Source organism: Sagittula sp. (assembly GCF_052825245.1).
Genome location: NZ_JBRBWD010000038.1, coordinates 56,324 through 165,426, shown reverse-complemented (window position 1 = coordinate 165,426; position 109,103 = coordinate 56,324). Strand labels below are relative to the sequence as shown.

Genomic DNA, 109,103 nt, shown 5'->3' with positions numbered 1-109,103 from the left:
CGGCTGTTGGCGGGGCAGCGCTTCTCGGACGACACGCAGACGCTGGCGGGATCGGTGATCATCCGTGTCTCGGCGCTGCACGGGCTGATCCTCGCGCTGGTCTTTGCGCAGGAGCTGGTGGATTACACCCAGTTGCAGGGCAACCTGACGGAGGAAGCCACCGCCATCGCCGACATCTGGAACGACGCGGCCCGCTACGGCGAGGATGTCGCGGCACAGGTCCAGCCCGCGCTGACGCGTTACACCCACCTGGTGGTGGAGGAGGAATGGCAGGAGCTGGCCGCCGACCGGGCGCTGAGCGCGGAGGGCTGGCAGCTGCGGGAGAAGATCTACCTCGCCGTCCTCGACCTCGAACCCCGGACCGCGCGGGAGGAGGACCTGCGGACGCACATGGTCCACAAGGCGCAGCTGATCGCGGAGCTGCGGCAGGCACGCCAGAACACGGCGCTGCACGAGGTGAACATGCTTTTCTGGGTCGCGGCGCTGTCGGGGCTGGTGCTGGTGACGGTGCCGTATTTCGTCTTTTCGCCGACGCGGCTGCACCTGATGCTGCTGAGTGTTTACGGCGCGTTCAGCGGGCTGGTGATGTACGTGATCTACGCCTTCTCGGACCCGTTCGAGCAGCCCGGCGCCCTGAGCCCGGTGGCCTTCCAGCAATTGCTGAGGACGGAGATCGGCGGCTCCTAGAGCCAGTCGAAGAGCGCCGCCAGGTCGGGCTGCGGTGTGACCGGCCCATGCGCCATGGTCATCCGTGTCACCGGCCAGCCCAGCATCACGCGCAGGGCGGCGCGGGCGTCGTCGCGCGGGGCGGTGGCCAGCCGGAACTTGCGCGGCACGCGGGGGGCGGGGGCAGTCATGCCGTCGAGGCGGGCCACGACCGACCGCCACCCGCGATAGCGCCGGGGCGACAGGTGTTGGACGAGGTCGGTGAAGAGGATCGTGCCGGAGGGGCGGTGGAAGGGCACCAGTTCCCGGGCGAGGCGGGTGGGAAACAGGACCATGTCGAAGACGCCCTGCCAGGCCGCGGGGGCGGTTTCGACCACCTGCGCGCGGTCGGGCCCCGCGACGCCGGGGGCCGTCCAGACGGCAGCGTCGGGGAAGGCCGTGGCCCAGTCCGCCAGCCATGTGTCGTGCAGGGCGTTCGGTGCAAGGATGTTGGCCACGGGACCGAGGCCGGCCAGTGCGGCGCGCAGGTCGTCGGTCAGGCGGATGGGCGAATGCACCCACAGCCCGCCGTCCGGCAGCCGGGCCACGATCATCCGGGTCGGATAGCTGAACCCCAGCGCCGCCACGACGTCCGGGCCGCCGACGCTCCAGAGATTGTCGTCGAGCGGATCCAGCATGGGCATCGTCCTGTGTGAGGGGGCAGGGTGGGCGTCGCGCGCGGGGGCCTTCCACGCAGGAGCATCGGACCACAGGCGCAAGGGCAAAGCAAACACGAAGGGCGGGACCGTGGCCCCGCCCTTGCGCCTGTCTAAAAGGGATACGTCAGATCGCGGCGAGTTCGCCCGCGAGGTCCTTCATCTCTGTCCCGCCGGCCATCAGGCGGCGGATCTCGTCGTGGGTCAGCTCGCCCTTCCTGCCGGAGCCGATGACTTCGCCGAGGGCGAGGAAGGTGAAGCGGTCGCCCACGAGCTGCGAGTGGATCTCGTTGTGGGTGATGAAGATGATGGCGATGTCGCCGCGCTTCTTCACCCGCATGATCGTCTTCAGCACTTCCATCTGCTGCTTCTGGCCGAGCGCGGAGGTCGGTTCGTCCAGGATCAGCACGCGGGCGCCGAAGTAGATGGCGCGCGCGATGGCGAGGGTCTGGCGCTGGCCGCCGGACATGGTGCCCACGGCCTGCGTCGGATCGGAGAAGTTGATGCCGATCTTGGCCATCTCGTCATGGGCGATCTGGTCCATCTCGGACATGCGCATCGTGCCGAGCGGCCCCTTCAGTTCGCGGCCCATGAAGAAGTTGCGCGTCACCGACATGAGCTGGTTCAGCGCGAGGTCCTGGTAGACCGTGCCGATGCCAGCGGCCGTCGCATCGCGTGGCGAGCGGAAGTTGACCGGCTTGCCCTCGATGTAAAGCTGGCCGGAGGTCGGTTCGTGCACCCCCGCCAGCGTCTTGATGAGGGTGGACTTGCCGGCGCCGTTGTCGCCCAGAAGCGCGTGCACTTCGCCGGGGTAGACCTCGAGGTTGACGCCGTTCAGCGCGGTGAAGGGTCCGAACTTCTTGATGACGTTCTCGACGCGGAGATAGGGTTCGGTCATGTCGCGCACTCCCTGTTCCGGGTCGTCGGTGTCTGGACGGTGACGGTCATCATATCCCCCCCGTGATGCGCTTGCGGATGCGTTCGTTGGCGAAGACCGCGGCCAGCAGGATGGTGCCCACGAAGACGCGGAACCACGACCCGTCGATCCACGGGATGAAGAACACGGCGTTGGCCACGAGCCCCACGGTGATCGCCCCGAAGGCCACACCCAGGATGGAGCCGAAGCCGCCGGTCATCAGCGTGCCGCCGACGACGGCGATGGCGATGGCGAAAAGCTCAAGCAGGTTGCCCTTGGCGGCGTCCGCGGTGTTGGTGTCGAACACCTGGCAGGCGGCGAACATGGTGGCGCAGAAGGCGGTGAACATGAACAGGCCGATCTTCACCTTGTTCGTGGGCACGCCGTTGGCGCGGGCCGCGTTCTTGTCGTCGCCGGTGGCGTAGATCCAGTTGCCGAGCTGGGTGCGTGACAGGACGAACCACGCCACGCCCGCGATCACCAACCACCACAGGAAGCGCGCGTCGAAGCCTGTGACCCACTGTTCGCCGCGCCGGTTGAGGTTGCCGCCCAGCATGAACCACGCGTCGTAGAACCAGCCGAAGACCTCGCCGCCGAGGATGTTGGCGAACCATGAGGTTTCCTTGAAGTCCTGCAGGCCGGAGATCTGCGTCGACTGGTTGATGAGCCGGTAGGAGGCCTCGGTCGCGCCGCGCAGGAAGAACAGGAACGCCAGCGTCACGATGAAGGACGACAGCCCCGACCGGACCACGATCGTGCCGATCACCCAGCCGAGGAAGAGCGCCGCGGTGAGCGCGATCAGGAAGGCGGCCACGGGCAGGCCGGGCGGGATGCCCAGCGGCAGGAAGCCGTATTTCAGCACCATGGCCATGATCATCCCGGTGAAGCCGATCATGGAGCCGATGGAAAGGTCGAATTCGCCTGCGATCATCAGGGCGGCGGCGCCGGTGGCGATGATGCCGTACTGTGCGACGATGGCGATGTTGTTCTTGAGGCCGAGCGGATTGAAGGCCTTGAAATCCGAGGCGATGGCGAGTGCCACGACGATCACCAGCATCACGCTGAACGCGCCGACTTCGGGCCGCCGGAGCAGTCTCTGAAGCCCGGATTCCCTCACAAGCCTGTCCGCTTCGCTGCGATCAGACATCCTGTCCCCCTTTTTGTCGATTGGGTCCCGTCCTCCCGACGGGCAAGGTCTCTTGCAAGAAGGGGGACAGGCGGTTGTCCGTCTGTCCCCCCATTGTCACCTTACAAACAATGCCGGTGCCTTAGCGGTTCACGCCGGCCTGGTCTGCCACGTCGCCTGCGTTCGACGCATCGACGAAGCCCGGGCCGGAGGGCACGTCGGAGCCCGGCAGCATGCCCGCGTTGGTGTTGTAGAGATGCAGGAAGATCACCGGCAGGTAGCCCTGCAGGCGCTGCTGCTGGTCGATGGTGTAGGCGACCTGGCCCGCCTCGATCAGGTTCATCACGCCCGGCGAGAGGTCGAAGCAGGAGAGGTGCACGTCGGCGCCCACTTCCTCGACCGCGGCGGCTGCGGCTTCGCAGACGTGCGGGCCGGTGGCGAGCAGGCCGTCGATCGACTCGTCCGCCTGCAGGGCGGCCGCGGTGCGGGTCTTGATCTGTGCCACGTCGTTCGACACGTCGATCATGTTCAGGTCCATGCCCATCGCGTCGAAGTAGCCCTGGCAACGGTCCGCGAGCGCGGTGTTGTAGGCTTCCTGGTTCAGGCAGAGCGGCTTGGTCACGCCTTCTTCCTTGGCGCGCTCACCGGCGGCCTGGCCCGCGAGCTTCTCGGGCTGGCCGATGTGCATCAGCGCGCCCACTTCCTTCGACGCCTCGAGGCCGGAGTTGATGGTGATGACCGGGATGCCGGAATCCACCGCACCCTTGATCGCGCCGCCAAGCGCATCGGCGTCGGGCAGCGAGACGATGATGCCGTCCGGCTGGGTCGCGGCGGCCGCCTCGATCAGCTTGGCCATCGCGGACATGTCGCCGGATGCGTCGTAGTTGTATTCCAGTTCGGCGCCCACGGCGGCGGCGGCGTCCTTGCCACCCTTCTCGACGACCGGCCAGAACGGGTCGGTGCCCTGGGTGTGGGTGATCATGACGTAACGCTCGGCGAATGCCGGTGCGGCAAGTGCCACAACGGCGGTGGCCGTGAGCAGGATCTTCTTCATGGATGTCTCCTCCAACTGTTGTCCGGCCCCTTGGCGGGCCGTGTTGACCGTCCTCGCCCTCCCATGGCGGAACGGAACATCGGGACGTTAGCAGCGCCGCGACAACCTGTCACCCGCGCTGTGCTATCGCTAACGACTGGGGGACGCCACGGCAAGCCGTGCCGGGCCGCGCCGTGATAGATTCTTGCAAACCTGATGGAATTACAGCTAGCCCGTGATGAAATCCATCACGGGTGCGGGCACGTCCGCGGGCCGGGCGCCGCCGGGCCGAGAGGCTTTCAAACCCCGGCAAACCGGTATACCAGATTTCCGAACGGCCGCGAGGCGATGGCCGGGGGAGGACACATGGCGCAACTGACGCTTGCCGCGGGGATGTCGCGGCTCGGAACTGAATCGGCTTTCGTGGTGCTGGCACGCGCGGGTGCGCTGGCCGCCCAGGGGCGTGACATCATCAACCTCGGGATCGGCCAGCCCGATTTCCGCACGCCCGACCACATCGTCGAGGCGGCGGTGAAGGCGTTGCACGACGGCGCCCATGGCTACACCCCGGCCAACGGCCTGCCGCAGCTCCGCTCGGCGGTGGCCGCCGATCTGGACAGGCGCCACGGCGTCGAGGTGAACCCCGATCACGTGGTCGTCGTGCCGGGCGGCAAACCCACGATGTTCTTCGCCGTCCTGATGTTCGGCGAACCGGGGGCCGAGATCATCTATCCCAACCCCGGCTTCCCGATCTACGAGTCGGTCATCCGGTACAGCGGCGCCAAGGCCGTGCCGATGGCCCTTAAGGAAGAGAACGGCTTTGCCTTCTCCGCCGAAGAGGTGCTGGCCCAGATCACGCCCGCGACCCGGCTGATCATCATCAACTCGCCCGCGAACCCGACCGGCGGTGTCACGCCGAAGGAAGAGGTCGACAAGCTGGTCGCCGGTCTGGCAGAACACCCGCACGTCGCGATCCTGTCGGACGAGATCTACTCGACGATGCTCTACGGCGGGCGCGAGCACGTCTCGCTGCTGCAATACCCGGAGATCCGCGACCGGCTGATCGTGCTCGACGGCTGGTCGAAGCGCTACGCCATGACCGGCTGGCGGCTGGGCTACGCGGTGTGGCCGGAACAGCTGGTGGAGCATGTCACCCGGCTCTGCGTCAACGACCACTCGTGCGTGAACGCCGCGACACAGTTCGCCGGCATCGCCGCGCTGGAAGGCCCGCAGGACGGGGTCGCCGCGATGAACGAGGCCTTCGACACCCGCCGCAAGGTGATCGTCGACGGGCTGAACGCGCTGCCGGGGGTGCGCTGCGCCGACGCGGCGGGCGCGTTCTACGCCTTCCCCAATATCGAGGGGACAGGTCTTTCCGCCATGGAGGCGCAGACGCTGTTCCTTGAGGAAGGAGGCGTGGCCACGGTCGCCGGCACCTCCTTCGGCGCGTACGGAGAGGGCTACCTGCGCTTCTCCTACGCCAATTCGACCGAGAACATAGAAGAGGCCCTGCGCCGCATCCGCGGCCTGCTGGAGGCCAGAAAGGAAAAATAACATGACCAATCTGCTGATCGTCGGCAACGCATTCACCGAGGAAGAGCGCGGGCGTCTCGCCGGTGCCCATGCCGCCGCCTTCGTGTCCTCCCCCGAGGACATCGCCGGGATGGACACCACGCTCCGGACGGAAGTGCGGGCGGTGGCCTTCAAGGGCCACACCCCCTTCGGTCCGGAGGCGATGGACGCCCTGCCGAACCTCGGCCTGATCGCGAACTTCGGCGTGGGCTACGACGCCATCGACGTGGACGCGGCCTCGGCCCGCAGCGTCGCGGTGACGAACACGCCCGACGTGCTGAACGACGATGTGGCAGACCTGGCGGTGGGCATGATGCTGGCCTTCTCGCGCGACATGGTCCGCGGCCACGCGCTGACCATCTCGGGCGGATGGGCGCAGCAGTCGCTGCCGCTGAACCGCAAGATGTCGGGCGGCACCGTCGGCATCGTGGGCCTGGGCCGCATCGGGCGCGAGATCGCGGACCGTCTGGCGGCCTTCAAGATGGACATCCACTACTTCGCCCGCTCCGAGAAGGAGACCCCGGGCTGGACCTACCACTCCGACGTGGTCTCTCTGGCCGGTGCGGTGGACTGGCTGGTGATCGCGCTGGTCGGCGGCGAGGAGACCCGCAACTTCGTCGGGGCGGAGGCGCTCGAGGCGCTGGGGGCCGAGGGCGTGGTGGTCAACATCTCGCGCGGCACCACGGTGGACGAGGGCGCGCTCCTCGACGCGCTCGAAAAGCGCCAGCTGCGCGGCGCGGCGCTCGACGTCTTCCTGAACGAACCCGACATCGACCCGCGCTTCCGCAAGCTGAAGAACGTGCACCTGCAGCCGCACCAGGGCTCCGGCACGGTGGAAACCCGCCGCGCCATGGCCGAGCTGCAACTGGCCAACATCACCGCCTTCCTCGAAGGCAAGGATCTCGTCACGCCGGTCAACTGACCCCTCTCCCGGGCGGCGCCCGAAACGGCCGCCGCCCGGCCAGGCCCGCAAAAGCCGGGCGCGGACCGTCAACCGCCCGGCACAACCCCCTCTCTCCCGAAAGCACGACCCCCCCACCTTCATCTTGGCGGAAAATACCTCGGGGGGTGAATTGGCCGTCAGGCCAAGAGGGGGGCGGCGCCCCCCCCGCGCGCCTCACACGGACCCGGCCTCGACGAAGAAGTTGCTGGCCGTGCACATGGCGGAATCGTCAGACGCGAGGAACAGCACCATCCGGGCGAGGTAGACCGGCTCGATCAGGTCGGGCAGGCACTGGCCCTTGAGGTGTTCGTCCAGCTTCTCCGGCGTGGCCCAGAGCTCCTTCTGGCGTTCCGTCATGACCCAGCCGGGGACCACGGCGTTGACCCGGATGCGGTGCTTGCCGAACTCCTTGGCCGAGGAGCGCGTCAGCCCGTGCACGGCGGACTTCGCGGCCGTGTAGGCGGGCATGCCGGTGGATTTCTCCCACCAGGAATTCGACCCCATGTTGATGATCGACCCGCCGCCGGCCTCGATCATGCCCGGCACCACCGCCTGGATGGCAAAGAACATGTGCCGGAAGTTGGTGGCAAAGCGTTCGTCCCAGTACTCGGGCGTCACGTCTTCCCAGCCGTGGCGGTCGTCGCGGGCGGCGTTGTTGACCAGCACGGTCGGCGCGCCGATGCGGTCGGCGATCCGGGCAAAGGCCGCGCGGAGCTGGTCGATGTCGCGCAGGTCGCAGGGTTCGAAGGCCAGCTCGCCCTCGGTATCGGCGACCAGCGCCTCGGCGGTCTTCTCGTCGAAATCGACGAAACCCACGCGCGCGCCCTGCGCGGCGAAGGCCTTCACGATCTCGGCGCCGATGCCGGAGGCGCCGCCGGTGACGAGGACGGACTTGCCTTTCAGGCTCGGATAGATGGCAAAATCGGGCATGTGCACTCCTTTCGGGGTGTGGTGGTCCTGTGGCGTTGGTGAGCTTCGTGGATCGTGCGCCGGGTCAGCGCACGATGTCCTCTTCCAGGAAGTAACGGATGTTGTCCTCGAAGCTGTCGTCGGCCTTCAGGCCCAGGCGCTCGGCCTTCTGCGGGCGGACGTCGAGCCGCCAGCCCTTGAGGATATGCGCGATCTCGGGCTGTTCCTCCCAGCGGATCAGCTTGGCCGGCTCGGGCCCGGCGACGGCGGTCATCGCGTCGATCATCTGGCGGATGGTCCAGACCCGGCCCGGCATGGTCATGGTCGGGCAGAGCCCGAGGTCCTCGGCCGGGATCTCGGCGCCGGTCACGAGGTTCAGCGCGCATTGCTTCGGCGAGAGGTAGAAATGCGGAAACGCCTCGTCGACCGGGCAGACCGCTTCCTGGCCCTGCAGCGGCTCGCGGAAGATCGACGACATGAAAGACGAGGCCGCGCGGTTGGCCTTGCCGGGCCGGACGGAGATCGTCGGCAGACGGAAGCCGCGCCCGTCGATGAAGCCGCGCCGGGTGTAGTCGTTGACGAGCAGTTCGCCGATGGCCTTCTGCGCGCCGTAGCTGATCTGCGGGTTGAGCGCGGAGTGGTCGTGGAACGGCTGCGGCACCTCGCCGCCGAAGACGGCGATGGAGGAGGTGAAGACCAGAACGGGCTTCGTCCCGAGGGCACGGCAGCGCTCCAGCACGTTCAGCGTGCCGAACATGTTGACCTTGTAGCCGAAGTCGAAGTCCTCCTCGGCGTGGGCCGAAACGACGGCGGCGAGCAGGTAGATGACGTCGGTTTCTTCGGTGATGATCTTCGCGACGGAGGCCGGATCGGTGATGTCGCATTGCGCGGTCTCCACCGGGAAGGGCGCGTCGACCGTCTCGGCCTCGCCGATATCGGCCAGCGTCAGTTTTCTGATGTCCTTGCCGCGCAGGGTGCCCTTGTCCGCGAGGGCGCGTGCGAGTTTCTTGGCGACGACACCCGCGCCGCCGATGATGAGGATGTTCATGTCTCGTCTCCCGTGAAGATGGCCGGCGCAAGCGCGCCGCGATATTGGATGACCCGCGAGGCGAGGTCCGCCGCGCGGTGGGCCGCCTCGGCCGCGGATGCCCCTTCGGCCCGCGCGCAGAGGAAGCCCGCGGCAAAGCTGTCGCCGGCTGCCGTGCTGTCCACGACCTGCTCGACGCGGGGCGGGGCGATTTCGGCGCTGCCTTCGGAGGACGCCCATGCGGTCACCGCCGCGCCGCCGTTCTTGACCGCGACGCAGGTGGCGCCGCCATTGGCGTAGCGGGCGATGGTGTCCTCGGGCGTCTTGTCGTCGAAGACGGTCTGTTCCTCGTCGAAGGACGGCAGCACGGTGTCGGCGACGGAGGCGCCGAGCGTCAGGCCGTCGCGCATGGCGTCGGTCCCTTCCCAGAGGCGGGGCCGGAGGTTGGTGTCGAAGCTGATGTGCGCGCCTTCGGCCCGCGCGGTGGCGAGCGCATCGCAGAAGGTGCGGCGGGCCTCGGAGGGCAGGATCGCCAGCGTGATGCCGGAGAAATGGATATTGTCGCGGCCCTTCAGCATGTCCGCCAGCCGCGCCGGATCGTCGGCCAGCGTCTTTGCCGCCGACTGGCCGCGCCAGTAGGAAAAGCTGCGTTCGCCGTCCTTCAGCGAGATCACGTAGAGCCCGACGGTGCGGTCGGGGTGGCGGGCCAGCGCGTCGGTCGACAGCCCCTCGCCGGCGATGAAGCGGGCCATGCCCTCGGACACCGCATCCTCGCCGATTACCGTGCCGTAGCTGACCGTCCAGCCGGGCGGCAGCAGGCGGCGGGCGTACCATGCGGTGTTGAACGTGTCCCCGGCAAAGCCCTGCCGCAGCAGTCCTTCGCCCGCGGGCGCCAGTTCGACCATGATTTCTCCGATGGAGAGGAAGTTCACAGAAGCCCCCTTTGTGCGAGGTTGCGCATCAGGGCCGCCACGCCGAAGGTCCAGGGCGCGCAGTCGGTCGAAAGCCGCACGGTGTTGGTCAGCGCGCCGAGCTTCGGCTCGGCGATGGTCACCACGTCGCCCACCTTGTGGGTGAAGCCTTGGCCCTTGGTGTCGCGGTCCTCGGTCGGCGCGAAGAGCGTGCCGAGGTAGAGGAAGAAGCCGTCGGGGTACTGGTGGTGCTTGCCGATGGTCTGCCCGACGATGGAGGCGGGCGGGCGCGAGATCTTCGACATCGACGAACTGCCGTTGAGCGTGTAGCCGTCCTCGCCCTCGACCGTCAGGGTGAGTTCGGCGGATTCGACATCCGCCATGCCGTAGGTCTCGTCGAAGAGCCGCAGGAACGGCCCGACGGAGGCGGAGGCGTTGTTGTCCTTGGCCTTGCCCAGCAGCAGGGCGGAACGGCCCTCGACGTCGCGCAGGTTGACGTCGTTGCCCAGCGTGGCGCCGACGATGTCGCCCTTCGACGTGACGGCCAGCACCACCTCCGGTTCGGGGTTGTTCCAGCGCGACATGGGGTGCAGGCCCACGTCGGCGCCATGGCCCACGGCGGCGAGGGTCGGGCACTTCGTGAAGACCTCCGCGTCCGGGCCGATGCCGACCTCGAGGTACTGCGACCAGAGGCCCTCGGCCTGCAGGACCTTCTTGACCTCCGCCGCCTTCTCGGAGCCGGGCACGAGGCCGGCGAGGCTGTCGCCGATGATCCGGCCGACCCGGGTGCGGATCGCTTCCGCCCGGTCGGGATCGCCTGCGGCCTGCTCCTCGATCACGCGTTCGACCATGGACTGGGCGAAGGTGACGCCGGAGGCCTTCACCACCTGCAGGTCGCAGGGGGCGAGCAGCGTCAGGCCGTCCTTCCCGACGTCGGCGAGGGTGGCGAAGCTCTCGCCCTCTGCCGCGCGGACATGGGCCAGCGGGTCGTCGAGTTCGAGCAGGTCGCGCATCGTCGGCGCGGTCTTCGAGGTGATGTCCACCAGCGTGTCGCCGTCGAGCCGGGCGATGCAGGGGCCTGTGCCGGGGCGCAGGACGCGGGCGAGGAAGGTGCCTTTGGGGTCGGGGTTTCTCAGTGTCATCAGTCGTCTTTCCGTGGCAGAGGACTTTTCTTCGAAAAGTCCTGAAGGGGCAGAGTTTTCGTCCGAAAACTCAGGGTGTCGCATGTCAGGCGGGCGGGAGCAACTTGCCGGGGTTCAGGATGCCCCTTGGGTCGAGCGCCTGCTTGATGGCGCGCATGAAGGGGACGGCGGGGCCGTGTTCCTCGGTCATGAAATCCTGCTTGCCGATGCCGATGCCGTGTTCGCCGCTGACCGTGCCGCGCAGGCGCAGCGCCATCTCTCCCAGCGCGTGGGTGTAGTCGTGGGCGCGCGCCATCTCGGCCGGGTCCTCGGGATCGACGGAGAGGCCCACGTGGAAGTTGCCGTCGCCGACGTGGCCGACGATGGTCGCCGTCAGCCCGATCTCGGCGGCGCGGGTCTGCGCCCATGTCACCGCCTCCGCCAGTTTCGAGATCGGCACGCAGGTGTCGGTGGGCCAGATGTGGCGGCCTTCGCCGAGCGCGGCCGATGCGTAATGCGCGCTGTGGCGCATGGCCCAGAGCGCGTTGCGGTCCTCGGCCTTCACGGCGTCCTTCCAGCCCGAGGCGCCGAAGTCTGCGGCGATCTCGCGGAAGGCGGCGGACTGTTCGGCCACGCCGGCCTCCGAGCCGTGGAATTCGAGGAAGAGGTGCGGTTCTTCCGGCAGGTCGGCCTGGGCGTAGCGGTTGAAGCCGCGCACCATCATGTGGTCCAGCAGTTCGATGCGCGCCATGGGCAGGCCGGACTGGATCGTCAGGATCACGCAGTTCACCGCGTCCTCGACGGACGCGAAGCGGCAGGTGGCGGCGGCGACGGATTCGGGCAGGCCGTGCAGGCGGAGCGTCAGCTCGGTGATGATGCCCAGCGTGCCCTCCGACCCGATCAGCAGGTGCGTGAGGTCGTAGCCGGTGGCGGACTTGCGCGCCTCCGACCCGGTGCGGATGATCGTACCGTCGGCCATCACCGCCTCGAGCGCGAGGATGTTCTCCCGGATGGTGCCGTAGCGGACGGCGGTGGTGCCGGAGGCGCGGGTGGCGGCCATGCCGCCCAGCGAGGCATCGGCACCGGGATCGACGGAGAAGAAGAGCCCGGTGTCGCGCAGGTCCTCGTTCAGGCGCTTGCGGGTCAGGCCCGGTTGCGCGGTGCAGAGCAGGTCCTCGGCGGAGACAGAAAGCAGCCGGTTCATCCGCGCGAAATCGAGGCTGATGCCGCCCTGGACGGCGAGGTGCTGTCCTTCCAGCGAACTGGCGGCGCCGTAGGGGGTGACGGGCGTGCCGGTGTCGGCGCAGATCTTCACGATCTCCGAGACCTCGGCGGTCGTCTCCGGGTAGGCCACGGCGTCGGGCGGGGTGTTGGGATAGTAGGTCTCGTTCTGGCCGTGCAGGCGGCGGTCGGCCTCCGAGGTGACGAGCCGGTCGCCGAGCAGGGCGGTGAGACGGGTGAGGGCGTGGGTGTGCAATGTGTCAGGCATTCTTCAGGCCGGAATAGAGGGCAAGGGCGACGACCAGCAGCATGGAGGCGGCCATCGCGATGTTGATGATCCGCTGGCTGCGGTCGGAGAGGTTGAGGCGGTGCAGCGACGCCCCGGCGAAGAGCCAGCCGAGGTGGATCGGGATCCAGATCGTGTTGACGATCAGGAGCTTTGCCACGGTCTCGAACACGAGATTGTCGGGGGCGAAGGGAAAGCCCGCGAAGAGCGTGGTGTTGACGGCATAGGCCTTGGGGTTGATCGCCTGCAGCAGGATGCCGGCGCCTATGGCGGGCGGGGCCTTGGCCTCGATGAAGGCGAGGCGCGAGCCCGCGAAGGCGATGCGCGAGGCGAGGAACAGGAGATATCCGATGGAGGCCACCATGAGCACCCAGCGGATCACCGGCACCGACAGCACGATGGCCGCGACGCCGGAGATCACCGCCAGCGCCACGAGGTTCGTCCCGATGAACAGGCCGATCAGATAGCGCAGCCCGGCGCGGAAGCCGTAGGCGGCGCCCAGCCCGGCGGTCGAGAGCACGCCGGGTCCGGGTGTCACGATCAGGAAGAAGACGGCGGCGGCGAAGGTCAGCATCGCGCGCCTGTCGTGTGTGGCATGTGGTCCTCCGGTGACCATCGCGAGCGGGGCGTCTTCGCGCACCTCGGGTTGCATCGCTTCGCGGATGGTATACCATTTGGAACAAAGCGGCTGGGCGCAGGGATGTCAACGCGCGAAGACAGACCGCCGGGAGGAACATGGGACTTTTCGACTTGTCGGGCCGGAGGGCGCTTGTCACGGGCGCCTCCATGGGGATCGGTTTCGCACTGGCGCGCGGGCTGGCGCAGGCGGGCGCATCGCTCGTGCTGAACGCGCGGGGCGTGGAGAAACTGGAGGCGGCGGCAGAGGTGCTGCGCGGCGAGGGGGCGGAGGTCGAGGTGCTGCCCTTCGACGTTACGGACGCGGCGGCGGCGCGGGAGGCGGTCGACGGATTCGAGGCCAGCACGGGCGCCATCGACATCCTGATCAACAACGCCGGCATGCAGCACCGCGCGCCGCTGGAGGAGTTCCCGCCGGAGATATTCGACCGGCTGATGCGGACCAACGTGGCCTCGGCCTTCTACGTGGGACAGGCCTGCGCGCGGCACATGATCGGGCGCGGCGCGGGGCGGATCGTCAACATCGCCTCGGTCCAGACCCTGCAGGCGCGGCCGGGCATCGCGCCCTACACCGCCTCGAAGGGGGCGGTGGCGAACCTGACGAAGGGCATGTCGACGGACTGGGCGCCGAAGGGGCTGAACGTCAACGCCATCGCGCCGGGCTATTTCGACACGCCGCTGAACAAGGCGCTGGTGGAGAACCCGGAGTTCTGCCGCTGGCTGGAGGAGCGCACGCCGCAGGGCCGCTGGGGCAGGGTGGAGGAGCTGGCAGGCGCCTGCGTGTTCCTCTGCTCGGACGCGGCGAGTTTCGTGAACGGCCACGTCCTGTACGTGGACGGGGGGATCACCGCGCGGCTGTGACGGATCGCGGGGCTGGCGGGCGGCACTGTTTGCTGTCGCAAAGGCGCCCGCCCGCCAGCCCGCAGGCGCAGATATTTCAGCGACATGGGAGGAATGGATATGTCGGACAAGGCAAAGGTCGGCTTCATCGGGCTGGGCTACATGGGGCACGGGATGGCCAAGAACATCCTGCAGAACGGCCATCCGATGATGGTCAAGGGCAACCGCAACCGCACGCCGGTTGAGAGCCTCGTGGGCATGGGCGCGACCGAGGCGGCAAGCCCGCGCGAGATGGCGGAGCAGTGCGACATCGTCCACATCTGCCTGTCGAACTCGCCGCAGGTGGAATCGGTCTTCCGCGGCGAGGACGGGCTGCTGGCCGGGGCGCGCGAGGGGCTGATCGTGGTGGATTGCACCACGGCCGACCCGACCTCCACCATGGTGCTGGCGGCGGAACTGGCCGAGAAGGGCGGGCACTTCGTCGATGCGCCGCTGGGCCGGACCCCGAAGGAGGCCGAGGAAGGCACGCTCGACGCGATGGTGGGCGCGGACGAGGCGGTCTTTGACCGCGTGCTGCCGGTGATCGAGTGCTGGGCGGGCAACATCAACCGCGTGGGCGGTGTCGGCGCGGGCCACAAGATGAAGCTCCTGATGAACACCATCTCGATGGGCTACGCTGCGCTTTATGCGGAGGTCACGGTGCTGGGCGCCAAGGCGGGCATCCCGCCGAAGATGGTGCAGAAGGTCATCGGGTCCTCGCGGCTGGGCAACGGCTTCTTCGACACCTTCATGCGCTGCGTCGTCGACGGGGAGCGCGAGGTGCACAAGTTCTCCATCGCCAACGCGTCGAAGGACCTGAAGTATGCGGGTTCGATGGCGGCGGAGGCCGACGTGATGACCCTGATGCTGGGCGCCGCGCGGCAGTACTTCGTCCATGCCGAGGCCATCGGCCATGCGCAGGATTACGTGCCGTGGCTGGCCGACCATGTGGCACGGCTGAACGGGGTTGAGATGGCTGAGGAAGCGGCGAAGGGTCGCTAGGCCGTCCCGCGCAGCATCAGCGTGTAACCGAGATCGACGGTGCGGCGGGGGATGTCCTCGCCCGCCGTGGCGTCGAGGATCATCGCGGCGGCGGTGCGCCCGATGGTGTCGCCGTCGACCCTCACCGTGGTCAGGCCGATGCCCGACGCCCCGGCAAAGTCGGTGTCGCCGAATCCCGTCAGCGCAAGCCTCTGCGGTACGGGAAGGCCGCGCCGCATCGCCTCGCACCAGGCGCCGAGCGCCAGCGTGTCCGACACGCAGACCACTGCGTCGGTGTCGGGCCAGCGGTCGAGGATCTGCGCCAGCCCCTGCGCCCCGTAGTCCGGGCCGGTGAGGCCGGGATCGGGGGGCACGGCAAGGATGCGCGGCTCTGCCACCACGTCCAGATAGCCCTGCTGTCGCATCTCCGCCCGCGTGTCGGCGGGACGGTCGGTGCGCAGGAAGGCGATCCTTTCGCGGCCCTTGTCCGCGAGGTGGCGGGTCATGTCACGGCTCGCGGCCCGGTTGGAAAACCCCACGGCGGCAAAGACCGGATCCTCCGGCAGCTCCCAGAGTTCGAACACCGGCAGGCCCGCCCCGTCCAGCAGGCGCCGCGCCTCTGGCGTGTGCAGCGAACTGGTCAGCACCAGCGCGTCGGGGCGGCGGCCCAGCAGGGTGGCGATCAGCGCGGCCTCCGTCTCGGGCGCGTAGCCCGTGCTGGCGAGGAGCAGTTGCAGGCCGCCGTCGCGCAGGCCTTCCTCCAGCCCGCGAATGGTGGTGGCAAAGACCGACTGTTCCAGCGTCGAGACGAGCGCGCCGACGATGCGTGAACGCTGCGAGGACAGGGCGCCGGCGGTTTCGTCCCGGACGTAGCCCAGGTCCCGGACCGCCGTCATGACGCGGGTCAGCGTGTCGGGGCTGACCTTGCCGGGGGTGCGCAGGGCGCGGCTGACGGTGATCTTGCCCACACCCGCTTGGCGCGCCACGTCGCCCATCGTCACCCATTTCCGTTGTTCCGTCATGCCCGTTCCGTCCGCGTTTGACACCCTTGCTGTAGCGATGGTACCGATACCATGCAATGGTGGTATCGGTACCATCGAGTCGGACGCAGGGAGGAGCGCGGATGCTGACGGAGGCACAGAAGGCGTTTTACGCCGAGAACGGATACCTGAAGGTCGAAGCCGTGCTGACGGCGGAGGAGTTGTCCCGGGCGCAGTCCATCGTCACCGACTGGATCGAAGGATCGCGAGGGGTGACGGAGAGCGACGCGCTCTACGATCTCGACAAGGGGCATTCGGCAGAGACCCCGCGCCTGACCCGGGTGAAGCTGCCCCACCGGAACGATCCGTTCTTCTGGCAGCTCTTGACGGCGTCGCGGGTGACGGAGGTGCTGAACGATCTGCTCGGGCCGTCGACGATCATCAACACGTCGAAGCTGAACTGCAAGGCGCCGGGCGGCGGGGCGGCGGTGGAATGGCACCAGGACTGGGCCTTCTACCCCGCGACCAACGACGACCTCCTGGCCTTCGGCGTGCTGCTGGAGGACATGGACGAGGAGAACGGGCCGCTGATGGTGATCCCGGGCTCGCACCGCGGGCCGGTGCTGTCGCACCACCACGACGGGTATTTCTGCGGGGCGGTGTCGCCGGACGATCCGGACTTCGACCTGTCGAAGGCGGTGACGCTGACCGGCAAGGCGGGGGACATGACGGTGCACCACGTCCGCGCGCTGCACGGTTCGGCTCCGAACCGGTCCGACCGGGCGCGCAAGATCCTGTTCTACGAATGCGCCAGCGCCGATGCCTGGCCGCTTCTGGGCGCGTCGAGCTACATCCACGGGCTGGGCCAGCGCGGCTTCTGGGCGGACCTGCAGGAGCGGATCATCACCGGCGAGCCTTGTTTCACGCCAAGGCTGGAGCAGGTGCCGGTGCGGATGCCGCTGCCGCCCGCGAAGGACAACACCTCGATCTTCCGGACACAGATGTCGGGCGGCATGAAGAGCGCCTTTGCCTGACGGCTGCGGCGGGGCGGCGCGAAGCCCCGCCCTACAGGCTGTCGCTAGGGGTGGGGTCTGGTGGTCATGACTTGGGGACGCGAATGTGCTGTGAAGTGCCGCAGGGAACGCCGGTTTTTTTCGGCTTTCCGCGAGTGTCAGGCGACAGCTGATCCGGCGGTAGGCCCGCTTTCAGGAATGCGGTCTGGTGACAGCAGGTTGCGCTGGTCGGCAGGGCCGCCGCAGCCGGTCCATGACTTGGCGGAACGTCCCCGGACGTTTCAGGACGCGGCCCGCGCCTGCCACTCGTAGATCGTGTCAAGCGCGTCGGAGGACACGACCTCGAACCCGCACCGCTTGTAGAAGTCATTGGCAGGGCTGCCGTTCAGCGCCATCAGGCGGATCGGCAGCCCTTCGGTCCTGGCCCGTTCCTGCAGGTCCGAGACGACGCGCCATCCCAGTCCGCGGCCCTGATGGGACGGCGTGACATAGAGGTGGTCGAGGTAGAGGTGATCCTTCCGCCGCCGCACGACGAAGAAGCCGGCGATCTCGCCCCCGCATTCGATCACCGTTGTGTCCGCCGGATCGAAGCCCTTCAGGAACCGTTCGCGGGCGCGCTCCGGCGAGAAGCGCCCGATAGCCTCGAGGCTCGGGCGCATCGCCGCGACGCGGATGTCGGCGAGGGTATCGGCTTCGGCCCCGGTCGCGGAGCGGAAGCGGCAGGGCATGTGCAGGTCGTGGGGCAAGGGCGGCCTCTCCGGATCGGCGGGCCGCCCGCGCGGCCCCTACACCTTCTTCGCGCGACCGTCTGCCAGCATGGCGTCGATGTCCAGCGGGGTGCAGAAGCCGTCCTTCACCTTGACCTCGAGCTCCTTCTCCATCTGCGCGACCGCCTTTGCCTTGGCGATCACCGTGTCGATCCGGGCGTAGGGGATGACCACGACGCCGTTGCGGTCGGCCACGATGATATCGCCCGTCGCCACCTGGCGTCCGCCGACAACGGCCGCGCCGCCGAGGGTGCCGGGGCCGTTGGCGTAGGGAGAGTTCGGGTTCAGGCCGGCGCACCAGCAGGGCAGGCCGGTGGCGCGGATTCCGTCGAAGTCGCGCATCGGTCCGTCGGTGACGAAGGCCGCGGCGCCCGCGTTCTTCAGCATGCCGGACAGCTGGTCGCCGATGGTGGCGCAGCCGCCGTGGCCATGTGCGGCATGGACCACCACGTCGCCCGGCGTCAGAAGGTTGACGGCGGCGAGCGTCGCCATGATGTCCATCGGCCCGCTGTCGGCCACCAGGGCGCGGCCCACCACGTGGCGGTCAAGCTCTTCCCCGAGGCCCAGCGGCGCGATGGCTGTGGACATGGCGGCGATCCCGCCCATCGCGTCGCAGATGAAGGCGGTCTCCACCCCCTTCAGTGCGGCGATCTGCTCCGGCGTCGGGGTGGGTGCGCCTTCGACGATGGTCAGGACGGGCGGTTCTTCGATCATGGGTCAGTCTCCTTGGGCCGGGCCGTCCGGCGGTGTCAGGTCTTGGTCGTCCGGTGCCACGCGCCACAGCAGGCGGATGTAGGCGAGGCCGGAGGCGGTCGCCTCGCAGCGGGTCTTCTGCAGGGCGAGAGTCTCTGCAGGCGTGTCGTCGAGCCGCCCCAGCTCCTCCAGCCGGTCGCATTGCAGGAGGCCGGAGAGCAGGTCGTACTTGGCCTCGACCCGGGCGCGCAGGGCGAGCGGTTCGGGCGCCGTGTCGTCAAGCAGGGTGAGCCGTGCCGCCGTGGCCTCCGCCAGCTGGCGGCGCGCCTCGTCATAGCAGAGCGTGGCCAGCGCCGGGGCGTCGGCAGGCAGGCTGCCGCAGCCCGCGAGCGTCGGGCCGATGCAGATGTCGGGGGCGGCTTTGCGCGCCTGAGCCTCGGCCACGCATCCGGCCACGGCCGCGGTGTCGATGGCCGGTGTCAGGGGCTCCTCTGCCCAAGCGGGCAGGGCAGCAAGCCACGCCACGGCGAGCATGGGCAGCGCACGGTTCATGATGTCCTCCCTCGGGCGCGCGCAGGGCGGCGGCCCTTTCCGGGTGGCATAGCACGGGGGCGGGCCGATCTTGTCAAGGGCGGTGCTTGCATTTGGTATACCAAATGGCGAGGATGCCGCGAAGCCCGCGCCGGGAATCGCCCGAAACGGGGAAGGGAGGGAAGAGTATGTCAGACACACGCGCGAAGAAGCGTTTCCGCAGCCAGGAGTGGTTCGACAATCCGAACAACCCGGGCATGACCGCACTTTACGTGGAGCGCTACCAGAACAGCACTTACACGCGCGAAGAGCTGATGTCCGACCGCCCGGTGATCGGGATCGCCAACACCGGCTCCGACATCGCGCCCTGCAACAAGATCCACGTCTTCCTGATGGACCGGATCAAGGCGGGCATCCGCGAGGCGGGCGGCATTCCGATGGAATTCCCCGTCCACCCGATCCAGGAGACCGGCAAGCGCCCGACCGCGGCGCTGGACCGCAACCTCGCGTACCTGAGCCTCGTGGAGGTGCTGCACGGGTATCCGATCGACGGCGTCGTGCTGACCACCGGCTGCGACAAGACCACGCCCGCGCAGCTCATGGGTGCGGCGACCGTGGACATCCCGGCCATTGCCCTGAACGGCGGCCCGATGCTGGACGGCTGGTGGAAGGGCAAGCGCGCCGGATCGGGCGCCATCGTCTGGGAATCGCGCCGGCTGCTGGCCGAAGGCAAGATCGACTACGAGGAGTTCATGGGGCGCGTCTGTTCCTCGGCGCCGTCGCTGGGGCACTGCAACACCATGGGCACCGCCTCGACCATGAACGCCATGGCGGAGGCGCTCGGCATGACGCTGACCGGGTCCTCGGCGATCCCCGCGCCGTTCCGCGAACGGATGGCCATGGCCTACGAGACCGGCAAGCGCATCGTGCAGATGGTGCTCGACGACCTGAAACCGTCCGACATCCTGACGCGCGAGGCCTTCGAAAACGCGATCATCGTCAACGCGGCCATCGGCGGGTCGACCAACGCGCCGCCGCACCTGCAGGCAGTCGCCCGCCACGCCGGGGTGGAACTGAACGTGAAGGACTGGGAGACGGTCGGTTTCGACGTGCCGCTTCTGGTGAACATGCAGCCCGCCGGTGAATACCTCGGGGAGAGCTTCTTCCGCGCGGGCGGCGTCCCTGCCGTCATGGGCGAACTGATGAAGGCCGGGCGCCTGCACGAGGGCGCGATGACCGCCACGGGCAACACCATGGGCGTGAACCTCGCCGGGGTGGAAAGCGTCGACCTCGACGTGATCCGCACCTATGCAGAGCCGCTGCGGACCAACGCGGGCTTCAAGGTGCTGACCGGCAACCTGTTCGACAGCGCGTTGATGAAGACCTCGGTGATCTCGCCGGACTTCCGCAAGCGGTTCCTGTCGACGCCGGGCGAGGAGGGCACCTACGAGGCCCGGGCCGTGGTCTTCGAAGGGCCGGAGGATTACCACGACCGGATCAACGACGCCTCGCTGGAGATCGACGAGCACTCGATCCTGTTCATTCGCGGCGTGGGCTGCGTGGGCTATCCCGGCTCGGCCGAGGTGGTGAACATGCAGCCGCCGGACGCGCTCATCAAGGCGGGGATCAACCACCTGCCGACAGTGGGCGACGGGCGGCAGTCGGGCACTTCTGAAAGCCCGTCGATCCTGAACGCCTCTCCCGAGGCGGTGGTCGGCGGGGGGCTGGCGTATCTGAAGACCGGCGACCGGGTGCGGCTGGACCTCAACGCCTCGCGCATGGATGCGCTGGTGGACGAGGCAGAGTGGCAGGCGCGCATCGACGCATGGGAGGCGCCGGAGATCCATCACCAGACGCCGTGGCAGGAAATCTACCGCACGCACGTCGGGCAACTGGCGGAAGGCGGCTGCCTCGAACTGGCGACGGCCTACCAGAAGATCCGCAGGGACCTGCCCCGCGACAACCACTGAGACCGGGCGGGCGCGATCCGGGAAGGACCGGGGGCAGGGCCCCCGGCGCGCCCTCCGGCATTTCCAAGGCTCGAAGAAACACGGGGGAGAGGCTCACATGAGCAAGACGATCATCATCACCGGCGGCGCGCGCGGCATCGGCAAGGCCTGCGCGCAGGTCTTTCTGGATGCAGGCTGGCGCGTGGGCATCGTGGGCCGCACGCCCGAAACGGTGGCCGAGATGGCCGACAGCCACGAGAACGCGCTGGCCTTGCCCTGCGACGTGGTGGACGAGGCGCAGGTGGATACCGCCTTCGACAAGGCGATGGCCGAATGGGGGCGCATCGACGCGCTGTTCAACAACGCGGGCGTGTCCGTCATGGGTGGCCCGGTGGACGAGATCAGCGTCGACGACTGGCGCAAGTGCATCGACATCAACGTGACCGGCTCTTTCATCTGCGCGCGCGCGGCGTTTGGCCGGATGCGCAGGCAGGACCCGATGGGCGGTCGGATCATCAACAACGGTTCGGTCTCGGCCTATGTGCCGCGCTGGGGATCGGCGCCCTACACCGCGTCGAAGCATGCGATCACCGGGCTGACGCGGTCGCTCTCGCTGGACGGGCGGCCCTACAACATCGCCTGCGGGCAGATCGACATCGGCAACGCGCTGACCGACATGGCGGAGAAGATGACCAAGGGCGTGCCGCAGGCCGACGGCTCCATCGAGGTCGAGCCGGTGATGGACGTGGCGCACGTGGCGTCGTCGGTGCTGCACATGGCGTCGCTGCCGCTGGAGGCGAACGTACAGTTCATGACGGTCATGGCCTCCGCGATGCCCTACATCGGGCGCGGCTGAGCTTTTCCGGGCGGGCGACGGGGTTTCCCCGCCGTGTCACGTCATGGAAGACAACGGATCACTGGGCCGTTCGGGTGTATGCCCGGGCGGCCCTGCCGTTTCAGGGCCATGCAAATCGGCCGTTTCCGGCACCGAGGGGCATGACAGGCTGAACCGGGAGCGGACGCTTCTACCGCTGCGCCGGCACGGGCCTGCGGACACGGCCGCGCACCACCCGCTCCCGCTGCCAGATATAAAGCCCCGAGGCGATGATGATCGCCCCGCCGCCCAGCGTCCATACGGTCGGCAGGGTGTCGAACAGCGCCCAGCCCGCGAAGGCGGCCATGAAGATCTGCACGTAGACCACCGGCGCAAGGATCGAGGCGTCCGCCAGCCGATGGCCCGCCGTCGCCGCAATGTGCCCCGTGGCCCCGAAACACCCGATCAGCACGAAGGGCACCCACGCCCAGCCCGAGGGCCAGGTCCAGCCCTGCAGCACGAAGGGCATCAGGCACAGAGCGGCGACTCCCGAGGACCAGAGCTGCTGCGTCGCGTTGGCCTCCACGTCCGACAGCATCCGCGTCAGGATGAAGTAGAAGGCGGCACAGACCAGCGCGCCGAGCGACAGAAACATGGCGGGGTGGAAATCCGCGCCCCAGGGCTGCATCACCACCAGCACGCCCGCAAAGCCGCAGCAGACCGCCACGATCCGCCTCAGGCCCACCTTCTCGCCCAGCAGCGGGATCGCCAGCAGCGTGATGGCGATGGGTCCCGCGAACATGATCGTCGTGGTGACGGTGATCGGCAGGAACTGCAGGGCCGAGAAGTTCAGCACCGTCGATCCCAGCAGGAAGAGCGAGCGCAGCAACTGCTTGAACGGCGCATGGCTCCGGAAGGCCGACGGATCGCGCAGGCCGAACAGCAGGACGGCGACAAGGAAATGCCCGGTGTAGCGGGCAAAGACCACCTGCAGCGCAGGCAGCCCCGCGATGATCAGAAGCTTCGCGGAACTGTCGATGCAGGTGAAGAAGGCCACCGCCAGCACCATCAGCAGCACACCCGTTCGGGTGCGGTCCTCGCGCGGTTTCACCTCCGACATCCTCGGTCCTCTCGCTTCAGGGGGCGGGTTCAGCGCGCCGGTGTCAGGCCGCCGCCCAGCCGCCGTCGATCACATGCGCCTGGCCGGTGGTGAAGGCGCTCTCGTCCGAGCCCAGGTAGATCGCCAGGTGCGCGATCTCCTCCGCGGTGCCGATCCGGCCCATGGGCTGGCGCGCCTCGAAGGCCTTGCGCGCCTCCTCGTAATCGCCCATCGCCCGCAGCCGGTCGTGCAGGGAGGGGCTGTCGACCGTGCCCGGACAGATGCAGTTCACCCGGATGCCCTGCTTGACGTAATCGACCGCGACGGACTTCGTCAGCCCGATCACCGCCGCCTTCGACATGCCGTAGATGCAGCGGTTGGGCGCCGCCACGATGGACGACGCCACGGAGGCGATGTTGACGATGGACCCGCCGCCGCGCGAGATCATCCCCGGCAGCGCAGCCTGCATTGCATGGAACTGGCTGCGGACGTTCAGCGCGATGGCGAAGTCGAACTCGTCGTCGGTGGCGTCGAGCAGCGGGCCCGCGTGCACGAAGCCCGCGCAGTTCACCAGCACGTCCGGTGCCGCCGCCTCGATGGCCGCGCGCACCGCCGCCTTGTCGGTCACGTCCAGCGCCGCCGTCTCGCAGCCGAGGCCCTCCATCAGCCCGGCCTTCAGGTCCGTGGCCACGACGGTGGCGCCCTCGCGCAGGTAGCCCTCGGCGATGGCGCGGCCGATGCCCTGTCCGGCGGCGGTGATGAAGGCGCGTTTGCCCTGCAGTCTCATGGTTGTCCTCCCGTATGGTCGCCGGGGCTCATACCCCGGTGTAATGTCCCGGCACGTCGCGTGGCGTCAGGGGCCGTCCCTCGCGGGCCGACAGCGCGCAGGCCAGCGTCATCTCCATCGCCGCGATCCCGTCCGCGGCGGTGCAAAGCACGTCATCCTCGCCGCCCGCGACGACGGCCGCAAACCGCTCGATCTGCGCCAGCAGCGGGTCGATCCGGTCGAAGCGCGCGCCGTCGGTCCGCGCCAGCGGTTTCGACCACTCGATCTCCCCCGGCCCGGAGCGCCCCCAGCGGGTCAGCGACGGAAAGGCCAGCGCCCCCTCGGTGCCCGTCACGCGCAGGTAATCCTCGCCCGATCCGGCAATCGCCGGGTTCTCGGACGATGCGCTCTCGAACGACCAGGGCGAGGCGCCCGCGTCCGAGATCAGGAAGGACCCCAGCGCGCCGTTGCCGAACCGGAAGGCCAGCGCGGCGGTGTCCTCGATCTCGAACCCCCGCCGGGCAGAGGAGAGCAGGGCCGTCACCTCCGTCATTTCGCCGATCAGGAACCGCAGGAGGTCGATCTCGTGCGTCATGTTGGTCAGCAGCGGCCCGGCCCCGGGTTTCCGCCGCCAGTCGGCCTCGTAATAGCTGTCGTGCTTGCGCAGGGACCAGAAACCCTGCACGCCCACCAGCGGGCCGATGGCCGACAGCGCCTCTCGTCCCGCGATGGAGAACGGATGGCAGCGCCGGTGATGCCCGGTGAAAAGCGGCAGGTCCGCCGCCTCCGCCGCATCCCGCAGGGCGCGTGCGTCGTCGAGCGTGCCGGCCAGCGGCTTCTCCGCGATCACCGCCCAGCCCCGCGACAGGCAGGCAAGGGTGGAGGCATGGTGATCCTGCGTCGGCGTCGCCACAACGGCGGCGCGCACCCGCTCCGGCACCTCGTCCAGCGCGGCCACCATGGGCAGCCCCTTCGCCGCCAGCGCCTCGCGCAGGGGGGCATGCGGCTCCACCACGGCCACAAGGTCGATCATCTCCGACAGGCCCGCCACCTCGATATGGCGCTGCCCGATGGAGCCGGCGCCCACCACGCACAACGGCAAACGTGTCATGAAGTCGTCCTCTCGTTCCGTCTTACGGGCAACGGCAACCAATGCGCCCCTGCCTTCATCTTGGTGAAAATACCTCGGGGGTGCGGGGGCAGCGCCCCCGCGGGTCGTCCCGGCGCAGCCGGGGCGAAACCCCTCACATCACCGCGCCGATCTGCCAGGGCACGAACTCGAAATCGCCCAGCCCCTGCAGCTCCGACTTCGTCTTCTCGCCCGAAGCCATGCGCAGCCACATCTCGTAGATCTCGCGGCCGACCTCCTCCACCGACTTGCCCTCGGTCAGGATCGAGCCCGCGTTGATGTCCATGTCCTCGGTCAGGCGGTTGAACATCTCGGTGTTTGTCGCGACCTTCATCGAGGGCGAGGGCTTCGCGCCGAAGGCAGACCCGCGCCCGGTGGTGAAGCACACGAGGTTGCACCCCGAGGCGATCTGGCCGGTGACCGAGGCCGGGTCGTAACCGGGGCTGTCCATGAAGGTGAAGCCCTTCGCCGTCACGGGCTCCGCGTACTTGTAGACGCCGGTCAGGGGCGTGGTGCCGCCCTTGGCCGCCGCGCCCAGCGACTTCTCGAGGATCGTGGTCAGGCCGCCCTTCTTGTTGCCGGGCGAGGGGTTGTTGTCCATCGAGCCCTTGTTGCGCGCGGTGTAATCCTCCCACCAGCGGATCAGCCCGACCAGCTTCTCGCCCACCTCGCGGTCGACCGCGCGGGCGGTCAGCAGGTGCTCGGCGCCGTAGATCTCGGGCGTTTCGGCCAACACGCCGGTGCCGCCCTGGGCCACCAGCAGGTCGCAGGCGTGGCCCACGGCGGGGTTCGCCGTGATGCCCGACCACGCGTCCGAGCCGCCGCACTGGAGCGCGACCATCAGTTCCGAGGCCGGGCATTCCTCGCGCTGCGCATCGTTCACAACCGGCAGCATCGCCTCGATCTTGCGGATGCCCAGCTCGACCGTCTTGCGCAGGCCGCCCACGTCCTGGATGTTCATCGACTGGAACAGCGGGCCCGGCGTCAGGCCATAGGCCTCCACCAGCCAGTCGATCTGGTTCATCTCGCAGCCCAGTCCCGCCATCAGCACGCCGCCGACGTTTGGGTTCTTGGCATAGCCCCACATCACGCGCTGCAGCGCCTCGAAGCCTTCCGATCCCTGTCCGGCCATGCCGCAGCCCGTGCCGTGCACGAAGGCCGCGACGCCGTCGACATTCGGATAGTCGGCCAGTCGTTCCGGGGTGAAATGCGCCGCGATCTGCCGGGCCGCGGTGGCGGAGCAGTTGACCGAGGTCAGCACGGCGATGAAGTTCCGCGTCCCGACCCGGCCCGACGCCCGCCGGTACCCCATGAAGGTATCCTGCGTCTTGGCCGGCGCGGCGGGGCGGATGTTCGTCGCATACTCGTATTCGGTGTCGACGTTGCGGAAATCGAGGTTGTGGGTGTGCACATGCGCGCCCTCGGCGATGTCCTCGGCGGCAAAGCCGATCACCTGCGCGTACTTGATGACCGGCTCGCCCCTGGCGATGGCGCGGGTGGCGAGCTTGTGGCCGCGCGGGATCAGTTGCGTGGCGCCGTGGCTGCCCGCCTCGAGGGCGGTCACGGCGGTGACGACATTGTCGGCCTCGGACAAACGAACGGTGGTCATTGCGATCTCTCTTGCTTCATGCAGACACCGGGCAGGAGCCCGGCGGTGATCTTCTAATATTCCAGTTTCGGGTGCTGGGTTGGCTTGTGCGCCTTTCGGGCGGGGGATTCAAGTCATGCGCAAACCGGGCTGTCGGATTTCCGGCGGTGGATCGGGATGTGCGCCGTGCCTGACAGCCGCGCCCGCGTGTCGTGCCACAGGGTGCGCCGGGCCTGCCGGTCGCGCAGCTCCGTCTGCGGCGCGCGGCGGGACCGGGCCGCGAAACCGGCCATCACGCGGCCGGGCGTCAGCGGCTCGAGCACGTTGGCGACCACGAGGCAGCCTTCGGTTTCGAAGCGGGAGACCTGTTCGGGGGGTGCCATCAACGGCATCGGCGGGGCCCTTTCGGCGGGGCGGCGCCACGACGGGCGCCCGTCCTTGCTGAGGATATGGGACCGGGGGCCTTGCCCCGGACCCCGGGATATGTCGCGCCCCGTCCGTGATGCGGGGCGAAAGCGGCGCCCGGGCGGTACGGCCCGCCCGGGCGCGCAGGGCCTTACAGGAAGACCGTCACGATGGGCGGCCAGGCCAGCAGCACCGCCAGCGCCAGAAGCTGGAGCGCGATGAACGGCAGGAAGCCCTTGAAGATGTCCGTCAGCGAGATGTGCGGCGGCGCCACCGACTTCAGGTAGAAGGCGGCCGGGCCGAAGGGGGGCGACAGGAAACTGACCTGCATGTTCATGCAGAACACCACGCCGAACCAGATCGGGATCATCCGCGCGTCGACGTGAGCGAACCAGCCGATCTCTTCGGCGGGCAGGCGGACGACGATGGGGAGGAAGACCGGCATGATCAGCAGCACGATGCCCACCCAGTCCATGAACATCCCCATGATCAGAAAGATGAACATCATGATCAGGATCACGCCCATGGTCGGCATGTCGGCACCCACGATCATGTTGGCCACGTAGGTCGGCCCGCCCGCGAGGGTGTAGGCGGCGGCCAGCGCGGCGGCACCAATGGTGACCCAGATGATCGTGCCGGTGGACTTCACCGTGCGCAGGAGCGCGTCCCACACGATCTCGATGGTCATCTCGCGCCGGATCAGGCCGATCACGAAGACGGCGACGACGCCCATGCCGGCGGCCTCGGTGATGCCGGTGATGCCGCCGTAGATCGACCCCAAGACCACGCCGATCACCACCGTGGGCGCGATCAGGCCACGGCCCATCTCCCAGCCCGCGGCGGTGCGCTCGCGTCCGACCAGCGCGAAGGCGATCACCCCGAAGAGGACAAAGGCCCCGGCAAGCCACGGAAGGTCCGACACCATGCCAAGGAGGATCGGCTCGACGCCCTCGGTGGGGACGTTCATGCCGAAGATGGTGAAGAACAGCGCGCGGACCAGCAGCGCGGCGGTGATGTACATGCCGAGCTTCGAGATGAAGCCGAGGAACATCATCCGTTTCTCGTTGCCCTTGGGCGCATCCGGGTCCTCGGGCGGCAGTGGCGCCATCTCGGGGCTCATCCGTGTCCGCACCACGATGTAGATGATGAAGAAGGACGCCAGCATGAAGCCCGGCAGGAAGGACGCGGTGAACAGCGCCTTGATCGATGTCTCCGTTACGAGGCCGTAGAAGATCAGCACGATGGACGGCGGGATCATGGTGCCCAGAGAGCCGGAGGCGCAGATCGTGCCGATGGCGAGGTTCTGGTTGTAGCCCAGCCGCAGCATCTGGGGCAGGGCGATCAGGCCCAGAAGCACGACCTCGCCGCCGATGATGCCCGACATGGCGGCCATGATGACGGCCATGACCGAGGTCACGATGGCGATGCCGCCCCGGGTCCGACTGAGCCAGACATTGAGCGACGAATACATGTCCCGTGCGATGCCGGATCGCTCCAGCAACGCGGCCATGAATATGAACAGCGGCACCGAGATCAGGACGTAGTTGACCATCTGCCGGTAGATCGCCTGGCCCAGCACCGAGAACGGCCCCATGCCGAAGTTGCGGAACAGGATGTCGGTGTCGAACTTCAGAAGCAGCGTGACCACGGCCAGGAAGGCCGAGGCGAAGCCCAGCGGCATCCCGATGGCCAGGAGGGCGAACATCCCGAACAGCAGGACCAGGGAGAGTGTGCCGATATCGACCATTTACTTGTCCCCTTCGAGCGTTTTGCGGATGTTCTCGATTTCGTGTTCGTCGATGTCGTCGGCGGAGTGGTGTTCCGGCGCCTTGTTCCAGTCGGCGATCAGGTTCGACAGCGCCTGCAGCGCCACCGCAAGGCCGACGACCAGGACGGCCGTCTTGACCGTGCCGGGGATCGGCGGATCCCATGCGGAGCCATAGCCCTCAAGGTTCATCAGACGCCGGATCGCGTCGTTGTACCCGCCCCAGATCAGGCAGCCCACGAAGACCCAGATCAGGAAGACCGACGTGCAGTCGGACGCCTTCTGCATCCAGCGCGGCATCATGTCGTAGATCACGTAGATGCGGATATGGCAGCGCTGCTGCATGGCGTAGAGGCCGGAGAACAGGAACACGAAGGCCGCGATCCAGAGCGACAACTCGTTCGCCCAGAGCGTGCCGCCGTTGAAGATGTAACGCGCCACGACCTCGAAACCCATGGTGACGACGATGAAGGCCGTGGCGATCATCGACAGCCGCCCGAGGACGAGGCTGAAGATGTCGAACGGGCCGGTGCGCTCCACCTCGATCACGCCCTTGAAGTCCGACAGGTAAAGCGAACTGAACAGCAGCGCGAGCAAGATGCTGATCAGGAGCGCCTGCACCAGCGGCCGGCCCCCGGGGCGGATCATCTCGTGCATGCCGATCGGCTCGGCCGTGGTGTATTGCGCGATAAGGAACCAGGCGTAAATCGCCAGCGACAGAATGATGAAGATGAACATGGCCAAGCGGATCGGTCCCCGCATCGACCCGAGCCAGACGCTCTCGCCGTTCATGATATGCCTCCCCGCGACCCCGTTATCGGGGCCCTTGGTGTCAAAAACGGCGGGCCCCGGGAAAGAGCCCGCCGTTGCTGTCCATCGGTCGGATGCGGATGTTATTCCGCGATCAGGCCGAGATCCTTGAGGTAGCTGCGGTGGCTTTCGACCAGTGCAGCGGCCTCGGGCGAACGGCCGGCCCAGTCATCCCACGCGACCTGTGCGGCCTTGCGGAAGTCGGCCCGGTCCTCTGCCGACCAGTTGTGCAGGGTCACGCCCTTCTCGGTCAGCATGGCCGCCGCTTCGGCGTTCTTCTTCTCGTTCGACAGCGCGGTGTGCAGCGTCAGTTTCTGCATCGCGGTGTCGATGATCCGGCGCTGTGCCTCGGTCAGGCCGTCCCACACGCCCTTGTTGCAGGCGAGGTGGTCGGACGGCATGGAGTGGAAGCCCGGGTAGGTCGCGTGGTTCACGAGGTCATAGAGACCGAGGCCCACGTTGTTTGCCAGGCCGGATGCGTCCGCACCGTCGATGATGCCTGTTTCCAGCGCCGTGAAGACCTCGGTGAAATCCATCACGATCGGCTGCGCGCCCAACTGCTCGAAGATCTCGGTTTCGAGGCCCGGGGGCGAACGGAACTTCCAGCCCTTCAGGTCGTCGGGGCCTGCCAGCGGCTGCGACGAAGAGAGCGATTCCTGGCCGTAAAGCCACCAGCCGACCAGCTGCATGCCCTGCGAGTTGTACAGCTCCTGCGCGGCATCGTAGCCACCACCGTAGTAGAGCCACGAGATCTGCTGCCACGGCGTGTCGTAGCCGCCCATGATGTCGCCGACGAACTGGAAGGCCGGGTTCTTGCCGGTCTGGTATGCGCCACCGGTCATGTCGCAGTCGAGAATGCCGTTGATCGCGGCATCGAAGGTCTCGGTCGTGGCCACGACGGACGAGCTGTAGAACATCTCGATGTCGATGGAGCCTTCGGACATGGTTTCCACGTCGTCGGCGAACTGGGCAGCCAGGATGCCCGAGGGATGCTCGGTCGCGTAGTGCGTCTGGATGCGCAGGGTCACGTCCTGCGCCGACGCGCCGGTCGCAACAATGGCAACGGCCGCAGCCGTCGTCAGCAATTTCTTCATTGTCTCCTCCCATGACGACCGTCTTAGCGGGCCGCCCTATTTGTATGCGGGGTACCTCCACCCCGGTGTCGAAAAGGGGCGCCTCGACCCCGATGCGCAACCGGGATTCTCGTCCCCGGTCCAGGATGGTATACCACCCGTGAAGGTACGCTAACCAAACCCATGTCGACAGGCAAGGATTTTTGGTATACCAAATTTCGCCAGTGGGAGGCGTTGGCTGCATGTTTGCGCGGGCAACAAAAAATATAACGGAAAGAAAAGGCTAGGGCGCAGCATGGCCGAGGAGACCTTGCCGGAGCAGATCGCGAATCGTCTGCGGAGGGACATCCTGCGGGGCGTTCTGCCGCCCGGGACGGCGGTCAAGGAACGCGATCACGCGGGCGAACTTGGCGTGAGCCGCACGCCGATGCGCGAAGCGATTCGAATCCTCGCCAAGGAAGGGCTCGTGATCCTGCGCCCGGCGCGGTCGCCCATCGTGGCGCAGCCGTCCTTCGAGGACGTGGCGCACAACATCGAGGTGATGACCGCGCTGGAGCTCCTGTCCGCGAGGCTCGCCTGCGAACGCGCCTCGGACGCGGAGATCGACCACATCAGCGACGTCGCGGCCCGGATGGCCCGCGAATACGACAAGCTCGACAAGCTGGAGGTCTTCGAGATCGACATGAGCTTTCACCGCGCCATCGCGGAGGCGGCGGGCAACCCGGTCCTGGCCGAGATGCACCGCGCCCTGCTGGCACGGCTGTGGCGGGCGCGCTACCTCTCGGCCAGCCGCAAGCACGCAAGGGACCGGGTGCTGGACCAGCACGCGGCCATCGTGCAGGGCCTCAGGGCCCGCGACGTCGCAGAAGTGGAAAAGAGCCTCAGGGCACACCTCGACCACCTGCTGATCAACGTGGCGGATTTCTTCGATTCCGAGCAGACCGGGACCACGGATCCGGCCTCTGCCGCGACCTCCGGCTGAACGGCCACGGTGCGGCCGGAACGACATCTTCAGACAAGACACCCCAGGAAAGGACAGAAATGAAACTCTTGCGCTACGGCCCGGCGGGCCAGGAAAAGCCCGGTATGCTGGACGATGAAGGCCGCGTGCGCGACCTGTCGGCCCATGTCAGCGACTTCGCAGGCGAGAGCGTCTCCATCGAGGCGCTCGACAAGCTGCGGTCGGTGGACGTGTCGAGCCTGCCGGTGGTCGAGAACCCGGGCCGCATCGGCGCCTGCCTCGCCACCGTGCCGAACTTCTTCTGCATCGGCCTGAACTACGCCAAGCACGCGGCCGAAACCGGCGCGGAACCGCCGAAGGAGCCGATCATCTTCAACAAGGCGACCTCGTCGCTGTCCGGTCCCTTCGACCCGGTGGTGATCCCGCGCGGCTCGGTGAAGTCGGACTGGGAGGTCGAGCTGGGCGTGGTGATCGGCAAGACCGCCTCCTACATCACGGAAGCCGAGGCGCTGTCCCACGTGGCGGGCTACTGCGTCATCAACGACATGTCCGAGCGCGAGTACCAGATCGAGCGCGGCGGCACGTGGATGAAGGGCAAGTCCGCCCCGACCTTCGGCCCGACCGGCCCGTGGCTGGTGACCGCCGACGAGATCCCGGACCCGCAGAAGCTGGCGCTGTCGCTGAAGCTGAACGGCGAGACGGTGCAGGATTCGAACACCGACGACATGATCTTCGGCGTGGCCGAGATCGTGGCGTACATGTCGAACTTCATGCTGCTGCAACCGGGCGACATCATCGCCACCGGCACGCCCTCGGGTGTGGGCATGGGCATGAAACCCCAGCGCTTCCTGAAGCCGGGCGACGTGATGGAGGTCTATGTCGAAGGCCTCGGCACGCAGAAGCAGGAAACCGTCGCGGCGGAGTGAAGTGCCTCGGATCGCTGGCGCGATCCGATCCGCGCGGGCCTTGCCCGCGCCACGCGGGAGAGGCGCTGCCTCCCCCGTACCCCCTCCGGGACAGCGCCCGACGAGATACGGAGCGTGATGGCCGGAGGGTGCGTTAACCGATGGTTAACCGGCCGGCGCTCAATGGATGAGCGACCCGCCGTTCACGTCGACCTCCGACCCGGTGACATAGGCCGAGAGGTCGGAGGCGAGGAACAGGCAGCAGCCAGCCACGTCCGAAGCCTCGCCCGCGCGGCCCATCGGAATGCCCGCCAGGATCTGTTCCATCATCTCCGGCGTCAGCTTTCCCGCGGTGATGTCGGTCGCGATGAAGCCGGGGCAGACCGCGTTGGCGCGGATGCCGTCGGGCGCCAGTTCGCGGCCCATCGCCTTGGTCAGGCCTAGGATGCCGGCCTTGGCGGCTGAGTAATGCGGCCCGCCTAAGATGCCGCCACCACGCTGCGCCGAGACCGAGGATATGTTGACGATGGCGCCGGTCCTGCGGTCGCGCATGTGCGGGATCACCGCCTGGCTCATGTAGAGCGTGCCGCGCAGGTTCACGTCGGTCACGGCGTCGTAGTTGGCAGGTTCGATCTGCATCAGCTTCAGCGGCTGGGTGATGCCCGCGTTGTTCACCAGCACGTCGATCTGGCCGAAGGCGGCGATGGCCGCCCCGGCGGCGGCATTGCAGGCGGGCTTGTCCGTGACGTTGCAGGCGAGGCCGATGTGGCCTTCACCGGGCAGATCGGCTGCAGCGGCCTCGGCGGCGCTGGTGTCGAGGTCGAGGATGGCCACCCGCGCGCCATGTTCGGCGAAGAGTTTCGCGGTGGCCTTGCCCAGCCCGCGCGGGCTGGCGGCGCCGGTGATGAGGGCGGTCTTGTCCTTCAGGAGCATGATGGGTTTCCCGTGGCTGGCGGGGAGGGGGCGGGGCCTGTCCTCCCGGAATGGGTTGCGAGAGAGGCGGGGATCAGAGGCGCGCCCTGACCCGTTCGGTGATGGCCCGGACGGACAGACCGTACTGGTCGTGCAGGGTCGGCAGGGCGCCCGCGTCGAGGAATTCGTCCGGCAGGGCGATGCTGTCGAAGGCCGGATGGATGCCCGCGCGCATCAGCGCCGCGGCGACGGCCTCCCCCAATCCGCCGACGATGGTGTGGTTCTCAAGCGTGACCACGAGCCGCCCGGTCTTCGCCGCCTCCGCCCTGATCGTGTCGACGTCGAGGGGTTTGATCGTCGGCACATGCAGGACCGCGCAGTCGGTGCCGTCCTGTTTCAGCGCCTTGGCGGCATCGAGCGCGCGCATGGTCATGAAGCCGGTGGAGATGAACAGCACGTCGCGCCCATCGTGGATCAGCTTGGCCTTGCCCAGTTCGAACCGGTAGCCGTATTCGCCCAGCACGTCCGGGACCTTGCCGCGCAGGAGGCGCATGTAGACCGGGCCGGGGTGGTCGGCGATGGCGTGGGTGGCCTGCGTGATCTCCGTCGCGTCGCAGGGATCGACGATGGTGAGGTTGGGCATGCCGCGGAAGATCGCCAGATCCTCGGTTGCCTGGTGGCTGGGTCCATAGCCGGTCGTCAGGCCGGGCAGGGCACAGACGATCTTCACCGGCAGGTTCTCCTCCGCGATGGCCATGACGATGAAGTCGTAGGCGCGACGGGAGGCGAAGACGGCATAGGTGGTGGCGAAGGGGGTGAACCCCTCGCGCGCCAGCCCGGCGGCGGCAGAGATCATCACCTGTTCGGCCATGCCCATCTGGTAGAACCGATCGGGGTAGGCTTTGGCAAAGACATGCAGGTCGGTGTATTTCGACAGGTCGGCGGTGAGGCCGACGATGTCGTCGCGGGTCTTTGCCAGCTCGCAGAGCGCCTCGCCGAAGGGAGCGGTGACAGTTTCGCGGCCCTCGGCGTCGAGAGAGGCGATCATTGCGGAGGTGGTCAGCCGTTCTCCGGTCTCCGAGACGGGGAGGGTGCGGGGCTGGTGCTTGGGCTTGCGGCGGCTCAGCGCGCCGGTCGGGGCTTCGGTCATGGGGTGTCTCCGGGGCAGGGGTTTCGTAGCGAAACCGGCCCGTGATCGGGGGTCAGGCAGGCATCTGCCCGTCGAGATGGGCGATGGCGCGGGACCATTCGGAGGGCTCCACGCGGACGAAATGGGTGATCTCCCGCTCTTCTAGGAAGGGCACGCCCTTGCACATCTGGGTCTTGCAGATGATGACGCGGGGCCGGGGATCGGTCAGGTTGCGGGCGGCGTCGAAGGCGCCCACCAGTGCGTCCAGATCGTTGCCGTCCACCTCCTGCGCGTGCCAGCCGAACGCCGCCCACTTCGGGGCCTCGTCGCCCTTGGCGAGCGCCGCGGTGGTCGGCCCGTCGGCCTGCTGGTCGTTGAAGTCGACGATGCAGATCAGGTTGTCGAGCCGGTGGCTGCTGGCGGCCATGACTGCCTCCCAGGTCGAGCCTTCGCCCAGCTCTCCGTCCGACATCATGTTGTACACGAAGGATTTGCTGTTCTTGCGCTTCAGCCCGAGCGCGGCGCCTACCGCGATGCCAAGACCGTGGCCGAGGCTGCCGCCGGTGATCTCCATGCCCGGCGTGTAGGCGGCCATGCCCGACATAGGCATCCGCGAATCGTCCATGCCGTAGGTGCCGATCTCGTCCTCGGGCAGGATGCCGGCTTCGATCAGGGCGGCGTAGAGGGCGATGGCATAGTGACCGATCGACAGGTAGAAGCGGTCGCGCCCTTCCCAGTCCGGATCCTTCGGGTCGTAGGTCAGGGCGTGGAAATAGCTGGTGGCCAGCACGTCCGCCACGCCGAGCGCCTGCCCGATGTAGCCCTGTCCCTGCACTTCGGCCATGCGCAGCGCATGGCGTCTGATCGCCCATGCGCGGCGCGCGAGACTCACATTGGAGCCCGCGTGGGGGTCTGTGGACATGTCTCCTCCCTTGCCCATCTTTTGGTATACCATTCCACCCCCGGACGGTCCTTTGCGCAAGGGGTCGCGTCACGAATGTCGTATTTGGCAGGAAATCCGGCGTTTTGTGTTTGAGTGCCAAGAGGTTCACGTCTTTCATGGGCAGGAAAGGGGACCTCATGGATTTCGGACTGAGCGACGAGCAGGAGATGATCGTCTCCACGGTGAGGAGTTTCGTGGAGAAGGAGATCTATCCCCACGAGGCAGAGGTCGAGCGCACCGGGGAAGTACCGCCGGGTCTTGGCGAAGACTTGAAGCGCAAGGTGATCGAACTGGGCTTCTACGCTTGCAACTTCCCGGAGGAGGTGGGCGGCGCGGGTCTGTCGCACCTCGATTTCACGCTGGTGGAGCGGGAACTGGGGCGGGGCTCCATGGCGCTCACGCATTTCTTCGGGCGGCCGCAGAACATCCTGATGGCCTGCGAGGGCGAGCAGAAGGAGCGTTACCTTCTGCCCGCCGTGCGGGGGGAGCGGATGGATGCACTGGCGATGACCGAGCCGGAGGCGGGATCCGACGTCCGTGGGATGCGCTGCACCGCCGTGCGCGACGGCACGGACTGGATCGTCAACGGCACGAAACACTTCATCTCCGGCGCGGATCACGCTGATTTCTTTATCGTTTTCGTGGCGACGGGCGTAGACGAGACGCCGAAGGGGCCGAAGAAGCGGATCACCTGTTTCCTTGTCGACCGGGGGCATCCGGGGTTCACGGTGCGTGACGGATACCGGTCGGTGTCGCACCGCGGATACAAGAACTGCGTGCTGGAATTCTCTGACTGCCGCCTGCCGGAGGGGCAGGTGCTGGGCGAGGTCGACGGCGGTTTCGCAGTCATGAACGAATGGCTCTACGCCACGCGGCTGACGGTGGCGGCCTTCTGCGTGGGCCGGGCGCGGCGGTGTTTCGACATGGCGGTGGAGTACGCCGCGCAGCGCAAGCAGTTCGGCCAGCCCATCGCCGGGTTCCAGGGTGTGTCCTTCCAGGTGGCGGACATGGTGACGGAGATCGACGCCTCGGATCTCCTGACGCTGATGGGGGCATGGCGGCTGGACCAGGGGCTGCCCGCCAATCGCGAGATCGCATCGGCCAAGGTGCACGCGTCGGAGATGCTGGCAAAGGTCACCGACACGACGCTGCAGATCTTCGGCGGCATGGGCCTGATGGACGATTTCCCGATCGAGCGGTTCTGGCGCGATGCGCGGGTGGAGCGGATATGGGACGGCACGTCGGAGATCCAGAGGCATATCATCAGCCGGGAAATCTTCCGGCCGCTGGGGGCGTGATGAGGCGCGTGATGACTGGGCACAAGGCGGCGCAAAGCCCCGCCCTACGAACCGTTGCGCAGGCGGGCAAGGCATGAGCGGACTGGACCGTTTGCTCAGGCCCCGCAGCATCGCGGTGATCGGCGGCGGCGCTTGGTGCACGAATGTGGTCCGCGAGTGCACGAAGATCGGTTTCGAGGGGCCGGTCTGGCCGGTCCATCCGACGCGGAAGGAGATCGGCGGCGTACCAGCTTATCCCACGGTCGAGTCCCTGCCTGAGCCGCCCGACGCCTGCTTTGTCGGGATCAACCGGACGGCGACGGTTGAGGCGCTGCGCGTCCTGCGGGACGCCGGGGCGGGCGGTGCGGTGTGCTTTGCCGCCGGGTTCAGCGAGGCGCGGGCGGAGCTGGCCGATGGCGGCGACCTGCAGGAGGCGCTGCGCGCGGCGGCGGACGGGATGCCGTTCCTCGGGCCGAACTGCTACGGTTTTGTGAACGCGCTGGACGGCGCCGCACTCTGGCCCGATCAGCACGGGCTGATCCGGCGCGAGGCGGGCGTGGCGATCCTGACGCAGAGCTCCAATGTCGCGCTGAACCTGTCGATGCAGGCGCGCGGCCTGCCCATCGCCTATATCGGCACGGTCGGAAACGAGGCCTGCATCGACCTCGCACGGTTCGGCGAGGCGCTGGTGGAGGACCCTCGCGTGACGGCGTTGGGGCTGTATATCGAGGGCATCCGCGACGTGCGGGGGATGGAGCGGCTGGCGGCCCGCGCCCGGGCGCTTGGCAAGCGGATCGTGGCGATGAAGCTTGGCGCGTCGGAACAGTCGGCGCGGGCGGCTGTGTCGCACACCGCGTCGCTGACCGGTTCGGACGTGGGCGCGCGGGCGTTGCTGCGGCGGCTAGGGATTGCGCAGGTCGGGTCCTTGAGCGCCTTCCTCGAGACTCTGAAGATCCTCGATGGCGTGGGGCCACTGGGCTCCGACCGGATCGCGTCGATGTCCTGTTCGGGCGGCGAGGCGAGCCTGATGGCCGACAGCGCGCTCGGGCGGGGCGTGTCGTTCCCGCCGCTCGGCAAGGCGCAGACGGAGGCGTTGCGCGCGGCCTTGGGGCCGAAGGTCGCGCTCGCCAACCCGTTGGATTACAACACCTATATCTGGGGCGACGTGTCCGCCATGACCGCAGCCTTCGCGGCGATGATGGCGGGTGAGGCGGCGCTGGGGCTGGTGGTGCTGGACTTCCCCCGCGTGGACCGCTGTTCGGTGGACGACTGGATGCCGGTGCTCGACGCCGTGGCGGGGGCCATGGAGCGGTCGGGCAAGCCGGTGGCGGTGCTGTCCACGCTGGTGGAAACCCTGCCGGAGACTGTCGCCGAAGCCTGCCATGCGCGCGGGATCCTGATGCTGTGCGACCTTCCCGCCGCGCTCGACGCCGTGTCGGCGGCAGCCTTCCTGGGGCAGGAGGCGCAGGCCGCGCCGGTCCTGTTGCCAGGGGACGCGGGCATCCAAGGCGAGCGGGGCTTTTTCGTGGGGGCGGAGGGCGCGCTGTTGAACGAGGACACCGCCAAGGGCGCGCTGGCGCGTGCCGGGATGCGGGTGCCGGGCCGGCGGCAGGTCCGGGTGGCCGGAGCCGCGGAGGCCGCGGCGGAGATCGGCCTGCCGGTGGCGGTCAAGGCCGTCGGAGTGGCGCACAAGACGGAGGCCGGCGGCGTTGCCCTGAACCTCCGCACAGCGGAGGCCGTGGCCGCGGCGGCGGCTGCCATGGGCACGCCGGAGGTGCTGGTCGAGGAGATGATCGGTGGCACTGTCGCAGAGCTTTTGCTGGGCGTGGTGCACGATCCGGCGCATGGCTTCGTGTTGACGCTGGGGGCCGGGGGCGTGCTGACGGAGGTCTGGCAGGACACTGTGTCGATGCTGCTGCCGGTGACCGAGGCCGAGGTGCGCGGCGCGCTGAACCGCTTGCGTCTGGCGCCGGTGCTGGCAGGGTGGCGCGGCGCGCCGGGTGCGGACCTGGACGCGGTCTGGCGGGCGGTCGAGGCGGTGCAGACCCTCGTTGCGGCGCATGCCGGAGAGATCGCCGAGGTGGAGATCAACCCGCTGATCTGCAGGGAAAAAGACGCCGTGGCGGTGGATGCGCTGATCCGGCTGAACGACAGGGAAGGACTTTGACGATGCCATTGGAGATGAACAAGGAGGTCTTCGTGACCTGCGCGGTGACCGGGTCGGGGGGCACGCAGGACCGCAGCCCGCATGTGCCGCGCTCTCCGAAGGACATCGCCGAAAGCGCCATCGCCGCGGCGAAGGCGGGGGCTGCGGTGGTGCATTGCCACGTCCGCGACCCGGACAGCGGCGCACCGTCGCGACGGCTCGACCTCTACCGCGAGGTCACCGACCGGATCCGCGATGCGGAGGTCGACGTGGTGCTGAACCTGACGGCGGGCATGGGCGGCGACATGGTGTTCGGCCCCACGTCTTCGCCCCTGCCGCTGCGGGAGACGGGCACCGACATGGTCGGCGCGGAAGAGCGTGTCGCCCATGTGGCGGAGTGCCTGCCTGAGATCTGCACGCTCGATTGCGGCACGATGAACTTTGCCGAAGCAGATTACGTCATGACCAACACGCCGGGCATGCTGCGTGCGATGGGCGGCATGATGACCGAACTGGGCGTGAAGCCGGAGATCGAGGCTTTCGACACCGGGCACCTGTGGTTTGCGAAGCAACTGGTGCAGGAGGGCGTGCTGGACGGACCGGCGCTGGTGCAGCTGTGCATGGGTGTGCCCTGGGGCGCGCCGGACGATCTGAACACCTTCATGGCGATGGTCAACAATGTGCCGGACGACTGGACCTTCAGCGCCTTCGCGCTGGGGCGGAACCAGATGGCCTATGTGGCGGCCTCCGTCCTGGCGGGGGGCAACGTGCGGGTCGGGCTGGAGGACAACCTCTGGCTGGAAAAGGGCGTTCTGGCCACCAACGCGCAACTGGTGGAAAAGGCTGTCGGCATCATCGAGGGCCTTGGCGCGCGGGTGATCGGCCCGGCGGAGGTGCGCGAGAAGCTTGGCCTCGTGAAGCGCGCGCCGCGCTGAGGGGAAGGTTGCGCCCGGGTGCGGACGGCAACCGAACCGCGTAACGCAGGGCTGCATTGGCGGCCCTGTTGGTTCATCTGTGCGGCGGCATCGCCTAGGGATGTCCCGAAACGCACCCTTGGTGTTCGGTTTTTCCGAGGCGACTTTTCCGGCGTTGACGTTAGGTCTGTCACTGAACCGCCCGACCGGGGCGGCACAGAATGGAGACAGATATGTCAAGGACTTACCAGATCGCGATCATCGTCGGCAGCCTGCGCAAGGAGTCGTGGAACCGCAAGCTGATCGAAGCGATGACGGCGCTTGCGCCAGACTCCCTCTCGTTCCGGTTCATCGAGATCGGCGACCTGCCGTTCTACAATCAGGATCTCGAAACCGACACGCCCCCGGCGGAATGGACGCGCTTCCGCGAGGAGATGACCGATATCGACGGCGTGCTTTTCGCGACGCCGGAGTACAACCGCACCGTTCCCGCCGTTCTGAAAAACGCGCTGGACGTGGGGTCGCGGCCCTACGGGCAAAGCGTCTGGGGTGGGAAACCGGCGGGGATCGTGACCGCTTCCATGGGGGCGACCGGCGGCTTCGGGGCGAACCACCACCTGCGCCAGAGCCTCGTGTTTCTCGACATGCCGACGCTGCAGCAACCCGAGGCCTACATCGGCAAGGTGCAGGACATCGTGACCGACGACGGCGTGGTCGAGAGTAGCCGCGACTTCCTTGCGGGATTCATGTCGGCCTTTGCCAAGTGGGTCGATACTCACAAGGGCTGACCCATCAGACATGAAAAAGCCCGGTTGGCACCTGGCCGACCGGGCTTTTTTGTCTTTCCGGCAAGGCGCCCTGGATCAGGCGACTTCTTCCAGCTTGATATCCGGGGTCACGCCGAGGGCGAAGCACACGTCGCGCGTCAGTTCCGGGCGGTTCAGCGTGTAGAAGTGCAGCTTGTCCACGCCGCCACGGATCAGGTCGTCGCACAGTTCGGTGCAGATCGCGGTGGCCAGAAGGTCGGTACGGTTGTCCCGCTCTGCCTTCTCGAAGGCGTCGATCACCCATTCGGGGATCTTCGTGCCGCAGGATTCGGCAAAGCGTCGCGCGCCTTTCCAGTTCTCGATCGGCAGGATGCCGGGGGTGACATACTTGTCGATGCCCGCCTTGGCGCAGGCGTCGCGGAAGCGGAAGAAGGTGTCCGCCTCGAAGAAGAACTGGGTCAGCGCCTCGGATGCACCGGCGTCCAGCTTGCGCTTCAGCCAGTCGATGTCGGCCTGACCGCTTGCGGCCTCGGGGTGGATGTCGGGGTAGGCGCCGACGCGAATGGTGAAGTCGCCTTCGGCGGCCAGCGCCTCGATCAGCTCGACGGAGTTGGCAAAACCCTCGGGGTGCGGCTCGAAGCCGGCAGAGCCCTTCGGCGGATCGCCCCGCAGCGCCACGATGTCGTTGACGCCGACCTTGGCGAAGTCACGGGCGACCTGCAGGGTCTCTTCCTTCGTGGCGTTCACGCAGGTCAGATGCGCCGCGGTGCGCAGGCCGGAATGCTTGTGGATCGTTGCCACCACGTCGCGGGTCAGGTCGCGGGTGGTGCCGCCGGCGCCGTAGGTCACCGACACGAAGCGCGGCTTCAGCGGGGCAAGCACCTGAACGGAGTCCCAAAGGCGGAACGTGCCCTCGATGTTCTTGGGCGGGAAGAATTCGAGGCTGATCTCGGGGCGGGTCATGATGTCTGTCTCTCTCGGTCTCGGGCGCGGGTCGTTTGCGACGCATCGCGTTGTGTTTCCGTCTTGCCCTTTACATGGCACGCGGAGCATGGTGAGGCAAACTCATAAATCTCATCTCCAACATGAGGCGCACATGCATATCGAGTTTCGCCACCTCCGGACGATCCGGGCCATTCACGAGGCTGGCGGCGTCGCGAAGGCGGCCGATCAGCTCAACATCACCCAGTCGGCGCTGAGCCATCAGATCAAGGGTCTGGAGGATCAGGCCGGGGTCGAACTGTTTGTGCGGCGGTCGAAACCGATGCGCCTGTCGGCGGCGGGGTTGCGGCTGTTGCGGCTTGCCGAACAGGTTCTGCCGCAGGTCGAGGCGCTGCAGGAAGAGTTTGCCGGTCTGCGCGCGGGCAAGACGGGCCGGATGCACATCGCCATCGAATGCCACGCTTGTTTCGAATGGCTGTTCCCGGTGCTCGAAGGGTTCCGCAAGAAGTTCGGCGACGTGGACGTGGACATCCGCCCGGGGCTGGCCTTCGATGCCTTGCCCGCGCTGATGAAGCAGGACGTGGACGTTGTGATCTCTTCCGATCCGGAGGACCTCGCCGGCGTCGAATTCGTGCCGCTTTTCGACTACGCGCCGGTCTTCGTCGCGTCGTCTTCCCATCCTCTGGCGGCGAAACCCTATGTGGAGGCAGAGGATTTCCGCGGCCAGACGCTGATCACCTATCCGGTCGACCGGGCGCGGCTGGACATCTTCAGCCAGCTCCTGACCCCGGCAAAGGTCGAACCGGCGGCGATCCGGCAGGTGGAACTGACGGCGGTGATCCTGCTGCTGGTCGCCTCCAACCGCGGGGTGTCGGTGCTGCCGGACTGGGTGGTGCGCGAGGTGAAGTATTCCTCCGACTACGTGACGCGGCCGCTGACCAAGAAGGGGCTGACGCGCAGGCTTTATGCCGCGGTGCGCAGCGAGGATCTGGAGAAGCCTTTCATGAAGGAGCTGATCTCGCTTGCCGGGCGGGAGGCGCGGCGCCTGCAGAATGCATGATGTGCCCTTGGTGCAGGATAGGTCAGGTGCAGGCGTCTCGGGCCTGGCCGACGGCGAGCTCCCAGTCGTTGGCATAGCGCCAGCCGGAGACGCGCGGGTTGCGGTTGGCCAGCACCTGATGCGCCTTGCCCGCAAAGCAGGCGCAGTCCACGCCGCTTAGCGTTTCGCGGCAGTAGGCGCCGGGATCGACAAGCTTCCTGTTGCCCTTCCCATCCTTCGCCTCGATCAGGAGAGAGTCGTGGCCAAGCGGCCTGTAGTGCTGGAATTCGGGGAAGGCGGCCGGGTCCGGCTGGGTCAGGGGCGGCATGAACTGGATGCCCACGACAAGGGCGCCGGTTGCAAGGACCGTGACAGCGATGGCGATGGCGTTGGTTCCAATGACGGACATGGCGTACGCTCCTCAACCGGGACAGCGTAACTCTCATGCCCGGACAGGACAAAACCTATCGGTCATCGTGGTTTGCGTAATGTTAAGGCCCGTCAGGCCGGCTGGCTGGCCCGAAAGCGGATGCGTGTCGTTCAGAGAACCTTGAGATCGGACGCCATGGTGCGTCCGTCACGGCCTTCCCGCAGCTCGTAGCTGACCTTCTGATTGTCGGCGAGGCCGGTCAGACCAGAACGTTCGACGGCGGAAATATGTACGAAAACGTCCTTGCCGCCTTCTTCGGGTGCAATAAACCCGTAACCTTTGGTCGTATTGAACCATTTCACGGTGCCATTCGGCATAGTTCCCGTGCTCCTTATCATCGTCCATAGTATGGCCCCGCGCACCGGCGAAGCCGCCCCTTGCGCAGCTGCCGCCTTGGTCCGTTTCAGGGCACGAACGGTGAACTGTCCCGGCAAAGGTGCATGCTGCGACACCATTTTAGGATAGGGCCGTTTGTTCAAATGCAAGGGAAACAGGCTCGTGTTTCATGGGTGCGGCGGTTATGTGAACTTTGCTAATGAAATATGAGCATCTGCGGCAGAAGGAGGCGGCATGCGCATCTACGGTCTGAAGAACTGCGACACGTGCCGGGCGGCGCGTAAGGCGTTCCCCGAGGCGGAATTCGTCGATGTCCGGGAGAGCGGCGTGCCCGCCCACGTGATGGAGTCGGCACTAGCGCAGTTCGGGGACAAGCTGGTGAACACCCGCTCGACCACCTGGCGCGGCCTGTCGGAGGAGGAGCGGGCGGGCGCGCCGCTGGACCTTCTGGCTGCCCACCCGGCGCTGATGAAACGTCCGCTGATCGTCAGCGACGGCGAGATGCACCTGGGCTGGGATGCGGCGACGCGGAGTGCGCTCGGGCTTTGACCGGGCTCAGGCGGGGTGCGCCAGCGTGTCAGGAGCCTGTGGTGCCTCCAGACCGGCAAGCCGGTCCAGAGACAGGGCGCCCGCACCGCGCAGTACCAGCAGCGCAAGAAGCATGACCCACAGGGTACGTTCGTCGATCAGGTCATAGCGGGCGTCGAACAGACGCCCCGGATCGGCGCCGTGGCCCAGTACGTCAGTGGCGGTCTGGACGATCACGAAGCCGGTCATGCCAAGCGCCGAAAGCCGGGTCAGCAGCCCCATGACGATCAGCAGGGGCAGGACGAACTCGGCCAGCGTGCCCGCATAGGCGATGAGGTCGTGCAGCGCCGAGAGCTTCGAGGGATCGTAACCCGCCGCCTCGAACTGGCGCGGGAACATCTGGGCATAGACGCCCGATTCCAGCGTCAGGATGTCGAAGATCCCCTCTGTTCCCTGCCGGTCGAACACCTTCGTGCCGGCGGATTTCCAGAAGTAGCCCAGCAGCGTGGCCGCGAAACCTGCGCGCAGCAAGAGCGGTGTGAGCGGACCGGACAGCCGGTCGAGCCTGCGAGAGAGATCGGCATGGATGGCGGTCAGTCGGTTGAGACGGGTCATGGGACGGGTTCCTCGCAGATGAGATCGGTGATCGCGCCTTCGGTCAGAAGCAGTGTCAGCGTGGCGGAGAGATCGAACGCATCGCCCGCCGCCGCCATCGCCGCGCCGAAGGGCTGGCCTCGCATGAGCGCATCGACGAAAGCGCCGCCACCGGGGGGAAGAGCGTGGACGCGGGGCGTGAAACCCGGCCGGGCGATCAGGGCGTCCTGGGCGACGGGCGTGGGTTTCGGCTGACCGGGGGACATGGTGAAATCGTAGACCTGCACCACCGGCCAGCGGGACCGGATCAGGCGGACGGCAGGGGCAAGCGTCAGACGGGCGCCGAAAAGCGTCGTTTCGTGCATGTTCTGCAGGGCGGACGGGTCGATCGGTGCACGATCGGCAGCGTGATAGCTTTGCCGCAACGCCAGCTCCAGCCGCGCCACGTCCGGCAGGTAGCCAATGTGGGCAAGTGGTTCGAACCCCTCGAGGAATTCAGGAAAGCCGTGCCCATATGTCATCATCAGCGGCGATGCAGGCGGATGGGCGCGCAGGAACAGCCCGGCCACATGGGCGAAGTTCTCCTCCCCAATCAGCCGGGCACAGGCGGGGAAACCCGCGGCCAGCGCCTCGCGCAGGGAGACGGCCACGTTGTTGCGGTACACGTCGTAGCGCCGGCCAGCCGGGCGGCCGGTGCCGTTGGTCAACCCCTCCGGAACGGGCCGGGCGGGGTCGAGCAGGGCGGTGTGAAAGGCGGCCTGGCTCATGGTGCCACCAGTGCGATGGTCTGGTCCACGCGCGCTGCCTCCGCGGCGAGAACGGGCCAGTCGGGGACATCGGTGTCCCATTCCACCAGCACCGGGCGCGGGCCGGAGCGCTGCAGCGTCAGGTCCAGCAGGGCCCAGACCGGATCGGCGACCGGCGCGCCATGGCTGTCGATCAGCAGGACCGCGCCGCGGTCGTCCGTGTCGGTGTCATGCCCGGCCACATGGATCTCACCCACCGCTTCGAGCGGGTAGCGGTCGATGTAGTCCTGCGGGGCGTAGCCGAGGTTGGTGGCCGAGACGAAGACATTGTTCACGTCCAGCAGCAGCCCGCAGCCGGTGCGGCGGGCGATCTCGCGAAGGAAGGCGGGCTCCTCCCATGTGCTGTCCTCGAAAGCGAGGTATGAGGACGGGTTTTCCAGCAGCATCTGCCGTCCGAGGACCTCCTGCACCTCGTCGATATGGCGGCACACGCGGTTCAGCGTAGCATCGGTGTAGGGCAGGGGCAGCAGGTCGTTGAGGAAGGCGCCGTCGTGGGTCGACCACGCGAGATGTTCGGAGAAGCTGGCGGGATCGAGCCAGCCCAGCAGGTGTTTCAACCGGGCAAGGTGGTCGCGGTCCAGCGGGGCCTCGCCCCCGATGGAGAGGCCGACACCGTGCACGGAGATCGGGAACCGTTCGGACAGGGCGCGCAACTGCGCCAGAGGACGGCCGCCATCGCCCATGTAGTTCTCGGCATGGATTTCGAGCCAGGCGACAGGGGCGGGATCGGCCAGAAGGTCGGCGTAGTGCTGCGGCTTGTAGCCGACACCGGGCCGGGCGGGCAGGGAGCGGGGTATATCGAACATGGCGGCATTCCGGAGATGGGGCGGGCCGGGGGGCAAGTCCCGGCCCGCAGGACGGGATCAGGCCTCGGGGATGTCCCGCTCAAGGGGTTCGAGAGAGCCCATGCGCGCCATCCCGTCCATTCCTGCCGGCAGTTCGATGTCCATGCAGGTGCCGGCCTCGACCAGCGTCCATGCGTTGCCCTGGTAGTCGACCTTGGAGGTGCCGGCGCAGGTGGTGCCGGGGCCGGCGGCGCAGTCGTTCTCGCCGGCGAGGGACACGCCGTAGCATTTTTCCTGCTCCTGCGCGGCCACGCCGGTGGCGGCGAACGATGCGGCGATGGCACCTACGAGGGCTGCGGTCTTGAGGGTGGAGGACATGTCTTTTCCTTTCGTCAGACAGTATTCGGTTGTTTGCTTGACCGTGGTCCGGCGGTCCTGCCGGTCGGTGCCCCAAGCCTGACGCGGCGTCCCGCCGCAGGCCATTCACGCAGCCGTGCATCACGCCCGTGTCAGGGCACGTCATGGCTGTGTGACACTGCGCAGCCGCAGAAACCGAATGAAATCAGCGAAACGAAAAAGGGCCCCGAAACAATCGGAGCCCTTTACGTTGCCGGTTCTGACGTAATGTTACAGCAGATCGGGCGGCGTCGCGCTGCGCGACAGCTCGCTCACGATGTCCGTCAGCGATGTTACAGAGGTCTGCTTCTCGCCGAGGCGGCGCACGGTGACCGTCCGCTCCTCGACTTCGCGGTGGCCGATGGCGAGGATGACCGGAACCTTGCCCACGGAATGTTCGCGGACCTTGTAGTTGATCTTCTCGTTGCGGATGTCGGCCTCTGCACGCACGCCCGCCTTTCGCAGTTGCTCCGTCACTTCCTGCACGTAGTCGTCCGCCTCCGAGGTGATGGAGGCGACGACGACCTGACGCGGGGCCAGCCAGAATGGCAGCTTGCCCGCGTGTTCCTCGATCAGGATGCCGACGAAACGCTCGAACGAGCCCAGGGTCGCGCGGTGCAGCATGAAGGGCCGCGTCTTGTCGCCGTTGGGGGCGATGTAGGACGCGTTCAGCCGCTCGGGCAGGTTGGGGTCGACCTGGAAGGTGCCGCACTGCCAGACCCGTCCGATGGCGTCGGTCAGGTAGAAGTCCAGCTTAGGCCCGTAGAAAGCCCCGTCGCCGGGTTCCAGCGTGTAGGTGCGGCCGGTCTTGCGGATCGCTTCCTCGAGCGCGTTCTCGACGTAATCCCAGCTTTCCTCGGTTCCGACGCGCTTTTCGGGACGCGTGGCGAACTTGATCTCGAAGGTCGGGAAGCCGAGCTCGCGGTAGATGTCGGCCAGGAACTCGATGAAGCGGGCGCATTCATCCTCGATCTGCGCCTCGGTGCAGAAGATATGCGCGTCGTCCTGCGTGAAGCCGCGCACCCGCATGATGCCGTGCAGCGCGCCCGAAGGTTCGTAGCGCGCGCAAGAGCCGAACTCGGCCAGCCGCAGGGGCAGGTCGCGGTAGGACTTGAGGCCCTGATTGAAGACCTGCACGTGGCACGGGCAGTTCATCGGCTTCAGCGCGTTGATGCGCGTCTGCTCCTTGTTCTTCGAGGAGGCATCGTCGTTCTCGCCGTCGCGGGACTCGTCCACCTCCACGATGAACATGTGGTGCTGGTACTTGTCCCAGTGGCCCGAGGCCTCCCACAGCTTGCGGTCGACGACCTGCGGCGTGTTGATCTCGTGGTAGCCGCCTGCGCGCTGCTTGCGGCGCATGTAGTCCTGCAGCGTGGTGTAGATCGTCCAGCCGTTCGGGTGCCAGAAGACCTGGCCCGGCGCCTCTTCCTGCATGTGGAAGAGGTCCATCTCGCGGCCCAGCTTGCGGTGGTCGCGCTTTGCGGCCTCCTCCAGCATGTTGAGGTGCTTCTTCAGGTCGTCGCGGTTCTTGAACGCGACGCCGTAGATCCGCTGGAGCATCTGCCGCTTGCTGTCGCCGCGCCAGTAGGCCCCTGCCACGCTCATCAGCTTGAAGGCGTCGCCGGGCACCTGCCCGGTGTTCTGAAGGTGCGGCCCGCGGCAGAGATCCTGCCAGTCGCCGTGCCAGTACATGCGGATCGGCTGACCGTCGTCGGGGATCGCGTTGACCAGCTCGACCTTGTAGTTCTCGCCGGTCTTTTCGTAATGCGCGATGGCATCGGCGCGCGACCAGACCTCCGTCCGGACTGGGTCGCGGGCGTTGATGATCTCCTTCATCTTCTTCTCGATGAGGCCGAGATCCTCGGGCGTGAACGGTTCGGCGCGGTCGAAGTCGTAGTACCAGCCGTGTTCGATGACGGGGCCGATGGTGACCTTCACGTCGGGCCAGATCTCCTGCACGGCGCGCGCCATGATATGCGCGAGGTCGTGGCGGATCAGTTCGAGCGCGGGGCCGTCGTCGGCCAGCGTGTTGATCGCGATGGCGGCGTCGGTCTCGATTGGCCACTGAAGATCGTAGTGCGCGCCGTCCACCTGCGCGGAGATCGCCTTCTTGCCAAGGGATTTGGAAATGGAGGCCGCGACTTCGGCAGGCGTCACGCCCTTGTCGAAGTTACGTTGCGAGCCATCTGGGAAAGTCAGGGAAATCTGGGCCATCGGCCATGTCTCCTCGTCGGTTTGGCGCCCACGGAACGCCCGGTTGCGGGTTATGTCGTGCGCTCTCCATGCCGCTGGCGGACAGGGCTGTCAACCGCAGACGCGTACCCGAGAAGGATGGACGACGCATGAGTGACAGCAGCACCGAAGTGTACAACCGGATGACCGGGGCCGACGACGCGCCCGACCGGGAGGGCCGCAACGGTCTGAAACACATGATCAGCCTGAGCATGACGAAGATCGCCGATGGCCTGATCGACCCGAAACTGGTGCTGAGCTGGCTGGCGGGCAGCCTCGGAGTGCCTGCGGCGATCACCGGGGCCTTCGTGCCGATCCGCGAGGCCGGCGCGCTTTTGCCGCAGATCGTCATGGCGGGACGGGTTGAGGCGATGCGCCGCCGCAAGTGGGCCTGGGTGGCTGGATCGGTCGGGCAGGGCGCCATGGCCGCGTTGATCGCGCTGGCGGCGCTTTTCCTCGAAGGGCTGGCGGCGGGCCTCGTGATCGCGGGGGCGCTGGTGGTGCTGGCGGCCAGCCGGGCGCTCTGTTCGGTCAGTTACAAGGACATCCTCGGCAAGACTGTCCCCAAGACACGTCGCGGGGCGGTGACAGGCGTTGCGGGATCCGCGGCCTCGCTTGCGGTGCTGGCCTTCGCGGCGCTGCTGATTTTCGGCATCGGGCAGGAGACGACCCCGGTGGTGATCGCCATCGCACTGGCCGCCGTGCTGTGGCTGGGGGCGGCGGCGCTGTTCTCCTCGCTGGAGGAGAAGCCGTCAGAGGATGCGGGATCTGGCCCGGCCATCAACCTCGCGCCGCTGAAGGAGGACCCGCAGTTCCGCCGCTTCATCGCGACGCGCGGTGCGCTGACGGTGACCGCACTGGCGCCGCCGTACTTCGTTCTGCTGGGCGGCGGGCAGGGGGCGTTGCAGGGGCTGGGTGCGCTGCTTCTGGCGTCCTCTGCCGCGTCCTTCGTCTCGAGCTATGTCTGGGGGCGGCTGGCAGACCGGTCGTCGCGCTGGGTGCTGGCGCTGTCGGGCTTCGTCGCGGCGGTCTTCATGGCACTGGCAGTGGGTGCCGAGTTCGCCGGGCTGACGGAAACCGTCTGGGTCGTGCCGCTGGTGCTTTTCGGGCTGATGGTCGCCTATCACGGCGTGCGGCAGGGACGGTCGACCTACCTGGTCGACATGGCGCCAAAGGACGCGCGGTCGTCCTATTCCGCACTGGCCAACACGCTGATCGGGACGCTGCTGCTGATCGTCGGCGCATTGGGCGGAGCGCTGGCCGCGCTCGGTCCGCAGGTCGCGCTGGGAGGCTTTGCGCTGCTGTCGCTTTGTGGCGGTATGCTGGCGCTGGGACTTGACGAGGTGGAGCGCACCTGAGTTTCCTGTCCCGGTCGACCGGCGGGGGCATCATGCGCACATTCGAAGAGATCCTTGAAATCGCGGCAGAGCGGAAGGGCGGCCGGGAGGCCGTGCTGGCCGACATGCCGGAGGTGAAGTCCGCAGATGCGCTGGCCGCGATCCCTGACGACCGCTGGCTTGCGCGCATGGCGCAGGGCATCTTCAGTGCCGGGCTGAACTGGAAGGTGGTGGAGAACAAGTGGCCGGGCATCGAGGAGGCCTTCCACCACTTCGACACCGCCCGCGTCGCCCACATGTCGGAGGACTGGTTCGACGAGCTGATCGCCGACACGCGCATCGTCCGCAGTCCGCCTAAGGTACGGGCCATCCAGCAGAACGCGGTGATGATCCGCGAGATTGCGGAAAAGCACGGTTCCTTCGGGCGCTTCGTGGGGGACTGGCCGACGGAGGATTTCGCCGGCCTCCTGCAGTGGCTGCAGAAGGAAGGATCACGGCTGGGTGGATCAGGCGGCGCCTACATGCTGCGGATGATGGGGCGCGACAGCTATATCCTGTCGGGGTCGGTCGTGGCGCGGCTGAGTGCCGAGGGCGTGGTCGACAAGGCGCCCTCCTCGAAGAAGGCCTGGGCTGCCGTGCAGGAGGCCTTCAACACCTGGCGGCAGGAAAGCGGTCAAAGCCTGACGGCGATTTCGCGCGTGCTGGCGCAAAGCATCGACGGCTGACACGCACACCGCGTTGCACGCAGCGAGAGACGGGCTTGGCTCCGGCGGCGGGATCGCTAGAGTTCGCGGCAACGCAAAGGAGGCAGTTTTGGCAGAGATTTCCCACGTCACGGGGCCGCGCGGCGACACGCTGGCCTATGCAAAGACCGAAGGCAAAGGGCCCTGCATCGTGTTCCTGTCTGGCTACCGTTCGGACATGGAAGGCACGAAGGCCGTGCATCTCGAAGCCTGGGCAAAGGCGCAAGGGCGGGCGTTCCTGCGGCTGGACTACGCGGGCCACGGCGCCTCGGGCGGCGTCTTCGAGGACGGCTGCATCGGCGACTGGGCCGCGGACGCCGAGGCGGTGATCCGGCACGCGGCGCCGGGGCCGGTGCTGCTGGTGGGGTCGTCGATGGGCGGCTGGATCGGGTGCCTGCTGACCCGGAGCCTGCCGGAGGTCACGGGCTTCGTCGGCATCGCGGCAGCCCCGGATTTCACCGAGGACGGCTTCTGGGCGGGCTTCTCCGAGGACGAGCGGCGGCAGGTGATGGAGGAGGGGCACCTGCTGATGCCCTCTGCCTACGAGGACCCTTACGTCGTCACGAAAAAGCTGATCGAGGACGGGTGCCGCAACCTCGTCCTGCGCGCGCCGCTGCCGATGCCCTGGCCCGTGCGGCTGCTGCAGGGGACGGAGGACGAGGCGGTCTCGCGCCAGACGGCGCTGTCGCTGCTCGACCACATCGAGGCCGAGGACCTCCGCCTGACGTTTGTGAAGGGTGCCGACCACCGGTTTTCCACGCCCGAGTGCCTCGCCATGATCGAGGCCGCCATTGCCGAGATCGCCGGTTGAGACGACTCTATTACATCACCCACGCCGATGTGGTGATCGACCCGGACGTCCCGGTGCCGGACTGGGGCCTGTCCGAGCGCGGCAAAGCCCGTCACGTGGCCTTTGCCCGCCGCTGTCCGCCGGTGGCGTCGGTCTTCTGTTCGATGGAACGCAAGGCCCGCGAAGGCGCGGCGATTCTGGCTGAGGCGCAGGGGATCGTGCCCCGCGAGGTGCTGAGCCTGGCGGAGAACGACCGGTCCGCCACCGGCTACCTTCCCGGACCGGAGTTCGAGGCGATGGCGGACGCCTTCTTTGCCAACCCGCGAGACAGCGTTCGCGGCTGGGAACGGGCTATCGACGCGCAGTACCGCGTGGTGGCGACCCTGAAGCGGCTGGTGGCCGAAGCGCCGGAGGGCGACATCGCCGTGGTGGCCCACGGCGGGATCGGCGCGCTGTTCCGTGCGCACCTGACGGGGGCAGGAATCGACCGCTCCCACGACCAACCGCGCGGCGCCGGTGGGCATCTGCTGGTCGTCGGTATGCCGGAGCAGGGGGAGGCGGATGACGGCGCGTGGCGCCTTCTCCGAGACTGGACCGCCATCGACAGCTTTACGGCGGAGGCCGGGGCATGATCTGGGGCCTGTTGGCGGTTGCGGCGGCAATGGGGCTCTGGCTCGCATTGCGACCGCCGCGCGTGCCGGATTCCGCGTTCGATCCTGCCCTGCTGGAGGGCGGCGTCGATGCCTACCTCGAGACATCGGAGGCGCGATTCACGGACATCCGCGAGGGCCTGCAGAAACAGGTGGTCTGGGCGGGCGTGCCCGGCGCAAAGACCGACTGGGTTGTCGTCTACATCCACGGCTTCTCTGCCTCGCTGGGCGAGATCCGCCCGGTGCCGGAACGGGTCGCGGAAGGGCTGGGCGCGAACCTCGTCCTGACCCGCCTTCAGGGCCACGGGCGCAGCGGCGCCGCCATGGGCGAGGCGACGTTCGCGGGATGGATGGACGACGTGTCCGAGGCGCTGGCCATCGCGCAGGCGGTGGGGCGGCGGACGCTGGTGATCTCCACCTCCACCGGCAGCACGCTGACGGCGCTGACGCTCTACGGGCGTTCGGCGGAAGGTGTGGTCGGCACCATCTTCGTCGCGCCGAATTTCAGACTGCGCAAACGGAAGACCGGGCTGGTGACATGGCCGGGCGCGCGGCTTTGGCTGCCGCTGCTGATCGGGCGGGAGCGGGGATTCACCCCGGCGAACGCGGCGCATGGGCACTTCTGGACCAGCCGCTATCCGTCCGTGGCACTTCTGCCGATGGGCAAGGCCGTCCGGGCGCTGGCGGCGCGAGACCCGGGTCTGCTGAAGACGCCCGCGCTTTTTGTCTTCGACGCCCGCGATGCGCTGGTCGACCATGCCCGCACGCGGGAAATGGCGGCGCTCTGGGGCGGACCGGCAGAGGTCTTCGCGGTCGAGACCGGACCCGACGACGACCCCGGACACCATGTCATCGCAGGCGACACGCTGTCGCCCGGCATGACCGCGCCCGTGGCCGCGAAAATGATCGCCTGGGCGCAGGGTCTGGACCGGGCCTCCTGACGCAATCTGTCAGGGCACGCGGGGTAAGGTTCGGCCATGACCGGAGGGAGGCGGCGCACAGCCCCGCCCTACGCACCGACAGTGAAGGAGGACAGGTATGGAACAGCGCATCAGTCTGGTGACCCTCGGGTGCCGGGACATGGAGCGGTTGACCGCTTTTTACGAGACGCTCGGCTGGCAGCGGGCGGAGAGCCCGGAGGGGATCGTGGTCTTCGACCTGATCGGCCAGTCCATCGGCCTCTATCCTCTGGCGGACCTGGCGCGGGACATGGGCGTGCCGGAAGAGCGGCTTGGACATGGCGCGGCGACCTATGCCTACAATGTGCGGGATAAAGGCGAGGTGGCGGAGGTCATCGACGCGGCTCGCGCCGCCGGGGCAGAGATCCTGAAGGAGGCGCATGACGTGTTCTGGGGCGGTCACATCGGCTATTTCGCCGACCCCGAAGGCCATGTCTGGGAAGTGGCCTGGAACCCGGGCGCGCCGCTTCGGTCGGACGGGGCCTTCCGCTGGGCAGGCTATTGAAACCGCTGGCGTTTGGTGCGGATAAATGCGGGCGGGACGGTGCCGAATGAGGCGCCCCCGCAGCATGTGGTCGCTGGAATCGCTGGGCCGTGAACGCCTGTCGGCACATTTCTGGATGCGAGAGTTCCTCTATTCCGAGATCGGCAACTTTCACGCCGTTCCGAACATCCCCGACGATCCGGACCTGGCCCTCGAACGGGGCCGGGCCTTTGCCACGGCCCTGCTCGATCCGCTGGAAGAAACCTTCGGGCGGGTCTTCGTGCGGTCCGGCTTCCGGTCGGCTGAACTGAACGGCTTCGGGAACGCCAATCGCCTGAACTGCGCGCGCAACGACAACCCACTGGAATGCCACATCTGGGACCAGCCGGATGTGGCGGTGGCGGGGGCCTCCGTCGTGATCCCGTGGTTTGCGCGGCGCTATGGGGCGGGGCGCGACTGGCGGGATCTGGCGTGGTGGATGCACGATCATCTGCCCTACTCGGAGATATGGTTCTTTCCCAAGCTCTGCGCCTTCAACCTCGTGTGGCGGCCGGAGCCGATCCGGCGGATCGACAGCTATATCGCGCCAAAGGGTAGCCTTCTGAAGGCGGGGGCGGAGCCGGAAGAGGACGCCACGGCACGGGCCGCGCGGTATGCCGATTTCCCGCCGTTTCGTGGTATCACGTTGCCGGAGTGAAACGCGGCGGGACAGCTATCCCGGAAGGCGATTAACCCAACATTCAGAACGAATCTGCGAGACCTTTCCGTTGACGGGCCATGCAGAGGGACCTTCGCCATGATGGGATTCGACACCCGGTTCCGGGACTTTCCCGATTACCTGCGCGCCGCGGGCCGGGAAATCTGGGAAGGGCGCACGCTCGGCGACGGGCTTGCGGCGTTCTATCATCCCGCGATCATCCGGCGCGATGCGCGCGGCGTACTGCAGGGGACGGATGCGCTCAGGGCCTCCGGTCTGGCCGAGCTCTATGCCCTGCCGGACCGCCGCCTGCTGACGGAAGACGTGATCTGGAGCGGGTCCGAGAAGCGCGGGCTTCTGGGCTCGAAACGGATGGTCGCGGTGGGCAGGCACATCGGCGACGGACCGTGGGGTCCCGCCAGCGGGGCGCGGCTGCGGTATCGCGTCATGGCGGATCACTTCGCGAAGGCCGGGCGAATCAGCGACGAATGGCAGGTGGTTGATACCGCAGCGCTGCTGGCGCAGACCGGGCAGGACGTGAAGACATGGGCGCGCGCACGGCTGGACGGCCCCGACAACGAAGAACCGGTCTTCTGCCCGGAGGTCGATGTCCAGGGGCCGTACACCGGGCGCGGCAATGACGATACCTGGGGGCTGGCGCTGGAGATGGTGGTGGGGCGGCTGATGGCCGGGCACCTGTCCGTGGTCCCCGATCAGTACGATCCCGCCTGTTCCCTGGCCTATCCCGGCGGAGAGGTGCGCCACGGCCACGCCGCGGCGGAGCGGTTCTGGCTGGGGCTGCGGCAGTCGTTTCCCTCTGCCAGTTTCGCGGTGCATCACCGGATCGGGCAGGAGACGCCGATGCTCCCCCCGCGCGCCGCCCTGCGCTGGTCGCTGACCGGACGGCACGACGGCTGGGGCGCATTTGGCCGGCCGACCGGGGCGGCCGTGCACGTCATGGGCATCAGCCACGCGGAATTCGGTCCGGACGGATTGCGCCGCGAATGGACGCTCTACGACAGCGCGGCAGTCTGGATGCAGATCCTGGCGTCGGACGGCTGAGGGGGGAAGGGTGATTTCAGTGGGCCGTCCTGCAGTTCAGAATGGGATGGCCGGCGCGTTTCCTGTTTGTCTGGCTGTTCCGCTTGTATGTTCCGCATCTCGGTAAAGTTGTTTCAATTCCAGGCTGTATCGTCCTTGGAGTGTGCGATGGGCCCCGCGACCAAACGCGTAAGCCGATCCGATGCCGGAGCGAAGCGCCGGACCACGGCTGCGATGCCCACCCGTCAGAGGCCGATTGATTCTGTGGATAAGCGCAAAACGCAGCAGGAGCACAGATTGATGACGCTGAGGAAGTCTTTGATAGATATGGGCAACGCCACATTCCATAGATGAATAGTTGACCGAAACCACTACATGCGCGCATTTTTTGACCCAGCAACAGTTGGGGACGGTTGAAATGGTCAGGTGTGCAGGTGTGTGGGCGGCGGTGGCCGTGCTTTCGGGAACGGCATTCGGCGGGACGGCCATGGCGCAGGAAACATGCGGCGGGCTCTACACTGTGCAGCGCGGCGACTCGCTGTCGCTGATCGCCGACCGGCTTTACAAGGACGTGGGCCAGTGGAGCGCGATCTACCGCACCAACATGGAGATCATCGCCAGTCCGGATGCGATCCGCGTCGGCCAGACCTACCGGATGCCCTGCATCAACGGCCTGCCCGCAGGGCTCGAAGGCGGCGCGCCCGTCCTGGGGACCGCCATCGCCGAACCGCAACCCGTCCGCTCTGCCGAAGAGGTGCAGGCCCAACGCCAGCGCAGCGCCGACGAAAGCCGCAAGGGCGTTGACGTCAGGCTGCTCGCCGGGGACGACTTCAAGCCCTTCACCAACCGACTGCAGATGTCGTCCGGCATGATCACGGATATCGTCAACCGCGCCTTCGTCGCCAACGACGACACCGGCGCGCACAGGTTCTACTGGGTCAACGACCGCTCCGTGCACCTCGACCCGATGCTGTCCGAGGGGATGGTCGATCTGGCCTTTCCCTGGCGCAAGCCGGACTGCGGCGACGCGACCTCCGCCCTGTGCGCCGACTATGTCTATTCCGAACCGATGTTCGAGATGCTGGTCGTGCTGTTCACCGCCAAGGGGTCGGGCGTGACCTACCAGCAGGAGGCCGACCTCGAAGGCCTGCGGGTCTGCGCGCCGCTGGGCCACGCCGGTGCATCGCGGCAGGGGCAGAGTGCGGGCTACCTCGCCCGCGTCGGCGTCCGCCTGCAGCAGCCCGCGGCTGCCGAGGATTGCTTCATGCGGCTGGTGTCCGGCTCTGCCGATGCGGTGGCGATGAACGAGTTCACGGGCCGCGTGGTGCTGAAGGACATGGGGCTGGGCGACGCGGTTGAGCTGCAACTGTCGCGCCCGCTGGCCATCGAGGGGCTGCACGTGGTCGCCCACCGCTCCAATCCGCGGGCCGAGGCGCTGATCGCCGCCTTCAACGACGGGCTCGCCACGATGCGAGACAGCGGCGAATACCTGACGGTCATCGACAAGCACATGTCGTCGATCTGGGCGGGGCTCTGATGTTCCTTCTCAGGAGCACCGCCGCGCTGGCCCTGAGCACCTGCGCCGCCGCCGCGCAGGCCTGCGCGCCGGAGGACTACACGGTGAAGACCGGCGACACGGTCTTTACCATCGCCGAGACGCGGTATGGCGATCCGGAGAAGTGGACGCTGATCTACTATGCCAACGAGGCGGCGCTGCAGGCTTCGGTCTTCCAGGTGGCGCCCGGCGACGTGCTGCAGCTGCCCTGCGCGCCGGGGACGGAGGCCGCCGATGCCACGCCGCTGCGCCGGGACGATGCGGAGCTGAAGCTGCTGACCGGCGGCAACTTTGCTCCCTTCACCGATCAGGACTGGCCGGGGCAGGGCATGATCACCGAGATCGTCAATGCCGCGATGGAAGCGACGCCCGCCCCGGTGACCTATTCCATCACGTGGGAGGACGACTGGTCCGAACATCTCTTTCCCGATCTGGCGGAAAAGACTTTCGACATGGGCTTCCCATGGTACAAGCCCGACTGCGCTGTCACGCCCGGCAACGAGCGCTGCGCGAACTTCCATTTCTCCGATCCGCTGGTGGAGATCCTCGTGCTGCTCTTCGTGCGCGAGGGGGACGGCTTTACCTATGAGAGCGACGCGGATGTCGTGGGCAAGCGGCTCTGCCGGCCGAAGGGCTATTTCACCCACGACCTCGACCGTCCGGGTCGGGAGTGGGTCACGAAGGGGCTGATCGATCTCGTGCAGGCCGACAGTCCGCAGGCCTGTTTCCAGGCGCTGATGGATGGCGACGTGGATGCGGTGACGGTCAACGTCTTCCTGGGCGCGCAGACCATCGAGGAAATGGGCCTGAGGGGCCGCGCCGTGCCGCTGGACAAGCCGCTGGCCACCGAAGGCTTGCATGTCATCATTTCGAAGACGCACTGGCGCGGGACGACCTTCCTCTATCGCTTCAACGCGGGGCTGGCGGCGCTGAAGGACAGCGACCGCTACAGCCAGATCGTGTCGCGGCACCTCGGGGTCTTCTGGGACCAGATCAAGACGCAGTGAAACGGGGTCCTTGCCCGAAGGGAGCGACAGACGCCTGATTTGGACCCAGCCCGCGCGGTCGTGCGTATGTGTGCGCGTCCGGGAAGCCGTGTTCTGGCGCGTGTCAGGGCAGAGGCAAGGCCGGTCGCAGGGGGCGCTTTTCGTGCGCTGGAGGATGATAGGGTTCGCAAGGCGCATCTGCCTCGCTCCCGGCACCGGATTACGACCGGCGACGTCGGCGATTGCCCGCCCGCGCCGGCCCCGGACCCCCTCTTTTCCCTGCTGCCGTGTCTGATAGGGTCGCCGCCGCAGGGATCGGCTTCGTATGGGGTGCAAGCGTGACGACAACAGGCGGCGGGCAGGGGTGCAGGGACGCACATGCGTGAGGCCATTGTCTTCCTGCCGGATATCCTGTGCGACGCCCGCCTGTTCGGACCGCAGCTTGCGGATCTGTCGCGCAGCCGCGCGGTCATGGCCGCGCCGCTGACGGAGGGCGAACGGATCGAGGAGATCGCCTCGGCGCTGCTCGACGTGCTCCCGAAGCGCTGCGCGCTGGCGGGGCAGGGGCTGGGCGGCATCGTCGCGATCGAGATCGTCCGGCGGGCGCCGGACCGGGTGTCACGTCTTTGCCTGATGGACACCACGCCGCTGGCCGACACGCCGCAGCAGGCGGCCGAGCGGGACCCGCTGATCGTCCGCGCGCGGGCCCGCACCGGCAAGGTCGAGACGGTCTTTGCGGAGGCGCTGCGCCTGTCGGAGCTTGCCCCCGGACCGTGGCGTGGCGAGATATCGGCATTGCTGAAGGAAATGGCCACGGGCCTCGGCGTGGAGGTCATGACGCGCCAGATCCGTGCGCTTCAGCGCCGCCGCGACCAGCAAGGCACCCTGCGCCGCATCGCCGTGCCGACCATGGTCATGTGCGGCGCCGCCAACCGTCAGCTTCCGGTCAAGCGGCATGAATTCATGGCGGAACTGATCCGCGGCGCCACATTGCGGGTGATCGAAGGAGCCGCCCACATGGCGGTGCTGGAACAGCCCGACGCCGTGGCCGATGCCCTGTCAGAGTGGCTGTCCATGCCGCTGGTCCTGCGCTGAGAGTAGACCGACAGTCACGCGCGGCCACGGGCGGGATTGCCAAGCCCCGCCGCCCCGCCTATGTCGGTCGCGCGTGGAGGGCCGGACGGCCGCCTTGGAGAAACCCAGGGAGGAAAGTCCGGACTCGCCAAAGCGCCGGTGCCGGGTAACGCCCGGGCAGGGCAACCTGACGGAAAGCGCCACAGAAAACAGACCGCCTGCCGCCCGTCGGCAGGTAAGGGTGAAACGGTGGGGTAAGAGCCCACCGGGGGGATGGCAACATCGCCCGCTTGGCAAGCCCCACCGGGAGCAATGCCGTGTAGGGACCTCGCGTCCGGCTGATCCCGCTTGCGGGATATCGGGACAGGGCGGCTTTGGCCCGAGAGGTCCGGGTTGGCAGCTAGAGCCGCGCGGCAACGTGCGGCCCAGAGGAATGGTCGTCTGAGGGGGCAACCCCGACAACAGAATCCGGCTTACAGGCCCTCCACGCATCACCGGCCGGCGCGCCGGGACAGGCCGCCGGCCGCCTGCCGAACAACGCCCGCCGACAAACTGTCACGAGACGGTTGACTCGGGCCGCGCAGTAAGTAAAAGGCGGGCTTCATACGAATTTCACGCGCGGCGCCCCGCGTGTTGCAGGAGACGACCAATGGCGAAGCCGACCACGATCAAGATCCGCCTGAACTCGACCGCAGGCACCGGCCACTTCTACGTGACCAAGAAGAACGCGCGTACCATGACCGAGAAGATGACCATCCGGAAGTTCGACCCGGTTGCGCGCAAGCACGTCGAATACAAGGAAGGCAAGATCAAGTAATCCTGCCCCTTTCCGGTACGACCCACAAAGGCCGCGACGGTGTATCCGCGCGGCTTTTTTCGTGTCTTTGGTGCATTTTTCTGCAGCAGCGAAATGGTCTTGACCGGTTCGGTCTACCGTTGCATACTTTTAACATATTGATTTCACGTCATAACGGGCTTTCCCATTCTGCATTGGTCCTCCGCCGTGTGTTCTGTCATGCTGCAATGCAGAATTTTGGCGCCTGGCAACCGGCCTCGCGCTTCGCAGAAAACTGGAGAAATCGATATGTTCCGCACGCTTGCACTCACCGCGCTTGTTTCCCTTCCCGTCGCCGCCGCAGCCGAGACCGTTACCCTCGACACGCCGATGGCCGGTGCCACGCTGCACCAGTCCACGACCGACATGTCCGTCTACTGGACGAAGGCAGGCGAGACCTTCGAGGTCGTCGGCTACTACGCCGCGCGCAACGACGCGGACGATCAGGGCCGCATCATCATGGCGCTTGCTGACGGCGACTCTGTCACCTTCGGCCTGCCGGGTCATGTCGGGCAGCTCTACAGCTTTGCCCGCGAGGGCGACGCGCTGACCGTGTCCACCCGCAACACCATGGTTCAGGAACTGGCGCTGAACTGAATCGATCCGGCCGGCGCCCCACGAGGGCGCCGGTTGTGATTTGCCAGGCCGGCCGGATCCCGGAATACTCCGGCACCGGAGGCACGGATTTGGCCGAGCAGATCACCATACGCCCAGCGACACGGCAGGACATCTCCCGGCTGGACGACCTCTATCGCCGCAGCTACGCCCGGCTTTTGGCGGCAGACTATCCCCCCTCGACACTTGTCTTTGCCTTGCCCGCCATCGCGCGCGCACAGCCGGAGCTGATCGCCTCCGGCCTGTACTTCGTCGCGGAAAGCGGAACGGCCCTGCTGGGGGCTGGCGGCTGGTCGCGGGCCATGCCCGGTGGGGCGGGGCGTGTGCCGGGCGTGGGATACGTCCGCCACCTCGCCACGGACTCTGACGCCGTCCGTAGGGGAATCGGCACGCGGCTGATGACACATGTCATCGGCGACGCGCGGGGCGCGGGCATCCGCGTGCTTCAAGAGCACCCTGACCGCCACGCCCTTCTACAAGTCGCTCGGCTTCCGCAGCATCGGCGACAGCGCCATGACCTTCGGCGGCGGCGTGGCGTTTCCGGTCACCCTGCTGTCGCTGCCGTTGTGATCCGCCGGATCTGTCAGAACGGATTTTCGGACGGGTTGCCGTCCAGGTCGGTCCAGCGCGTCTGGCCCCCGTCGAGATGTTTGGCGCGCCCCGTGTCGGTGTATGTCACCGTGTCGCGCGTGGCACGGGTGCCAACGACGAGGTAGCGGGCAGGGGCGTCGCTGCGGTTGTCCAGCCGGTGACCGACCGCCACGCCCGCCTTGAACGTCGCCGTATCGCCTGCCCGGAGCGTCGCTTCGCTGTCGCCCTCGACCAGCACGACCTCGCCCTCCAGCATGTGGACCAATTCGTCCTCGTCGGTATGCCAGTGCGTGTTAGAGGACCTTGCACCGGGATACAGCGTCTCGATCACCGCGCCGAACTGCGTCAGGCCGCCTGTGTCGGACAGCTTCACGATATCCGCGCGACCGCAGGGACCGTCGCTCTGCTCCGTCACAAGATCGTCTTTGGTCCACTTCGGCACCTGAGCCTCCAGTCTTCAATCCGTCAGCCGCGCCGGGCGGCTTCGATGGCGGCGACGTCGATCTTGTGCATCGTCATCATCGCCTCGAACGCACGCTTCGCTTCGTCGCCGCCAGCTGCCAGCGCCTCCGTCAGCACGCGCGGGGTGATCTGCCAGTTCACGCCCCAGCGGTCCTTGCACCAGCCGCAGGCGCTTTCCTGACCGCCGTTTCCGACGATAGCGTCCCAGTAGCGGTCTGTCTCTTCCTGCGTGTCCGTGGCTACCTGGAAGGAGAAAGCCTCTGTTTGCGGAAAGACCGGGCCGCCGTTCAGCCCGATGCAGGGAAGGCCCAGCACGTTGAAACCGACGACCAGCACGTCGCCTTCCTTGCCGCCCGGAAAGTCGGCTGGCGCGCGGCTGACAGAGGTGACCTCGCTGTCGGAGAAGGTCTGCGCGTAGAAGGTGGCGGCGCCTTCCGCGTCGTTGTCGTACCAGAGGCAGACGGTGTTCTTCGCAATTGTCATCTGGGCTCCTCCCTGCGATGATTTTAGTTGATATCAACATAAACGCCGCACGATGTTCAACGGGAAGATGGGCCGGGCAACGAAAAAGGGCCGGTCGCTGGACCGGCCCTTCGTTCAAGTCATTGGATCTGCGATCAGTCGTCGCCGCCCATGAAGAGATACATGATCGAGCGGAACATCGCGATGAACGAGATGTAGAGCTGCAGCGCGCCGATGATCGCGGCTTTCTCGAGGAACAGCTGTGCCTCAGGGCCGCCGTGGGTGCGCGCCTCGAGGTAGGTGTTCTTGATCTCCTGCGTGGAGGTTGCGGTCAGGACCGCGAACAAGCCGAGGATCGCCACGTTCATCCACCAGAAGGCGTTGCCGCCCATGCCACCGAACAGCATGCTGATCAGCGCGAAGGCGACGAGGCCCCACACCATCATCACGGCGACCTGGTGGATCGGGCCGAGGTTGCGCTTTGTCAGGTAGCCGGTCAGCGACAGGCCGAGGAACGCGACAGCGGTATAGGCGAGGCCGGTGATGACCTGCATCATGTCGAACATGATGAAGATCGTGGCCAGCGACACACCTGTCAGGGCCGCGTAGGCCCAGAAGAGAGCGTTCAGCGCGACGACGGACAGCTTGTGGAACGCGAAGGACGCGATCAACACGAAGGCCAGCGGGCCGAAGATCACGACCCAGACCACCGGCGAGACCAGCAGAACCTGCTGAAGGGCCGGGCTGGATGCCACGAGGTAAGCCAGCGCGAACGTCATCAGCAGCGCGCCGGACATCAGCGCGTAGACCTTGTTCATATGAGCGCGCAGCCCCTCGTCAATCTGGGCGCTGCGGGCACCGGATACGCCCCGTGCCCCGATCGTTTGATATTCAGCCATCAATGCCTCCGTTTGCGTACATATCGCCCCGACACGCTATTCGGGGAACATGGCAGAGATATTGGCAGAGAGGCATGAATATTCAAGCTTTCGAGAGGTCTTGGGACATAACATACGCGTCAGATGCGCCAAAAAGGCGGTGCATTCCACCGGACGGGGTGTTCGTACCCTTCGTAGCGGTTCACTTCACGCAGGTCGGTGGCGTTAAGGCGGGTCCGGCCGCGGCCTTCGGCACGGGGCAGAAGCGCACGAAAATAGCGTTCGGCGGCATGATACATGGCGTCGTCTTTCAGAAGCTGTGATGTGTTCGGGTGTGTCGATAATTTTCTGTTGATGAATTTGGCACAGTCTGCTTGATATTCGAAGTGAATGTTTTTGCTTCCGCCCATCACGGAGCGTAATGGATGAGAAATCTCGACATCACCGTTCTGAGGTCCTTCGTCGCCGTCGCAGAGGCCGGCGGCGTGACGCGCGCCGCTGGTTTCCTGAACCTGACGCAATCTGCCGTGTCCATGCAGCTCAAACGGCTGGAGGAGATGCTGGGCCTCCGGCTGCTGGAACGCAGCGGGCGCGGTGTCAGCCTGACCCCGGCGGGCGCGCAGCTTCTGTCCTACGCGCAGCGCATGGTGGAGATGAACGACGAGATCTACACCCGCCTGACCTGCCAGAGCTGGGAGGGAGAGATCGTCCTGGGCGTGCCGCATGACATCGTCTACCCGGTGATTCCACAGGTCCTGCAACGGATGGGCCGCACGCACCCCCGCGTGAAGGTCCAGCTTCTCAGCAGCTTCACCAGGGAACTGAAGGCGAAGTTCGCCCGCGGCGAGGCGGATGTCATCATGACGACGGAGGCCGGCGTCGACCAGGGCGGCGAGACTCTGATGGAGGTGCCGCTGCGCTGGATCGGGGCTCCGGACGGGCAGGCCTACAAGTCACGTCCGCTGCGCGTGGCCTTCTGCCGGTCCTGCGGGTTCCGGGAATTCGCGCTGGCGCGGCTCGATGCGGAGAATGTCTCGTGGGAGCTGGCGGTGGATTCGGACAGCGACATGACGGTGGATGCGACGATCAGTGCCGACCTCGCGGTGACCGCGCGGTTGCAGGGCCATGCGCCGACCTACGTGAAGTATCTCGAAGATGGGCTGTTGCCCGACCTCGGCACGCAGAACATCAACCTATATGCCGGGAACGGCAAGACGGCGATCACCGAGGTGATGGTCGACTATATCCGGCAGGGCATGATGGCCGTGCGCGGGCTGTCCCGCGACGCCGCCTGATCTCAGACGCCGACGTCGGGGCCGTAGCACATCATCGGTTCGTCGTTCTGGCGCGCTTCGTAGAGGACGGTGGAGGACGGGTCGTTCTCGAACACGGCGCGCAGCTTGCTGCCCTCGCGGAAGAAGGTCCAGCATTGCGGGTCGGGGCTGTCCTCGTAGACGAAACAGATCTGCGAGCCTTCGGCCTCGTACCAGTAGCCTTCCTTGCATTTGCCATCGAGGAAGGACCAGCGCACGCGGCGGTTGGGCAGGTATTCCTCGACCCCGTAGGCATCGCCCGAGAGGCCGTAGTACAGCGTCTTGCCGTCCACATAGCTTTCGAAGGCATTGGCCGACAGCGGCTCGGCGGCGAATGCGGGGGCAGCGGAGAGGGCAAGCGCCAGCGCGCCGTACAGGATCTGTTTCATGCCCCAATCCTGCCACATTTGCCGCCGGAGGCAAGGTCAGGGATTACCGAATGGTTAAAGCCATGGCGCCCGTGGGCGGAGGATCGCCCGGGTGCGCGTCAGGCGGTCTGCCAGCGGCGCACGCGCTTGTCCATGACGCGGCGCCAGAGCGGCGGGACCAGCGCAAGGACCGCCATGACGGGCAGCGAATGCGGTAGGATCGGCATGGCGGAACGGTCCAGTTCCAGCCCGGGGTAATGCCGCGACGGATGCGCGTGGTGGTCGGAGTGACGCGGCGCGTTCAGCATCAGCGCAGACGAAAAGCCCTGTGGCGCGTTCCAGCTGTGGGCGGGGCCGACGGGTTCATACTTGCCCGGCGCCACCTCCTTGCGGCGCAGGCCATAGTGCTGGACGTAATCCGACAGCAGCAGTTGCGCCTGCGCGTAGGCCGCGAGCCCGAGCAGCACCAGAACGCCCGGCAACCCCGCAACGGCCCCGGCGATCACCAGCGACAACACCGCGCCAAGGCCATAGGCCGCATAGGGGTGCGACAGACCCCGGCGGCCCAGCCTCCGTTCTGCCCGGAACCCTTCGACCAGCGCGCCGCGCCAAGCCCGCATGGCGAAGCGCCAGTACCCTTCGCCCATGGGGGCCGAGTTGGGATCCTTTGGTGTGGCGGCATGGACGTGGTGCACTCGGGTGTGCGCCGAGGCATGGAAACCGAACAACACCGAGGAATAGACCGCCACCCCCAACCGCCGCATGGCGCGGGGGGAGCGGTGGATCAGCTCGTGCGCGTTCGAGTTCGACACCTGGCCGAGGAACAGACCCAGCGCCGCGAACAGGCAAACCGTGTCCAAGACGGATATGGCGCCCTCTGCGATCGCCCAAACGCCACCGTAAAGCAGCGGAAAGTGCAGCAGGCCAAGCGTCACCGACAGCGCGTTCCCCACCGGGAACTCCGCCTCCGGCCGGTCAGGGGCGGCTAGGGCCGTCAGCTTGTCCATGAAGAAGGTGAAGACGGTGATGTAGAGCAAGCCCAGTACCGGGAAGGGCGCACCCAGAACCATGGCCAGCGCCAGAAGCGCCACCATGCCCAGCGTCGCGAGTGTGAATCGTGCCATCATTGCCCCCGGAACGCTGCCCGATACCATTGGATGTCTTACCTCTATCGGAACTTTCCGTCACCCATCAGGCAAAAGACGGGGCATTTCGCGGCGGAGCCATGCCCCAGGGCGTCGTTTTTCATCTGCGCCCGGGACGTGGCTGACGGTAAGCTGCGCCAACACGAATACGGGGAGGTGCGTCAATGGCACTCGACGAGCGCAAGGGCGTATGGAAATCGGGCAAGGGACGGGGACGCCGGACCCCGAAGGGACGTCAGGTCGAGGACAAGGCTTGGGCCGAGGTACGCGACCTTCTGGGCGATCGTCCGCGCCGCCGCGACCTGCTGATCGAGTTCCTGCACCTGATCCAGGATGAATACCGTTGCCTGTCGGCGGCGCACCTGCGCGCGCTGGCCGAGGAAATGCGCCTGTCCATGGCCGAGGTCTACGAGGTCGCTACCTTCTACGCCCATTTCGACGTGGTGAAGGAAGGGGAGACGCCGCCGCCCGCACTGACGATCCGCGTCTGCGATTCGCTCTCCTGCGAGCTTGCCGGGGCGGAACAGCTCCGCGACGCGCTGGAAAACGGCATGGACCCGGAGCAGGTCCGCGTGCTGCGCGCGCCCTGCATGGGCCGCTGCGACACCGCCCCGGTTCTGGAACTCGGGCACAACCACATCGGCCACGCCACGGTGGAGAAGGTGGAGGCGGCCATCGCCGCCGGCGAGACCCACGCCCATATCGACCCCTACGAGACGCTTGCCGCCTACCTCGAAGAGGGCGGCTACAGCGAACTGAAGACGCTGCGTGCCGAAGGCGACTGGGAAAAGGTGCAGGAGAAGATCCTGTCCTCCGGGCTGCGCGGGCTGGGCGGCGCGGGTTTCCCCTCGGGCCGCAAATGGGGTTTCGTGCGCGCCAATCCCGGGCCGCGCTACCTTGCGGTCAACGGCGACGAGGGTGAGCCGGGTACCTTCAAGGATCGCGTGTACATCGAGGGCGAACCCCATGTTTTCCTTGAGGGAATGCTGATCGCCGCCTGGGCGGTGGAGGCACAGCGCTGCTTCATCTACATGCGCGACGAATATCCGGGCATCATCGAGATCCTGCGCCGCGAGATCCGTGCGCTGGAAGAGGCCGGGATCGTCGAGAAGGATTACATCGACCTGCGGCGCGGCGCCGGCGCCTACATCTGCGGCGAAGAAAGCGCGATGATCGAGTCGATCGAGGGCAAGCGCGGCATCCCGCGCCATCGTCCGCCCTACGTGGCGCAGGTGGGCGTCTTCGACCGCCCGACGCTCGTCCACAACGTCGAGACGCTCTACTGGGTGTCGAAGGTCTGCCGCGAGGGGCCGCACATCCTGTCGATGGTGGAAAAGAACGGCCGGAAGGGGCTGCGCTCCTATTCGGTGTCGGGCCGGGTGAAGTCGCCGGGCGTGCATCTGCTGCCTGCGGGGTCGACGATCATGGACGTCATCAAGGCAGCGGACGGGATGCTCGACGGGCATACGTTCAAGGCCTACCAGCCGGGCGGCCCGTCGTCGGGACTGCTGCCCGCGTCGATGAACGACATCCCGCTGGACTTCGACACGCTCCAGCCGCACGGCAGCTTCATCGGTTCGGCGGCGGTCGTGGTGCTCTCCGACAAGGACTCCGCCCGCGACGCCGCGCTCAATATGTTGCAGTTCTTCGAGGACGAAAGCTGCGGCCAGTGCACCCCGTGCCGCGTGGGCTGCGAAAAGGCGGTCAAGCTGATGATGGCGGAGAAGTGGGACCAGCCGCTTCTGGAAGAGCTGTGCCAGGCGATGGCGGATGCCTCGATCTGCGGGCTGGGGCAGGCGGCACCGAACCCGATCCGCCTGACGATCCAGCACTTCGCGGACGAGATCTGAAGGGCCAGGGCGGGACTGTCCCGCCCTGCTTCTTGGTTCAGTTCGGCCGGACCCGGACCCGGACGCTTGCGCGTGGCTTGGCGGACCGCGCCGGGACTGTAACCACACGGCGGCTTGGCCGCGCGCCCTGCGTACCTGCCAGGGTCAGCAGCGCCACGGCGCCGAACAGGACATAGATCATTCGCCTCTCCTTTGTTCTGCTACGGCCCATTGTGACACGGACCAGCGGCATAAACCTTGATCCTGAGCAAGTTGCGTGCATGTCAGACGTCCGGGGGAATGTTCGAAAAGAGCGGCGCCGGGCGCGGTTTTAGGGCCTTGATGCGGAATATTGGCCTGAAAAGTGAAAGAGCAGGCGCTTTATTCACAGCTTCAGTCGTTGCGATAGACCGCGCAGATGCAGCCGCTGCGTTTGAGCTTGCTGCACATGTTCCAGGCAGCATCGCGGCTGTCCCGGCCGAAGCGGGCCATGTAGTATCCGCCGCGCGGACTGGCCCGGCTTTTCGACCAGATGAGAAGCGGTTCTTCCGAGCCGAACACCGACCGGCATCGTCGCGTGGTGCTGCGGAACTTGGCCAGCGCCGCCTTCTCCGAAACGCCGAAGGCGACCTGCACGCCCCAGTCCGGGACCACGGGCCCCGAGGGTTCCTGTTCCGGGTATGCGGTCAGCCGTCGCTTGCGGCCCAGCTCGTGGCAGGCATCGCGGAAGGGCAGATCGTCGTCCAGCGTGAAGTCCGGCTCCACCGGCGGGGCATCGCGCCACGTCTCGGCCTTCAGACCGGTGATGATCTTCACGTAGTCGATGGTTTCCTTTGCAAGGCCGCCGGTCCGGGCCACAAGCCCGTCGGCGCGCCGTTCGCCGCCGTTGTAAGCCACCGCCGCAAGCCCGTGGTTCCCATAGCGCCGCGACAGCTCTCCCAGGTATTCCGCCGAGTATTCCAGCGCCTCCGCCGGATTGTAGGGATCACGCAGCCCGCGCAACCTGGCGGTGGAGGCGATGAACTGGGCGATCCCCATCGCATCGGCGTGGGACAGGGCGTTGGGGTCGAACCGGCTTTCCTGCCAGATCAGCCGGGCGAAGAAATGCGGGTCGATTCCGGCATCGTTGGCGAAGGCCTCCAGCGCCTGGCAGGTGTCGTACACGAAGTGCGAGGGGCGGATGCACTGTACCTGCCCGAAAGCCCCCGAGGAGCACAGGCTGCCCGGCTCGTCGGGCCGGGCCTGAAGTGACGCCGGTATGAGGAGAAGCAGGAACAGGAACACGCGCATGGCTGCAGTAAGGGGGGACCGGGATGGATGGTCAACTCACACTTTCATTAAGCGGCCCGGCGTATTAGGTGTGACTGATCCAGAAGGTACGGGGCCCCGCACATGTCGTTTTTCGGAAAGCTGAAAAACCGTCTGTTCAAGACGTCGTCCAAGCTCGACGAAGGGCTCGACGCCATCGTCGAGGAGGGCAGCGAAGAGACGGCTGCCGACGACGCAAATGCCGACGCACCGGCGCCCGAAGCGCCAATGTCAGTGATGGAGCCGATGCCGCTGCCGGAAGAGACGGAGCCGCAGGGCACGCGTCGGCCTGGCCTGCTGGGGCGCCTCATCGGCCAGCCCGAGGACACGGAGCCGCGCCGCGTGCTGGACGACGACATGCTCGAAAGCCTCGAAGAGCTGCTGATCGCCTCCGACATGGGGGTCGACACGGCGCTGCGCGTGACCTCGAACATCGCCGAAGGGCGCATGGGCCGCCGTGTTTCGGCCCGCGAGATCAAGGAACTGCTGGCCGAGGAGATCGCGCGCGTGATGGAAAGCGTCGCGCGTCCCCTGCCGCTGTATCCCAAGAAGCCGCAGGTCGTGCTGGTGGTCGGCGTGAACGGATCGGGCAAGACGACGACGATCGGCAAGCTCGCCAGCCAGTTCAAGGCGGCCGGCAAGTCGGTGGTCATCGCGGCCGGCGACACCTTCCGGGCGGCGGCTGTCGAACAGCTGCAGGTCTGGGGCGAACGCGCGGGCGTGCCCGTGCTGACCGCGCCCGAAGGCTCCGACCCCGCCAGCCTCGCCTTCGACGCGATGGGCAAGGCGCAGGCCGAGGGTGCGGACCTCTTGATGATCGACACGGCGGGGCGGTTGCAGAACCGCGCCGACCTGATGGAGGAGCTGGCGAAGATCGTCCGCGTCATCCGCAAGAAGGACCCGGACGCGCCGCACAACACGCTGCTGGTGCTGGATGCCACGACCGGCCAGAACGCCCTGATCCAGGTTGAGGCGTTCCGGCAGCTGGCGGATGTGACCGGCCTCGTGATGACAAAGCTCGACGGTACGGCGAAGGGCGGTGTGCTGGTGGCGCTTGCCGACAAGTTCGGTCTGCCGATCCACGCCATCGGGGTGGGGGAGCAGATCGACGACCTGGCCCCCTTCGACCCCGAGGAATTCGCGGCGGCCCTGACCGGGCTGGAACCCTGAGTTCAGGCGTCGTTGTTCGTTCCGATCAACTTCTCCACCTGACCCAACACGAACAGCACCACAACGACGATCCCCGTCGCCATGGAGGCCAGCGCGATGCTGCCCGCCCCGCAGCCGAGTCCGATGGCGCCGCACAGCCAGAGCGAGGCGCCCGTGGTCAGGTTCTGCACCTGCCCACCGCTGGTGAAGATCACGCCCGCCGCCAGGAAGGCGACACCGGCGGTGACCGCCTCGATCATCCGCAGCGGGTCGTGACGCTGTTCGCCTGTATTGCCGAACTCGATGGACGACAGCTCCTGCCCGACGAGCACGAAGAGGCAGGCGGCGACCGCGACGAGGATATGCGTCCTGAGACCGGCGGGTTTGCCTTGCAACTCCCGCTCCAATCCGACAATTGCTGACAGGACCACCGCCACCAGCAAGCGTGTGAACGCGAGCGATGCGGGGACGACAGAGAAGCTGGACCCAAGTTCGCCAGCGACCTGTTCAAACATGCGGAACCTCCGGGTGTTACAAGAACGTCATAACCTCCAACCGCCCGACAAGGCGCCGGGTTCCGAGAACGAGTGTCGATGAGCGACTGGCTGATTTCCCTTGAGGGCACGGAGGCGGGGCACACCCTTGCGCTCTGGCTGGCGGTTCTGGCCGCGTTCCTGCACGCGGCTTTCGGCGCGCTTCAGAAGGGGCGCCACGATCCGTGGCTGTCGCGCGGCGCCATCGACGGAAGTTACGGCCTGATCGCGGCGCCCTTCGCGCTGTTCGTCGTGCCGTGGCCCGAGCCGCATATGTGGCCGATCTTTGCCGGCGCCTTCGTCATCCACGCGTTCTACAAGGTGCTGCAGGCCCTGGCCTACACGCGCGGCGCCTACACGGTGGTCTATCCGGTGGTGCGGGGCACCGGCCCGCTGTTTGCCGTCATCGGCGCGTCGCTGGTCTTTGGCGAACGGTTTGCACCGATGCAGTGGATGGGGGTCGCTGTGCTGCTGTGCGGGATCTTCGGGCTTGCCGTCTACAACCTGATCTTCCTTGAGGTCGACCGGGACACGCTGCCCGCCGCCTTGGGGTTCGGCGTGGCGACCGGCCTGTTCGTGGCGCTTTACACGACCTATGACGCCTACGGCATCCGCGCCACGGCGGACCCGTTCACCTTCCTTGCGTGGTTCTTCTTCATCGACGGCTGGCTCATGCCCGGCATCGCCGCGGTGCGCTGGCGGTCGATGGCGGTGAAACCGGAGCTTCCGCCCCTGATGGTCCGGGGCGTGATCGGCGCGTTTGTCGCCTTCTTCAGCTTCGGCTCCATCATGCTGGCGACGCGGCTCGACAAGGTGGGCGAAGCGGCGGTGCTGCGCGAAACCTCCACCGTCTTCGCGGCGGTCATCGGCTGGCTGGTGCTGCGCGAAACGGTGGGCCCCCGGCGCATCGCTCTCATGACCTTGATCGCGGCGGGTGCGGTGATCGTTGAGTTGGGCGGCTGAAGCCACTATCTGGGGACAAAAGGGAGCCTCACATGACCGACCAAGCCGGGCCGCGCCCGATCAACCCGATGCTGAAAAGCGCGCTGGAGTTCGGGCCGCTGCTTGCCTTCTTCGCGGCCTACCTTGCGCTGAAGGACCGGATCTTCACCATCGGCGGGACGGAGTACGAGGGCTTCATCGTGGTCACTGCCGGGTTCATCCCGGTCTTCCTGATCGCCACCGGCCTGTTGTGGAAGCTGACCGGGCACCTCAGCCGGATGCAGCTTGTGACAGCGGTGCTGATCGTGATCTTCGGCGGCCTGTCGGTCTGGCTGAACGACGACCGGTTCTTCAAGATGAAGCCGACGCTGATCTACCTGCTGTTCGGCACGGCACTGGGGATCGGGCTTCTGCGCGGCGAAAGCTGGCTGCGCGCGGTGATGGAGGGGCTGATGCCGCTCCGGCAGGAAGGGTGGATGATCCTGACGCGCCGCGTGATGCTGATGTTCTTCGGGCTGGCGGTCCTGAACGAAGTCATCTGGCGCACCATGTCGACGGAGACATGGGTCTATTTCAAGACGTTCGGTCTGACCGCGGCGGTCTTTGCCTTCTTCATGACCCAGGGCAACCTGTTCAAGACCTACGCCATCGAGGATGAGGCCGAGGCCGACAAACCGGCGGAGTGAGCGTTCCGGGCCGATGTGTGTCACCACACCCGGCAGGTCGGATCCCCCAGCAGGACGATGGATCGCCAGTCGTCGGCGATCAGCTTCGCGGCAAGGATGTCGCCAAGCTGGCTTTCGTCGCGGTTGGCCAGAAGGCGCTGCTCCGCGATGTCGCGGCTGTTGCGGAAGGACGCACCCGTCGCGCGCACCCGGTCCAGCGCCATGCCGATGGGCTGGCCGGTGAACAACCCCGTATGAAAGCATTCGAGGATCGAGGTCGTCACGTACTGCCCGGTCTTCCGGTTCTTCAGGGACCAGTCGAATGTCGGCTCCACGTGGCCGACGAAGGCGCGCAGCGGTTTTGACGCGCCCAGCAGGGCGCGCGGCAAGGGCGCTGTCGTTTCCCCACATCCGGCCACGGCCCGCACGATCCGGTCGGCGGCGGTCCCGGCCTTCAGCACGCCGTCATAGGCGGTGCGCGCCGAGCTTCCGGCAGAACAGCAGGCCTGCGCGAACCAGATAGCGCCCGATGGCGCGGCGGCCCCGCTCAGAAGCGCGGGGTCCAGGCGGCGCAGGTCGGCGTCGATCAGCAGGCCGAGGTTCCTCCGCATCAGGTCGACGTCATCCAGCGGCGCTGTGTCTCCGTGGCTGGTCGACACGATGAGGGAGGGATGCCGTTCTTCGATGGCGGCGGCCAGCCCGGCTTGGGTCGCTTGTGGCCCGCGCAACACCCGCGCGCCCGCGACGAGTTCGGGCACCGGGTCGGTGGCAAAGCGGTCGTGGATCGGGTCGCCGATGGTCTGGCGCATCAGGGTGGTGATGTCCCCGCCGCCGTGATCGACCGTCCAGGACAGCGTGTTCGCCTTCATCACCGGACTGCCCTGCCAGTCGGACAGCAACGCGTCGACGTAGTGACCCAGCCCGGTGTCATCGAGGTCGAGGCGGCCCGTGAAGTAGGTCAGGTGCAGGTCATATTGCACGTCCCACGGGATCTGCGCCGGGCTGCCGACGATCAGCAGGTAGCGGGGGATATGGCCGGGTGCCGTGCCGATGCGTCCGGCGTGGATGTCGATGTCCATGGCCGAGCCGTCCGGCGCATAGCGGCGCAGGGTGCCCGGCTGCCAGCCTTGGCCGACCCGAAAGACCGGCGCATCGCTGCGGCGCGCAACCAGTTCACGGATCGGGGCAGGGGCGTCCATGGCGGTGGCCAGTTCGGCGCGCGTCAGTTCGCGGTTCTCAGGCAGGATCACACCCCAGCCGACCTTCGGGTCCTGCCACCGGTCTTGCGGGACTGGGGCGGCGGGCAGCCTGCGGCTCTGCCCGGCGAAGGGCAGGCCCAGCAGATGGCGTTTCAGATCGGGGTCGACCGCGCCTGTGTTGTCGCCGCCGGTCCATGCGTTCAGTTGCAGCGTGTCGGGCAAGGTCATGGCGGGCGGTCTCCGTGGCGGCTCAGGCCTCGTCGAGGGCCGTGTCCTCGGCCGGGCGGGCGCGGGCACTCAGTTGCGCTTCCAGCTCTGCGATGCGCGCCCGGATCTCGCGCACGGCATCGTCCGGCAGCATGTCGCCGCGTGTGTCGAGCATGTCGGCCAGCACCTCGCGTTCGCCGATGGCTTCCTCGCGGGCGAGAAGCGTGGCCTCGTCGTCGTCGGGCGCGGCGCCTGCGGGGGCAGCGCCGCCGCCGATGACCCTGATCCTCAGCGGGCCGCTGCGGAGTGTCATGACCGGGAAAGTCCAGTCGCGGATGCGGGCGGCCGCCAGCATCGGCGGCAGCGGCGGATTGGCAAGGATGGCGCAGCACGCTTCGGAGAAACAGGCGCCAAGGTCCAGTTCTCCGCCGCCCTGCGCAATGGCGTGACCCAGCGCCTTCAGCGCCCGTTCATGAAAGGCGCCGCCGAAGGCATGGGCGTATTCCGCAAGCATCGGCCCGCGCATCCCCACCACCACCGGGATACCTGATTGCACCAGATCCTCGCACAGGCTGGCGGTTTCGGGCGTGCCCAGCCCGCCGTCCTCCGCATCGCCCACATCGGCCAGCGAACAGGCGTTCAGGACCACGAGCCATGCCTTGGCCGAAAGCGCGCGCAGGAGGTCGCCCCGCATCAGCCACGTGGGTTGTGTGCCGCCATAGTTGACCGAGCCGTCCTCGATCTCCAGCACGGATTGGGCACCGGCGTAGCCGTGGCAGAACAGATGGGCGACATGCGGACCGAAGCGCTCGATCCGCGCCACGAGAGCGTCGGCGCCATGCGGTATGGTCTCGGCCTGGATCTGCGGGTCGCCGATGGCGTTGATCTCGTCCTCGAGGTCCTGCCGCGAGGCGAGGATCAGAGCCCGCACCTTTACCTTGCCGTCGAGCGACCGGAGCGCCTTGTGAAGTCTGGCCCATTCTCCCTGACCGTCGTCGCCGCGCGCACCGATCACGGCAAGGAAACGCAGCGTGTCGGTGCGGGCGATCTGCAGGTCGGGGGTGGTCTCTGTCTCGACCTCGCGCAGGATCGGAATGCGGCGGTCGAAGCAGAGGAAACCGGCCTGCGTCTCGCGCAGCGCCTCCCACGGCAGGGCCTTGGCATCGCCCGCGAGGTCGGAGAAGGCCAGCCGCAGCGCCCCGTCCGTGGCGCCGTTGCTCAGGATCGGGCGGAACGCCTCTTCGGTGTTGCGGTGGACCGACAGGCAGGTCCAGAGCGCATCGCCCGCCGCGCGCACCACGTCGTCGTCGGGTCCGGCGGCGTCGAAGGCGTCGAACACCGCCTTGTGCGCCGCGATCTGCAGCGGCGGCCGGGGCGCGTCGCGCAGGGCGACGCCCGGCGCCTCGATGTGGAACTGTGTATATTCGGTCATGTCATGGCCGATGGCGCGGTCGAACCGGATACGGGTGACGCTCATCGGCCCGTCCCCCCGCCAAAGTCGCCGCCGGTCAGTTTCGAGACGAACTCCAGCGCGCGGAGGGCCCCCTGATCGCGCGCCTCCTGCGTGCGGGACTTGGGCCGCGCGCTGCCGATCTGGTCGAGCGTGCGCTGAAGTTCGGCGGGGAGCGCCAAGGCGCTGTCTGAGGTTTGCGTCTCGGGCGAGGCCGTGGAGAGGTCTTCGGGCATCCCGAATGGCGCAGGATGCCCGGTGCCCTGGGTGTTTCCGGAGGGCGGCGCGGAGGGCGCGAAGGTGGCGGTTCGCACGCCCCGGGTGATTGTCTGGAAGGCGGCGACGGATTCGGCGGCGGAAATGGCCTTTGGATGGACGGAGAACACGAGCCCCGGCGCCGGGTCCGGGTAGAACGGCTCTCCGGCCAGGGCGTGGAAGGCGGCGGCAAGCTGGTGGTCGTGCTGGCGGAGGTTCAGCAGGACGGGGCCGGGACGCCGCCATGACAATTCGTTCAGCAGGAGGCGTAGGCCGGTGGACCATTGCGGGCCGCCAAGGGCGGTCAGGGTGACAAGCTGCGCGCCGATGGTGTCGCAGAACCGTGCGAGTTCTTGCGCGCCGACAAAGCGGGACCATTGCGCGTCGCGGTCGAACAGCGGGCTTTCCGGCAGGGCCAGCGCGCCATGCGTGTTGCTGGCGTAGCCGGGGCAGAGGAAATGGACGGCATGCGCGCCTTCGGGGCCAAGCGCGGCAGCCATCCATGTCAGCCACGGATTGCTGACCTCGCTGGACTGCGGGATGGTCCGTGCGCGCGCCGGTGCATCCGCCGCATCGGGAAGGGGTGCGCGGAGAAAACGGAAATGCGGGTAGGATTGGCCCAGGCGGTCAAGGTCTCGCACCGGGTCGGGCACCATGTCGTCGCCATGGAACAGCACGATATCGCGGTTCTCGAACACCGGCAGGCTGTCCAGCAGGTCCAGAAGTGCGTCGCCCCAGTCCTCGATCCCCTTGGCCCGGGGCGTGGCCCCGCAGATCGCGATGGGCCGGTCTGAAGCCGGTGTGTAACCCGGACGGACGAAGTTCGGCACCCGCAGGATCGCCCGTCCGCAGGTGTCGGAAAACACCTCTTCCCAGGGGTAGGCGCCAAGCGTCTCCGCGCCGTAGGCGAGTTGAATCCAGAGCGCCTCCGGCCCGTCGGCCTGATCGCCCAGCCATTCGAACATCGCCTTCAGCGCGTCGGGCACCTTCGGTCTGAAACCGTTCTGCCGTTCCCGGATCGTGGCCGGAAACCCGAGGTCGGTCAGCGGCACGCGCAGCGGTTCGGCCAGCGCCTCCTCGCCGCGGAAGGGTTCGGCGGCCAGCAGCGCCCCGCTCCGCGACATCTCGACCGTGCAGCAGACCGCGAGCAGATGTTCGGAGGAGCGGACGAGGGTGGCCATCGGGTCCTTTCAGCGCAGGTTCTGGAGCATCGCCCAGAAGGTGTAGGGATTGGTGACGTCGGAATGGCCGGTGATGCGCCCGTCGCCGTTCAGGTCGATCACCGCGTGGCCGGAAAGGTCGGGATAGGTGATGCCACGGTCGGGCAGGTTGACTTCCAGCAGCTCGCCCGGCGCAAGTTCGTGCGGACCGTAGCCGCCCATCGCTGCGAACTGGCTGACGCCGGAGGCGAACTGCATCTCGCCCAGGTCACTGCGCCGGCGGACGGCCAGGTGGAAGACATGCCGGAGCGGGATGTCGTTCTTCGACCGGGTCGTCAGCACAGGCTTGCGGCACCGTTCCAGCACCTTGCGAAACCCGCCGGGCCGCCCCTCCACGTCGGGAGAGAAGGCGAGGTGGTTCACCGCGGGCTGGAGAAGCAGCACGGATTCCACCGCGCGTGGCGCCTGCACCCGGCTGAGCGCGGTCATCGTCACCTTCGCGCCGTAAGAATGGCCGACCAGGTGAAGGCGGGTGCCGGTCTCGCCCAAGAGGCGTTGCAACAGCGTCGCCACGCCATTGGCGCCCACGATCCCGCCGCGGTCCTTCATCTTCAGGACTGTGGCCATCCTCAGCGCCTTGCGCAGGCCGAAGACGCCGGAGAGCGGGCCGCCGGCAGCCTGCGGGTCATGGGTGGGCGTGTCGTCGATTGTGCCGCCGCTGTCGAAGCCGCCGCCTTCGTCCTCCGGACCCTCGGCCAGGATACCGGCGGACCGGAAGGTGTGTTCGAGGTCGCGCGCGGTGAACTGTGCCGCGGTCTCCGTCTCGTCCTCGTCGGCATGGGCGAACTGCGGGGCGAGCAGGTCCGACAGCCGCGCAAGCTCGGGACCGGAGAGGGTCTCCTTCCCGGTCAGGAAAGCGGTCAGGGCCTCTGCTTCCTCCGGGTCCATGTCCTCGCGCAAGAGCTCCGCATCGGTGCTTTCCTCGACGGGTTCCGGCGTCCCGGCGGCAAGGTCGGGCGTCTCTTCCCACGGCCAGAGCAGCGCCGCACTGGGCCACGACACGCCGAGGAACAGGGGTTTGATGCCGCCGGGCAGGATGTCGCCGCGCTGGTCGGCCATGGCGCAGACACCTTCCATGAAGGTGCGGTAGAGGCGCATGGCATCGTCCCAGTCGTTGTTCCAGCCGTGGCTGAACAGGATCGTGTCGGTGTAGCCGCCGTCGCGGATCAGGCGCAGGACCGCGTCGCGCGTCGCCGGAGAGGTGCAGACCCCGGCCTTGTCGTAAGTGATGGCGTGGAAGGGAACCGTCTGCCCGAGAAAGCCGGTGTGGGTGAAAACGGGGGCATCTGGGGAACCGGGCATACGCGCGCTCCTGAATATTCGTTAATAAAATACACCGTCATGGTAAACGCTGGCGCACATCTGTCAATCAGGGCGCGCATTCCCGGCAAGGTCCTTGCGCCTTCAGCGGCCGACGCGGTCGATCTTTGTCGAGAGGTGGATCAGGCTTTCGGAGCTGCGGACGCCCTTGGCCTCCACGATCTTGTCGAGGCTGATGTCCAGCGCCTCCGTCGTGGCGGCGGTCAGGCTGACGAGGAAGTCGAAACGGCCGGAGGTGGTGTGCACCGTCTCGACCTCCGGCATGGCCTTCAGGCGCGACAGCACGGCGGCGGCTTCGTTCGGTTCCAGCGAGATCAGAACCGTGGCGCGCAGCGGCGGCCGCAGGCCGGGACCGCGCCGGAGGGTAAATCCGGCAATGGCGCCGCTGGCGACCAGCCGGTCGATGCGCGCCTGCACGGTGGTCCGGGCCAGATCCAGCTGGCGGGCCAGTTCCGCCACCGGGGCGCGGGCATTCTCGGCCAGCGCGGCGATCAGTTTGCGGTCTGTTTCGTCGATCTGCATGTCATCCTCGTCATTATGACGAAGAGAATGGCACATTCTGTCCGTCCTGCCGATATGAATCGCAGGGGCGTCGGGGCATTTTCGGGGAACGCGAGCAGGAGACATGAACACATGGTTGTACAGGACACCTTCTACAGTGACCCGGCGAAATGGCTGGCCCGGGAATTGCCGGACGAGCCGGTCTTTTTCTACGATCCGGAACGGCTGACCCGCATGGCGCGCCGTTTCATCGACGGTTTCCCCGGGGAAGTGACCTATGCCGTCAAGGCGAACCCCGACCCGGTGGTGATCGAGGCGCTGTCCCGCGCCGGGCTGCAGGCGTTCGACGTCGCATCGCCCGAGGAGATGGCGCTGGTGCGCGACGTGGATCCCAAGGCACGGCTGCACTACCACAACCCCGTCCGCTCCCGCGCAGAAGTTGCGGCGGCGCGCGATTTCGGCGTCGTGTCGTGGTCGGTGGACCGGATGAGCGAGCTGGACAAGCTGGGCGACATCGAGGGCGCGGAGATCGCCGTGCGGCTGAAGCTGCCGGTGGCCGGTGCCGTCTATGACTTCGGGACGAAGTTCGGCGCGGCGCCGGAGAAGGCCGTGGCGCTCCTGCGGGCGGTGAAGGCGAAGGGCGGCGTGCCCTCGATCACCTTCCACCCCGGCACCCAGTGCCGCGACGCGCAGGCCTGGGTGGCCTATATCGCGGCCTCGGCCGAGATCGCGGCAGAGTCGGGCGTGACCCTGCACCGGCTGAACGTCGGCGGCGGCTTCCCCGCGCACCGCAACGACCCGGAACCGGACCTTGAGGTGATCTTCGACGCGATCCGCGACGCCGTGCGCGTGTCTTTCGGCGAGAAGGCCCCCGCTCTGGTCTGCGAGCCGGGCCGCGCCATGGTGGCCGAAGCGTTCGAACTGGCCCTGCAGGTCAAGGCGGTCTGCGACGGTGCGGTCTTCCTGAACGACGGCATCTACGGCGGCCTGTCGGAGTGGCGCGACCTTTCCCCGTCGCAGCGGCTAACGGCCTATTCGCAGGACGGCAAGCGGCGCCAGGGCGAAACCGTAGCCAATACCGTCTTCGGGCCGACCTGCGACAGCCTCGACCGGCTGTCCGACCAGGTGGCGCTGCCCGAAGATCTGGCGGAAGGCGACTACCTGCTGTTCCATGCCTGTGGTGCCTATTCCACCGCCCTCGTGACCCGTTTCAACGGTTACGGTGCACGGAAAATCGTCACGCTCCTGCGCTGACCGGGCTGCTCTGGACACTTGGCCCGTAAAGGCTAAGGTCCGGGGCAAATCCGGAAGCGTGAGGGAGTGTGTCCATGGAGAAGTTCGGCAAGAGCCAGCCGGTCAAACGGGTCGAGGACACGCGGTTCCTGACAGGCCAGGGGCGCTACGTGGACGACATCGTGCCGGAGGGTGCGCTCAGGGCCTATTTCCTGCGCTCGCCCGTGGCGCATGCTGTGCTGAAGGGGATCGACGTCTCTGCCGCGCTGGAGGCGCCGGGCGTCCATGCCGTCATCACCCAGGCTGACCTGGAAGAGGCCGGTCTCGACGCGCAGATGACCTACACCTGTGCGCCCAACCGCGACGGCACGCAGGGCGCCGCGCCCAAGCGTCCGCTCATGGCCGAAGACCGGCTGCGCTTCGTCGGTGAGGCGGTGGCGATGATCGTCGCCGACACGCTGGAGCAGGCGAAGGACGCCGCCGAGCTGGTGGAGATCGACTACGACGAACTGTCCACCCACATGGAGATCGGCGCAGGGGGAGAGGCCATCCATTCCGAAGCGCCGGACAACCGGGCCTATGACTACGGTCTGGGCGACGAGGCGGCCACCAACGCGGCCTTCGAGACGGCGGCCAAGGTCGTGTCGCTCGAGGTCGGGGACAACCGGATCATCGTCAACTCCATGGAGCCGCGCGGCGCCTTTGCCGAGTGGGACGGCGACCGCATGCACCTGGCCTTTGGCGGTCAGGGCGTCTGGGGGATGAAGAAGGAACTGGCGCGCGCCTACAAGGTCGAAGCCGAGAAGGTCCGCACCACCAATCCCGACGTCGGTGGCGGCTTCGGGATGAAGGGCATGGCCTACCCCGAGTACTTCGTGCTGCCGCACGCCGCGAAGGTGCTGGGCCGTCCTGTGCACTGGATGTCCGACCGGACGGAGGCGATGCTCTCCGACAATGCGGGCCGGGACCTCGTGACGCTGGCAGAGCTGGCCTTCGACGCGGACAACCGCATCGTCGCCTATCGCTCCCACACCCGGTCGAACCTTGGCGCCTACAATTCCCAGTTCGGCCAGATGATCCAGTCTTTCCTGTATTCCCGTGTCCTGACGGGCGTTTACGACATGCAGACGGTCTATCAGCGGGCAGAGGGCTTCTACACCAACACCACGCAGGTGGACGCCTATCGCGGCGCGGGCCGGCCGGAGGCGATCTACGTGCTGGAGCGTGTGATGGACCGTGCCGCGCGCGAGCTGGGCCTCGATCCCATGGAACTGCGCCGCATCAACTTCATCAGGCCGGACCAGTTTCCCTACACCACCGTGGCCGGGGAAATGTACGACGTGGGTGAATTCGCCCGCGTGCTTGGCCATGCCGAAGCTTCGGCGGATGTCGCCGGCTTTGCCGCCCGGCGAGAGGCCAGCGCCGCGGAGGGGAAGCTGCGCGGGTTGGGGGTTTGTTATTACATCGAGTCTATCCTCGGGCAGCCGCATGAGGATGTGAAAGTGGAATTTGTCGGTGACGGTGCGCTGATCTACGTCGGGACCCAGTCGAACGGGCAGGGGCACGAGACGGTGTTCCGCCAGTTCCTTGCCGACCAGACCGGCATCCCGGCGGAAAAGATCGAGGTGATCCAGGGTGATAGCGACCGGATCGCATCGGGTGGCGGCACCGGCGGATCGCGGTCGGTCACGACGCAGACCAACGTGACGCTGCAGGCCGTGGCGCAGATGGTCGAGGGGTTCTCGGCCTTCCTTGCAGGCGAAATGGGCGTCGCGACGGAGGATGTGACGTTCGACGACGAACGCTTCCGCGCGGAGGGGTCGAACCTGACGCCCACGATGCTGGAGGTGGTGCAGATGGCGCGGGATGCGGGCCGCGAGGACCTGCTGGTCTGGCAGACCACGGCGAAGCTGCCGGGCCGGTCCTATCCCAATGGCTGCCACGTCGCAGAGGTGGAGATCGACCCGGAGACGGGCCTTGTCGTCTGCGACCGCTACACGGTGGTCGACGATTTCGGCAACCTGATCAACCCGATGCTGGCCGAGGGGCAGGTGCATGGCGGGGTGGCGCAGGGGCTGGGTCAGGCGCTGACCGAACACGTGGTCTACGACGAAAACGGGCAGCTGCTCACGGCAACGTTCATGGACTACGGGATGCCGCGTGCCGATCTCATACCCATGATCGGGTTCGAGACGGAGCCGGTGCCCTCGACGGCCAACCCGATGGGGATGAAGGGCTGCGGCGAGGCGGGGACCGTTGGCGCGCTGGCGGCCGTGTCGAACGCGGTGCAGGATGCGGTGTGGGAACGCGGAATCAGACAAGTGGACATGCCTTTCACGCCGATGCGCGTCTGGGCGATGCTGGAGAATGACCGGATCGCGGCTGAGTGACGGAACGGGCGGACGGGGCGGGCGTTCAGCCTCTGCCCCGGCGCCCTGTGTCCGGACCGTCCCCATGCATCCTGGCGAGGGAGGCCGGACATGATCGGCACGCAGATCGCCAACACCGTTCTGGGCTGGGTCCGCAAGCGGTTTGCCACCGGCCACACCCCCTATGAACCGCGGCGGGGCCCGCGCGATCACATCATCATCCTCGATGGTACGGCCTCGACCCTGGAGCCGGGGATGGAGAGCAACGCGGGCCTGACCTACAAGCTGTTGAAGGAGGTCGGGCGGACCTCTCTGTACTACGAGGCGGGTATCCAGTGGGAAGCCTGGATGTCGACCTGGGACGTGGTCTCGGGGCGTGGCATCAACCGGCAAATCCGGCGCGCCTATGGCTACCTTGCATCGCGCTACCGGGTGGGCGACCGGATCTTCCTGCTGGGGTTTTCGCGCGGTGCCTATGCCGCGCGGTCGCTGGCGGGGATCATCGACCGGGTCGGCCTGCTGAGGCCGGACTTCGCGACGGAGCGGAACATCACCCAAGCCTACAGGCTCTACCAGTACGCGCCCGACAGCGACACGGCGGAGGATTTTGCGCGCCTCTACTGCCATGACGTGACGCTGGTGGAGATGGTCGGCGTCTGGGACACGGTGAAGGCGCTGGGCCTGCAACTGCCGCTTCTCTGGCGGATGACGGATGCGACCCACGCCTTTCACAACCACGCGCTGGGCAATTCGGTGCGGCACGGGTTCCACGCGCTGGCGCTGGACGAGACGCGGGAGACGTTCAGCCCGGTGATGTGGGAACGCCCGCCCGACTGGCGCGGGGTGATGGAGCAGGTCTGGTTCCGCGGCACCCATGGCGACGTGGGCGGGCAGATCGGCAGTTTCACGGCGGCGCGGCCCCTGGCGAACATCCCGCTGGTCTGGATGCTGGAGCGGCTGGAGGGCTGCGCCGTGGCGCTGCCGCCGGGCTGGCGGGACAGGTTCCCCTGCGACGTGGATGCGCCCTCGGTCGGGACGTGGCAGGGCTTTGGCAAGCTGTTCCTGAACCGGCGACGCCGGGTGCTGGGGCGGGACCCGTCGGAGCGGCTGCACGAAAGCATCGATGTGCCATTCCCCGCGGGCGCGCCCGCGGAGTAAGGTTTTTCGCCGAGGTCAAGCGAAAAGGCTCACATTTTATTTACTGCCCTTTAACCTGTGTCTTTTGCGCCTATCTGTTTATCAGGATCGCGGGACCGGAACTCCCGCGAGACCTTCACTGTCCCTCGTTCCGTGACTTGCGCCCGGGAAATTATCCCGGGCGCTTTTTCTTTGCCTGAAGGCTGCGTACGGTGGCGGTTATGAAATACGACGACTCATTCCTGAAGGACGTGCTGACCCGCACCAGGACGGTGGCGGTGGTCGGCGTGTCGATGAACCCGGTCCGGCCCAGCTACTACGTGGCGCGCTACCTTTCGCTGAAGGGCTACAAGGTGATCCCGGTCAATCCCGGCCACGCCGGGAAAAAGCTGTTCGGTCAGGAAGTTAGGGTCGCGCTTTCGGAATGTCCGGAAGAGGTCGACATGGTCGATGTCTTCCGCCGGTCGGAGCATGTGCCGCCGATCGTCGAGGAGGCGCTGGACGTGTTTCCGGCGCTGAAGACGGTCTGGATGCAGATCGGCGTGGAAAGCCCGGAGGCCGCGGAGATGGCGCAGGCGAAGGGTGTGGACGTGGTGATGAACCGCTGCCCCAAGATCGAATACCAGCGCCTTTTCGGGGAGTTGCGCATGGGCGGTTTCAACACCGGGATCATTTCCTCGAAGCTTTGAGCACGGGGCCGGCGCTGTTTGCGCAGGCGCAAAGGCGCCCCGCCCACCGTCCCGTCAACACCCCGTTCAGACCGCGCGCGTGGTGGTTTCCGGTGCGGCCGTTGGCCAGATGTGGTGGCGGATTCGCCCTGACCAGACCCGCGTTTGCCGGTTCTTCACCAAGGTTGACGCCCTGTAAGGGGTGAACCGGCCGTTTCGACCCCTTGAAACGGCCGGTTGGTAACCTTTTGGCCGGGAGGGGCGGAAAACGTGGTTAACGGGCGGCTTTGTCGCAGGGCGGACGACGCGACCCGAAAGCCGCATGCCCGCCACGGCCGAAACGCGAGGTCAGCCGCGCGACGCCTTTTCCGCGAGACCCGATTGCGTCTGGCGGGCGGCCAGCACCTCCATCACCTGCGCCACGGTGACGCCGCGGGCGTGCAGCATGACGAGCAGGTGGAAGAGCACATCCGCGGCCTCTGACGCGAGCTTTTCGGTGTCGTTCTTCACCGCCTCGATGATCGCCTCGACGGCTTCCTCGCCGAACTTCTCGGCGCATTTCTCTGGGCCCTTGGCCAGCAGCTTGGCGGTCCAGGACTCGTCCGGGGACGCCTTGGCGCGGGTGGCAATGATGGTTTCGAGCTCTTCCAGGGTCATGCGAGGTCCTTCCGGAGGCGTTCGGTGCGAAAGAGAGGTCGCCGTCAGAGGCGGCTGTCGTGCTTCAGGATCAGGTCGATCAGCGTCCAGAACTGCGGCTCCATCGGGGTGCCTTCGATCTGGGAGCGGTTCAGCGGGGTGAAGACCGGGCGGGCCTCCGCATCTTCGGCGGGGGACCAGTCGAGCAGGAGCGGCCCGTCGCTCGAGATGCCGATGCGCACCCCCCAGCGTTCGCGGGGGCCTGCGGATTGCGACCAGTCGCCGATGTAGAGCCGGCAGAGCGGGCGGTGGTTGGGCGCGTCGAGCGTCACGCCGACGGAGTACCATCCGACGGAGCGTTCGCCGACCTCGAGGTATCCGTTCACCACGGTGGTGGGCTTTCCGCAGCAGTTGCAGGCGGTGTGCTCTGTCTCGCCCTCGCGGAGCGTGACGTCCGAGCCGTCGGAGATCATAGGCGTACGGGGATCCCGGCGGCGGCCATGTGGGCCTTGGCCTCCTGGATCGTGAAGGTGCCGAAGTGGAAGATCGACGCGGCGAGCACGGCGGAAGCGTGGCCTTCGGTCACGCCCTCGACAAGGTGGTCGAGCGTGCCGACACCGCCGGAGGCGATCACCGGGATGTCCACGGCGTCGGCGATGGCGCGGGTCATCGGCAGGTTGAAGCCCGCCTTCGTGCCGTCGCGGTCCATGGAAGTCAGCAGGATCTCCCCGGCGCCTTTCGCGGCGATCATGGTGGCGAATTCCACGGCGTCGATGCCGGTGGGTTTGCGGCCGCCGTGGGTAAACAGCTCCCACTTGCCGGGGGATACGGTCTTGGCGTCGATCGCGCAGACGATGCACTGGCTGCCGAACTGGTCGGCGGCCTCCGCCACGACGTCGGGATTGGCGACTGCGGCGGAGTTGAAGCTCACCTTGTCCGCGCCCGCGAGCAGGAGGGCGCGGACGTCACCAACGGTGCGGACGCCGCCGCCGACGGTGAGGGGGATGAAGCACTGTTCGGCCGTGCGTGTCACGACGTCGAACATGGTGCCCCGGTTCTCATGGGTTGCATGAATGTCGAGGAAGCAGATCTCGTCCGCGCCGGCAGCGTCATAGGCACGGGCGCTTTCCACCGGGTCGCCCGCGTCGACGAGGTCGACGAAGTTGACGCCCTTGACCACGCGGCCGTCGGCCACGTCGAGGCAGGGAATGATGCGCGTCTTCAACATGCTTCGGGGGTTAGCGCGAAAACTTCATGTTGGGAAGGGGCTGCGGAGATCGTCGTGAACAGCCGGGCGCGGGCGCGGTTTTTCTGCCAGATCGCGTGCTTCGGGCACATGAAACCGGCAACGAAAAGCGCCGCCTCCGGGGGGAGGCGGCGCGTCAAAGGCGTCAGGCCGATTGTGCCTGGGGGAGTGGCCTCAGCCCTCGCCTTCGGTGTCCTGCGCGTCGGCTGCGCGGAACTCTTTCACCAGCGCGGCCACACGCTCGCCGACCTGCTTGTCGGTCTGCACGGCCTCGCCGATCTCGTTGTAGGTCTCGACATCGAGGTTCTCGGTCTCGGTGATCGCGGCCTGCATCTCGGTCATCGCCTCGCGCTGGAGATCGGTGATCGCCTCTTCGCCTTCGGCGGCCTGGATCTGCGCGGTGTATTGCTGGCGGATCTCGACGATGGCCATGGCGGCGGTGACGAAGCTTTCAAGCTGCTCGTCGGTGAAGCTGGCGGTTTCGGCGACCGGGGCCTCCTGCGTCATCGGCGCCTCTGCGGGCGCCGTGTCTGCCTCTTGTGCGAAGGCCGGGGCCAGAGGGGCTGCCGCGATGCCGAGGATGGCTGCGGTGCCGAGGATCGATTTGCGGATGGTCATCATGGGTCTCCATCGGTTTGGTCTGCGGGTGCGCCGGGCGGACCGGCGCTGCGATGGACTGAACCTGAGGGCCACGGCGACGCGGCGCAACCGGGGGCGGAAGAACCGGCGCGCGCTCGCCGAAATGGGGGGAAGGGGTGCGCGGTGCTCCGCGGGCGGCAACCGCCTGCGGTTGAAATCATGCGCGGCGATCATAAGGCCGCGAGCGGAGGAACCGGGGGCGCGAAGGCGGTGTTGACCGGGTGGAGATGACCAGGGAGACACTTCATGAGACGATTGATCGCCGCGGCGCTGGCCCTTCTGCCACTGGGCGCACTGGCCGACGAGAACCTGAATTGGGTCAAGGCGAAGGGCACCGTTCCGGAAGCGATGGACCGGCTGGAGGCGGCGGTCGAGGAGGCGGGCGGGACGATCTTTGCCCGCATCGACCATGCCGCCGCGGCGCAGGAGCTGGGGGTCGAGCTGACGGATGCGCAACTGCTGATCTTCGGCAACCCCAAGTTGGGCACGCCCGTGATGAAGGACAACATGCGCGCGGGGCTGGTGCTGCCGCTGCGGGTGCTGGCCTTCAAGGACGAGGGCGAGACCTGGCTGCTGTACCAGGAGGTCGTGCCGATGCTCGATTCCGTCAACGTGGACGAGGGTGTGGACGGCCAGGAAGAGATCGTCGACGCGCTGCGGGCGCTGACGGAGAAGGCCGCCGACCTGTCTCCGGAGTGACGGCGGGCCGCGCCGGGGCGGCACGCCGTTCAGGCGGTGGCGGTCAGGTGCGCAGGACCTGCAGCGCTTCCTTCAGGTCGATGGCGCCGTCGTAGAGCGCCCGGCCGGAGATCGCGCCGTTCAGGTTGGCGCCGCAGTCGCGCAGCGCGCGCAGGTCCCTGATCGAGGAGACGCCGCCCGAGGCGATGACCGGGATCTGCACGGCGCGGGCGAGGGCGGCTGTCGCCTCCACGTTCGGGCCCTGCATGGCGCCGTCGCGGTTGATGTCGGTATAGACGATGGCCGCGACGCCTGCATCCTCGTAGCTGCGGGCGAGGTCGGTGGCGTCCACGTCGGTGGTCTCGGCCCAGCCCTTGGTGGCCACCTTGCCGTCGCGGGCGTCGATGCCAACGGCGATCTGGCCGGGGAAGGCCGCCGCCGCCTCGCGCACCAGCGCAGGGTTTTCCACGGCCACGGTGCCGAGGATCACGCGGGCGAGGCCCTTGGACAGCCATGTCTCGATTGTCGCCATGTCGCGGATGCCGCCGCCAAGCTGCGCCGGGGTGCCGGTCTGGGACAGGATCGCCTCGACCGCGGCGCCGTTGACCGGCTGGCCCGCGAAGGCGCCGTTCAGGTCGACGAGGTGCAGCCATTCGCAGCCCTTGGCCACGAATTCCAGCGCCTGTGCGGCCGGATCGTCGTTGAAGACGGTGGCCTTGTCCATGTCGCCGCGCAGAAGCCGCACGGCCTTGCCGTCCTTCAGGTCGATCGCCGGATAGAGGATCATCGGACTGCCCTTCTCAAACTTGCCCTTGGGCCGGTGGGCCCGCCTGTCCTGGGGCCTTCGGGGCCCGCTTATTATGACGTCACGCCACGAAACGAAGATGAACCTAACGTCATCCTTGTCCGAAAGCCGTCATGCGCGTCAAGTCGAATGGACCAAGAGGGAGGACAAGACAATGAGATTGTTGGCATATGTTGCCGCATTGGGGCTATTCGCCGCGGCTGCACAGGCGGACCCTGTCGAGGGGGTGTGGCAGACGCAGCCGGACGAGGGGTCTTTTGCCCATGTCACCATGGCACCCTGCGGCGCGAAGCTTTGCGGTGTGATCACCCGGACGTTCAACGCGTCGGGCGAATACAAGTCGCCGAACATCGGCCGCAAGCTGGTCATCGACATGGCCCCGCAGGGCGGCGGCAAGTACCAGGGACAGGTCTGGCAGCCGTCGAAGGACCGCATCTTCATGGGCAAGATGGACCTCGCGGGCGACCGCCTGCAGCTTGCGGGCTGCGTCGCGGGCGGCCTGATCTGCAAGAAGCAGACCTGGGCGCGCGTGAAGTGATCGCGTGATGTGACCCTCGGCCGGGCAGGGCGCGAAGCCGTCCCGCCCGGTCGTCTTTTGTTCTTTGGCGGAACGGCAGGCAGGCTCCGATTGACGGAGGCGATGTCATGCGAGGCGTTCTTCCGGGCGGGCCGATCTGGAAATCGCAGACAGGGGCGCGGATGCGTTGGCCGGGCCGGGGTCGGCAGGTCCTTGCTGGCACGGAATGCAGGCCTTCACGCCGCGGCATCGGGCCCCATATCAACAGGGAAAGACGTTACAATCACTGAGGGAGAGCTCACCATGATCCGTCCCGCGATGTATGCCGCCATGGCCTGTGTCCTTGCCGCCCCGGCGCTGGCCGACCCGATGGAGGGGACCTGGCGCACCGAACCCGACCGCAAGAACCTGACCAGCCACATCAGCGTCACGAGCTGCGGCAACGCGCTGTGCGGGACCGTGGCAAAGGCCTTCGACGCCTCCGGGCAGGAGGTGAAGACCGCCAACGTCGGCAAGCGGCTGTTCTGGGACCTGAAGCCCGCGGGCGGCGGCGACTACGAGGACGGTACCGTCTGGGTGCCGCTTCTGGACGTGACCGCACGGGCAAGCGCGCGCCTGTCCGGCAACCAGCTTGAAGTCACGGGCTGCAAGGGGCCGGTCTGCGACGGGCAGGTCTGGACGCGCGTGAACTGAGGCGCGCCTTCGGGCGTGATTACGGGCGCCAGGTCAGGAAGTTGGCGATCATGCGCAGGCCGGCGCCCGCGCTTTTCTCCGGGTGGAACTGCAGGCCGATCTTCGTGCCCTCGGCCACGATGGCGGTGACGTCGCCGCCGTAGTCGACGTGCGCCACGCGCTGGCCGGGGGCCAGCATCCGCATCTGGTAGGAATGGACGAAATAGGCGTGTTCGCCGGTCTCGATCCCGTCGAGCAGCGGGTGGGGCGTGTCGATCACAAGGTCGTTCCAGCCCATGTGCGGCACCTTGAGCGCCGGGTCGGAGGGCTTGATCAGCTCGACTGAGCCGTCGATCCAGCCCAGCCCCTGCGTCGCCTCGTATTCGTGCCCCTCGCGCGCCATGAGCTGCATGCCGACGCAGATCCCGAGGAACGGGCGGCCGCGGTTTTCGACCGCGTCCACCATCGCTTCGAAACAGCCGGAGGCGCGGAGCGCCGCCGCACAGGCGGGGAAGGCGCCGTCGCCGGGCAGGACGATGTGGTCGGCCACCGCCACGGTTTCCGGATCGGAAGTCACGACGACCGAGCCCGCGCCGGTTTCGGCCGCCATCTTCTGGAAGGCCTTCTCGGCGGAGTGCAGGTTGCCGCTTTCGTAGTCGATGATGGCGGTGAGCATGGGCGGTCCTTTTCTGTCCGCCCCGGAGGTCGCGCGAAACGGCGCAGGCGTCAAGAGGGCTGGGGATCGCGGCCGACGTGGTCGAGCAGGGCGAGGATCGCCTCGTCGTCGGGCAGGGCGTCGCCGATGCGGCCCGTCATCTCCAGCAGAATGAAGCCGTGGACCAGCGCCCAGACCTGCGTCTCGATGACCAGCGGGTCGGTGCCCGGCGGCACGAGCGGCGCGCAGGTGTCGCGCAGGACGCGGTAGGCGGCCGAGGCGCCGCGTTCCTGTTCGGTGAAGGGGCTGGCCTCGCGGAAGCTGAAGATCAGGTCGTAAAGTGCAGGTTCGGAGCGGGCGAAGGCGAGGTAGCCGCGCGCGATGCCGCGCAGGCGGTCGCGGGGCGTCTGCGGCGCGGCCTCGGCGTAGCGCAGCATGGCCTTCTCGAACCGGGCGAATCCCTCGTCGGCGATGGCGCGGCGCAGCCCGTCGGCGTTGCCGAAGTGATGGGCGGGGGCAGCGTGCGAGACACCGGCGCGGGAGGCGCATTTCCTGAGGCTGAGCGCCTCCAGCCCGCCTTCTTCCAGAAGCGCGATCCCGGCCTCCACCAGCGCGGGTTTCAGGTTGCCGTGGTGGTGGCGGGTCTTGTCGTCCGTGCTGCTCATGGCGCCGGGATATGTCTGCCGCTTGACAGTGTCAAGTTTGCGCGGCTATCGTCCGGGCAACTTGACAGTGTAAAGTTCATCGGAGGCGAAGAAGATGACGAAGACACGGACGATCCTGATCGCGGTCCTGTCGCTGGCGGTGGCGCTGGCGTCGTGGCGGTTCCTGGTGTTCGGAGTGGCGCAGGCGATGCCCTTCATGGCGCATCACCTCGACGGGCGGGCGGTGGCGCTTTACGCCCACATCCTGCTGGCGCCGGTGGCGCTGGCGGCGATGCCGTTCCAGTTCTGGCCACGGTTGCGGGCGCGCCGCCCGGCGCTGCACCGCTGGACGGGGCGGGTCTATGCCGGGGCGGTGTTGCTGTCGGGGCTGGGCGGGCTGTGGCTGGCGCCGGGCACCTCGGCAGGGCCGGTGGCGGCCTGGGGGTTCGGCCTGCTGGCCGTGTTGTGGCTGGGCAGCACGGCGCGGGCGGTCTGGCTGGCGCGCGCGGGCCGCATCGCGGAGCACCGGGTCTGGATGCTGCGCTCGGCCGCGATGACCTTTGGCGCGGTGACCCTGCGCCTGCAGCTGGGCCTGTTCGCGCCGCTGGTGGGGTTCGAGACGATCTACGTCATCACGGCGTGGTCGTCCTGGGTGCCGAACCTGATGCTGATCGAGTGGTGGCTGCGGCGGGACCGTGCCCGCCGCCTGCCGGTCGCGGCCTGAGAGGCGGCCTAGAGCGCGCCCTTGGTCGAGGGGATCGCGTCGCCCTTGCGCGGATCGGGTTCCACCGCGTCGCGCAGGGCCCGGGCGACGGCCTTGAAGGCGGCCTCCGCGATGTGGTGGCTGTTCAGCCCGTGCAGCTTGTCGACGTGCAGCGTGATGCCGCCGTGGGTGCTGAGCGCCTGGAAGAACTCGCGCACCAGCTCCGTGTCGAAGGTGCCGATCTTGGCACTGGGCAGGTCGACGTTCCACACGAGGTAGGGCCGGGCAGAGAGGTCGAGCGCGGCGCGCACGAGGCTGTCGTCCATCGGCAGGAGGCAGGCGCCGTACCGGCGGATGCCGCGTTTGTCGCCAAGCGCCTTCACCAGTGCCTGCCCGATGGCGATGCCGGTGTCCTCGACCGTGTGGTGGTCGTCGATGTGCAGGTCGCCCTCGGCCCGGATCGTCATGTCGATCAGCGAGTGGCGCGACAGCTGGTCCAGCATGTGATCGAAGAAACCCACGCCGGTCTGGTTGTCGTAGGTGCCGGTGCCGTCGAGGTCGAGCTCGACGGAAATGCTTGTCTCGGCGGTCTTGCGGGTCACGGTGGCGCGGCGCATCGGTCGTCCTCTTGCTGGTCGGCGCCTTATAGGGGGGCGGGGCAGGCGCGGAAAGAGGGCGCGCGCCGAAAGCCCGGCGGGTGTCGCCGTGGCGCTGCGGTGTTGGTCCGGCATGTGGAAGATTGTCGACTGGAGCGGGCGAGGCGATTCGAACGCCCGACCCTAACCTTGGCAAGGTTATGCTCTACCCCTGAGCTACGCCCGCGAACCAGTCTGTCATCTGGACCCCGTCCTGCGCGTGCGGCGCTGCTTCGGTGTCCGGCCACTTGGAGCGGGCGAGGCGATTCGAACGCCCGACCCTAACCTTGGCAAGGTTATGCTCTACCCCTGAGCTACGCCCGCGTGCCAAATGGTAGGGGGCGTTTAAGACTTCCTCGGGAGGGGCGCAAGCGGAAAAATCGGAGCCCGCGGAAAATTGTGAACGGGGCGGCGCGCAGCCCCGCCCTGCGCGGCGCCGGGGGCGGGCGGCGGGGTTCATTCCGCCGCTTCGTGGGCACACGCGCGGGGCGGCCGGACCTCTGTCCCGGTGCGGCCGTCGCCGGTGCAGACGAAGACGGTGAGGTCGTCGCCATGTGCCTTCAGGAGCGGGTCGGGGACCAGCCCGATGCGGGCGGCCAGCGCCGCGAGATCGGCCCGGTTCTGTGCGCCGGTCTTGGCCTGAACCGACGAGAGGCGCTGCCGCACGGCAGAGAACGAGATGCCAAGTGCATGCGCGATCTGCTTGTCCATCATCCCGTGGCCGACCAGGCGCAGAAGCTCTTTCTGCTTTGGGGTCAGGTGGTTGCGCTTCACGAACTCGGTCTTGAAGAGCTCCGCGTAGCGCGCGTGCCCTGCCAAGGCCGCCGCGTGCAGCGTCCAGCCGTGGCGGGTCAGCAGGGCATCGAAGGCCTCTGCGCCGTGGCTGCCGCCGAAGGCGATGAGCGCGGCATGCCCCGGGTCGCCCATGCGCAGCGGGAAGGCCACGCCGGCGTTCAGGCCCTGTTCGGCTGCGAGGTGCACATGCCGCCGCTTGTCGTCCGAGATCTCGCCCATCAGCGGCAGATAGGCGGGGCCGATCTTCAGCGGCGTGAGGTAGCGGCAGCCGTGCATCCGGAAGTTCGAAGTGTCGCGGATGTGGGGATAGGCGCGCAGCCGCTCCAGCCAGTCGGAGGTGAAGGTGGTGCGGATGAACTGCGCCTGCTCCCAGTTGCGGAAGTCCGTGGCGTAGACGTAATCGACGACGGTCAGCTCCAGCCCGTGGGCGAGATCGAGAAACAGCTCCCAGACCGCGTCGGTTGTGCGGGTCGCTTCGAGCCTCAAAAGAAAATCCAAAAGCCGTGCGGGTACGAATGTCTCGGTGGCCGCAACGGCCGCGCCATCAAAATGTTCCATGGCCGCACTGTTGCGCGGGACGCGGTCGGAGGGCAGTCCGGTTTTCCCTCACCTGACAGAATTGACAGGTGGAAACGGGTATCGGTCAGGCGGCGGGTGCCTTCGGTTCGATCAGATCCCAGCGGTTGCCCCAGGGGTCGCGGAAAACGGCGACGGTGCCATAGGGTTCGTGGCGCGGCGCTTCCTCGAAGATCACGCCCTTCGCGGTGAAGTCGGCATGGTCGCGGGCGAAGTCGTCGGTGTGCAGGAACAGCCAGACGCGCCCGCCGCCCTGCTGGCCGATGGTGTCGCGCTGGTTTCCCACGGCGCGGGCCAGCAGGATCTCGGTGGAGTGGCCGGGATGGCCGACGCGGACCCAGCGCTTGCCGCCGCCCATGTCGGTGTCTTCCTTCAGCTCGAATCCCAGCGTGTCGCGGAAAAACGCGATGCCCGCGTCGTATTCCGGCACGAGAAAGGCGAAGGCGGCGAGGGTCAGGCCCATCAGTCGTCCTTCTGGACGGGGCCGTCCTTTTTCACCCAGTCCGTAAAGCCGTCGCGCAGGTGCGCCGCGTCGAACCCCATGTCGAGCAGGGTGGCCACGGTCAGCGCAGAGCGCCAGCCTGACGCGCAGTGGAAGACGTATTGCTTGCCTTCCTGCGCGAAGACCGGCTTGTGGTAGGGGCTTTCCGGGTCGACCCAGAATTCGATCATGCCGCGCGGCGCGTGCACGGCGCCGGGGATGTAGCCCAGCTTCTGCCGTTCGCGCACATCGCGGATGTCGACAAAGACGACGTCCGGGTCCTTGAGCATCTCGATCGCCTCGGCCGTGCCGATTTCGGGGATGCGGGCGCGGGCGGCGGCGACCATGTGGGCCGCGGTTACGTTGAGTTTCTCCATGGTGTCGCAAGCTGTCCGTTTCGAAGCACTGCGGTCAAGGTAGAAGCTGGCGGCGCGGAAGGCGAGGGCGGAAATCCGGCGCAGAATGCCCTCGTGCCGGGCGTTTCGTGCTGAAAGCGACGCGTTTCGTGCAGGATAGCCCGTTGTTCAGCGCCAGGCCTCGGGGATCGGGTCGGGCGACAGCAGATCGCCCACCTGTTCCGCCTCGGCCCGCGAGAGATGCGGCAGCATCACGCGGGTGGTGTAATGGCCGTACATCCGCCCGTCGGTGGACAGCACCGACCAGTCGGCGATCTGGTCGCGCCCGAAGCTGACGCTGTCGCCCAGCGTCAGGCCGGGCAGGTAGGCGGGATCGTTGGCGAGCTGGCCGGTGAAGGTGCCGTCCTCGGCGAGGGCCAGGTTTTCGACCCAGATGACCTCGTCATCGACGTCGAAGTGATTGACGGGCAGCCGCGCCTTGAGGTTCAGCGCCGGGTGCAGGCCGCCATCCTCCGTCGCCAGCCGGGCCAGGACGAAGTCGAGATTGCTGCGCGCCTCCTCGATGGCGGCGGCCATGTCCGCGTCTTCGGGCGCGAAGTTGACCACCGGGTCCTGCGCGGCCAGGGGACCGGACAGAAGGCAAAGGACCAGCGCGGCGGCGATCCGGAGCGGTGTCTTGCGGTGCACGGGACTTCCCTGAATGTGAGCGTGGGCAACGGGATAGCACGCCGCGCGGCGCTTGCGAACAGGCGAAGGCACGGTTGCGCGGATTTCGGCCCCGGAGGTCCGCGCGGCCCGGCATCAGGTCAGACCAGATCAGAACGGAATGTCGTCCGCTGCGCAGAGGAATCGGGCGACCACCTTCTTCGTCCCGGCCTTCTCGAAGGCGATCTCCAGCTTGTCGCCCTCGATCCCCGTGACGGCGCCGTAGCCGAACTTCTGGTGGAACACGCGTTCGCCCACGGTGAAGGCCGAGACCGCCTGCATGTCGATCACCTGAGTCTTCGATTCGCGGGGCTGGCTGACCGGGCGTTCGCCGGAGCGCGCCTGCAGGCGCTTCCAGCCGGGCGAGTTGTAGACGTTGGCCTCTGCCGCGCGGGTTTCCAGCGTCGAGGACGCCCCGCCGAACCCGCCCTGCGCCGCGCCGAACCCGCCGCCGCCGTAAAGGCCGGGGGGTGTCAGCACCTCCACGTGTTCCTCGGGCAGCTCGTCGACGAAGCGCGAGGGCATCTGCGACTGCCACTGGCCGAACACCCGGCGGTTGCCCGCAAAGCTGATGGTGCAGCATTCCTCGGCCCGGGTGATGCCGACGTAGGCGAGCCGGCGTTCTTCCTCCAGCCCCTTCACGCCGCTTTCGTCCATGGAGCGCTGCGAGGGGAAGAGGCCGTCCTCCCAGCCCGGCAGGAAGACGGCGGGGAACTCCAGCCCCTTGGCGGCGTGCAGCGTCATGATCGAGACCTTGGCGCCGGATTCGTCGGTGTCGTTGTCCATGACAAGGCTGACGTGTTCGAGGAACCCCTGCAGGTTCTCGAAGCTTTCCAGCGCCTTGACCAGTTCCTTGAGGTTCTCCAGCCGGCCCGGCGCCTCCGGCGTCTTGTCGTTCTGCCACATCTCCGTGTAGCCGGATTCGTCGAGGATGATCTGCGCCAGCTCGACGTGGCTGATCTCCGGCCGGGCGTTCATCGGCTGGGCCAGATCGTCGATCACATCGTCGTCGCTGTCCACCGCGACCGTGGCCCGGGTCATCCGGCCCCAGCGGGCGAGGTCGGCCACCATTTGTCCCAGCGCCTTGGCGCCCTTGCCGGTGATGGCCTTCTGCTCGACCGCCAGCGCCGCGCCGTCCAGCAGCGAGACGCCGTTTTCGCGGGCGATGCGCTGGATGGTCTGCTGGGCCTTGTCGCCAAGGCCGCGCCTCGGCGTGTTCACGATCCGCTCGAAAGCGAGGTCGTCGGTGGGTGACACCACCAGCCGGAAGTAGGCCATGGCATCGCGAATCTCCATCCGCTCGTAGAAGCGGGGGCCGCCGATGACGCGGTAGGGCAGGCCGATGGTCAGGAAACGGTCCTCGAAGGCGCGCATCTGGTGCGAGGCGCGGACGAGGATCGCCATCTCGTCGAGGCTGAACGGCCGCATCCGGCGCGTGCCGTTCTGCATCGATTCGATTTCCTCGCCGACCCAGCGCGCCTCTTCCTCGCCGTCCCAGTGTCCGATCAGGCGGACCTTCCAGCCCTCCTGCCGATCGGTCCAGAGCTCCTTGCCGAGGCGGTTCGAATTGCCCCGGATCACGCCGGAGGCGGCGGCGAGGATGTGCGGGGTGGAGCGGTAGTTCTGTTCCAGCCGCACCACATGGGCGCCGGGAAAGTCCTTTTCGAACCGCAGGATGTTGCCCACCTCTGCGCCGCGCCAGCCGTAGATCGACTGGTCGTCGTCGCCCACGCAGCAGATGTTCTTGTGCGCCGACGCCAGCAGCCGCAGCCAGAGGTACTGCGCGACGTTGGTGTCCTGATACTCGTCCACGAGGATGTAGCGGAACCAGCGCTGGTACTGTTCCAGCACGTCCGGGTGGGTCTGGAAGATCGTCACCATGTGCAGGAGCAGGTCGCCGAAGTCGGTGGCGTTCAGCTCCTTCAGGCGTTCCTGGTATTCGGCGTAAAGGCGCGGACCCTTGTGGTTGTAGGCCCCCGCATCGGCGGCGGGCACCTTGTCGGGCGTCAGCGCGCGGTTCTTCCAGCCGTCGATGATGTTGGCCAGCTGGCGGGCGGGCCAGCGCTTGTCGTCGATGCCATGCGCCTGCACCAGTTGCTTGAGCAGGCGGAGCTGGTCGTCGGTGTCGAGGATGGTGAAGTTCGACTTCAGCCCCACGAGTTCGGCGTGCCGGCGGAGCAGCTTCACGCAGATGGAGTGGAAGGTGCCCATCCATGGCATCCCCTCCACCACCTGTCCCAGCATGTTCGAGACGCGGGTCTTCATCTCGCGCGCGGCCTTGTTGGTGAAGGTCACGCTGAGGATCTCGTTCGGGCGGGCGCGGCCGGTGTTCAGCAGGTGCACCACGCGGGCGGTCAGCGCCTTGGTCTTGCCGGTGCCGGCCCCGGCCAGCATCAGGACCGGCCCGTCGAGATGTTCGACAGCCTCCCGCTGGGCCGGGTTCAGCTCGTCCAGATAGGGGTGCGGGCGCGCGGCCATGGCGCGGGCGGAAAGCGAAGACGCCTCGAATGCGTCGAATTCGTCGTAGCTGCTCATGGCGCCAATCTAACGCCGGGGCGCCGGAAGGGGAAGGTGTGTTCGCCTTGTGTTCCGCGTGTTTTCTTGGGTCAGGTGGACATCAGCGCGCCCGAGGTCACGCCGAGCCTGCGCCGGGAGGTCTGGAAGACGGGCCGCGGCGTGTCGTCGGCGCCCCCGGTTTCCGCTGCGGAGGCGCGTGGCGCCGCGGGCGCGGGCTGCGGGCGGAGTGGCTGAACGGCGGCCGGGGCGGGCTGCACGCGCAGCGGCTGGATGGAGGCGGGCGCGGGCTGGGCTGTGGGACGTGGGGCAGGTGCTGGCGCGTCGTTCCGGGCGGCGGCGCTGCGGGCCTCGGCTTCGGCGGCGCGTTGGGCGGCGAGCGCCGGGTGCATGCGAATCGCCGGGTAGTGGTTCGGCTGGGGGGCCTGGGCCGCGGTTTGTTCGGTCTCTGCCGTCTGCGGGGCGGGTGTGTCGGCCTGCGGGGCGATGGTGCTCCGCATGGCGGCGGTCTGCTGCTTCAGGTGCGCCTCTCGCGCGGCGACGGAGGGGTCGTTGTGTGCGGGCTGCGCGGCGGTCATGTCCTGTGGCCGGGGTTGCTGGGGCGTATCTGCGGCGGCGGCCTCCGCCCGCTGGCGGGTGGTCTGTTCGGCGGCGGCGCGCACCTCGGCTGCGGCCTTCTGCGCGACCTCCGAACACCGGGCGCGTCCGGCGAGCGAGGCGCGGGCCATGCGGGCGACCAGCCCCGCCTCGGACACGCCTTCGAGCACGCAGTGGAGCGAGCCGAAGCGGTCGGACCAGCGGTCGGTCGCGGCAGAGACGGCGTCGGACAGGAACAGCGTGACCAGCCGGGGATTGCGGCGTTCCGCGAGGGTCACGATCTCCGGCAGGTAGGCGCCCGCGGTGTCGAGGTCGACCAGCAGCACGTCAGCCACGGCGCGGCGCAGGCAGCATTCGGCGACCGAGATGCTGCCGGAGCCGGTCACGTGAATGCCCGCCTCAAGGAAGGCGATCTGAAGGCGGTCCAGTCGGGGAATGTCACTGTCCAACAGCATCGCGTGCATGGTCTACTCCGGTGTTCGGGAACGCTTGGGGCAGAGCCTCGGCCATCGCGCTTAAAATAAACTGAACATTTGCGGAGAATGCGGCGGGGGCTGGCGCGGGCGTGGATTTCGGGCGAGACAAGGACCATGGACCCGCAGCAGACATACATGACCGTGGCCGACCTGAGAGCGCGTGCGCGGCGCCGCGTGCCGCGCTTTGCCTGGGCCTATCTCGACACCGCGACGGGGACGGGGGCGACCGCCCGGCGCAACCGCGCGGCGCTGGACCGGGTGGGGTTCATGCCCTCGATCCTCGACGGGGAGGTGGCGCCGGAGCTTTCCACGGAGCTTCTGGGCGTGTCCCATCCGCTGCCCTTCGGGGTGGCGCCGGTCGGGCAGTCGGGCCTTCTGTGGCCGGGCGCGGAGGCGACGCTGGCCCGGGGCGCGGCGCAGGCCGGTCTGCCCTACACGCTGTCCACGGTGGCGGCGGCCACGCCCGAGGAGATCGGTCCGCTGACCGGCGGGCAGGGGTGGTTCCAACTTTATCCGCCCCGTGCCGTGGACGTGCGGCTCGACATGCTGGCGCGGGCGCGGGACAGCGGGTTCCGCGTGCTGGTGCTGACGGTCGACGTGCCGGTGGCCTCGCGGCGGGAGGCGCAGGTCAAGGGCGGGCTGGTGCAGCCGCCGCGCCTGACGCCCCGCATCGCCGCGCAATGTGCGCTGCGGCCGGCGTGGTCGCTGGCGCGGATGCGGGCGGGGATGCCGCGGATGAAGACGCTCGATCGGTACACGACCGACCTGTCGACCCGCGATCCGACGGCACATGTGGGCTACCTGCTGCGCACCGCGCCCGACTGGGATTACGTGGCGTGGATCCGGGACCACTGGGACGGGCCGCTGGTGGTCAAGGGCGTGATGCGCGCCTCCGATGCCGCGCGGCTGGAGGCGGCGGGCGTCGATGCCGTCTGGGTGTCGAACCACGGCGGGCGCCAGTTCGACGGCGCCCCAGCCGTCGCCGAGGTGCTGCCTGAGGTGCGCGCCGCGACGACCCTGCCGGTGATCGCCGACAGCGGCTTCGAGTCGGGGCTGGACATGCTGCGGGGCATCGCGCTTGGCGCGGATTTCATCATGCTGGGCCGCGCCTGGCACTACGCGGTCTGCGCGCTGGGTGAGGACGGCCCGGCGCACCTGACCGAGATGCTGCGCCGCGATCTGGTGGCGGCCATCGGCCAGCTTGGCGTGGCGCGGCCTTCGGAACTGCGTGGCCGGACCGAGATCCTCAGCGGTTTGCCAGGAACGGGCGGGTGAAGGCCCAGCACTCGGCCGCGATATGGGCGATGATGTGGGACACCTGCCAGTCGTCGCCGCACCGTGTCAGCCGCAGGTCGGCGCGCAGCGGGTGGTCCGGAAAGAAGTCGTCGATCTTGCGTGCCGTGATCACCACGCCGTCGATGCGCTTGTCGGAAATCGCCTCTGCCTTGGTGACGACGCGGAGGGTGCGCTCGATGCCGCGGGTATGGTCGTCGTCGGCCTGCGCCAGCATCGCGGTTTCGAGGTCCTCGACGGAATAGAGCACGATCGTCCGGTCATAAGTCTCGATCGTGCAGGGCTTCCACGCCTTTCGGGACAGGGTCAGACAGCCGAAGGTCCTGATCTCCCGGTCGAGGTGATCGAGGTGTTGGCTGATCATCCAGTCGGGGCGCGCCATGAGGTTTCGCGCCAGCGCGCCCGCAGGCCGTTCGGATCTGTCGAACATGGTGGGCTCCTTGACCCGGGTCTTTCCGCAACCGAATAGATCGTCAGCGTTAATGACGGATTAAGCCGGTGCGTTTGCAAACCTGGCCTTGCTGAAAAATTAATTTGCAAACCCCTCTTGCGCCGCGGTGCGGCAAGGCGTCAAAGTAATAATGTTGCGCAAACTGACAACAATCATGCGCGAGAGGACCAACACACATGCCCGATTTCGAGAAGATTCTCGTCGCCAACCGCGGTGAAATCGCGATCCGCATCATGCGGGCTGCGAACGAGATGGGTAAGAAGACCGTCGCGGTCTTCGCAGAAGAGGACAAGCTGGGCCTTCACCGCTTCAAGGCGGACGAGGCCTACCGAATCGGGGAAGGGCTTGGCCCGGTGCAGGCCTATCTCGCGATCGATGAAATCATACGCGTTGCGAAGGAAAGCGGCGCGGACGCGATCCACCCGGGCTATGGCCTGCTGTCCGAGAACCCGGATTTCGTCGACGCCTGCGACGCGGCGGGCATCACCTTCATCGGGCCGCGGGCCGAGACGATGCGCGCGCTTGGCGACAAGGCCTCGGCCCGGCGGGTCGCCATCGAGGCGGGCGTGCCGGTCATCCCGGCGACGGAAGTGCTGGGCGACGATTTCGAGGCCATCGCCAAGGAGGCCGAGGAGATCGGCTATCCCCTGATGCTGAAGGCGTCCTGGGGCGGTGGCGGACGCGGGATGCGCCCGATCAACGGTCCGAAGGAACTGAAGGAAAAGGTGCTGGAAGGCCGGCGCGAGGCGGAGGCGGCCTTTGGCAACGGCGAGGGCTACCTCGAAAAGATGATCATCCGCGCCCGCCATGTCGAGGTTCAGATCCTCGGCGACAAGCAGGGCAACATCTACCACCTCTATGAACGCGACTGTTCGGTCCAGCGCCGCAACCAGAAGGTCGTCGAACGCGCGCCCGCGCCTTATCTTAGCGAGGCACAGCGCGAGGAGATCTGCGAACTGGGCCGCAAGATCTGCGCCCATGTGAACTACGAATGCGCGGGCACGGTCGAGTTCCTGATGGATATGGACACCGGGTCCTTCTACTTCATCGAGGTGAACCCGCGCGTGCAGGTGGAACACACCGTCACCGAGGAAGTCACCGGCATCGACATCGTGCAGGCGCAGATCCTGATCGCGGAGGGCAAGTCGCTGTCCGAGGCGACGGGCAAGGCCAGCCAGTACGACGTGCGCCTGACCGGCCACGCGCTGCAGACCCGGATCACCACCGAGGATCCGACCAACAACTTCATCCCCGACTACGGCCGCATCACCGCCTACCGGAGCGCGACCGGCATGGGCATCCGTCTGGACGGCGGCACGGCCTACGCGGGCGGGGTCATCACGCGCTACTACGATTCGCTGCTGGTGAAGGTGACGGCCAAGGCGCCGACGCCGGAGAAGGCGATCAAGCGGATGGACCGCGCCCTGCGGGAATTCCGCATCCGGGGCGTGACCACGAACATCGAGTTCGTCATCAACCTGCTGAAGCACCCGACGTTCCTGAACAACCAGTACACGACGAAGTTCATCGACACGACGCCGGAGCTGTTCGACTTCCAGAAGCGCCGCGACCGGGGCACCAAGGTGCTGACCTACATCGCCGACATCACGGTGAACGGTCATCCGGAGGTGCAGGGCCGCGCGACGCCGCATCCGGACCTGAAGCCCGCGAAGCCGCCGAAGCTGCGCGCCGATGCGCCCGCGCCGGGGACCAAGACGCTGCTGGAGGAGAAGGGCCCGAAGGCGGTTGCCGACTGGATGCTGGAGCAGAAGCAGCTTCTGATCACAGACACCACGATGCGCGACGGCCACCAGTCGCTTCTGGCGACGCGGATGCGTTCGATCGACATGATCGGCGTGGCGCCCGCCTATGCCCACAACCTGCCGCAGCTCTTCTCGATGGAGTGCTGGGGCGGGGCGACCTTCGACGTGGCCTACCGCTTCCTGCAGGAATGCCCGTGGCAGCGCCTGCGCGACCTGCGCGCGCGGATGCCCAACCTGCTGACGCAGATGCTGCTGCGCGGCGCGAACGGGGTGGGCTACACCAACTACCCCGACAACGTGGTGCAGTTCTTCGTCAAGCAGGCGGCAGAGACCGGCGTCGACGTGTTCCGCGTGTTCGATTCGCTGAACTGGGTGGAGAACATGCGCGTCGCGATGGACGCGGTTCTGGAGTCGGGCAAGATCCTCGAAGGGACGGTCTGCTACACCGGCGACATGCTGGACCCGGACCGGTCGAAGTACGACCTGAAGTACTACGTCTCCATGGCGAAGGAGCTGCGGGACGCGGGCGCGCATGTGCTGGGTCTGAAGGACATGGCGGGCCTCCTGAAGGCCAATGCCGCCTACACGCTGGTCAAGACACTGAAGGAAGAGGTCGGCCTGCCGGTCCACTTCCACACGCACGACACCTCGGGCGCGGCGATTGCCACGATCATGGAGGCGTCGCGCGCCGGTGTGGACTGCGTCGATGCGGCGATGGACGCGCTGTCGGGCAACACCTCGCAGCCGACGCTGGGGTCGGTGGTCGAGGCGCTGCGCTTTACCGAGCGGGACACCGGCCTCGACATGGCCGCGATCCGCGCGATTTCCAACTACTGGGAGGCGGTGCGCGGCCAGTACGCGGCGTTCGAGAGCGGCATGCAGGCCCCGGCCTCGGAGGTCTACCTCCACGAGATGCCGGGCGGGCAGTTCACCAACCTGAAGGCCCAGGCGCGCAGCCTGGGGCTGGAGGAACGCTGGCACGAGGTCGCCCAGACCTATGCCGACGTGAACCAGATGTTCGGTGATATCGTGAAGGTCACGCCGTCCTCGAAGGTCGTGGGGGACATGGCGCTGATGATGGTCAGCCAGGGCCTGACGCGCGAACAGGTCGAGGACCCGAAGACGGACCTGAGCTTCCCGGATTCGGTCATCGACATGATGAAGGGCAACCTCGGGCAGCCCCCGGGCGGCTGGCCGAAGAAGATCCAGAAGAAGATCCTGAAGGACGAGAAGCCCTTCACCGAGCGTCCAGGCCTGAAGGCGGCGCCGGTCGACATCGCCGAGAAACGCGCCGAGCTGGAGAAGACCATCGAGGGTGTGGAGTTCGACGACGAGGATCTGAACGGTTACCTGATGTACCCCAAGGTCTTCACCGAATACGCCGCGCGCCACGAGACCTACGGCCCGGTGCGGGTGCTGCCGACGCGGACGTTCTTCTACGGGATGGAGCCCAGCGAGGAGATCACCGCCGAGATCGACCCGGGCAAGACGCTGGAGATCCGGCTGCAGGCGGTGGGCGGCACGCAGGACGACGGCGAGGTGCGGGTGTTCTTCGAACTGAACGGCCAGCCGCGCACCATCCGCGTGCCCGACCGCAAGGCCAGGGCGGCCGGTGGCGCAAAGCCCAAGGCGGAGGTCGGCAACCCCAACCACATCGGTGCGCCGATGCCGGGGGTGGTGTCCTCCATCGTCGTGAAGGCGGGCGACAAGGTCAAGACAGGCGACCTGCTGCTGACCATCGAGGCGATGAAGATGGAATCGGGGATGCACGCCGAACGCGACGGCACGGTGAAGGCCGTGCATGTCGCCGCGGGCGCACAGATCGACGCCAAGGACCTGCTGGTCGAAATGGAGTGATCCGGGCCCTTGGGGGCCGGAAAAGGGAAGGGCGCGGGGGATCACCTCCGCGCCCTTTTTCATGGGTGTGTCGTTGTCACCGGGGGCGGCGGCGTCAGCCGGCGGTCGCCAGTTCCGATCCGTCGGTGGCCCGGCCCAAAGGCATCCCGCGCCGGACGGCCACGGTCAGCCCGTGCACCGCTTCGCCGCGATCTTCGCGCAGGACGACCTCGGCCATGTGGGCGATGGTCAGGCCCGCATCCTTCAGCAGCGTCTCGACGTAGTCGCGGGAATGGGCAAAGCGCCGGGTTTCGCGCAGCAGGACGGGGGCGTCGCCCAGTTCGACGGTGAAGGCGAAGAGCCCTCCGGGCCGCAGGGCATCGACCGCCCAGGCCACCGGCTGTTCGAGCGCGCCGAGATAGTTGAACACATCCGCTGCGACGATCAGGTCATAGCGGTCCGGGCGCCGGTCCAGCGTGGCGATGTCCTGCTTTTCGAGGTGGTCGTAGAGGCCCTTGGCCTCCGCCTCGTTGAGCATGTGCTGCGACAGGTCCAGCCCGTCGAGCCGCGCCACGTGCGGCCGCAGCAGCTCGCCCATCAGGCCGGTGCCGCAGCCGAGGTCCAGCGCGTGGTCTGCCCGGTCCAGCCCGGCGGCCTTCAGCGCGGCAAGCACCACCTCCGGCCCGCGATAGGCGAGCCGGTCGCGCAGGGAGCGTTCGAAGCGCGGCGCGTACTGGTCGAAGAGCAGTTCGACGAAGGCCGGGGGCAAGGTTTCGGTGATCGGCACGTCGCGCGCGAGGTCGCGGTTGATGCCCGCACCCAGCGGGTCGGTCGGGTCGGCCTCGACCGCCCGGGTCCAGGCCTCGGCGGCGGCGGGGAGGTCGCCCGCGGCCTTCAGGTACTCGCCCAGGCGGAACCATCCGGCAGCCCAGTCAGGGGCAAGCGCAAGCGCCTGTTCGAGGATGTCGATGGCGGCGGGCAGGTCGCCCAGATACGCCATGTTTTCGGCGAAACCGGCGCGGCTGTCGGCCGCGGGCACGCCGGAGGAGAAGAGAGCTCCGGTCATTCCTTGTCACTTCATAGGGCCCGCTTGTTTCCCGCATCCTTCAGGGACGGGCACGCGGCGGACGGCACGAGTCTCACGGATCGGGGTCCGTGCGGAGCGGCGGATACGCCGGGTTCGCGATGCCGTCAATGGGGCGCTGTGTTGCTGTGGTGCCGGGCCGCGGAAGCCCTGCCACAGACGCCTCGCGTCAGCCGATGGGCAGGGGCGCGTCGGCCTTGGGCTGGTCCATGACGATCTGGCTGTGCACGCGCGAGACCACGGGATGCGCCAGCAGAACCTCGTGGATCAGCGTGTTGAGCGCGGGCAGGTCGGAGCAGTAGACCCGCAGGAGGTAGTCGGCCTCGCCGGTCATGGTCCAGGCGGATGTGATCTCGGACCGGGTGCGCAGGAGCCGGGCAAAGGCCGCGCCTTCCTCGGCGCCGTGGCGGGCCAGTTGCACCTGTATGAAGGCCTGCACGTCGAGCCCCAGCCGCGCCGGGTCGAGCGTCGCGCGGTAGCCGCGGATCACGCCGGTCTCCTCCAGCCGCTGCCGCCGCCGCCCGGCCTGGCTGGCCGACAGGTTCAGCGCCTCGCCCAGTTCCTGCGCGGTGGCCTGCCCGCGGGTCTGCAGCCGTTCCAGCAGGGCGATGTCGGTCTGGTCCAGATTGGCGCGGTTTTCGTGCATGTTTCCTCCGGTTCGTGCGAATCCTGCGCGTGCAGCGTTCCATTAGGGCGAAGAATGCGCGCAAGCCGCGCGCCGGTAAAGGCATACTGGGGGCAGGAAACAGAAATACGCACGAACAGGAGGACACCATGGGACCTTTCCCGCACGACGCACCGCAGTCCACCATCACCGCCGAGAACCCGGCTGGCACCGACGGCTTCGAATTCGTCGAATTTGCCCATCCCGACCCGGAAGAGCTGCGCACGCTTTTCCGCCGCATGGGGTATGAGCACGTCGCCAACCACAAGACGAAGCAGGTGGAGCTTTGGCAGCAGGGTGACATCACCTACGTGCTGAACGCCGACCCCGAGAGCTTTGCCGCCCGGTTCGTGGAAGAGCACGGCCCCTGCGCGCCATCGATGGCGTGGCGCGTGGTCGACGCCCAGAAGGCGTTTGAACACGCGGTGGCCAAGGGGGCGGAGCCTTACGAGGGCACCGACAAGACCGTCGACTGGCCCGCGATCAAGGGCATCGGCGGGTCGCTCCTGTACTTCACCGACCAGTATTACGACACCTCGCCATACAACGAGGAATTCGACTGGATCGCCCAGTCGAAGCCGAAGGGTGTGGGGTTCTACTACCTCGACCACCTGACCCACAACGTGTTCAAGGGCAACATGGACACGTGGTTCCGGTTCTACGGCGACCTGTTCAACTTCCGCGAGATCCGGTTCTTCGACATCGAGGGCAAGTACACCGGCCTGCTGAGCCGCGCGCTGACCTCGCCCTGCGGCCGCATCCGCATCCCGATCAACGAGGACCGGGGCGAAACCGGGCAGATCGTGGCCTATCTGAAAAAGTATAAGGGCGAGGGCATCCAGCACATCGCCGTGGGGGCGCGCGACATCTACGATGCGACCGACGCGATTGCCGACAACGGCTTGAAGTTCATGCCGGGGCCGCCGGACACCTACTACGACCTGTCCTACGACCGCGTGCAGGGCCATGACGAGCCGATGGACCGGATGAAGAAGCACGGCATCCTGATCGACGGCGAAGGCGTGGTCGACGGGGGCGAGACGCGCATCCTGCTGCAGATCTTCTCGAAGACGGTGATCGGACCGATCTTCTTCGAGTTCATCCAGCGCAAGGGCGACGACGGCTTTGGCGAGGGCAACTTCAAGGCGCTCTTCGAGTCGATCGAACGGGAGCAGATCGAGAACGGCGAAATCGCCGCGGAGTGATCGGGCCCGGGGCGCGCGTGCGCCCGAACAAGACGACCCAGGGAGGAGAGGGGGAAGGGCGCCGTTCGCGGCGCCCTTCTTCTTTGGTCCCGGCCGGGGGGCGCGTCAGGGCCAGAGCATCCAGATATAGGCGGCGTAGCCTGCGACGAGCACCGCGCCTTCCCGCCGCGCGATCCTGAGGCCGGTCGCCGCGAAGATCACCAGCAGGACGGACACGCCGACCATGAGCGGCGCATCGAAACCGGCGATCTCGGACGGCACCTGCGAGGGCGCGATCAGCGCGGTGGTGCCGCCGATCCCGAGGATGTTGTAGATGTTCGATCCCACCACGTTGCCGAAGGCCACGTCGCCCTGCCGCTTCAACGCGGCGATGACGGAGGTGACGAGTTCAGGCATCGAGGTGCCCACCGCCACGATGGTCAGGCCGATCACTGTCTCGGACACGCCGAAGCCCCGCGCCAGCGCCACCGCGCCGTTCACCAGGAGCGAGCCGCCCGCCACCACGATCACCAGCCCGCCCAGGGCGATGAGCAGCGGGATGGCGAGGTGTCTTGCGGGGTGCGGCGGGGCAAGGCCCGGGTCTGCCTCCGCAAGGGCGAGGCTCTTGTCGTGGATCGCGCCGCCACCGGGGCCGGTGCGCTCCTGCTGGATGACGAAGGCGATATAAAGCACGAGGGCCGCGACAAGCGCCGCCCCGACGATCCGCCCCATCGGCACGAGAACCGCGAGCACGGCAAAGAGCACGGCCACCAGCAACATCGCCATGGCGTCGCGGCGCAGCGCGGAGCGCGCCACGATGACCGGGCAGATCAGCGCCGAGATGCCTGCGATCAGCAGGATGTTGGCGATGTTGGAGCCGACGATGTTGCCGTAGGCGATGCCCGGCGATCCGCTCAGTCCGGCCTGCACCGAGGTGACGAGTTCCGGCATCGAGGTGCCGAAGCCCACCAGCGTCAGGCCGATGACAAGCGGCGATATCCCGATCCGTTCCGCGGCCTGAACGGCGCCGCGCACCAACAACTCTCCCCCGATCACGAGAAGCACAAGCCCCGCAATGAGTGGCACCCAGGTATCGAACATGATGATCCTCCAGCCGCATCACGTGCGGCGCGTCGAGCGTAAGTGGTGAGGGCCGGGCAAACTTCAATGCGGCCGCAAGGGGCGCCTGACAAAAGGATCGGGTCAGGCGGAAGCTTGCTTGGGACCCTCCGCCGGGGCCGGTGCTGTGCACCGCGGCGGGGTGGGCCATGGCCCGATGGAACGGGCCCTGCGGACCCGTTGGGGAAGGCGTGCCGGTGCCGTGCGGGTCAGCCGCGCGGCATCTGCAGCGTCACGTTGCGGCCGCCCTTGGTGTATTGCAGTTCGGAGTCGCCGATGGCGGCAACACGTCCGCCGTCCAGCTTGTCGCCGACCTTCACCTTCAGGTACTTGCCGCTGGCCAGGCGCACCAGGGCGCGGCGGTTGGCCGGGGTGCCGTAGACCCCGATCAGGTTGATCCGGCTGAGGTTGATCGCGTTCCGCACCGTGGCCGACGACGCGACCGAGGCGCTCGACGGCACCGAGGGGGCCACGACGCGCGGCGCCACGGCGGCGGTCTGCACCGGCTCTGTCGGGCGTTCGCGTTCGGCGCGTTCGACGATGGCGCTCATGTTGCGCGGGCGGCCGACCGGCTCCAGCGAATTGCGGACGGCGAGGTCGGTGGCGGGCGAGGAGGGTTCCTCCTCGACGGCCTCTTCCTGCGCGGTGCGCGGGCGGGCCAGCGGGCGGAATTCCTCGAGCTCCTGCAGGGAGATGCCGCCAAGCGTCGCGCGCTCCTGCTGCTCCACCACATCGTCGGGACGGGCCTCGGGGCGGAAGTCGGACAGCGGATCGGTGACGGCCGGCGCGGCATCGGGGGTATCGGTCGCGTCAGGCGCGTCGGTTGTGACGGGCGTGTCCGGTCCGGGCAGCGCGGCCAGTTCGACCGGCGGATTGCGCAGCGGCGGCACCACCGGCGGCGGGCCGGTGTAGACGCGCAGGCCGTCCGGGGTCAGTGCGCCTTCGGGCGTGGCGCGGACCACGCCGCGCTCGTCGATGTCGAAGGTCATGCCCGCGGGCGGCGGCAGGCCCGGGTCCACGGGGACGGGCTGGGACAGCAGATCCGGCGCCTCGGGCAGGGCCACGGCGTCGAACATCCGCACAGACGGGTCGATGGAGGCGACGTAGACGTTCTCCACCCCGTCGTCCGGCGGCGTCAGCGGCGAGGCGGGCGAGCGCTGCCAGATGCCCGTCGCGGCATAGGTCGCGTCGGCCTCTTCCGGGGTCAGCGCGCGGGCCGGGACGGGGGTGCTGCGCGGCGCAGGCGCGTCGGCGGTGTCTGCCGGCTCCGGCTGCGCGGCTGCGAGGTCGACGGTGTCTTCCTGCGCTTCGGGGGCGGTTTCCGTGCCTGCCGTGGTGCCGGTCTGGTCGTTGGCCGTCGCCTCCGGCGTCGCCGAAGAGGACACAGTGGGGTCTTCGGTGGCGACCGGGTCTGGCAGCGCCGCGACGGCAGTCGGTTCGTCCTGTCCGCGGAAGAAGCGGGCCAGCCCGTCCTCGAGGAAGACCGAGGCCCAGGCCGCCACGCCCACGAGGAACAGCAGCAGCCCGGCGGTCAGCATCAGGCCGAGGAAGCGGGGTTTGCCGCCCACGGCCTGCTGTTCCCGCGCGCCGAAGACGGTCATGCGGTCGCGTTCCTCGCGCTGGCTCATCTGGCTGCGGCGGTCGCGTTCCAGCGCGGGCTTGCCCGGGGTGACCGGCGCGATGTTGGGCGCGGTTCGTGCCATCGGCTTGGCGACCGGCAGCGGGAGATCGTCGACCGCTTCGGGATCGGGCTGGATCTTCAGCGGCGCGAGCGCCGCGCCGGTGGGCGCGGGCGGAATGCGTTCCGGGGCGGCTGTGACCTTGGCCAGCTTCGCGACACGCGCGGCGGCGGGCGGCACCGCATCGGGCGCGCGCAGGGCCGCGAGCCGTGCAAGCGGGCTGGCGCCGGAGGCGGCCACGGCGACCGCGGGTGCTGCCACGTTCGCTGGCGTAGGGGCAGGCGCGGGCGTCTTGTCGCGCCGGGACAGGCGCAGGCCGGACTTGCGTTTCGCCGGGGCCTCTGCCGGTGCCGCCTGCGGGGCGGGGTCAGCGAAGGCCGGGCG

Annotated in this window: 112 protein-coding genes, 2 tRNA genes, 1 other RNA gene and 1 pseudogene (2 of these 116 running past the window's edge); 48 read left to right on the top strand and 68 right to left on the bottom strand. The window is 67.5% G+C overall.

Annotated features, from left to right (window positions below):
- Window positions 1-687: the 3' portion of a bestrophin-like domain gene (locus ACU0DV_RS17690; protein WP_446243076.1), read on the top strand. The gene continues 66 nt to the left of window position 1, outside the view; 687 of the gene's 753 nt are visible here — the last part of the coding sequence; the start codon falls outside the window, past its left edge; it ends in the stop codon at window positions 685-687.
- On the opposite strand, the gene ACU0DV_RS17685 is transcribed toward ACU0DV_RS17690, so the two are convergent.
- The 4 genes from ACU0DV_RS17685 to ACU0DV_RS17670 form a co-directional block, all read right to left on the bottom strand.
- Window positions 684-1,343, bottom strand: a complete 660-nt coding sequence (locus tag ACU0DV_RS17685; RefSeq protein ID WP_446243077.1) for a DUF4336 domain-containing protein — start codon at window positions 1,341-1,343, stop codon at window positions 684-686. The two genes, ACU0DV_RS17690 and ACU0DV_RS17685, sit on opposite strands and share 4 nt — an antisense overlap.
- 145 nt (window positions 1,344-1,488) lie before the next feature.
- A complete protein-coding gene (locus ACU0DV_RS17680; RefSeq protein WP_100930809.1) occupies window positions 1,489-2,259 on the bottom strand; it encodes an ATP-binding cassette domain-containing protein in 771 nt (256 codons plus the stop codon).
- 49 nt (window positions 2,260-2,308) lie between these two features.
- Complete coding sequence (locus ACU0DV_RS17675) at window positions 2,309-3,424, bottom strand: ABC transporter permease (RefSeq protein WP_370313883.1); 1,116 nt, start codon at window positions 3,422-3,424, stop codon at window positions 2,309-2,311.
- Window positions 3,425-3,545: 121 nt separating this feature from the next.
- On the bottom strand, window positions 3,546-4,457 hold the full coding sequence (locus ACU0DV_RS17670; RefSeq protein ID WP_283982827.1) for a sugar ABC transporter substrate-binding protein: 912 nt from the start codon (window positions 4,455-4,457) through the stop codon (window positions 3,546-3,548).
- Window positions 4,458-4,802: 345 nt separating this feature from the next.
- On the opposite strand from ACU0DV_RS17670, the gene ACU0DV_RS17665 reads away from it, so the two are divergent.
- Window positions 4,803-5,990 (top strand): pyridoxal phosphate-dependent aminotransferase, encoded by a 1,188-nt coding sequence (locus ACU0DV_RS17665; protein WP_283982828.1) that lies wholly within the window; start codon window positions 4,803-4,805, stop codon window positions 5,988-5,990.
- Window position 5,991: 1 nt separating this feature from the next.
- Window positions 5,992-6,930 carry a 2-hydroxyacid dehydrogenase gene (locus tag ACU0DV_RS17660; protein WP_446243078.1) on the top strand — a complete coding sequence of 313 codons (939 nt, stop codon included), beginning with the start codon at window positions 5,992-5,994 and terminating at the stop codon, window positions 6,928-6,930.
- A gap of 195 nt (window positions 6,931-7,125) precedes the next feature.
- Here ACU0DV_RS17660 and ACU0DV_RS17655 read toward each other — a convergent pair whose 3' ends face one another.
- From ACU0DV_RS17655 to ACU0DV_RS17630, 6 genes are all read right to left on the bottom strand, one after another.
- Window positions 7,126-7,881, bottom strand: coding sequence for an SDR family NAD(P)-dependent oxidoreductase (locus tag ACU0DV_RS17655; RefSeq protein ID WP_100927258.1), 756 nt, complete (start codon window positions 7,879-7,881; stop codon window positions 7,126-7,128).
- A 64-nt stretch (window positions 7,882-7,945) separates the two neighbouring features.
- The gene (denD, locus tag ACU0DV_RS17650; RefSeq protein WP_446243079.1) at window positions 7,946-8,908 is read right to left on the bottom strand and encodes a D-erythronate dehydrogenase; all 963 of its coding nucleotides are present in this window, start codon (window positions 8,906-8,908) and stop codon (window positions 7,946-7,948) included.
- Complete coding sequence (locus ACU0DV_RS17645) at window positions 8,905-9,819, bottom strand: sugar kinase (RefSeq protein ID WP_446243080.1); 915 nt, start codon at window positions 9,817-9,819, stop codon at window positions 8,905-8,907. Before ACU0DV_RS17645 ends, denD begins: the two co-directional genes overlap by 4 nt.
- Window positions 9,816-10,940, bottom strand: a complete 1,125-nt coding sequence (locus ACU0DV_RS17640) for a fumarylacetoacetate hydrolase family protein (RefSeq protein WP_446243081.1) — start codon at window positions 10,938-10,940, stop codon at window positions 9,816-9,818. Before ACU0DV_RS17640 ends, ACU0DV_RS17645 begins: the two co-directional genes overlap by 4 nt.
- An 85-nt stretch (window positions 10,941-11,025) precedes the next feature.
- Window positions 11,026-12,408 carry an FAD-binding oxidoreductase gene (locus ACU0DV_RS17635; protein ID WP_446243082.1) on the bottom strand — a complete coding sequence of 461 codons (1,383 nt, stop codon included), beginning with the start codon at window positions 12,406-12,408 and terminating at the stop codon, window positions 11,026-11,028.
- On the bottom strand, window positions 12,401-13,000 hold the full coding sequence (locus ACU0DV_RS17630; RefSeq protein WP_100930808.1) for a LysE family translocator: 600 nt from the start codon (window positions 12,998-13,000) through the stop codon (window positions 12,401-12,403). The genes ACU0DV_RS17635 and ACU0DV_RS17630 overlap by 8 nt, the downstream gene beginning before the upstream one ends.
- Window positions 13,001-13,161: 161 nt before the next feature.
- Here ACU0DV_RS17630 and ACU0DV_RS17625 point away from each other — a divergent pair, with 161 nt between their 5' ends.
- Both ACU0DV_RS17625 and ACU0DV_RS17620 read left to right on the top strand, forming a co-directional pair.
- Window positions 13,162-13,923, top strand: a complete 762-nt coding sequence (locus ACU0DV_RS17625) for an SDR family oxidoreductase (RefSeq protein ID WP_446243083.1) — start codon at window positions 13,162-13,164, stop codon at window positions 13,921-13,923.
- A 99-nt stretch (window positions 13,924-14,022) separates the two neighbouring features.
- On the top strand, window positions 14,023-14,943 hold the full coding sequence (locus ACU0DV_RS17620) for an NAD(P)-dependent oxidoreductase (protein ID WP_283982835.1): 921 nt from the start codon (window positions 14,023-14,025) through the stop codon (window positions 14,941-14,943).
- Here ACU0DV_RS17620 and ACU0DV_RS17615 read toward each other — a convergent pair.
- On the bottom strand, window positions 14,940-15,944 hold the full coding sequence (locus ACU0DV_RS17615; RefSeq protein ID WP_446243084.1) for a LacI family DNA-binding transcriptional regulator: 1,005 nt from the start codon (window positions 15,942-15,944) through the stop codon (window positions 14,940-14,942). The two genes, ACU0DV_RS17620 and ACU0DV_RS17615, sit on opposite strands and share 4 nt — an antisense overlap.
- Before the next feature lie 101 nt (window positions 15,945-16,045).
- Between ACU0DV_RS17615 and ACU0DV_RS17610 the strand changes: the two genes are divergently transcribed.
- Window positions 16,046-16,936: a phytanoyl-CoA dioxygenase family protein gene (locus ACU0DV_RS17610; protein WP_370313892.1), complete on the top strand. Its 891-nt coding sequence runs from the start codon at window positions 16,046-16,048 to the stop codon at window positions 16,934-16,936.
- A 260-nt stretch (window positions 16,937-17,196) separates the two neighbouring features.
- Here the strand turns inward: ACU0DV_RS17610 and ACU0DV_RS17605 are convergent, their stop codons facing one another.
- Genes ACU0DV_RS17605 through ACU0DV_RS17595 form a run of 3 tightly spaced genes read right to left on the bottom strand, consistent with a single transcriptional unit; the run spans window position 17,197 to window position 18,927 of the window.
- Window positions 17,197-17,661: a GNAT family N-acetyltransferase gene (locus tag ACU0DV_RS17605; RefSeq protein ID WP_446243085.1), complete on the bottom strand. Its 465-nt coding sequence runs from the start codon at window positions 17,659-17,661 to the stop codon at window positions 17,197-17,199.
- Window positions 17,662-17,700: 39 nt separating this feature from the next.
- Window positions 17,701-18,396 carry an RraA family protein gene (locus ACU0DV_RS17600; protein WP_446243086.1) on the bottom strand — a complete coding sequence of 232 codons (696 nt, stop codon included), beginning with the start codon at window positions 18,394-18,396 and terminating at the stop codon, window positions 17,701-17,703.
- A gap of 3 nt (window positions 18,397-18,399) precedes the next feature.
- The gene (locus ACU0DV_RS17595) at window positions 18,400-18,927 is read right to left on the bottom strand and encodes a hypothetical protein (RefSeq protein ID WP_283982840.1); all 528 of its coding nucleotides are present in this window, start codon (window positions 18,925-18,927) and stop codon (window positions 18,400-18,402) included.
- Between the two features lie 167 nt (window positions 18,928-19,094).
- Here ACU0DV_RS17595 and ACU0DV_RS17590 point away from each other — a divergent pair, with 167 nt between their 5' ends.
- Together ACU0DV_RS17590 and ACU0DV_RS17585 are read left to right on the top strand one after the other, a co-directional pair.
- Window positions 19,095-20,876 (top strand): IlvD/Edd family dehydratase, encoded by a 1,782-nt coding sequence (locus tag ACU0DV_RS17590; RefSeq protein ID WP_100927247.1) that lies wholly within the window; start codon window positions 19,095-19,097, stop codon window positions 20,874-20,876.
- A 97-nt stretch (window positions 20,877-20,973) separates the two neighbouring features.
- Window positions 20,974-21,711: an SDR family oxidoreductase gene (locus tag ACU0DV_RS17585; RefSeq protein WP_100927246.1), complete on the top strand. Its 738-nt coding sequence runs from the start codon at window positions 20,974-20,976 to the stop codon at window positions 21,709-21,711.
- A 169-nt stretch (window positions 21,712-21,880) separates the two neighbouring features.
- On the opposite strand, the gene ACU0DV_RS17580 is transcribed toward ACU0DV_RS17585, so the two are convergent.
- The 8 genes from ACU0DV_RS17580 to ACU0DV_RS17545 all read right to left on the bottom strand — a co-directional run bounded on the left by ACU0DV_RS17580 (window position 21,881) and on the right by ACU0DV_RS17545 (window position 30,325).
- Window positions 21,881-22,789 (bottom strand): DMT family transporter, encoded by a 909-nt coding sequence (locus ACU0DV_RS17580; protein WP_283982842.1) that lies wholly within the window; start codon window positions 22,787-22,789, stop codon window positions 21,881-21,883.
- 43 nt (window positions 22,790-22,832) lie between these two features.
- A complete protein-coding gene (locus tag ACU0DV_RS17575; RefSeq protein WP_100927244.1) occupies window positions 22,833-23,555 on the bottom strand; it encodes an SDR family oxidoreductase in 723 nt (240 codons plus the stop codon).
- A gap of 28 nt (window positions 23,556-23,583) precedes the next feature.
- Window positions 23,584-24,645 (bottom strand): Gfo/Idh/MocA family protein, encoded by a 1,062-nt coding sequence (locus ACU0DV_RS17570; RefSeq protein ID WP_446243087.1) that lies wholly within the window; start codon window positions 24,643-24,645, stop codon window positions 23,584-23,586.
- A 133-nt stretch (window positions 24,646-24,778) separates the two neighbouring features.
- A complete protein-coding gene (locus tag ACU0DV_RS17565) occupies window positions 24,779-26,272 on the bottom strand; it encodes a UxaA family hydrolase (RefSeq protein WP_100927242.1) in 1,494 nt (497 codons plus the stop codon).
- 113 nt (window positions 26,273-26,385) lie between these two features.
- Window positions 26,386-26,634 (bottom strand): hypothetical protein, encoded by a 249-nt coding sequence (locus ACU0DV_RS17560; RefSeq protein ID WP_446243088.1) that lies wholly within the window; start codon window positions 26,632-26,634, stop codon window positions 26,386-26,388.
- A gap of 173 nt (window positions 26,635-26,807) precedes the next feature.
- Complete coding sequence (locus ACU0DV_RS17555; protein ID WP_100927240.1) at window positions 26,808-28,403, bottom strand: TRAP transporter large permease; 1,596 nt, start codon at window positions 28,401-28,403, stop codon at window positions 26,808-26,810.
- Window positions 28,404-29,213 carry a TRAP transporter small permease subunit gene (locus tag ACU0DV_RS17550; protein ID WP_100927239.1) on the bottom strand — a complete coding sequence of 270 codons (810 nt, stop codon included), beginning with the start codon at window positions 29,211-29,213 and terminating at the stop codon, window positions 28,404-28,406.
- 101 nt (window positions 29,214-29,314) lie between these two features.
- Window positions 29,315-30,325, bottom strand: a complete 1,011-nt coding sequence (locus tag ACU0DV_RS17545; protein ID WP_100927238.1) for a TRAP transporter substrate-binding protein — start codon at window positions 30,323-30,325, stop codon at window positions 29,315-29,317.
- Window positions 30,326-30,599: 274 nt separating this feature from the next.
- Here ACU0DV_RS17545 and ACU0DV_RS17540 point away from each other — a divergent pair, with 274 nt between their 5' ends.
- Both ACU0DV_RS17540 and ACU0DV_RS17535 read left to right on the top strand, forming a co-directional pair.
- Window positions 30,600-31,286, top strand: coding sequence for a GntR family transcriptional regulator (locus tag ACU0DV_RS17540; protein ID WP_100927237.1), 687 nt, complete (start codon window positions 30,600-30,602; stop codon window positions 31,284-31,286).
- 59 nt (window positions 31,287-31,345) lie between these two features.
- Window positions 31,346-32,191 (top strand): fumarylacetoacetate hydrolase family protein, encoded by an 846-nt coding sequence (locus ACU0DV_RS17535; RefSeq protein ID WP_370311068.1) that lies wholly within the window; start codon window positions 31,346-31,348, stop codon window positions 32,189-32,191.
- 159 nt (window positions 32,192-32,350) lie between these two features.
- Here ACU0DV_RS17535 and ACU0DV_RS17530 read toward each other — a convergent pair whose 3' ends face one another.
- From ACU0DV_RS17530 to ACU0DV_RS17520, 3 genes are all read right to left on the bottom strand, one after another.
- Complete coding sequence (locus ACU0DV_RS17530) at window positions 32,351-33,106, bottom strand: SDR family NAD(P)-dependent oxidoreductase (RefSeq protein ID WP_446243154.1); 756 nt, start codon at window positions 33,104-33,106, stop codon at window positions 32,351-32,353.
- A 70-nt stretch (window positions 33,107-33,176) separates the two neighbouring features.
- Window positions 33,177-34,232, bottom strand: coding sequence for a transketolase family protein (locus ACU0DV_RS17525; RefSeq protein WP_446243089.1), 1,056 nt, complete (start codon window positions 34,230-34,232; stop codon window positions 33,177-33,179).
- Window positions 34,233-34,284: 52 nt separating this feature from the next.
- The gene (locus ACU0DV_RS17520; protein WP_283982849.1) at window positions 34,285-35,133 is read right to left on the bottom strand and encodes a transketolase; all 849 of its coding nucleotides are present in this window, start codon (window positions 35,131-35,133) and stop codon (window positions 34,285-34,287) included.
- 158 nt (window positions 35,134-35,291) lie between these two features.
- Here ACU0DV_RS17520 and ACU0DV_RS17515 point away from each other — a divergent pair, with 158 nt between their 5' ends.
- From ACU0DV_RS17515 to ACU0DV_RS17500, 4 genes are all read left to right on the top strand, one after another.
- On the top strand, window positions 35,292-36,452 hold the full coding sequence (locus ACU0DV_RS17515; protein ID WP_446243090.1) for an acyl-CoA dehydrogenase family protein: 1,161 nt from the start codon (window positions 35,292-35,294) through the stop codon (window positions 36,450-36,452).
- Window positions 36,453-36,525: 73 nt separating this feature from the next.
- Window positions 36,526-38,598, top strand: coding sequence for an acetate--CoA ligase family protein (locus ACU0DV_RS17510; RefSeq protein ID WP_446243091.1), 2,073 nt, complete (start codon window positions 36,526-36,528; stop codon window positions 38,596-38,598).
- A 2-nt stretch (window positions 38,599-38,600) separates the two neighbouring features.
- Complete coding sequence (locus ACU0DV_RS17505) at window positions 38,601-39,512, top strand: 3-keto-5-aminohexanoate cleavage protein (protein WP_446243092.1); 912 nt, start codon at window positions 38,601-38,603, stop codon at window positions 39,510-39,512.
- A gap of 212 nt (window positions 39,513-39,724) precedes the next feature.
- Entirely contained in the window at window positions 39,725-40,279 is a 555-nt protein-coding gene (locus ACU0DV_RS17500) for an NADPH-dependent FMN reductase (RefSeq protein WP_446243093.1), read from the top strand.
- Window positions 40,280-40,354: 75 nt separating this feature from the next.
- Here the strand turns inward: ACU0DV_RS17500 and metF are convergent, their stop codons facing one another.
- Window positions 40,355-41,221 (bottom strand): methylenetetrahydrofolate reductase [NAD(P)H], encoded by an 867-nt coding sequence (gene metF / locus ACU0DV_RS17495; RefSeq protein WP_100927230.1) that lies wholly within the window; start codon window positions 41,219-41,221, stop codon window positions 40,355-40,357.
- A gap of 133 nt (window positions 41,222-41,354) precedes the next feature.
- Here metF and ACU0DV_RS17490 point away from each other — a divergent pair, with 133 nt between their 5' ends.
- Complete coding sequence (locus tag ACU0DV_RS17490) at window positions 41,355-42,260, top strand: LysR family transcriptional regulator (RefSeq protein WP_446243094.1); 906 nt, start codon at window positions 41,355-41,357, stop codon at window positions 42,258-42,260.
- 22 nt (window positions 42,261-42,282) lie between these two features.
- Here the strand turns inward: ACU0DV_RS17490 and ACU0DV_RS17485 are convergent, their stop codons facing one another.
- Together ACU0DV_RS17485 and ACU0DV_RS17480 are read right to left on the bottom strand one after the other, a co-directional pair.
- Window positions 42,283-42,648 carry a hypothetical protein gene (locus tag ACU0DV_RS17485; RefSeq protein ID WP_446243095.1) on the bottom strand — a complete coding sequence of 122 codons (366 nt, stop codon included), beginning with the start codon at window positions 42,646-42,648 and terminating at the stop codon, window positions 42,283-42,285.
- Window positions 42,649-42,779: 131 nt separating this feature from the next.
- Complete coding sequence (locus ACU0DV_RS17480) at window positions 42,780-42,986, bottom strand: cold-shock protein (RefSeq protein ID WP_100927227.1); 207 nt, start codon at window positions 42,984-42,986, stop codon at window positions 42,780-42,782.
- Window positions 42,987-43,239: 253 nt separating this feature from the next.
- Here ACU0DV_RS17480 and ACU0DV_RS17475 point away from each other — a divergent pair, with 253 nt between their 5' ends.
- The gene (locus ACU0DV_RS17475; RefSeq protein WP_446243096.1) at window positions 43,240-43,554 is read left to right on the top strand and encodes an ArsC/Spx/MgsR family protein; all 315 of its coding nucleotides are present in this window, start codon (window positions 43,240-43,242) and stop codon (window positions 43,552-43,554) included.
- A 6-nt stretch (window positions 43,555-43,560) separates the two neighbouring features.
- On the opposite strand, the gene ACU0DV_RS17470 is transcribed toward ACU0DV_RS17475, so the two are convergent.
- From ACU0DV_RS17470 to thrS, 5 genes are all read right to left on the bottom strand, one after another.
- Complete coding sequence (locus ACU0DV_RS17470) at window positions 43,561-44,148, bottom strand: DoxX family protein (protein WP_446243097.1); 588 nt, start codon at window positions 44,146-44,148, stop codon at window positions 43,561-43,563.
- Window positions 44,145-44,894, bottom strand: a complete 750-nt coding sequence (locus ACU0DV_RS17465; RefSeq protein WP_446243098.1) for an HvfC/BufC family peptide modification chaperone — start codon at window positions 44,892-44,894, stop codon at window positions 44,145-44,147. Before ACU0DV_RS17465 ends, ACU0DV_RS17470 begins: the two co-directional genes overlap by 4 nt.
- The gene (gene bufB / locus ACU0DV_RS17460) at window positions 44,891-45,739 is read right to left on the bottom strand and encodes an MNIO family bufferin maturase (protein WP_446243099.1); all 849 of its coding nucleotides are present in this window, start codon (window positions 45,737-45,739) and stop codon (window positions 44,891-44,893) included. Before bufB ends, ACU0DV_RS17465 begins: the two co-directional genes overlap by 4 nt.
- 57 nt (window positions 45,740-45,796) lie before the next feature.
- Complete coding sequence (locus ACU0DV_RS17455) at window positions 45,797-46,096, bottom strand: BufA1 family periplasmic bufferin-type metallophore (protein WP_283982859.1); 300 nt, start codon at window positions 46,094-46,096, stop codon at window positions 45,797-45,799.
- Between the two features lie 249 nt (window positions 46,097-46,345).
- A complete protein-coding gene (gene thrS / locus ACU0DV_RS17450; RefSeq protein ID WP_100927221.1) occupies window positions 46,346-48,328 on the bottom strand; it encodes a threonine--tRNA ligase in 1,983 nt (660 codons plus the stop codon).
- A 128-nt stretch (window positions 48,329-48,456) separates the two neighbouring features.
- Here thrS and ACU0DV_RS17445 point away from each other — a divergent pair, with 128 nt between their 5' ends.
- The 16 genes and pseudogenes from ACU0DV_RS17445 (at window position 48,457) to ACU0DV_RS17370 (ending at window position 60,682) form a co-directional block, all read left to right on the top strand.
- On the top strand, window positions 48,457-49,704 hold the full coding sequence (locus ACU0DV_RS17445) for an MFS transporter (RefSeq protein ID WP_446243100.1): 1,248 nt from the start codon (window positions 48,457-48,459) through the stop codon (window positions 49,702-49,704).
- A gap of 32 nt (window positions 49,705-49,736) precedes the next feature.
- The gene (locus ACU0DV_RS17440; RefSeq protein ID WP_446243101.1) at window positions 49,737-50,408 is read left to right on the top strand and encodes a DNA-3-methyladenine glycosylase I; all 672 of its coding nucleotides are present in this window, start codon (window positions 49,737-49,739) and stop codon (window positions 50,406-50,408) included.
- Window positions 50,409-50,496: 88 nt separating this feature from the next.
- Complete coding sequence (locus ACU0DV_RS17435; protein WP_446243102.1) at window positions 50,497-51,237, top strand: alpha/beta hydrolase; 741 nt, start codon at window positions 50,497-50,499, stop codon at window positions 51,235-51,237.
- The gene (locus tag ACU0DV_RS17430; protein ID WP_446243103.1) at window positions 51,234-51,848 is read left to right on the top strand and encodes a histidine phosphatase family protein; all 615 of its coding nucleotides are present in this window, start codon (window positions 51,234-51,236) and stop codon (window positions 51,846-51,848) included. The genes ACU0DV_RS17435 and ACU0DV_RS17430 overlap by 4 nt, the downstream gene beginning before the upstream one ends.
- Window positions 51,845-52,807, top strand: coding sequence for an alpha/beta hydrolase (locus ACU0DV_RS17425; RefSeq protein WP_446243104.1), 963 nt, complete (start codon window positions 51,845-51,847; stop codon window positions 52,805-52,807). The genes ACU0DV_RS17430 and ACU0DV_RS17425 overlap by 4 nt, the downstream gene beginning before the upstream one ends.
- A gap of 97 nt (window positions 52,808-52,904) precedes the next feature.
- A complete protein-coding gene (locus tag ACU0DV_RS17420) occupies window positions 52,905-53,330 on the top strand; it encodes a VOC family protein (protein ID WP_283982865.1) in 426 nt (141 codons plus the stop codon).
- A gap of 64 nt (window positions 53,331-53,394) precedes the next feature.
- Window positions 53,395-54,006 (top strand): hypothetical protein, encoded by a 612-nt coding sequence (locus tag ACU0DV_RS17415; protein ID WP_446243155.1) that lies wholly within the window; start codon window positions 53,395-53,397, stop codon window positions 54,004-54,006.
- Window positions 54,007-54,105: 99 nt separating this feature from the next.
- Complete coding sequence (locus tag ACU0DV_RS17410) at window positions 54,106-55,068, top strand: ester cyclase (RefSeq protein WP_446243105.1); 963 nt, start codon at window positions 54,106-54,108, stop codon at window positions 55,066-55,068.
- Window positions 55,069-55,534: 466 nt separating this feature from the next.
- Window positions 55,535-56,584 (top strand): LysM peptidoglycan-binding domain-containing protein, encoded by a 1,050-nt coding sequence (locus ACU0DV_RS17405; RefSeq protein WP_446243106.1) that lies wholly within the window; start codon window positions 55,535-55,537, stop codon window positions 56,582-56,584.
- On the top strand, window positions 56,584-57,609 hold the full coding sequence (locus ACU0DV_RS17400) for an ABC transporter substrate-binding protein (protein ID WP_446243107.1): 1,026 nt from the start codon (window positions 56,584-56,586) through the stop codon (window positions 57,607-57,609). Before ACU0DV_RS17405 ends, ACU0DV_RS17400 begins: the two co-directional genes overlap by 1 nt.
- 357 nt (window positions 57,610-57,966) lie before the next feature.
- Complete coding sequence (locus ACU0DV_RS17395; RefSeq protein ID WP_370311090.1) at window positions 57,967-58,683, top strand: alpha/beta fold hydrolase; 717 nt, start codon at window positions 57,967-57,969, stop codon at window positions 58,681-58,683.
- A gap of 73 nt (window positions 58,684-58,756) precedes the next feature.
- An RNA gene (rnpB, locus tag ACU0DV_RS17390) (RNase P RNA component class A) lies at window positions 58,757-59,154 on the top strand.
- A gap of 157 nt (window positions 59,155-59,311) precedes the next feature.
- Entirely contained in the window at window positions 59,312-59,479 is a 168-nt protein-coding gene (gene rpmG / locus ACU0DV_RS17385) for a 50S ribosomal protein L33 (protein ID WP_005856346.1), read from the top strand.
- Window positions 59,480-59,746: 267 nt separating this feature from the next.
- Window positions 59,747-60,094 (top strand): hypothetical protein, encoded by a 348-nt coding sequence (locus tag ACU0DV_RS17380; protein ID WP_100927209.1) that lies wholly within the window; start codon window positions 59,747-59,749, stop codon window positions 60,092-60,094.
- A 35-nt stretch (window positions 60,095-60,129) separates the two neighbouring features.
- A pseudogene (locus tag ACU0DV_RS17375) lies at window positions 60,130-60,498 on the top strand (hypothetical protein); the annotation flags it as partial.
- Window positions 60,499-60,517: 19 nt separating this feature from the next.
- Complete coding sequence (locus ACU0DV_RS17370; RefSeq protein WP_446243156.1) at window positions 60,518-60,682, top strand: hypothetical protein; 165 nt, start codon at window positions 60,518-60,520, stop codon at window positions 60,680-60,682.
- A 13-nt stretch (window positions 60,683-60,695) separates the two neighbouring features.
- On the opposite strand, the gene ACU0DV_RS17365 is transcribed toward ACU0DV_RS17370, so the two are convergent.
- The 4 genes from ACU0DV_RS17365 to ACU0DV_RS17350 form a co-directional block, all read right to left on the bottom strand.
- On the bottom strand, window positions 60,696-61,145 hold the full coding sequence (locus tag ACU0DV_RS17365) for a cupin domain-containing protein (RefSeq protein ID WP_446243108.1): 450 nt from the start codon (window positions 61,143-61,145) through the stop codon (window positions 60,696-60,698).
- 23 nt (window positions 61,146-61,168) lie between these two features.
- Window positions 61,169-61,648 (bottom strand): VOC family protein, encoded by a 480-nt coding sequence (locus ACU0DV_RS17360; protein ID WP_446243109.1) that lies wholly within the window; start codon window positions 61,646-61,648, stop codon window positions 61,169-61,171.
- Between the two features lie 134 nt (window positions 61,649-61,782).
- Window positions 61,783-62,526 carry a Bax inhibitor-1/YccA family protein gene (locus tag ACU0DV_RS17355; protein ID WP_100927205.1) on the bottom strand — a complete coding sequence of 248 codons (744 nt, stop codon included), beginning with the start codon at window positions 62,524-62,526 and terminating at the stop codon, window positions 61,783-61,785.
- Window positions 62,527-62,645: 119 nt separating this feature from the next.
- Complete coding sequence (locus tag ACU0DV_RS17350) at window positions 62,646-62,915, bottom strand: hypothetical protein (protein WP_446273557.1); 270 nt, start codon at window positions 62,913-62,915, stop codon at window positions 62,646-62,648.
- A gap of 15 nt (window positions 62,916-62,930) precedes the next feature.
- Here ACU0DV_RS17350 and ACU0DV_RS17345 point away from each other — a divergent pair, with 15 nt between their 5' ends.
- Window positions 62,931-63,800 carry a LysR family transcriptional regulator gene (locus tag ACU0DV_RS17345; RefSeq protein ID WP_100927204.1) on the top strand — a complete coding sequence of 290 codons (870 nt, stop codon included), beginning with the start codon at window positions 62,931-62,933 and terminating at the stop codon, window positions 63,798-63,800.
- 2 nt (window positions 63,801-63,802) lie between these two features.
- Here the strand turns inward: ACU0DV_RS17345 and ACU0DV_RS17340 are convergent, their stop codons facing one another.
- On the bottom strand, window positions 63,803-64,207 hold the full coding sequence (locus tag ACU0DV_RS17340; RefSeq protein ID WP_446243110.1) for a hypothetical protein: 405 nt from the start codon (window positions 64,205-64,207) through the stop codon (window positions 63,803-63,805).
- Window positions 64,208-64,305: 98 nt separating this feature from the next.
- Window positions 64,306-65,310: an alkane 1-monooxygenase gene (locus ACU0DV_RS17335; RefSeq protein WP_446243111.1), complete on the bottom strand. Its 1,005-nt coding sequence runs from the start codon at window positions 65,308-65,310 to the stop codon at window positions 64,306-64,308.
- Window positions 65,311-65,495: 185 nt separating this feature from the next.
- Here ACU0DV_RS17335 and ACU0DV_RS17330 point away from each other — a divergent pair, with 185 nt between their 5' ends.
- Window positions 65,496-67,181, top strand: coding sequence for an NAD(P)H-dependent oxidoreductase subunit E (locus ACU0DV_RS17330; RefSeq protein ID WP_446243112.1), 1,686 nt, complete (start codon window positions 65,496-65,498; stop codon window positions 67,179-67,181).
- 37 nt (window positions 67,182-67,218) lie between these two features.
- Here ACU0DV_RS17330 and ACU0DV_RS17325 read toward each other — a convergent pair whose 3' ends face one another.
- Entirely contained in the window at window positions 67,219-67,362 is a 144-nt protein-coding gene (locus ACU0DV_RS17325; RefSeq protein ID WP_283982877.1) for a hypothetical protein, read from the bottom strand.
- A 191-nt stretch (window positions 67,363-67,553) separates the two neighbouring features.
- Window positions 67,554-68,450: a lytic transglycosylase domain-containing protein gene (locus ACU0DV_RS17320; RefSeq protein ID WP_446243113.1), complete on the bottom strand. Its 897-nt coding sequence runs from the start codon at window positions 68,448-68,450 to the stop codon at window positions 67,554-67,556.
- Between the two features lie 102 nt (window positions 68,451-68,552).
- Between ACU0DV_RS17320 and ftsY the strand changes: the two genes are divergently transcribed.
- On the top strand, window positions 68,553-69,638 hold the full coding sequence (ftsY, locus tag ACU0DV_RS17315) for a signal recognition particle-docking protein FtsY (protein ID WP_370311099.1): 1,086 nt from the start codon (window positions 68,553-68,555) through the stop codon (window positions 69,636-69,638).
- Window positions 69,639-69,640: 2 nt separating this feature from the next.
- On the opposite strand, the gene ACU0DV_RS17310 is transcribed toward ftsY, so the two are convergent.
- Complete coding sequence (locus tag ACU0DV_RS17310; protein ID WP_100927199.1) at window positions 69,641-70,132, bottom strand: MgtC/SapB family protein; 492 nt, start codon at window positions 70,130-70,132, stop codon at window positions 69,641-69,643.
- Window positions 70,133-70,210: 78 nt separating this feature from the next.
- On the opposite strand from ACU0DV_RS17310, the gene ACU0DV_RS17305 reads away from it, so the two are divergent.
- Both ACU0DV_RS17305 and ACU0DV_RS17300 read left to right on the top strand, forming a co-directional pair.
- The gene (locus ACU0DV_RS17305) at window positions 70,211-71,113 is read left to right on the top strand and encodes an EamA family transporter (RefSeq protein WP_100927198.1); all 903 of its coding nucleotides are present in this window, start codon (window positions 70,211-70,213) and stop codon (window positions 71,111-71,113) included.
- Between the two features lie 32 nt (window positions 71,114-71,145).
- Window positions 71,146-71,778, top strand: a complete 633-nt coding sequence (locus ACU0DV_RS17300) for an inner membrane-spanning protein YciB (protein WP_370311101.1) — start codon at window positions 71,146-71,148, stop codon at window positions 71,776-71,778.
- A 20-nt stretch (window positions 71,779-71,798) separates the two neighbouring features.
- Here ACU0DV_RS17300 and ACU0DV_RS17295 read toward each other — a convergent pair whose 3' ends face one another.
- The 5 genes from ACU0DV_RS17295 to ACU0DV_RS17275 all read right to left on the bottom strand — a co-directional run bounded on the left by ACU0DV_RS17295 (window position 71,799) and on the right by ACU0DV_RS17275 (window position 77,930).
- A complete protein-coding gene (locus ACU0DV_RS17295) occupies window positions 71,799-73,184 on the bottom strand; it encodes a hypothetical protein (protein WP_446243114.1) in 1,386 nt (461 codons plus the stop codon).
- Window positions 73,185-73,206: 22 nt separating this feature from the next.
- Window positions 73,207-74,640, bottom strand: coding sequence for a CHAT domain-containing protein (locus tag ACU0DV_RS17290; RefSeq protein ID WP_446243115.1), 1,434 nt, complete (start codon window positions 74,638-74,640; stop codon window positions 73,207-73,209).
- A complete protein-coding gene (locus tag ACU0DV_RS17285; RefSeq protein WP_446243116.1) occupies window positions 74,637-76,049 on the bottom strand; it encodes a hypothetical protein in 1,413 nt (470 codons plus the stop codon). Before ACU0DV_RS17285 ends, ACU0DV_RS17290 begins: the two co-directional genes overlap by 4 nt.
- 9 nt (window positions 76,050-76,058) lie before the next feature.
- Complete coding sequence (locus ACU0DV_RS17280) at window positions 76,059-77,390, bottom strand: hypothetical protein (RefSeq protein WP_446243117.1); 1,332 nt, start codon at window positions 77,388-77,390, stop codon at window positions 76,059-76,061.
- Window positions 77,391-77,492: 102 nt separating this feature from the next.
- Window positions 77,493-77,930 (bottom strand): Lrp/AsnC family transcriptional regulator, encoded by a 438-nt coding sequence (locus ACU0DV_RS17275; protein ID WP_446243118.1) that lies wholly within the window; start codon window positions 77,928-77,930, stop codon window positions 77,493-77,495.
- A gap of 111 nt (window positions 77,931-78,041) precedes the next feature.
- On the opposite strand from ACU0DV_RS17275, the gene ACU0DV_RS17270 reads away from it, so the two are divergent.
- The 4 genes from ACU0DV_RS17270 to ACU0DV_RS17255 all read left to right on the top strand — a co-directional run bounded on the left by ACU0DV_RS17270 (window position 78,042) and on the right by ACU0DV_RS17255 (window position 83,337).
- Window positions 78,042-79,163 (top strand): type III PLP-dependent enzyme, encoded by a 1,122-nt coding sequence (locus ACU0DV_RS17270; protein ID WP_100927193.1) that lies wholly within the window; start codon window positions 78,042-78,044, stop codon window positions 79,161-79,163.
- Window positions 79,164-79,237: 74 nt separating this feature from the next.
- Entirely contained in the window at window positions 79,238-81,532 is a 2,295-nt protein-coding gene (locus ACU0DV_RS17265) for a xanthine dehydrogenase family protein molybdopterin-binding subunit (RefSeq protein WP_446243119.1), read from the top strand.
- A 90-nt stretch (window positions 81,533-81,622) separates the two neighbouring features.
- A complete protein-coding gene (locus tag ACU0DV_RS17260; RefSeq protein ID WP_100927191.1) occupies window positions 81,623-82,669 on the top strand; it encodes a DUF2235 domain-containing protein in 1,047 nt (348 codons plus the stop codon).
- A 200-nt stretch (window positions 82,670-82,869) separates the two neighbouring features.
- A complete protein-coding gene (locus tag ACU0DV_RS17255; protein ID WP_446243120.1) occupies window positions 82,870-83,337 on the top strand; it encodes a CoA-binding protein in 468 nt (155 codons plus the stop codon).
- Between the two features lie 327 nt (window positions 83,338-83,664).
- Here the strand turns inward: ACU0DV_RS17255 and ACU0DV_RS17250 are convergent, their stop codons facing one another.
- From ACU0DV_RS17250 to ACU0DV_RS17235, 4 genes are all read right to left on the bottom strand, one after another.
- Entirely contained in the window at window positions 83,665-83,973 is a 309-nt protein-coding gene (locus ACU0DV_RS17250) for a phosphoribosyl-ATP diphosphatase (protein ID WP_446243121.1), read from the bottom strand.
- A gap of 44 nt (window positions 83,974-84,017) precedes the next feature.
- Window positions 84,018-84,425 carry a hypothetical protein gene (locus ACU0DV_RS17245; RefSeq protein WP_100927189.1) on the bottom strand — a complete coding sequence of 136 codons (408 nt, stop codon included), beginning with the start codon at window positions 84,423-84,425 and terminating at the stop codon, window positions 84,018-84,020.
- Entirely contained in the window at window positions 84,422-85,180 is a 759-nt protein-coding gene (gene hisF, locus ACU0DV_RS17240) for an imidazole glycerol phosphate synthase subunit HisF (protein WP_100927188.1), read from the bottom strand. Before hisF ends, ACU0DV_RS17245 begins: the two co-directional genes overlap by 4 nt.
- A 192-nt stretch (window positions 85,181-85,372) precedes the next feature.
- Window positions 85,373-85,816 carry a DUF4168 domain-containing protein gene (locus ACU0DV_RS17235; protein ID WP_157814889.1) on the bottom strand — a complete coding sequence of 148 codons (444 nt, stop codon included), beginning with the start codon at window positions 85,814-85,816 and terminating at the stop codon, window positions 85,373-85,375.
- A 267-nt stretch (window positions 85,817-86,083) separates the two neighbouring features.
- Between ACU0DV_RS17235 and ACU0DV_RS17230 the strand changes: the two genes are divergently transcribed.
- Window positions 86,084-86,536, top strand: a complete 453-nt coding sequence (locus ACU0DV_RS17230) for a DUF302 domain-containing protein (RefSeq protein WP_446243122.1) — start codon at window positions 86,084-86,086, stop codon at window positions 86,534-86,536.
- Window positions 86,537-86,579: 43 nt separating this feature from the next.
- Here ACU0DV_RS17230 and hisA read toward each other — a convergent pair whose 3' ends face one another.
- Window positions 86,580-87,302: a 1-(5-phosphoribosyl)-5-[(5-phosphoribosylamino)methylideneamino]imidazole-4-carboxamide isomerase gene (hisA, locus tag ACU0DV_RS17225; protein WP_100927186.1), complete on the bottom strand. Its 723-nt coding sequence runs from the start codon at window positions 87,300-87,302 to the stop codon at window positions 86,580-86,582.
- 172 nt (window positions 87,303-87,474) lie between these two features.
- Here hisA and ACU0DV_RS17220 point away from each other — a divergent pair, with 172 nt between their 5' ends.
- A complete protein-coding gene (locus ACU0DV_RS17220; protein WP_100927185.1) occupies window positions 87,475-87,858 on the top strand; it encodes a DUF2147 domain-containing protein in 384 nt (127 codons plus the stop codon).
- A gap of 282 nt (window positions 87,859-88,140) precedes the next feature.
- Window positions 88,141-88,530 carry a DUF2147 domain-containing protein gene (locus tag ACU0DV_RS17215; RefSeq protein WP_254698286.1) on the top strand — a complete coding sequence of 130 codons (390 nt, stop codon included), beginning with the start codon at window positions 88,141-88,143 and terminating at the stop codon, window positions 88,528-88,530.
- Window positions 88,531-88,549: 19 nt separating this feature from the next.
- Here the strand turns inward: ACU0DV_RS17215 and hisH are convergent, their stop codons facing one another.
- A complete protein-coding gene (hisH, locus tag ACU0DV_RS17210) occupies window positions 88,550-89,185 on the bottom strand; it encodes an imidazole glycerol phosphate synthase subunit HisH (protein WP_100927184.1) in 636 nt (211 codons plus the stop codon).
- A 50-nt stretch (window positions 89,186-89,235) separates the two neighbouring features.
- Window positions 89,236-89,829, bottom strand: a complete 594-nt coding sequence (locus ACU0DV_RS17205) for a TetR/AcrR family transcriptional regulator (protein ID WP_446243123.1) — start codon at window positions 89,827-89,829, stop codon at window positions 89,236-89,238.
- A 94-nt stretch (window positions 89,830-89,923) separates the two neighbouring features.
- Between ACU0DV_RS17205 and ACU0DV_RS17200 the strand changes: the two genes are divergently transcribed.
- Window positions 89,924-90,532, top strand: a complete 609-nt coding sequence (locus ACU0DV_RS17200; protein WP_446243124.1) for a DUF2306 domain-containing protein — start codon at window positions 89,924-89,926, stop codon at window positions 90,530-90,532.
- 8 nt (window positions 90,533-90,540) lie between these two features.
- On the opposite strand, the gene hisB is transcribed toward ACU0DV_RS17200, so the two are convergent.
- The 9 genes from hisB to ACU0DV_RS17155 all read right to left on the bottom strand — a co-directional run bounded on the left by hisB (window position 90,541) and on the right by ACU0DV_RS17155 (window position 97,634).
- A complete protein-coding gene (gene hisB / locus ACU0DV_RS17195) occupies window positions 90,541-91,128 on the bottom strand; it encodes an imidazoleglycerol-phosphate dehydratase HisB (protein WP_283982896.1) in 588 nt (195 codons plus the stop codon).
- Between the two features lie 130 nt (window positions 91,129-91,258).
- Window positions 91,259-91,333, bottom strand: a tRNA-Gly gene (locus ACU0DV_RS17190).
- A gap of 62 nt (window positions 91,334-91,395) precedes the next feature.
- Window positions 91,396-91,470: transfer RNA gene (locus ACU0DV_RS17185), tRNA-Gly, on the bottom strand.
- Window positions 91,471-91,602: 132 nt separating this feature from the next.
- On the bottom strand, window positions 91,603-92,499 hold the full coding sequence (locus ACU0DV_RS17180) for a helix-turn-helix transcriptional regulator (RefSeq protein ID WP_100927180.1): 897 nt from the start codon (window positions 92,497-92,499) through the stop codon (window positions 91,603-91,605).
- A gap of 85 nt (window positions 92,500-92,584) precedes the next feature.
- Window positions 92,585-92,980, bottom strand: a complete 396-nt coding sequence (locus tag ACU0DV_RS17175) for a VOC family protein (protein ID WP_370313404.1) — start codon at window positions 92,978-92,980, stop codon at window positions 92,585-92,587.
- The gene (locus ACU0DV_RS17170) at window positions 92,980-93,375 is read right to left on the bottom strand and encodes a rhodanese-like domain-containing protein (RefSeq protein WP_446243125.1); all 396 of its coding nucleotides are present in this window, start codon (window positions 93,373-93,375) and stop codon (window positions 92,980-92,982) included. The genes ACU0DV_RS17175 and ACU0DV_RS17170 overlap by 1 nt, the downstream gene beginning before the upstream one ends.
- 147 nt (window positions 93,376-93,522) lie before the next feature.
- Window positions 93,523-94,041 carry a YegJ family protein gene (locus tag ACU0DV_RS17165; protein WP_100927177.1) on the bottom strand — a complete coding sequence of 173 codons (519 nt, stop codon included), beginning with the start codon at window positions 94,039-94,041 and terminating at the stop codon, window positions 93,523-93,525.
- A 129-nt stretch (window positions 94,042-94,170) separates the two neighbouring features.
- A complete protein-coding gene (locus ACU0DV_RS17160) occupies window positions 94,171-96,594 on the bottom strand; it encodes an ATP-dependent helicase (RefSeq protein WP_446243126.1) in 2,424 nt (807 codons plus the stop codon).
- Between the two features lie 71 nt (window positions 96,595-96,665).
- The gene (locus tag ACU0DV_RS17155) at window positions 96,666-97,634 is read right to left on the bottom strand and encodes a hypothetical protein (RefSeq protein ID WP_446243127.1); all 969 of its coding nucleotides are present in this window, start codon (window positions 97,632-97,634) and stop codon (window positions 96,666-96,668) included.
- A 78-nt stretch (window positions 97,635-97,712) separates the two neighbouring features.
- Between ACU0DV_RS17155 and ACU0DV_RS17150 the strand changes: the two genes are divergently transcribed.
- Entirely contained in the window at window positions 97,713-98,921 is a 1,209-nt protein-coding gene (locus ACU0DV_RS17150) for an alpha-hydroxy acid oxidase (RefSeq protein WP_446243128.1), read from the top strand.
- Here the strand turns inward: ACU0DV_RS17150 and ACU0DV_RS17145 are convergent.
- A complete protein-coding gene (locus ACU0DV_RS17145; protein WP_100927173.1) occupies window positions 98,893-99,369 on the bottom strand; it encodes a hypothetical protein in 477 nt (158 codons plus the stop codon). The genes ACU0DV_RS17150 and ACU0DV_RS17145 overlap by 29 nt on opposite strands.
- 197 nt (window positions 99,370-99,566) lie before the next feature.
- Between ACU0DV_RS17145 and ACU0DV_RS17140 the strand changes: the two genes are divergently transcribed.
- The gene (locus tag ACU0DV_RS17140) at window positions 99,567-103,010 is read left to right on the top strand and encodes a pyruvate carboxylase (protein WP_446243129.1); all 3,444 of its coding nucleotides are present in this window, start codon (window positions 99,567-99,569) and stop codon (window positions 103,008-103,010) included.
- A 94-nt stretch (window positions 103,011-103,104) separates the two neighbouring features.
- Here ACU0DV_RS17140 and ACU0DV_RS17135 read toward each other — a convergent pair whose 3' ends face one another.
- Window positions 103,105-104,055, bottom strand: coding sequence for a methyltransferase domain-containing protein (locus ACU0DV_RS17135; protein WP_446243130.1), 951 nt, complete (start codon window positions 104,053-104,055; stop codon window positions 103,105-103,107).
- A gap of 187 nt (window positions 104,056-104,242) precedes the next feature.
- The gene (locus ACU0DV_RS17130; RefSeq protein WP_254698281.1) at window positions 104,243-104,719 is read right to left on the bottom strand and encodes an Lrp/AsnC family transcriptional regulator; all 477 of its coding nucleotides are present in this window, start codon (window positions 104,717-104,719) and stop codon (window positions 104,243-104,245) included.
- Between the two features lie 128 nt (window positions 104,720-104,847).
- Between ACU0DV_RS17130 and hppD the strand changes: the two genes are divergently transcribed.
- On the top strand, window positions 104,848-105,942 hold the full coding sequence (hppD, locus tag ACU0DV_RS17125) for a 4-hydroxyphenylpyruvate dioxygenase (RefSeq protein ID WP_283982906.1): 1,095 nt from the start codon (window positions 104,848-104,850) through the stop codon (window positions 105,940-105,942).
- Window positions 105,943-106,047: 105 nt separating this feature from the next.
- Here the strand turns inward: hppD and ACU0DV_RS17120 are convergent, their stop codons facing one another.
- Together ACU0DV_RS17120 and ACU0DV_RS17115 are read right to left on the bottom strand one after the other, a co-directional pair.
- On the bottom strand, window positions 106,048-107,022 hold the full coding sequence (locus tag ACU0DV_RS17120) for a calcium/sodium antiporter (RefSeq protein WP_100927169.1): 975 nt from the start codon (window positions 107,020-107,022) through the stop codon (window positions 106,048-106,050).
- 227 nt (window positions 107,023-107,249) lie between these two features.
- A protein-coding gene (locus ACU0DV_RS17115) for a hypothetical protein (RefSeq protein WP_446243131.1) crosses the window boundary here: on the bottom strand, window positions 107,250-109,103 show its 3' portion. It continues 1,767 nt past the right edge of the window; 1,854 of the gene's 3,621 nt are visible here — the last part of the coding sequence; its start codon lies off the right edge, out of view; its stop codon occupies window positions 107,250-107,252.

Coding starts and splice junctions, on each gene's coding strand:
- ACU0DV_RS17685 (WP_446243077.1), bottom strand. CDS start 1,343: ATGCTGGATCCGCTCGACGACAATCTCTGGAGCGTCGGCGGCCCGGAC.
- ACU0DV_RS17680 (WP_100930809.1), bottom strand. CDS start 2,259: ATGACCGAACCCTATCTCCGCGTCGAGAACGTCATCAAGAAGTTCGGA.
- ACU0DV_RS17675 (WP_370313883.1), bottom strand. CDS start 3,424: ATGTCTGATCGCAGCGAAGCGGACAGGCTTGTGAGGGAATCCGGGCTT.
- ACU0DV_RS17670 (WP_283982827.1), bottom strand. CDS start 4,457: ATGAAGAAGATCCTGCTCACGGCCACCGCCGTTGTGGCACTTGCCGCA.
- ACU0DV_RS17665 (WP_283982828.1), top strand. CDS start 4,803: ATGGCGCAACTGACGCTTGCCGCGGGGATGTCGCGGCTCGGAACTGAA.
- ACU0DV_RS17660 (WP_446243078.1), top strand. CDS start 5,992: ATGACCAATCTGCTGATCGTCGGCAACGCATTCACCGAGGAAGAGCGC.
- ACU0DV_RS17655 (WP_100927258.1), bottom strand. CDS start 7,881: ATGCCCGATTTTGCCATCTATCCGAGCCTGAAAGGCAAGTCCGTCCTC.
- denD (WP_446243079.1), bottom strand. CDS start 8,908: ATGAACATCCTCATCATCGGCGGCGCGGGTGTCGTCGCCAAGAAACTC.
- ACU0DV_RS17640 (WP_446243081.1), bottom strand. CDS start 10,940: ATGACACTGAGAAACCCCGACCCCAAAGGCACCTTCCTCGCCCGCGTC.
- ACU0DV_RS17635 (WP_446243082.1), bottom strand. CDS start 12,408: ATGCCTGACACATTGCACACCCACGCCCTCACCCGTCTCACCGCCCTG.
- ACU0DV_RS17630 (WP_100930808.1), bottom strand. CDS start 13,000: ATGCTGACCTTCGCCGCCGCCGTCTTCTTCCTGATCGTGACACCCGGA.
- ACU0DV_RS17625 (WP_446243083.1), top strand. CDS start 13,162: ATGGGACTTTTCGACTTGTCGGGCCGGAGGGCGCTTGTCACGGGCGCC.
- ACU0DV_RS17620 (WP_283982835.1), top strand. CDS start 14,023: ATGTCGGACAAGGCAAAGGTCGGCTTCATCGGGCTGGGCTACATGGGG.
- ACU0DV_RS17615 (WP_446243084.1), bottom strand. CDS start 15,944: ATGACGGAACAACGGAAATGGGTGACGATGGGCGACGTGGCGCGCCAA.
- ACU0DV_RS17610 (WP_370313892.1), top strand. CDS start 16,046: ATGCTGACGGAGGCACAGAAGGCGTTTTACGCCGAGAACGGATACCTG.
- ACU0DV_RS17600 (WP_446243086.1), bottom strand. CDS start 18,396: ATGATCGAAGAACCGCCCGTCCTGACCATCGTCGAAGGCGCACCCACC.
- ACU0DV_RS17595 (WP_283982840.1), bottom strand. CDS start 18,927: ATGAACCGTGCGCTGCCCATGCTCGCCGTGGCGTGGCTTGCTGCCCTG.
- ACU0DV_RS17590 (WP_100927247.1), top strand. CDS start 19,095: ATGTCAGACACACGCGCGAAGAAGCGTTTCCGCAGCCAGGAGTGGTTC.
- ACU0DV_RS17585 (WP_100927246.1), top strand. CDS start 20,974: ATGAGCAAGACGATCATCATCACCGGCGGCGCGCGCGGCATCGGCAAG.
- ACU0DV_RS17580 (WP_283982842.1), bottom strand. CDS start 22,789: ATGTCGGAGGTGAAACCGCGCGAGGACCGCACCCGAACGGGTGTGCTG.
- ACU0DV_RS17575 (WP_100927244.1), bottom strand. CDS start 23,555: ATGAGACTGCAGGGCAAACGCGCCTTCATCACCGCCGCCGGACAGGGC.
- ACU0DV_RS17570 (WP_446243087.1), bottom strand. CDS start 24,645: ATGACACGTTTGCCGTTGTGCGTGGTGGGCGCCGGCTCCATCGGGCAG.
- ACU0DV_RS17565 (WP_100927242.1), bottom strand. CDS start 26,272: ATGACCACCGTTCGTTTGTCCGAGGCCGACAATGTCGTCACCGCCGTG.
- ACU0DV_RS17560 (WP_446243088.1), bottom strand. CDS start 26,634: ATGGCACCCCCCGAACAGGTCTCCCGCTTCGAAACCGAAGGCTGCCTC.
- ACU0DV_RS17555 (WP_100927240.1), bottom strand. CDS start 28,403: ATGGTCGATATCGGCACACTCTCCCTGGTCCTGCTGTTCGGGATGTTC.
- ACU0DV_RS17550 (WP_100927239.1), bottom strand. CDS start 29,213: ATGAACGGCGAGAGCGTCTGGCTCGGGTCGATGCGGGGACCGATCCGC.
- ACU0DV_RS17545 (WP_100927238.1), bottom strand. CDS start 30,325: ATGAAGAAATTGCTGACGACGGCTGCGGCCGTTGCCATTGTTGCGACC.
- ACU0DV_RS17540 (WP_100927237.1), top strand. CDS start 30,600: ATGGCCGAGGAGACCTTGCCGGAGCAGATCGCGAATCGTCTGCGGAGG.
- ACU0DV_RS17535 (WP_370311068.1), top strand. CDS start 31,346: ATGAAACTCTTGCGCTACGGCCCGGCGGGCCAGGAAAAGCCCGGTATG.
- ACU0DV_RS17525 (WP_446243089.1), bottom strand. CDS start 34,232: ATGACCGAAGCCCCGACCGGCGCGCTGAGCCGCCGCAAGCCCAAGCAC.
- ACU0DV_RS17520 (WP_283982849.1), bottom strand. CDS start 35,133: ATGTCCACAGACCCCCACGCGGGCTCCAATGTGAGTCTCGCGCGCCGC.
- ACU0DV_RS17515 (WP_446243090.1), top strand. CDS start 35,292: ATGGATTTCGGACTGAGCGACGAGCAGGAGATGATCGTCTCCACGGTG.
- ACU0DV_RS17510 (WP_446243091.1), top strand. CDS start 36,526: ATGAGCGGACTGGACCGTTTGCTCAGGCCCCGCAGCATCGCGGTGATC.
- ACU0DV_RS17505 (WP_446243092.1), top strand. CDS start 38,601: ATGCCATTGGAGATGAACAAGGAGGTCTTCGTGACCTGCGCGGTGACC.
- ACU0DV_RS17500 (WP_446243093.1), top strand. CDS start 39,725: ATGTCAAGGACTTACCAGATCGCGATCATCGTCGGCAGCCTGCGCAAG.
- metF (WP_100927230.1), bottom strand. CDS start 41,221: ATGACCCGCCCCGAGATCAGCCTCGAATTCTTCCCGCCCAAGAACATC.
- ACU0DV_RS17490 (WP_446243094.1), top strand. CDS start 41,355: ATGCATATCGAGTTTCGCCACCTCCGGACGATCCGGGCCATTCACGAG.
- ACU0DV_RS17485 (WP_446243095.1), bottom strand. CDS start 42,648: ATGTCCGTCATTGGAACCAACGCCATCGCCATCGCTGTCACGGTCCTT.
- ACU0DV_RS17480 (WP_100927227.1), bottom strand. CDS start 42,986: ATGCCGAATGGCACCGTGAAATGGTTCAATACGACCAAAGGTTACGGG.
- ACU0DV_RS17475 (WP_446243096.1), top strand. CDS start 43,240: ATGCGCATCTACGGTCTGAAGAACTGCGACACGTGCCGGGCGGCGCGT.
- ACU0DV_RS17470 (WP_446243097.1), bottom strand. CDS start 44,148: ATGACCCGTCTCAACCGACTGACCGCCATCCATGCCGATCTCTCTCGC.
- ACU0DV_RS17465 (WP_446243098.1), bottom strand. CDS start 44,894: ATGAGCCAGGCCGCCTTTCACACCGCCCTGCTCGACCCCGCCCGGCCC.
- bufB (WP_446243099.1), bottom strand. CDS start 45,739: ATGTTCGATATACCCCGCTCCCTGCCCGCCCGGCCCGGTGTCGGCTAC.
- ACU0DV_RS17455 (WP_283982859.1), bottom strand. CDS start 46,096: ATGTCCTCCACCCTCAAGACCGCAGCCCTCGTAGGTGCCATCGCCGCA.
- thrS (WP_100927221.1), bottom strand. CDS start 48,328: ATGGCCCAGATTTCCCTGACTTTCCCAGATGGCTCGCAACGTAACTTC.
- ACU0DV_RS17445 (WP_446243100.1), top strand. CDS start 48,457: ATGAGTGACAGCAGCACCGAAGTGTACAACCGGATGACCGGGGCCGAC.
- ACU0DV_RS17440 (WP_446243101.1), top strand. CDS start 49,737: ATGCGCACATTCGAAGAGATCCTTGAAATCGCGGCAGAGCGGAAGGGC.
- ACU0DV_RS17425 (WP_446243104.1), top strand. CDS start 51,845: ATGATCTGGGGCCTGTTGGCGGTTGCGGCGGCAATGGGGCTCTGGCTC.
- ACU0DV_RS17420 (WP_283982865.1), top strand. CDS start 52,905: ATGGAACAGCGCATCAGTCTGGTGACCCTCGGGTGCCGGGACATGGAG.
- ACU0DV_RS17415 (WP_446243155.1), top strand. CDS start 53,395: ATGTGGTCGCTGGAATCGCTGGGCCGTGAACGCCTGTCGGCACATTTC.
- ACU0DV_RS17410 (WP_446243105.1), top strand. CDS start 54,106: ATGATGGGATTCGACACCCGGTTCCGGGACTTTCCCGATTACCTGCGC.
- ACU0DV_RS17405 (WP_446243106.1), top strand. CDS start 55,535: ATGGCGCAGGAAACATGCGGCGGGCTCTACACTGTGCAGCGCGGCGAC.
- ACU0DV_RS17400 (WP_446243107.1), top strand. CDS start 56,584: ATGTTCCTTCTCAGGAGCACCGCCGCGCTGGCCCTGAGCACCTGCGCC.
- ACU0DV_RS17395 (WP_370311090.1), top strand. CDS start 57,967: ATGCGTGAGGCCATTGTCTTCCTGCCGGATATCCTGTGCGACGCCCGC.
- rpmG (WP_005856346.1), top strand. CDS start 59,312: ATGGCGAAGCCGACCACGATCAAGATCCGCCTGAACTCGACCGCAGGC.
- ACU0DV_RS17380 (WP_100927209.1), top strand. CDS start 59,747: ATGTTCCGCACGCTTGCACTCACCGCGCTTGTTTCCCTTCCCGTCGCC.
- ACU0DV_RS17370 (WP_446243156.1), top strand. CDS start 60,518: ATGTCATCGGCGACGCGCGGGGCGCGGGCATCCGCGTGCTTCAAGAGC.
- ACU0DV_RS17360 (WP_446243109.1), bottom strand. CDS start 61,648: ATGACAATTGCGAAGAACACCGTCTGCCTCTGGTACGACAACGACGCG.
- ACU0DV_RS17355 (WP_100927205.1), bottom strand. CDS start 62,526: ATGGCTGAATATCAAACGATCGGGGCACGGGGCGTATCCGGTGCCCGC.
- ACU0DV_RS17350 (WP_446273557.1), bottom strand. CDS start 62,915: ATGGGCGGAAGCAAAAACATTCACTTCGAATATCAAGCAGACTGTGCC.
- ACU0DV_RS17345 (WP_100927204.1), top strand. CDS start 62,931: ATGAGAAATCTCGACATCACCGTTCTGAGGTCCTTCGTCGCCGTCGCA.
- ACU0DV_RS17340 (WP_446243110.1), bottom strand. CDS start 64,207: ATGAAACAGATCCTGTACGGCGCGCTGGCGCTTGCCCTCTCCGCTGCC.
- ACU0DV_RS17335 (WP_446243111.1), bottom strand. CDS start 65,310: ATGGCACGATTCACACTCGCGACGCTGGGCATGGTGGCGCTTCTGGCG.
- ACU0DV_RS17330 (WP_446243112.1), top strand. CDS start 65,496: ATGGCACTCGACGAGCGCAAGGGCGTATGGAAATCGGGCAAGGGACGG.
- ACU0DV_RS17325 (WP_283982877.1), bottom strand. CDS start 67,362: ATGATCTATGTCCTGTTCGGCGCCGTGGCGCTGCTGACCCTGGCAGGT.
- ACU0DV_RS17320 (WP_446243113.1), bottom strand. CDS start 68,450: ATGCGCGTGTTCCTGTTCCTGCTTCTCCTCATACCGGCGTCACTTCAG.
- ftsY (WP_370311099.1), top strand. CDS start 68,553: ATGTCGTTTTTCGGAAAGCTGAAAAACCGTCTGTTCAAGACGTCGTCC.
- ACU0DV_RS17310 (WP_100927199.1), bottom strand. CDS start 70,132: ATGTTTGAACAGGTCGCTGGCGAACTTGGGTCCAGCTTCTCTGTCGTC.
- ACU0DV_RS17305 (WP_100927198.1), top strand. CDS start 70,211: ATGAGCGACTGGCTGATTTCCCTTGAGGGCACGGAGGCGGGGCACACC.
- ACU0DV_RS17300 (WP_370311101.1), top strand. CDS start 71,146: ATGACCGACCAAGCCGGGCCGCGCCCGATCAACCCGATGCTGAAAAGC.
- ACU0DV_RS17295 (WP_446243114.1), bottom strand. CDS start 73,184: ATGACCTTGCCCGACACGCTGCAACTGAACGCATGGACCGGCGGCGAC.
- ACU0DV_RS17290 (WP_446243115.1), bottom strand. CDS start 74,640: ATGAGCGTCACCCGTATCCGGTTCGACCGCGCCATCGGCCATGACATG.
- ACU0DV_RS17285 (WP_446243116.1), bottom strand. CDS start 76,049: ATGGCCACCCTCGTCCGCTCCTCCGAACATCTGCTCGCGGTCTGCTGC.
- ACU0DV_RS17280 (WP_446243117.1), bottom strand. CDS start 77,390: ATGCCCGGTTCCCCAGATGCCCCCGTTTTCACCCACACCGGCTTTCTC.
- ACU0DV_RS17275 (WP_446243118.1), bottom strand. CDS start 77,930: ATGCAGATCGACGAAACAGACCGCAAACTGATCGCCGCGCTGGCCGAG.
- ACU0DV_RS17270 (WP_100927193.1), top strand. CDS start 78,042: ATGGTTGTACAGGACACCTTCTACAGTGACCCGGCGAAATGGCTGGCC.
- ACU0DV_RS17265 (WP_446243119.1), top strand. CDS start 79,238: ATGGAGAAGTTCGGCAAGAGCCAGCCGGTCAAACGGGTCGAGGACACG.
- ACU0DV_RS17260 (WP_100927191.1), top strand. CDS start 81,623: ATGATCGGCACGCAGATCGCCAACACCGTTCTGGGCTGGGTCCGCAAG.
- ACU0DV_RS17255 (WP_446243120.1), top strand. CDS start 82,870: ATGAAATACGACGACTCATTCCTGAAGGACGTGCTGACCCGCACCAGG.
- ACU0DV_RS17250 (WP_446243121.1), bottom strand. CDS start 83,973: ATGACCCTGGAAGAGCTCGAAACCATCATTGCCACCCGCGCCAAGGCG.
- ACU0DV_RS17245 (WP_100927189.1), bottom strand. CDS start 84,425: ATGATCTCCGACGGCTCGGACGTCACGCTCCGCGAGGGCGAGACAGAG.
- hisF (WP_100927188.1), bottom strand. CDS start 85,180: ATGTTGAAGACGCGCATCATTCCCTGCCTCGACGTGGCCGACGGCCGC.
- ACU0DV_RS17235 (WP_157814889.1), bottom strand. CDS start 85,816: ATGACCATCCGCAAATCGATCCTCGGCACCGCAGCCATCCTCGGCATC.
- ACU0DV_RS17230 (WP_446243122.1), top strand. CDS start 86,084: ATGAGACGATTGATCGCCGCGGCGCTGGCCCTTCTGCCACTGGGCGCA.
- hisA (WP_100927186.1), bottom strand. CDS start 87,302: ATGATCCTCTATCCGGCGATCGACCTGAAGGACGGCAAGGCCGTGCGG.
- ACU0DV_RS17220 (WP_100927185.1), top strand. CDS start 87,475: ATGAGATTGTTGGCATATGTTGCCGCATTGGGGCTATTCGCCGCGGCT.
- ACU0DV_RS17215 (WP_254698286.1), top strand. CDS start 88,141: ATGATCCGTCCCGCGATGTATGCCGCCATGGCCTGTGTCCTTGCCGCC.
- hisH (WP_100927184.1), bottom strand. CDS start 89,185: ATGCTCACCGCCATCATCGACTACGAAAGCGGCAACCTGCACTCCGCC.
- ACU0DV_RS17205 (WP_446243123.1), bottom strand. CDS start 89,829: ATGAGCAGCACGGACGACAAGACCCGCCACCACCACGGCAACCTGAAA.
- ACU0DV_RS17200 (WP_446243124.1), top strand. CDS start 89,924: ATGACGAAGACACGGACGATCCTGATCGCGGTCCTGTCGCTGGCGGTG.
- hisB (WP_283982896.1), bottom strand. CDS start 91,128: ATGCGCCGCGCCACCGTGACCCGCAAGACCGCCGAGACAAGCATTTCC.
- ACU0DV_RS17180 (WP_100927180.1), bottom strand. CDS start 92,499: ATGGAACATTTTGATGGCGCGGCCGTTGCGGCCACCGAGACATTCGTA.
- ACU0DV_RS17175 (WP_370313404.1), bottom strand. CDS start 92,980: ATGGGCCTGACCCTCGCCGCCTTCGCCTTTCTCGTGCCGGAATACGAC.
- ACU0DV_RS17170 (WP_446243125.1), bottom strand. CDS start 93,375: ATGGAGAAACTCAACGTAACCGCGGCCCACATGGTCGCCGCCGCCCGC.
- ACU0DV_RS17160 (WP_446243126.1), bottom strand. CDS start 96,594: ATGAGCAGCTACGACGAATTCGACGCATTCGAGGCGTCTTCGCTTTCC.
- ACU0DV_RS17155 (WP_446243127.1), bottom strand. CDS start 97,634: ATGCACGCGATGCTGTTGGACAGTGACATTCCCCGACTGGACCGCCTT.
- ACU0DV_RS17150 (WP_446243128.1), top strand. CDS start 97,713: ATGCGGCGGGGGCTGGCGCGGGCGTGGATTTCGGGCGAGACAAGGACC.
- ACU0DV_RS17145 (WP_100927173.1), bottom strand. CDS start 99,369: ATGTTCGACAGATCCGAACGGCCTGCGGGCGCGCTGGCGCGAAACCTC.
- ACU0DV_RS17140 (WP_446243129.1), top strand. CDS start 99,567: ATGCCCGATTTCGAGAAGATTCTCGTCGCCAACCGCGGTGAAATCGCG.
- ACU0DV_RS17135 (WP_446243130.1), bottom strand. CDS start 104,055: ATGACCGGAGCTCTCTTCTCCTCCGGCGTGCCCGCGGCCGACAGCCGC.
- ACU0DV_RS17130 (WP_254698281.1), bottom strand. CDS start 104,719: ATGCACGAAAACCGCGCCAATCTGGACCAGACCGACATCGCCCTGCTG.
- hppD (WP_283982906.1), top strand. CDS start 104,848: ATGGGACCTTTCCCGCACGACGCACCGCAGTCCACCATCACCGCCGAG.
- ACU0DV_RS17120 (WP_100927169.1), bottom strand. CDS start 107,022: ATGTTCGATACCTGGGTGCCACTCATTGCGGGGCTTGTGCTTCTCGTG.